Here is a 115,343-nt window from a genome sequence, read left to right as displayed (position 1 = left end):
AAGATACAGAGGTAAAACTCTCTAACCAGATTTCTACGTTGGCTGAAGATATTCGCAATAAATACGACAATATTATTCAGTTGAAGAAAGTAAAAGAAATCAACGAAAAACTGTTTTCTATCCATAGTAACAGCTACCAAAAGGGTAAGGTTTCCATTGATGATGTGATTAAGAGCGAGCGCCGCCTGGAGGTTACCCGTGCAGAACTGCTTGCAGCGCTGATTGGCTATCAGAAAGCAATTTTCCAGCTGAAAGAAGTGGAAGGATCTTTGCTCACGCATTTTGATATTGATGAGTCCCTGATTCCTGAGCAAGACAAGGAGCTGCCTCTATGAGGTTGTTTGCCGGTATTTTTCTTTTGCTCCTTGCAAAGATTGTTGTTGCCAGCACTGCCCTCGAAGAGGGTGAATTCTCTGAGTTGTTAATAGACGAAACTATGGAATTCGTTTCGCCTGCAATCTCTGATACTTCCGCTTTGTCTGGCTCCGGTTTAGCCAGTTCAAAGATTATCGGAGTTACTGAGCCGGTGAGAGACGTCAATCTGGGAGCGTCTGTCACAGGCCGTATTTCTGAGCATTATGTAACGGAAGGACAGCAAGTCAAAGAGGGCGATACTCTTGTGGGTATTGAGTCTCTGGCTGAGCAGTTAGAAGTTAAGCGCCGTTTGCTTTTATGGAAAGACACCAGCGAACTAGATGCCGCTCAGAAGCAGACAGCTATTTATCAGACACTTTATGAAAATGCCAAAACCCTCCACGACGAGAGTGGTGCTGTCAGTGGCGATGAGTTAAAGGAAAAGCAGCTTCAGTACCTTTTGCAGTCAGCAAAAGCAGACTTGTTGTTGACGAATGAAAAGCGGGAAGAACTTGAGTATCACCTGGCTCAGGAAACTTTGAATAAGCACTTAATCAAGGCGCCCTTCTCAGGGGTTGTCACCTCTGTATGGTTTGTGAAAGGGGAGAGTGCTCAGGCCAATAAGCCAATTCTGCGGCTGGTTGATTCATCGCAAGGACGATTTGTAGCTAATGTTGAAGAGGCCGTTGCACGACAGTTTGCTGTCGGGCAATCGGTGGTTCTCAATATCAATGCGGGTGACAGCACGCTACAAAAACAGGGGCGCATCTCTTTTATTTCCCCTGTAACTGACCCGGCCAGTAATCTGATTCAGTTTATTGTTCTGTTCGATAATCAGGACGGCGCAATAAAACTGGGTGTCAGCGGGTATATGGAAACGATTCAGTAAGCACGCTTCATCAGTATCGGCGTGTATGACAGGCTTAGTGTAAAAGTTATTTAGGGTATTTCGGGCACTGACTCCAGAGGCTCAGCGGAAAAATTATGGATAACAAAATAAAAAAACATCGCAATGTGAGTCATGAGCTGGAGCAGCTTGAAGAAAGAATCCTCCTTTCTGCTGACCCTCTATTGATGCCTTTGATGGTAGATACTCCTGAGACTTCAGATGTCCACTTAATGGAAAAACCCTCTGATCAGGAGTCTGGCAGTCAAGTTGTTTCTTCTTTTCAGCCCAAGCTTCTCAGCAGTCTTGCTTCACAAGAGGATAATATTGCTATCGATGACCAGCTTGTCGAAACCGATAAAGGCCTAGTTGTTGAACAGGGGCAGAAGCTGACGGGTAATGGCGATATTCAGGGCCAGCTTGTTAACCATGGGGTTATGGGACCAGGTAACTCGCCAGGTGTCGTGAAAGCAGGCAGTGTCCAGTATACCGATACCTCTGAGCTGATCATTGAAATAGGCGGTACGGCAGAGGGGGAGTTTGACCAGGTTCAGGTTGATGGGTTGGCAACTCTTGATGGTAAGTTGTCAGTTAAGCTGATCAACGGGTATGAACTGCAGGAAGGTGATAGCTTCCAGATCATGACCTATGGTGACGTCGAGGGGAAGCTCTCTTCAGCTGATGGCCTGTTTGCACTGGATGGTGATGGCAGTGGCTATTTTCAGATCGAACAGACTGATACCGGAATCAAGCTGGTATACCGTAAGCTGGGTAACGGCCTGAAAATTAGCTTTGCGAGTACAGAGAGCGCCAATGCTTTTGGTGAGCAGCTGAATAGCCACTACTTCGAGAGTGAATCAAGTAGTGTTCAGGATCAGGCAATAGTTGAGTTTGCTGATTTTATTTATTTCCAGGGTTCTATCAAAATTGATGCTGCTGTTGCTAACGACATTAAAGTAGCAACTGGCTTTTCCAGTGAACTTGGGCTGCCGTCTGAGCTGACTATTGACCGTACTTATCTGACTATCAGCGTAACCAATGCATCTGGCTTTATTGGTTATGGTGGTCCTGCACAGATTGACCATAACTTTGATGGTAAGTTTGACGGCCCGGGTGAGACAAACAGTAATGCAAAAGGTTTGTCGTTTAAAGATGCCAGTTTTGGTATGGCCTACTTCAATCTACCGGCCGACTTCCTGGATTTAGACATCAGTTTGCCAGACTTACCGAGTCTTCCTGATGTGGAAACCAAACTAGCTAACAGTCTGCCCAATTTTTATGCTCTGAAAGCAGAAGTCGGCTCATTTGAACTGGTCGGGTTTGACTCACTGTTTTCTCTCAGTGCAGACAAACTTGTTATAAGCATAAATGGCAGTGGTAACTGGCTACCTCTGAGTGGCCCAGCCATAGATTTCCAGAAAAGCTTCGATCAGGGACTAAGTGTCCCCGTTGCGGATGGCTCTGATCCTATTGTGCTGGATTTTGGCGGCAGCCAGATCATGAAAGCCACTTTGATTAATGGTCGTATGAGCCTTTTGAATTTTGTGCATGTTTATGGCGACTTGAGCCTTGAGAAGGGGCGGACATCAACAGTTGATGTAGTCACCGGTCTTCCATCTGATATCAGTGGCCTTTTATCGGGGCTGGGTGGAGCTGCCGATTTCCTGAACAGCCTGGATGACCCCAGTGTTATTAAAGGTTTAGAAGTCAGTGGCTTCTCTATAGCCGGAACAAACCTGAAGGCTTTTGTTGGTATCAATGGCGGGTTTGAAGCAGATGGTAACCTGTCTAATAGCAATACTTCTGGCTTGTTGCTGGGTGGTGTGACTTTCGCCTATCTGGATCTCTCCCCCACGCGTCCGGATCTTAGTGGCCTTATGAGCTTCACGGCAATTTCTGCGACGGCGGAAACGGTTGAAGTCAGGGGTATTGATGGGCTTACAGTTAAAGCTACAGATATTCGAATTGATATTAATTCTGGCAAAGCGTGGCCTGGCAACGCCGGTACTCCTGTTATTGATTTTCAAAACAGCTTCAAGGCTGAGACCACCGACACGGATGGTGACGGGAAAATAGATCCTGCCGGATACGAATTACTTGTTGGCAATCAGTCACTTTATATCGATCACGCTGGCAGTGAGCTGGTGGCTGCCTCATTGATGGATGCCACTCTGAATATTGCCGGGTTTGTGGCTGCAAAAGGGGATTTTTCCTTCCGTAAAGGTGCAACCCATACTGTTAAGGTTAAAGACAACTCTGGAGCAGGTCTGGAGTATGATGTTGAAGTAGAGAGTCTTCAGGCTGGCGGGCAGAATATTACTGTGTTTGCCGGTATTGGAGATCTTGGGTTCCTTGGTGTTGATGGCTTAAATTCTGGCTCCACTGGCATGCTCCTTGAGGGCGTTGATTTTGCCTATGCCTCGTTTACACCTACAGCGGCAGGTGCTGCTGTCTTTAATGCCAGCTTCCAGGCTCTGTCTGTAAGGGCTGACAAAGGCAAATTTGTTGGGCTTGGTGGGGGTACTGCAGAATTTACTGATGTTTCCATCAGCCTGAATACCGGTAAGTTATTTAGTAACACAGCGGTTAAACCAAGTATTGATTTCTCAAACAGTGATTTTGGTGACCCTCTTGGTTATGCAGTTTCCACAAGTTCTGACCCCAACGATAAGATATATCTGGATTTCAATAATCATTTGCAGCTGATCTCTGCGCACGGGGTTCTTGATCTTGCAGGTGTTGCTGAAATCGAAGGCGATTTTGCCTTCAGCAAAGTGAAAGCGGTTGATGTTGATGTAAAGAGCAATCTGCAGAAGTGGGGAGCTCCTGATGAGTTCAGTCTGTCTGGTGAGATAGATGTTCTGGCCGTCTCGGTGACCAACGCTACCGTAAGAATGAATCTTGGTGTTGTTAAAGCAGAACTAACAGATGCAAATGTTGGGCTGTTTATTGGTACCCCAACATCTGCAAGCCTTGTTTCTGGCGCTGAGAAATTTGTTCCCAAATTTATCGCCATTAAAGCAATAACCAGTAGTGCAACTTTCACGACGGGTGTGGGTGATAAATTTAAGGTTATCGATATAACGTCGAATGAGAGCCTTGAGCTTGAAGCCAACTTCACTTACTTCCCCAAGCTGGACCCGAAAACCCAGGCTGCTATTTTAGCCCTCGGTGCTCCAGCCATTGATTTTACCAGCAGTTTTGACGGTGGTAGTTACCTGTTGCCAGCAGTTGATGGTGAAGAACCGATTGCCATGGACTTCAATAGTCAGGCATTCAACCTATTCGTAGAAGATGCCTCGATTGACGTATTTCTACCAGGAACTAGCACATCAGTGGTTACTATTTCTGGTGGTATTGCGATTTCAAAGCTTTCCTCCCAAACCGTGACTTTGACTGATGGTTCCACGATTGATGGTGTTGATGGTATTACCCTTGTTGGTAAAGACTTGACTGCATCGGTCAACCTGGGAGGCCTTGTGCTTAACCTAGGTGTTGAGGCAGAACTTGGATTGGCTCTTCTTGCTGATTTTAAAGGTGTAGAACCTGGTGCTACAGGTGTATTTAATCCTGATTTTTACTTTGCAATGACGTCTCAGTTGGATGCCAGTGCTCTCAGTGAGATACCTATTGTTGATGTGCCGGGGTTAGGCTTCGAACTGAAGGGGGCGCAGCTTAACATCAACACTAAGTTAGTCTCTGAAATAGAAAATCCTGCTGATTTTGCATCGGTTGATTTTGCCAAGAGTTATCAAGGTGAAACAGTTTCTGGAATTGACCTTAACGGTAACGGCCGTATAGACCAAACCGGTCTCGTGCTTGCCACGACCAAAAAGAACGTTGTTGACAGTGCAGTACTACTGAATTTCAGCGATCAGTTAATAGGGCTGCGTGGGCAGGCTGTTTTCACCTTTGATGCATTTTCAGCGATTCGATTGGAAGGAACCTTCCAGCTGGATAGCTCCGGTGAAGTGACACAAATACTTTTCGACGGAAATCTGAGCGTTAATTATGGTGCTGGGAAGCTGAACTTTAATGCCAAAGGGGTGATTTACAGTAAGGTTGTTGTCGACCCTGAAAACCCGGATTCCATAACCGACCAGGAATTAGCGATAAGCCTGCAGACTCAGGGTGGCTTTGATGTTCCCGGGCTCATAGGTTTCGATGGCAGTCTCAACCTGGTAGCTAATAGCACAAACCGCGATATTACTTTTACTGTTGCGAAAGATTTCCAACCCTTGCTTGGTTACAGCTCAGTAACTATTCCCGGTACTCAGGCGAATGTTGATGGCAGTGCAGGACAAAGTGGACCTTATTTCAGCCTGAGTGCTGATAAAGGCTCTTTAACCCTTGTTGACCAGTTCTTTGTTGATATCGAGAAGATCATCATCTCTGGTGATACTTCTGGGCTTACCCTTGGAGTGAAGGGTGACATCGGACTGTTTGGTCTGGGTAACTTTGGAGCAACAGGTAACATTCTATTAGGGCAGGGCATAAAAACAAACCTGGCTCTTGATGGTAAAGCGGAGATATTCGAACTTGTCACAGTAAGTGGCAATATGGTGTTCAATTTGGATGCCACTAAGAGTAACCAGTCTGTCAGCATTGGTGTTTCAGACACTAATGTTAAATTCTGGACTCTGTTTGACCTGAAGCCAGGTGATATCACTTTTGCTTACAGCAACGGAATATTCAGTGTTCAGAATCTTGGAGCTGATGTTGAGGTTCCGGGATTAAAAGGTGCAGTGAATGTTCAGTACCTGAAATCCAATGGTGACTTCAAATTCTCCTTTCAAGTAAAAGCTGGATTGAACGCAAGTTTTGGCCCCATAGGTGTTGGAGCATCAGCCACTGCAACACTGAAACTAATGCATAGCAGTGGTGAATTTGATCTCGATTCTGATCTGAGTGTTACAGCGTCTGTTGGTATTGATGCTGTTAAAATCAAGGTATTTGGTAAGAGCATCACCATTGTTCCTGCCTTTAAGAAGAGTGGAACAATCAGTGCTGGGCTGGATCTGTCATTTGACCCCAGCGATGGTGAGCTATCCATCGGCGCAGACCTGTTTGGCAAGATAGACGTATCTATTCCTATTGGCTTCAGGCTTCCTCTGCCAGATGCTCCTCCCCCTAACGTAGCGGCAAAGACTGGAAATGTTGTCGATGTTCACGTTGGCCAAAAGTCATACCTGCGTAATTACGACAGGGAAGATGTCAACGAAACCATCCGGATTCGTCAGCAGGGTAATACTCTGGTTGTTGATGTTCAGGGCAAGATCACCAAGCTGGATATTGATGGGAATGACACTATCCGAATTGATGGCGGCAACGGCCTGGACAGGGTTGTTATTGATAGTTCAGTGACAGCCAATGTTGAATTCTTGAATGTTGAAACTATCAGTTACTCTGGCAGCGGCCACGCACTGATTACCGGCACCAGTGGCGATGATTCCATTAAAATAAATGGTAACGGTACAGCTGTTATAAACTCCGGGGATGGCAACGATACTATTGTTATTAATGACAGTAGGAATGCAATTATTGATGCTGGAACTGGTAACGATTCTATAACTCTTTATGGTGCAGGCTCCCATACTCTCACCCCTGGAACTGGTGACGACACAATTCGAACCTTCATGGCAGGTGGCAGCCTGACCGTTGTTCTCGCGGAAGGGTTTGGTAACGACGATATCGGTGGTAATGGTGTCCTCAGCCGGCTTGATATGAGTCAGGTGCAGTCGGATATCAACCTTGAATATGATCGGCAAGGTAATAAGTTCTCCATGCAAAGTGCTGCTGGTACTTTAACCCTTGGTGAGGTCGTTGATCCTGAAGACAATGAAGTCGATAGTGGCATCGACAGTGGAGACAATGTTCCCCAGATTAGCCACATTGACTTCGGCAGTGGTAACGATACCTATGTCATCGTTGCTGCGGCCGATGTGACCCTGACAGAAAATGGTGGCAGCAACACCTTCTATTATGTTGATCAGGCTGGTGGCGACATCACATTCAACGGTAATAGTTTCACCCTCAATGGTTCTACCATCACCTTTGATACCGGTATTAATCAGCTATATCTGGGTAATATTGATTATGATGCGATAGTTAATTCAGAGCGCTTTGCCGGTATCTCCAACGCTCGTTTGGGTAGTGGTAATGAAACTCTCACATTGAGAACATCAGCTTCAACATATGCCCTCAATGCTACCCAGGTCAGTCTGTATGCCAATTCACTGGTATTGGTGAATAATTTCTCAGCTGCTGACTGGACTATTACCTCACGTTTAAATGCCCAGTTTAATGGTGATCTCACTGCGACATCAGGTGATATTATGCTGAGTCAAACTGAAGCTGGTGGCAGTGTTACCGTTTCTGGCAATATTTCCGCGCAGAGTGGTGATATCGAGTTTGATCTGGCAGGTAGCCTGATGCAAACCAGTGGAACAATAGCCACGGAAGCTACAGGTCGTACTCTGCAGATTCATAGTACGGATAGTGTTATTCGTCAGCTTGATGGTTCCCGCCTTTTAACAAAGAACGGCGATATAGAACTCCAGAGTCATGGGGATATGTTTATTGCCCATGTCAATTCGGGAACCGGGGAAGTAACCCTCACATCTCAGACTGGCGGTGTTTATGATGCTGGTGATTCAGACCTTGATCTGATTGCTGAAAATGTGTCGTTTACTGTTTTTGCTGGTTTTGGTGAAAACAATAATGCCATTGATTCAGAGATCAACAGAATCAATGGCACTGCGAAAAGTGGCAGTATTAGTCTTCAGAATACCAATGATCTGACGATTGACGGCAGTGGGTTAAGCGTTAATGGTAACGGGCATGTACTTCTTCAGGCGCAGCAGGGCGACCTTATTGTTAATAATGCCATTAACATTGCTGGTGCAGGCAATATTCGACTTGAGTCATCTAAAGGCAATCTAACAGCAAATGCCTCACTGGTTACCCAAGGGGCAGATTCTATCAGCCTGCTGGCAGAGAAGAGTATTACCCAGCTGGCAGGCACAACTATTCAGACCAGCGATGGCGGCAGTGTTGATCTCTACTCTCAACAAGGTTCAGTCAGCCAGACCGATGGCGCTGTGATAACTGCGGGTACCAGTGGTAGTGTGAGAGTTGAGGCGGGAACATCGATTGCTGTCTCATCGATGAGGGCTGGGGATATCAGTCTGTCTGCTGGAACTGGTTCAGTCACAGACTCAGGGGATCTTCATAAGGATCTTGAGGCTACTCAGTTGCGCATGAGTGCCGGAGCCGGAATCGGCAAGGGCAACTCTCTAGAGATCGCTACAGAGAAACTGGCTGTTCGCACTGGTCAGGATGGTGTTTCTCTGCTTGAAGATGACGATATTACGATTGATACGCTTGCGGCGATTAATGTTAACCGGGTCAATGCTGATGGTTCCACAACAGTTGTGACTGATGAGAGTCTCAGTGATGTTGTTACTCGCAGTAATGGCTCAATCAACATTGAAACTGTTGATGGCTCAATTCGTGTCTTTGATGGTGGTTCACCCGATAATAAAACAGGTATTTATGCCGATGGCTCTGGTGACATACGTCTTGATGCCAACGGAGTCGGTCAAGATGTCATTATTGAACGTGACACTCAGGTGTCCAGTCAGAGAGGCAGTGTAGAAATCACTGCTGCAGACAGTGTTGTTCTTGAAAACAACGCTGAGGTAAGTATTGAAGAGAGTGCTCAGTATCAATCATTAACCCTGGCTGCAGAAGCTGGTTCGGTAACACAGGGGCAGAATAGTGTAATTTCCACTTTTGACTCCTCTGTTGGTATCACTGCCAAGAACGATGTGATGCAGATGTCCGGTGCAGAGATTGCGATTACAGATACATCGGTAAACAACTCCCTGGATATTGTTGCCGAAACCGGATCAGTTTCTCAGGAACAAGACAGCCGTATCACTACCTTTGACTCTGATCTGGACATTACAGCCAGTATTGATGTGACTCAGGGTAGAAACTCTGAAATAGCCGTGCAAAATACGGCTCTGGATAATTCTTTAAATATTACTGCGCAGACGGGATCTGTCGTACAGACTGAGAACAGCCGGATAACAACGTTTGATTCCGGATTGAATATTACAGCTAAAGTTGATGTAACTCAGGCAAAGGATTCTGAGGTCTCTATTCAGAACACGGCTTCAGATAATGCGTTGGAGATTACAGCCCAGACTGGATCTGTCTCGCAAGCAGAGAACAGTCGGGTAACAACTTTTGATTCCGGACTGAGTATTACAGCCAAAGCTGATGTGACTCAGGCTCAGAGCTCTGAAATCGCTATTCAGAACTCGGCCTTGGATAATGCTTTAAATATTACTGCCCAGACCGGTTCTGTTTTGCAGGCTGAAAACAGCCGAATCTCCACGGAGAATTCGGCTGTTAATATCACTGCCCGAAATGACGTTACCCAGGACAGAAATTCAGAAATATCGATTCGCAGTGCAGCACCGGGTAACAGGCTGAATGTCACAGCTCAAACAGGAAATATTACTCAGGTTGATACCAGCCATATTTCAGCCATAAATTCTGATGTTTCTCTTTATGCGAAACAGAATATAGATATTGCTGATGTGAGTACTCCTGGTGCCAAAGTGACCATGACAGCTGAGCTTGGTGGTATCTATGATGTTGGTGAAACAGATATTGATGTAACCGCTGCAGAACTCCAGTTCACTTCAAATAAAGGTTTTGGTACTGACCTGAATGATATTGATACAGAGGTTCAGCGTGTTTATGGCTCTGTAAGTGAAGGCTCTATCAATATTCAGGAAGAAGATAATCTGGATGTTCTTTCCGGCGGGCTTAACATCGCGTCTAGCGGCAATATTCTTGTCAGCAACAAAGCCGGGGATATCTCCACCAGTGGTGATGTGCGTGTTGGCGAGTCTGGCAATATCCTGCTGAAATCTGACAACGGCAACATCAATTTAGGGGCATCAGTTTCCACAAACAGTGGGCAGTCCATTACCCTGCAGGCGAAAAGTAGTATTGATCTGCAATCTGTAGCTCAGGTAACCACCCAGAATGGGGGAACTATTGACCTGCTGGCTGAGCAGGGAAATATCCGACAGTCTGATGGCAGTGCTCTGGTAACGGCCCAGTCTGGAAGTATCAGGCTTCAAGCCGCTGACTCCATTGCTCTAGCGGCACTAAATGCGGGTTCTGGAAATGCAAGCCTGACAACAGATACTGGTTCTATTACCGATTCCGGTGACTCGCAGATAGATATTATCGCCCGCCAGTTAAGAATTGATGCCGGTACTGGAGCAGGAACCAGTAATGCATTGGAAACGGCTGTAGAAACATTTGCCGGCCGGGCTGGCAGCGGTGGTCTTCATATTAATGAAGGCAATGATATTGAGATAAACACCTTAACTGATATCAGTATCCAGCGTGTTCAGCTTGATGGGACTACCCAGCAGGTCACCGATCAGGCTATCAGTGATCTTCGTACTGATAATAACGGTTCAGTCAGCGTGACCACTGCAGATGGTACGATCACTGTTGACGATGGAAATATTCCTGATGATGGTGTTGGTATTTACGCTCAGGGCACCGGCAGCATCCGTCTTGAGGCAGGTGGCACAGGCCAGGATGTTCGAATCAAAGAAGACACTGATCTAGTCAGCGACACTGGTGATATCAGTATTCTGGCTCAGGATGCAGTGTTGCAGGAAGCCAATGCAGATCTCAGAGTGACCCGTGATGGTGATATTACAGTCCAGACTTTGGACGGTTCTATTTACATGACCGATGGCACAGTTGCTGAAACCAGTGGTGATGGCAATATTGTGTACCGAGCCAAAGCACATATTGATTTGTCCAGGTTGTCAGGACAGGCTCATACCACAGTCATTGCTGAAACTGGACAGATTCGGGATAACCTCGAGATTGGTGAAGGTAAAGTTGATTACGACAGCAAGATAGATCCGCAAAAGACTCGCTCTGTTGATTCCCTCCATACAACGGTTGTTGTTAACGGTGTTGAATACTATGGCGATGTAAAAATCGGCCAGCTGTTCGATGAGCAGAGCAATATTGCCTCTCAAAGCCTGAGCATGATTGCCAACCAGGGCATCGGTATTCTGGGTGTTCAGGATGTTGATATTGAGGTTGAGCAACTGGAGATGGTGAACAAAACTGATAATCATGTTTTTGTTCAGGAAAAGGACTCCGTTAATGTGTTTGGCCAGGGTGCCAGAAATATGAATAGTGACGGTGACCTGATGTTCTCAACCATTTCCGGTGAGCTGTACATTGATAATGAAAATATCCGGAACCGTAACGCCAGTTACTCTACAGAAGGGCAGCTTGTTTCTGGCTATACCGTTGATGGCTATACCCTTGAAGATTTCTATCTTGATGAAGGTGTACGCATCGTGAACGATCTGGTTCATACGGGTAAAGAAGGCTACCTGTATGTGCGATCTGCAATCGGTGACTGGGGTCCAATGAACTATGACCAGCTTGCGGATGAGTTGTCTCGTAATAGAAATACTGATTCGGAACTTCTGGATGGTAACGAAGCAGCCTTTATTAATGACTTTGCATTTGATGAAAATACTGAAGCAGAATCATCCGTATCATCTCCCAATTCGGGATTGAGTTCATTCGGGGATGGCATTGGATTAACTGAGCAGACTGGCACGAGTGAGGCAGGAGTAATAGCTATTAACGAAATCTCTCCGCTTCTGGAAGGTACAGGGCGCAGTGAAGCTTTGGAACTTTTGAGTCTCTATATAAACCAGGTTTCTGAAGCTACTGCAGCAGGTCTTGACCTCAATGCGCTGCCCGCAACACAGGCTGGTGGCGAGGATGTTCAGGAAGATGAAGCCACAAGCGAAAATGCTTCAGAGAAAATGGTGAGTATGGTTCTTCAGGCGATTACGTCTATGTTTGGAGATCAGAAGCTAAGTGTAGAAGAAATGTACATTATTTATACGCGCATGATGTCTGATCAATCCTCCGCAGCTATAGATTTTGATACGTTCTCTCAAATTGTGAAAACGTATCAAGCCTGACCACAGTCTCAGCAATATTGTAAAGGCAAGTGGGGGAGCCTGATGGCTCTCCCATAGGCACTTCTCAGGCTGACAAGGAGATAGTTTTAAGAGTAACCTCCGCTCTAGTAACTCGGGGTGAGATAATGGAAAAAGTATTAGCTTTTGCTTTAGTAAGCGTTCTTTTGGGCGGTTGTAGCCAGTTTCAGAGTTTCCCGGATGAAGCATCGGTGGTTACTGTTGCAGAGGTAAAAAGCAAGCAGTTCGATATATCCCGGTACGCATCGGTGGCGTGGCAACCTGTCATGGTCAGTGTCAGCGACGCTGGTCTTGCCAATGCCCAGGGAGATATTCTTCCGGTTCTTCAGCAATCCCTCCAACAGCACCTGGCAACAATGGGCCTGAATAATGAAGCTCCTGTCAAAAGTGGACCTGTTCTTATTGTGCGTTTTGGAATAGCGTCGGATGCTATTGCCGATGATAAAGAACTGCTGAACGCTGTGGGTGTAACCCCGGGTCTTCCGGTTGCTGATGGTCAGCACAAGGTTTCAGTCGTTGTTCAACTGCTGGATACTTCTGGTTATGTGTTATGGAAAGGCGTAGCTCAGGGGGTTGCTATACAGAGCCTGTCGCCTCAACAAAAGAAAAACAAGTTGGATTGGGCTATCCATTCGATGTTTAGCAACATGTAAAGCTTATGGGAAGTTGATCGCCAGCCTGAACATATCTTTATGCTGTATCCCGTCCTCAAATATGGGTTCGGGATAGTTATCCAGAAAGAAGTTCTTAACAATGCTGTCTGCCCGAAAGCCGGCTTTTTGGTAAAAGACCAGTTGGTAACCGAAGCAGCCGGTGCCCACTTCTAGACGGCGGCACTGTTGGCTGATTTTCTCTATCACATATTTTAAAAGTAAAGCACCAATACCTTGTCCCTGTCGCTCAGGGTGGGTAGCGATATTCATTAGCTCCCACGCATCATCTTTCAGCGGAATAAGTACACAAACCCCGACAATCTGTTCATCATATTGTGCGGCAAAACAGCGAGAGCTTTTCAGATAGCTTTGAACTTTTTCCAGATTCGGGTCAGCTTCCAGCAACAGCTCTACCGGAGCCTGGTTTGGGAGGATCTCACGCAAAGTGGGTGTTGTGTCACAGTTGGATTTGCGCCTTGTCATGTCAAAAGTTGTTCCTTCTTGCCGAAGGACTCTGTGTACATAGTGCCTCAGGTGCGTTTTCAAAGCGTCATCTGTCGTCAATGATTTCTTTCGATCTCTCCGTTATTTCATAATGATGTAAATACTGGTGGCCGAGCATCCCCCTCCCGCAGTAAACTAAAGAATAGCCGTTTGTATTTTGTTGCTGGTCATTGGGGTACCCAAGAGATCAGTCCTTTTCTTTACCGCTTCATCTGACAAACTTTAGAGTGGTGCGTATCCAGGAATGTTTATGGGTGACCGAGATTCTGACAATCTGCAACGCAGGATGAATCGTGAAGGTAAGGGCCTGTTTGAAATCATGCTCGAGTCTGAACGTTCGCCCGTGCAGGAGTCTGCTCAGGCGTTTGAGCCGGAGGTCATGCCCCGGAACCCTGAATATCAGGATTCTGCACATCAGTCTTTCGTACCTGATCTTGCACCAGCCCAGCAGCGGGTGAGAGAGATTGAGCAGCAAAGTGTTGAGGTGAATAGCGCTGTACAATCAGCAGCAGCCAGTCTTGAGCAGACTCGTAACTTGATTGCCGAGCAGGAAAAACAGTTAAAAGCGTTGCGTGATACTGCTCGTGAACAACAGAAACTGTTGATCCAAAAGCAGGATAAGCAGCGCCATCAGCAAAGACAATTGGAAGCCGCACAAGGAAAGCTGGAAAGTCTGGAGCGGCAACATGAGCAGGCTCAGCGTCAACAGCTCCAGAAACAACAGTCCCAGCAACAGCAGATCCAACAGCAGCGGGCGCAAAGACAACAGGCCCAGCAGCAATACCAGCCTAACTATTCTGCTGAACAGATTAACCCAGATCAGGCTATGGCAGAGCTGACGGGTCGCTCTCAGCCTGCAAAGAATAATATACTGTCCCGGCATCGTGACACGCCGGTTACAACCCAGGCTCGTGCCACCCCTCTTTCCGGCGATTATAATCCGCCAGCCTGGTGTTACCAGAAGTTGCTGCAGAATGACGGTATCCCGCTGGATTACGCGCAAAAGCAGCTGGAAGACTTTAAAATGTACTGGCTGAGTACTGGTGAGGCTCGAAAAGCATGGGACTACCGGTTTGTAAAACACGTCATTTATCAATGGCGGAGGGAACAGAGTGAAGGACGCACGAACTCTCCTCGATCAACAGAAGAGAAACTTACAGACAGGAGCTGGGCGAACGGGCCACTCCTCGACTTTGACGACTGAACCGCCACGGGGCGGTCAGCAGCAATCCCAGTCTCGTCAGCCACCGGGGCAGGATCATATTGACGCAATAAATGCCGTCTTTACCCTGCTGGAAGGTGCCTTTCCTCTCAAGTATCGCAGAGCTTTCCCTGATAATCAGGCTGTTGATGCCTCTAAACGGGTATGGCTGCAGTCTCTGAAAAGTTATCCTCCCCGCCGCATTCTGCGTGCGGCCCGCAAAGCTATTGATACGGCACGTTTTTTCCCAGATCTGGCAGACATACGCCAGCTGTGTAAACTGCGCTTTGATGAATTGGGTCTGCAGGAACCTTTGCAAGCTTACTATGAAGCCTGCAACGCCAGAAACCGCACCCGCGATGGGCTTTGGTCCCATGTGGCTGTTTATCTTGCAGCAAAGGAAACCGGCTGGTCTTTGCTGGAAGGGGAGCCGCAGCAGGTGGCTTTCCCGGTGTTTGAGCGTAATTACAATATTCTTTGTGAACGCATTATGTCGGGAGAAGACCTCGAAGCAGAAATTCTTAAAGGTTTGGCAAATCCCAACCGCCGAGATGTAGTGCAGGAATCCCAGGCTGTTGCAGAACGTAAACTGCGAGATGATATGGAGAACCACGGTATTAACCCTGAAGGTGGCCGTGATGAATTTCTCCGGGCAATGAAAGAATTGTAAGTCAGGTTTCTTGAAAAGAACCTGGCACAGGCAATTGGCGTTAAATGCGCATTAGGAAGTAGAACGACAATGACAGTGTATTTCCAAGGGCCGGTTTCCAAAGAAACGGTTGAAGGTATTCTGCGTAACCTGCAGGACCCATGGCTGAAAGACAGCCTGCTGCAGGTGACGGAAGTTGACAGTGTAAATGTGAGTAACGGTGAAGCCGCTGTAGAACTGGGGGTCATGTATCCCTGCGATGGCGGCCATGGTCAGCTTGAACAGTTGATTACCGATGAACTGCTGCAATATGAAGCAGTAAATAAAGTCGCTGTTAAGTTTTCCACCCGTATTCCTTCAGCGCCCCGCATCAGTGAAGAAATGGGGCTGAAAAAAGTTAAAAATATTATTGCTGTTGCGTCTGGCAAAGGTGGTGTGGGTAAATCCACAACCTCGGTGAACCTGGCTTTAGCTCTGGCCGCAGATGGCGCCAAAGTGGGTATTCTGGATGCGGATATCTATGGCCCGAGCATTGGTAAAATGCTAGGCGTGGAAGAAGATACGCGGCCAGGCGTTGAAGAAGTAGATGGCAAACAGTTCTTTGTTCCTATCGATGCTCATGGATTGAAATCCAACAGTATGGCGTACCTGGTGACGGAACAGACCCCAATGGTTTGGCGGGGGCCTATGGCCAGCGGTGCCTTATTGCAGTTGTTGAATCAGACTCTTTGGGGCGAGTTGGATTACCTGGTGGTGGATATGCCTCCCGGCACTGGTGATATCCAGCTGACTTTATCCCAGAAAGCACCACTGGCTGGCAGTGTGATTGTGACTACGCCACAGGATCTGGCGCTTCTTGATGCCCGTAAAGGCATTGAAATGTTTAACAAAGTCAGTGTGCCGGTGCTGGGCGTGGTTGAGAATATGGCGGTACATGTGTGCACAAATTGTGGCCATGCCGAACATCTGTTTGGTGAAGGCGGCGGCAGTCGTATGGCAGATGAGTATCGCACAGAACTGCTGGGGGCTTTGCCTTTATCAATGTCTATTCGTCAGCATGTGGATGCCGGTATGCCAACCGTTGTTGCTTATAGTGGCTCCGCAGAGACAGATTCTACAGAAGCCACACTGTACCGTGATACGGCTCGCCGTACCGCAGCTTTGCTGGCGATTTTGAATCGACAGGCGGCTCCGATTCCTACAATCACTATTTCTGATGACTAAACCTGAAAGTACGGAAGCATCAGTAACAATAAGGTGAGTTATGCGACTGAGTGATCGCGATATTATTGCTGCGCTGGACAGCGGCAGAATTCAGGTTGATCCGCGCCCGGATGATGATCACATCAGTGGCGTGAGTGTGGACTTAAGCCTGGGGAACAGTTTCCGGGTGTTTAACGACCATGTGGCACCTTACGTTGATCTTTCCGGTAACCGGGAAGATATTGAGCGCACTCTGAACTCCATTATGAGTACAGAAATTGTGTTAGAGAAGGATGACGCTTTCTTCCTGCATCCCGGAGAACTGGCACTGGCGGTAACCCGTGAATCCGTAACCCTGCCCGATGATATTGTCGGCTGGTTGGATGGCCGTTCTTCTCTGGCGCGTTTAGGGTTGATGGTGCATGTTACCGCGCACCGGATTGATCCGGGCTGGAGCGGGCAGATTGTTCTGGAGTTCTTTAATGGCGGTAAACTGCCCCTCGCTCTGCGGCCGGGTATGCAAATTGGAGCCATTAATTTTGAAACCCTGAGCAGCCCCGCCATGAAGCCCTACAACAAACGGGTTAATGCCAAATACAAAGGGCAGACTAGTGCTATTGCCAGCCGTATTGGTGAAGACTCTACTGTTTAGTTAATCAAACGTTCGTGCTACCGGCTTTATTGATTTACATCAATAAAGCCGGTGTCGTCTGGTGCATACTGATCATACAGGTACGGGAAAATAACTAGACTCCTGACAGGAATTGTCGTCAGTAACTTCCGCGACTAGGTGTCATGCTTGTTCCCGGTTTTAAGCGTATAACCGTGAGATCACCGCCATGCACACAGAACTCAATAACCCTCTTCCTCAGTCTGTCACACCGCTTTCTCCATGGGCTTCCATGACTGCCGCTGATGTTATGACCCCCCATGTAGAAACTGTTCCTCTGGATTGGACTATGGAACGTCTAGCGGTGTTTCTGACCGACCACGATATCTCCGGTGCGCCAGTGGTGGATGAATCCGGTCAGTTGTGTGGGATGGTCAGTGTGACCGATATTGTGCGCCAGACTGGTAGCGGCATACTGGATTTAAATACCAGGGACGATAATTTTGAGAAGGGGTTGCTGGATTGCGCGTTGTCCCGTGAAGAGATGCGCACCTTCCATGAATCTATAGATCAGGATGTGATGGTGACCGATATCATGACTCCTGTTGTATTCCGGGTTGATCCTGAGATGCCCCTTTCAGAAGTGGCCGATGCCATGGTGAAAGGCCATATTCACCGTGTGCTGGTTACAGAAGGAAAGACTCTTCTGGGAATTGTATCGGCGCTTGATTTACTGGGAATTGCGACACGTTAGAAGTTCTTTCAGATATGAAAAAGCCCTGATTATCAGGGCTTTTTCATTATGGCTTTTGGCAAGGAAATTACTCTTCCTCGTCTTCATCCGGAATGTCACCCTCGATATGCTCGGGGATGGAAGTGGGAACAGGAGGTAGCTGGCTGAGCAGCCTTTCCACATATTTATCATCGTAAATCTCTGTGGGAACTGGTGGCAGTTGAGAAAGGTCTACCTCTTCCTCATCTCGAGGATCTGTTTCTGGATAGGTACCGTTCAAGGCAATATCATCAAGACCTGTAGCTGCCAAGGTTGCTTTCGTAGCATAAGCAGTTTTATCAGTTGCTATCGCTTTACGAGTATCTCTTAGCTGCTCGAGCTGCATCAAAGGAACCATATGCTTGTTCATCAAATGCCAGTCATTTTCAGTTAGCAAATCCATCATATCTTTAATTTTGTTCAGCTCGCTGTTCATTCGGCTTTGGGCCGCTCTGAGGTCAGACGTTGCAATTGTGTGTTGCTGTCGAGCTGTTTCTACTGCTTGCTGCCTTTGCCTTAAAAGATTTGTGGAGCGTGATGGAGTTTCTTTTAACCGGGCCTGCTTAGCGTCCAGATCTTTTTTCTTTTCTGCCAGCGCCTGCTCTGCTGCATCACAGGCTTCCTGTTCGCGCTTACAAGATTCCCTGAGCATGTAGAGATCTCTGATTCGACCATTTTGCTGAACCAACTTACGTTGTCTGCCGGTGTATCGTGTGATGTGCCTGCTGATATCTTCATCAGAAAAGGTCAATGGTTTTTGTTTGTGACGTGCTCGAGTGGCATTTATATCCAACGGTAATTTAACAACCACGTATTCTCTATCGGATACTTTGACTTCATGCTCACAGAAGTCTTTGAAGGCTGTATTACGGGCTTCTCTCACTCTGTGTTCAGGAGTTTTGGCATACTCCCATCCAGCTGCTGTGCCAAAACCAACTGCTCCTCCAACAAAAGTGCAAAGGCCGGTCTTCACTGGTCCCATGTCTTTTTTGTATTCGCACAAACCATAGGAGAGGCCACCTGTTGTAATGCCCACAGCCAGTGGTGTTGGGGTGCTAAAACAGGCTTGTTTAATGTCTTTACTGTAAAGACTTGTGGCTTGGCCTTTTACTTGAGCCATATTCTCACAGGACTCGGTATGGGCATTTCGAATAACTGCGTGGCCAGCTCGTATCGCCATGTCCCAACGGTTATATCTTTTGGTTCCCTGAATTCCCGGGTTTAATTTACCTTCTTCGGCACGGGGGACGACGGTCCAGGGTAATGATTCAGGTGGTTCAAGGTGGGGGCGTAATATATTAATGAGATCCATGTTGGAGTCCTCTTTTCATTGGCGATGCAAAGTAAGACCCGCTGACAGATTGTTAATTCATTGAATTGGCCTTTGATGGCACGTATGTTAGCTTTACTAACTATTTGCAGTAATCTTGGGCGTTTGCTGACAGGCATCAATACGCAGTCTTCTGCCATTTCTGAAACTACTCTCCATCCAATGTTTATAAAGAAGAAAGTGAATGGAACCAAAAGTGTTTCAGGGGGAACGAGGGCTGCCTGCCAGCATTATTAAACGTGATGGCAAGCGGGCACCGTTTGAACAAGACAAGCTATTCAAAGCCATTCTCAAGGCTGGCCGTGTCACAGGTGAGTTTGACCAGGAGGAAGCCAGAGAACTTACCGATAAAGTTCTTAAGCTGATTGGCTACCGCTTCTGGGGAGATAAAGTCTCCGATGTGGAGCAGGTTCAGGACATGGTTGAGCAGGTGCTGGCTGTCAGCGGTTATTTCGATACCGCTAAGGCTTATATCCTGTATCGTGCCCGCCATAGAGATATTCGGGAGGACGAGAAAACCCTTTTGGATGTGGAAGCCTCTGTTGAGGAGTATCTTGACCGTAAAGACTGGCGGGTCAGTGCCAACGCCAACCAGGGATATTCTCTCGGTGGAATGATTCTGAATGTATCCGGCAAGGTCACTGCCAACTATTGGCTTAACCATGTTTATGAAGAATCTGTAGGACAAGCACACCGGGAAGGTGATCTTCATATCCATGACCTTGATATGCTGTCTGGTTATTGTGCCGGTTGGTCTCTGCGCACTCTCCTTTATGAAGGTTTTAACGGTGTACCCGGTAAGGTGGAATCGGCACCTCCCAAACATCTGAGCAGTGCTGTTGGTCAGATGGTGAATTTCCTTGGTACTTTGCAGAACGAGTGGGCCGGTGCCCAGGCATTCAGTTCCTTTGATACTTATCTGGCACCGTATATCCGAGTAGATAATCTCGAGTACCGGGAGGTGAAGCAATATATTCAGGAGTTTATCTATAACCTGAATGTGCCATCCCGCTGGGGTACTCAAACACCCTTTACTAATGTGACCTTTGACTGGGTGTGCCCCGATGATCTGAAAGAACAGATACCTGTGATTGCCGGTGAAGAGATGCCGTTTACCTACGCAGATCTTCAAATCGAAATGGATATGATCAACCGGGCTTATATTGAGGTGATGACTGAAGGTGATCTCAAAGGCCGGGTATTTACTTTCCCCATTCCCACCTACAACATTACACCGGAGTTTGACTGGAATAGCCCTAATGCAGACCTGTTGTTTGCCATGACCGCCAAGTACGGTTTGCCTTATTTCCAGAACTTCCTTAATTCTGAGCTTTCCCCGAACATGGTGCGTTCCATGTGCTGCCGTTTGCAGCTGGACTTGCGGGAACTGTTAAAGCGGGGCAATGGCCTGTTTGGTTCGGCAGAACAGACTGGCTCTCTGGGAGTCGTCACCATTAACTGTGCCCGGCTGGGTTATGTTCATACTGGTCACAGAGAAGCGTTGTTCAACCGTCTGGACGAGCTGCTGGATCTGGCAAAAGAAAGTCTGGAGGTGAAGAGAAAAGTTATTCAGCACTATATGGATAACGGCCTGTTCCCCTATACCAAACATTACCTTGGCACTTTGCGTAACCATTTCTCCACTATTGGAGTGAACGGTATTAATGAAATGGTGCGCAACTTCTCTGAAGGTGCACATGACCTGACTACGCCAGAAGGCCATGAGTTTGCCGTGGAATTTCTGGATCATATCCGTGCCCGCATGGTCGAATTCCAGGAAGAAACCGGACATCTGTATAACCTTGAAGCCACTCCGGCAGAAGGCACAACCTACCGGCTGGCAAAGGAAGACCGTAAACGTTTCCCAGGTATTCTGCAGGCGGGGACTTTGGAGAAGCCTTATTACACCAATTCTTCTCAGTTACCTGTAGGTTTTACCGATGATCCTTTTGAGGCTCTGCAGAGGCAGGATGAGCTGCAGTGCAAGTACACAGGTGGAACTGTTTTGCATTTGTATATGGCAGAACAGGTGTCATCGGTTGAGGCTTGTAAAAAGCTGGTGGAGCGGGCACTCAGCTCTTTCCGGTTACCTTACATAACGGTCACTCCAACATTCTCAATCTGTCCTCATCATGGCTATCTGGCTGGCGAACATCAGTTCTGTCCCCGCTGTGATGAGGAACTTCTGGCAGAAAAACGCAGAAAGCTTGAGCAGGCTTAATAGCTGACAATAACAAGGGAGAACAATATGCACGCTGAAGAACAGAACCTGAACAAAGTTACCCTGGAAGACCATGAGCGTCAGCCCTGTGAAATCTGGACCCGAGTGATGGGTTATCACCGCCCGGTGGTGTCATTTAATCCCGGCAAGCAGCAAGAACAGCTGGATCGCCAGCATTTTGTTGAAGCCAGTGAAGCTCATTAAGTAAAGCCTATTGAGTGAGAGTGAATGCACGTATCTGATGTATTGCCTCTGGCCGCCGTCCCATTACGGATAGGCGGTTTGGTACCAATGACCACTGTCGACTATCCAGATCATTTGTCGGCAGTGGTTTTTACCCGTGGCTGTAACCTGCGTTGCCAGTACTGCCATAACCCTGATCTTCTTCCTACTTCTTCCCGAGCTGGGGATGTGTCCTGGAAGGATATCATCAGCCTTCTGGAGCAGCGCAAAGATTTGTTGGATGCCGTAGTTTTCAGTGGTGGTGAGCCGTTGTTGCAGAGTGGTTTGGCAACAGCCATACGGGAAGTCAAAGCCATGGGGTTTAAGGTTGGTCTTCATACAGCCGGTCAGGTGCCCGAGCGATTACTGACTTTGTTGAACCTTGTGGATTGGGTTGGCCTGGATATTAAGGGTTTGCCAGAGGATTACCCGCAAATAACGGGTACAACTGCTGGAGCTAAGGGCTGGCAGAGCCTGGATATTTTGATGGCATCCGGCGTTCCATGTGAAGTACGCACTACAGTCAACTGGAATCTTATCAGCCCAGAACGTTTCGAAACGCTATTGCAAAATCTATACGAAAAAGGTGTGCAGAACTTTGCAATACAGAAATGCCGGATTCAGAACTGTTATAACGGTGATCTTGAAAATGTCGAGCTTGAGCCGCTTCTGCAAAACAGGTTGTTCAGTAAAGCCGGTGACCTGTTTGAACAGTTTGTTGTGCGGTAAAGCTATGTTTTTTTAATGAGCGGACTCTGTTTAAAAGACTTTGTCCGCAGCACCTTTAAAATCAGTGGGCACCGGTAAATTCTTTCTCCTGGCGTTTTCAATGGCTTTTTTATGATTCATGTCGGCTGGAATAAAACGGATGTACTTTCCAAGGCGGCTTGCAGCAATAAGTTCATCTCTGGCAACGGCACCTCCACCAATGCCAATCACTACAGTGCTATTCTCGACCATGGCAACTGATGTTGGTGACAGAGTCTCTTTGCCATTGATAAAACCGCCCCAGTGGGAGTCTTTAATATAAAAGATCTCATCAACACAGGGGGAGAGTTCCACACCAAATTTTTCGGCTTGATGAGAAACAATACCTGTAGTGACGAAACCCTTGTCTTTAGCAATCTTGTAAACCCCACCTATACCATCCGGTGTTGCTCCAATATTAATAATCGCTTCTGACGGATGGTATTCACCAAGAATGTTTGCAGCATTTTTAAGCATTTCTTCTTCGTGTTCATAGCCTGCGCCAGAGTACCCCACAAAGGTTACGACAACTTTGTTTTTTCTATCAAAGAACTCTTTCACTTCACTGGGAGTTGCACGGTTAATACTTGTTGTTAAATCACAGGCGAACGCTGATCGGGTTGTTGCGGTAATAAATAGGAATACCACCATAGCGATTAGCGAGGTGATTGATTTTGGGCTTAGCTTCAATGCCAGCATACTCTCATTCCTTGAGTTAGCTGTTGCTAGAAATATACAAACTATGATTCAAGTATCATAAGTGGCTGCATTCTTTTCAAATAAATACGTGTAAAAATCGTAAGACTGATGGTTGGTCAGACGTTATTGCATACTGGTTAGTGCCCGGAACTCTTCTATCTGAAAGTCCTCTATCTGTAATTGTGCTATCAGAACAGGAATTTCCAGAGTGGCCTGTGCACTAGAGCAATCATCATCTTCAACATTCTCAATCGATTCCCGGCAGCCTCATGCCATAGCAATTTCTGCCGGACGTTTCTGCCGCCATTCCATTGTTTCTGCGCAAGGGGCGTTCACAACATTGTATCTTGCTAATAATATTCCGGCTGACTGGAAGGATGAAGAGAAAACAGAGACAGTCTGGAAATCTCCGGAAGAGTTTCTCAGTATGGAGCACAAGCTGGGTAGAACAGTTAAAGAAGCGTTAGAAACCCAGGGAATGACTGTTGCTCAATGGCTGGAGCAAGGCAATCTGCAAAAGATTTTCGAGAATTTTCCAAATGCCTGTTGGGTGATGATACAGCCCAAAGGGTGATTGCACTGCTTATTGGGCTGTGTATGCATCTGGACAGAATTAAAAGGCCAAAGGCTTCAGAGTAAAAGAGTTCCTGATCTGGCTTCAGGGATGGGCGAACATCTGTCGATCCTTCAGTAGGTCTTACAAGCACAGAGCCTGTTGTTCCGGTTCCAGTACCCCCTCCACCGCCAACAGTTGAGCTTTCATCTCTAGACCAGCAGCAAAACCCGTAAGTTTTCCGGTACTGCCAAGCACCCGGTGGCAGGGAATAATAATGCCAATGGGGTTTTTGCCAACGGCCGCACCTACAGCTCGTGATGCTTTGGGTTTCCCCAGCTGTTTGGCCAGTACGCCATAAGAACTGTGTTCACCAAAAGATATTTTCAACAGAGCCTCCCAAACACTTTTCTGAAAGTCTGTGCCGCGAGGGTTCAGAGGTAGCTGGAATGTGTGTCGCTGACCTTCTGCATACTCCTGTAATTGTTGCTTGAGCAGGGCAAATACTGGCTCATCATCTTTCTTCGTCCAGGTAGAAGGGTCTGGCTCATGCTTCTGGCCGGGAAACCACAGGTGGCAGAGTTTGCCGTTATCGGCAGCGGCAAAGGTGGTTCCAAAAGCGGAGTTGAATTTGGTAAAGATCATATTTGTTTCTCACTTTCGGGTGCCAGACGAGGTCGATCTAAAGGGCGGTGCCACAGATGCAGTACCGCATAGGCTCGCCATGGTCGCCAACGTTCGGCGTATTCCAGAATTGTTTTCCGGTGTTTGGTGCCCATCGCTTTGATAACACCTAAATCCTGATCAGGAAAAGCATCGGGCCAACTTAAGGCGCGCATAGCAATGTATTGTGCCGTCCATGGGCCAATGCCGGTTAGAGCTTCCAGGTTTTTCAAGGTTTCAGAGACATTGGCCAGCGGTGAAAGGTCAATCTCGTGACTGGCAACAGCTTCGGCCACGGAAAAAATAGCTTTGCAGCGCTGACGTACAATGCCAAGTTTGCCCAGTTGTTCTTGCTCTAAGCCAGCAATAACTTCCGGCTGAGGGAAAGTAAAAGCCAGTTCTGGAAATGGTGTTTCAATCGGCGTACCAAAATTTTGAGCAACACGTGTGGCTAATGTATGAGCTGCTTTCACCGTTACCTGTTGCCCAAGAATGGCGCGGATACTCATTTCAAAACCATCAAAGGCTCCGGGAACCCGCTGACCGGGGTTTTCTTCCGCCAGAGAACCTAATCGCTGAAGAATACGGTCAGGGTCGCAATCCAGATCAAACAGTCTTCTGACTCGCTGTAAAACTTCACTGACAACAGGTGTCAGCTCAGGACTTAAAACAATCTGCAGCAGACAGCGTTCGGAAAGGTTACTGACTTCTATCCATCCTCGGAATGTTATGGGTTCAGCTGTGCCTTGTTGTTCCGTAATACAGACCGTGCGCCGGTAGTAAGTATCGGTAATCTGTTCAACACCGGGAATAGTACGCTTTGAAAGAAAGCTGAGCATTTCGCTCCAGTCATAAGGAGGGCGATAGCTGAGGTGAAGTTTTACTGGCCCTGACAGTTTTGTACTTCCTGCTTTGCGGAGACTTGAGGGAGTTTGCCCGGAATGCTGGCGAAAGGCCTGATTAAAACTACGTACACTTTGGAAGCCGCTGCTGAAGGCAATATCGGTAATAGGTAGAGAGGTATCCCGGATCAGTTGCCGGGCCTGCATAAGACGTCGATTTACAGCAAGATCTACAGGCGATATGCCCAGATCATTATGAAATAAGCGCCCAAGGTGACGGCTGCTGATTCCTAATCTTTCAGCTAATTGAGCAACGGTATGCTGATCCAGATAGCCTCGGTTAATCAAACGACAACCTTCCTCCAGTAATGCATTGGGCATATCAATACAGGCAAGCCCGGGGGCCAGTTCTGGTCGGCAGCGCTTACAAGGGCGTAAGCCGGTTTGTTCCGCTGCTGCAGCAGTACTGAAAAAGGTACAGTTCTCCGGTTTTGGCAGTCGCGCAGGGCACACTGGTCGGCAGTAGATTCCGGTACTGCTGACACCTACGAAAAACCGGCCATCGAATCGACGGTCACGGCTTTTCAGGGCTTGGTAACATTGCTCAAAGTCTGTGTTCATGCTGCAAAGATTACAGGGTTAAGGCGTGATGCACTGGCAAAAATCGGACATGAATAACACAGAGGATATTGCGCCAGTTGGGGGCGGCTTTCCATATCTTTGCTCAAAAAGGGGGCGAATATTTTTCGAAATTTCCTGTTTTTTGTACGTTTTCGCTATTTTTAATATTGGCCTGTCTGTTGCAGTATCTAACTATCGAAAAATAAAAACATGCGTAAGTTATCTGGATATCTATGGCTGGATCATTGAGTAAGTGGAGCCGATCGAACTCGGAAAGTATGGGCGCACGCAAAGCCCTTCCGGGGCAGCATCATCTGACTTACACCTTTGCCCGCTCCCGTTGGCAGAGCTCCCATGTAATTCCCCAGCCTTTGGAATATGACACGCTGATACCTGCTTTACGCCGCTCAACTCTCTTACCCGTACACAGACTGAAAAGTTGCCTGAATAGCAATGAAACTTTGATGGATAAGTCTGGTCTGGCCAGCAGATTGCATCCAAAGAGTAAAAAATTCCTCAATGATTCCCGCATTAGCAATCCTTTTGATCTGGCGTTTGCTGTTGTGGGCAGTGATCAGGCTTCGGCGATTAATCGACACAGTGCTGATATTTTGAAGATTCTCTACCAGGATGCACTGGCCAAAGGACTTCACTGTTCGCCTCTCTGGGTTGTGGAACAAGGACTGGTGAATATTGGTTATGAAATCGCTTCAGTCGCTAATATTTCTAAAATGTTATTGTTAGTTGAGGAGTGGTGTGAAGCCCGCAAAGCCAGAGTGTTATCTGGTTACCTGTTGGGTTCAGGTGATCGAAATGAAGCAAGCCGTAAGGTGCATGATATTTGTCAGGCTGGGGAAATATGTACTGACAAAATGTCCCAATTGATGTCTCTGCTTGGCAGAGGTTGTGATCATGGGGCGCTTTTGAAAAGCTAAATAAAAAGTGAGGACTTGGTTATGGAAGCAGTGGTTACTCATAAGTTACAGCGAATGATCTGGTATAAGGTATCTGGCTTCTGTATTGGAGCGGCGGGTTTGGGCATTTTCGTCATGATTGCCTGAATTAAGGTTTTGTTTGTAAAAGACTACTCATCGCCATTTGCGCTTTTATATATGCCTGCATAATTTCAGCCGGAGGCAGGCTTGGCAGTTGATCGCCATAAGTTATTGGACGAACGACGAACTCGTGTTGTGCTTTCGTTTGATCAGGTGGGGCTCGAACGATGTGTTTGGCTGATGTTCGGGAGGCTGAAGTGCTGGTAGTGGCTGCTTCTGAAGCGAAGCTCTGCTTGTTGCGGCAATCTGGTGAATCGGGGTGACACTTATCCGTGCACCTCACGTCATTGTCATAACATTCACAGTATCTTTGTGAGCAACCCTTCGTACAACGACATCCTGTTCTGTGGGCTAACCCGCCGCCGGTAACTCTTTCAAATTTATCTCCCAGAGGTTTTGTGCCAAGTTTGGCTATAGCTGCTGCACGTTCGTCGAGGTGCTCTTCATTATTTCTGCAGTCTTTGCATTTACAATTTGCACTGCACATTTCCCCTTTAGCAAAGCAACTACAGTAGCGTTTCAAGCATTTTGTTCCCGGGCACTTGCAATAAAATTCTTGCCGGTCACTGCTTGAGGCTCGGGAAGAGTTGGAATCCGCTAAAGACTTGGCTGGTGGTGAAAGTACTGGAATCGTTGTTGTTAAAAGGGGGGGGGGCGGATTGGATGCTGGAGGAGGCTGGACAGTGGAGCCAATTCTAACTTTAGCCTGTGAATAGATTGGTTCTTCTGTTTCTGTAATCGTTGATGGCTCAGTTTCTTCAACTGGTTCTTGAACCGGGTAAAGGGCATCATCAAAGGCTTTCACGGGAACCTCAATATAAACCAACCCATCTCGAAAAATTTTCACAGTAGTTGTTATGCCATTCGGTGCAGGGAACCTCCCATGCATAAGCAGGCCCACTTCAAGCACTCCTCCGGATAAGTCAGTTAAGTTTGCATCAACTCTTTCTTTGAAGGGTTTTTGAGTCACAAGTTGTAAAGACTTTTCGATAAGTCGAATAACATTGAAGAATGCTGATTGCGGGAGTGCGTGGCTAAGTCTATAGCCGATGGGTAATGTCAGGTAGGAAAAGCCTCTCAGAGTTACACCTATTTCACTTCCGTCATATTCGCCCGAAGAGAGCTGCTCAAACCCCTCCATATTCATATTGCAGATCTGCCAAGCCTTAACGGTATAACCCTTCTGGTTTTCCTCCGGAGACAATAGTGAAAATTCGATAGTCTCTGGCGACTTCTCCGGATAACTCTGTGGGGTAGGGATCAGATAAGTGTTTGAGTCTCTATCGAATGAAACCAATGGCATTTCTAGTAGGTGAAGCTCTGCCGTTTCCCACTGGCTTTTTAAAACACCGGGTAAATCGTGATCAGTATGATATAGAGGGAAAAGATAAACCTCATGACTGTCATCTGTCTGATTGGTTGATAAATGCACAATCAGAAGGTCTTGTGCCGTAGCGGGTAAATAGACTCCCATTAGTAGATAAATCCAGATGGTCCTCAACCTATTCCCCCCAATCCCCGGCTGTTTTTTCTGGCGATAGAGCATAGACAACAGGAAAGCATGTGCAGAACACGGGACTGATCTAGTCTGAAAGAATCTTTCCCCGCCCTTTGGTTTGTTATGAAACCTGCAATAACAAAAGTAATAAGAGACATGGCTGCGTGGTGTTCGCTGGTTTTCTGTGTGTCTTTATACGCAGCTGTGGTGCCCAAAGGTGTACAGCTGTCGGAGAACCAGAATCTTACCCGTATTCTTCGCGGTGATCCGGAGTCTCTGGATCCACACCTGGCTTCTGGCATCCCCGGAGCCCATGTAATGCGGGAGATGTTTGAAGGGCTGGTGACTCAGGATGTGAACGGGCAGATTATTCCTGGGCAGGCTGAACGCTGGGAGGTTTCTGAGGACGGGAAAACCTGGACTTTTTATTTGCGTGATGGTTTGAAGTGGTCTGACGGCACAGAGCTGACAGCGTTTGATTTTGAATACAGTTTTCGCCGCTTGGTTTCTCCAAAAACCGGAGCATTTTACGGCTGGTTCCCTGAAGTTATGGGAATTGAAGAAGCCGGCGAGGTGATGAGAGGGGAGAAACCGGTTACAGCGTTAGGAGTGCAGGCATTATCCAAGAAAAAATTCGTTATCCGGTTGGAAGCACCTCTGGCTTATTTATTACCAATGCTTACTCACCGTTCTATGCATCCCGTTCCTGAACATACTGTTGATGCTTATGGCCGGGACTGGATGACGGAAGGGCGTGCGGTTTCCAATGGGCCTTATGTTCTGGCGCGCCGTGTGATTCATGAGCGTATTCAGCTGAATCGAAATCCTTACTATTGGAATAACGATAAAACAGTTATTACTCAGGTTACCTTCCTACCCGTTGAATCGGAAACTGCAGGTTTGAGCCGTTACCGGGCCAACGAGGTAGAAATTATGGATCGGGTTCCCTCAACCCATAGAAAGACTTTGGCGGAAGATTACCCCAACGAGCTGAAAACCCAATTAACACTGGCAACCTATTACTTGACCTTTAATACCCGCAAAAAACCTTTTGACGATGTTCGGGTGCGTCAGGCGCTCTCTTATGCCATTCAACGGGAACGTATTACTGAGGATATTCTTGGGCAAGGGCAGATGGCTGCTTACACCTTTACCCCGGAGATTGTTTCAGACTTTACCCCGCCGGTACCGAAATACCAGACACAGTCTCTAGGAGAAAGGTTGGCGGAAGCCAAACGGTTGCTGGCTGCTGCTGGATATCATTACCGCAAACCTTTGGAGATAACCTATATCTACAACGGTACAGATGAAAATCGTCGTATTGCTGTCGCCATTCAAAAGATGTGGCAGGGAGCTTTGCCGGTAAAGGTGACTCTGGAGAGTCAGGAGTGGGGGACGTATTTGCAGAACAAGGCCTTGGGGCGCTACCAGGTCGCCAGAGCTCTTTGGGCTGGTGATCACGATGAACCTTCTACTATGCTGAATATGCACACGCCTCAGCATTCCAATAACAGTAGCTTTTACAACAATGAAAAATACAACCAGTTATTGTTGCAGGCTCGCAGTGTTCAGGATGCTGGTGAGCGCAGCCAGTTATACGCTGAAGCAGAATTACTTTTAGCGGAAGATATGCCGGTCGCCCCAGTATTCTGGGACAGCAGCACCTATCTGATTAAGTCAGACTTGCGGGGAGTCAGTTACAGTATTCCTCAGGGGCGAATCTATGCCCGGGAAATTTATCGGGTGAAATAGGCAGGGGAAAGGAATTCAGAAAAGAGCGCAAGTTAGCGCTCTTTTCTTTTACAGACATTAGTTGTGAGCGTGCAGCTCTTCATTGAGTTCAATGGCGGTTTTATTTGCCAGACACTCAACGGCACCTGTCTGAGAGTTACGCCAGAACATCAGGTCAGATTTGCCAGACAGCTCAACAGCCTTCACAGTTTCAACCGGCTTCTTGTCCTTATCCAGAACAGTCACCTTGGAGCCTGCAGTCAGATACAGGCCAGCTTCTACGGTGCAGCGATCGCCCAGAGGAATGTTTACACCGGCATTGGCACCGATAAGACAGTTCTGGCCAATGGAAACGACGATGTCGTTACCGCCAGACAGTGTGCCCATAGTGCTGCAGCCACCACCAAGGTCAGAACCTTCGCCCACCCAGATACCAGCAGAGATACGACCTTCTACCATATTCTTACCTTCGGTACCGGCATTGAAGTTTACGAAACCTTCATGCATTACCGTAGTGCCTTCGCCAATATAAGCGCCCAGGCGAACACGGGCGGTATGGGCAATACGAACACCTTTAGGAACTACGTAGTTGGTCATACGTGGGAATTTATCAACAGACTGCACATTCAAAACTTCGCCACGGGCACGAGCGGCCAGCTGACGGTGTGGCAGCTCTTCCAGATCAACAGCGCCTTCGTTAGTCCAGGCAACGTTTGGCAGCAGAGGGAAGATGCCGGTCAGGTTGATACCGTGTGGCTTTACCTGACGGTGGGACAGCATATGCAGCTTCAGGTAGGCTTCTGGAGTGCTGGTGGGCGCTTCATCAGATTCCAGAATCACCAGAACCCGGGGGTTGCTGCTGGTTTCCATAGAACTGAGAATCAGGGTGTGATCCAGCAGGTTACGCTGCAGGAACAGTTCTTCAAGGGCATGGCAAGTGGCACTGTCCAGTTCAATCACCTGATTGCCACCGGTATAGCCGGTAATGGCACCAACGGCTTCAACCAGTTCAGCATCGGGCTTGGACAGCGGGGCAGGGTAGAATACCTCCAGCCACTCACCTTTATTGTTCTTGGTGCCGATGCCGGCCGCCATACTGAAAAATTCTTTGCTCATAATAACAAACAGTGTCCTTGTTCTTTTTTCAGGAATCGCCAGAGGAGTATTCTAGTTGTCAGGCCAAGGCCTTGTCACTTTGGTGTCGCTTATTTGAGGGCTTCAGACCATTTATCTGCAGAAAATCCCAGCAGATAGCCGTTGCCGGTATCCAGCAGTGGTCGTTTAATCATGCCGGGTTGTTCCAATAAGGCTTCAACAGCGGATTCGGCATTCATTTCACTGCGAACATCTTCAGGGAGTTTACGCCAGGTTGTGCCACGACGGTTAACCACCTGCTCCCAGCCCAGTTCAACAATACGGTCTTTCAGCCAACCTTTATCCAAACCATCTTTGCGGTAGTTATGAAAGGTGTACTCGATATTTTGTTGATCCAGCCATGTGCGCGCCTTTTTCATGGTGTCGCAGTTGGGGATTCCATAGATCGTTGTCACTGGTTTGACCTGTTCTTATCTTGCGCAGGGCTGCTAAGGGTACACTGCCATTAACGCTTCTGGCTAGACGGGTACCTGTAAAGCCCTGTGCCTAAACTATGAGCTTGCTTATATTTGGCGGGCGGTAGCGCACAGTGAAAAATGTAAAAACAATCTATAAATGGACTCTGCTCTTTTCTGTTCTATCCGGGGTTTCTACTTTGCTCTCAGCACAATCTGATGATACTTACGATTACGTGATCTGTGGGGCTGGAACAGCTGGATCTGTTTTAGCGAATCGGTTGACTGAAAGTGACCAGATATCAGTGTTTCTGATAGAAGCGGGAGGTTGGGATTCATCTGAATTAATTTCCACTCCTGGCCAACTGCTTGAATTGTGGGAGTCTGGAAAATACGACTGGGCTTATGAAACCACGCCTCAGGTGTTTGCTAAAAACAGAAAGTTGCTTTGGCCCCGTGGCAAAGTACTTGGTGGTTCGTCTTCTCTAAATGCTATGACTTATTCTCGTGGTCATGAGAGTGACTACGATGGCTGGGCTGCTCTGGGGAATTCTGGGTGGGGATGGCGGGATGTTTTGCAGTACTTTAAAAAGTCAGAATGTTTTGATAGTGGTGAAGATGAATTCCGCAGCGTAGCTGGACCTTTGCACGTCACAAGTGCTTATGAACCCAACCCCCTGATTGAAGCTTTTATCAAAGCCGCGGATGCCACGGGCTACCGCATCACCAAAGATTACAATGGCCAGCATCAGGAGGGAGCCAGTCTTGCTCAAATGACAACAAAGAATGGCAAGCGGCATTCTGCATCAGTGGCTTATTTGCATCCTGCTATCGTCCGCAGAAATTTAACAGTTATAACTAACTCTCGCGTCCATAAGGTTCTTATTAAAAATGGTGCTGTCTCAGGTGTTTATTACCAAGGCAGTACTGGTATGCACACAGTGAAAATTAATAAAGAAGTCATTATTAGTGCTGGTGTTATTGAATCACCTCGTTTGCTGATGCTGTCAGGTATTGGTGAACGGGAACACCTGGAAGAGGTGGGTATTGATGTTGTACAAAACCTGCCCGGTGTTGGAAAGAATCTTCATGATCATGCGCTTGTTCCAATGATCTTCGAAGCTTCACGGGAGGTTCCGAAATCTACTAATACCGAGATCTCTCCTCTACACGGGCTGGTATTTATGAAGAGTGCCCCTGAAATTAAAGCCCCAGACCTTCAGCCTAACCTGTGCCCTTATCCAATGTATGACCAGGGTATGGAAGCTGGTAATCAGAATGCTTTTACTATTAATGCTGGTGCGATCGCTTTAGAGAGTCGTGGTGATATCCGCTTAACTTCTGCGGATCCAGACAGTGAACTGTTAATTGATCCTAATGTGCTTAGTGTGAAAAGTGATGTTGAAGTGTTGGTAAAAAATATCAGGCAGCTTCGTGAGATTGCCAGGAATCAGCCTCTGGCCGATTGGATAAAGCAAGAGCTTTATCCTGGGCAGGATGTACAGTCTGATCGTGATCTGGAAGATTATGTACGCGCCCACATTTCCACTTATCACCATCAAGTGGGTACCTGCAAAATGGGAAATGACGCAATGGCAGTCGTTAACCATGAACTTAAGGTTCATGGAATTGGCCGGTTGCGTGTTGTCGATGCTTCCATAATGCCGCGAGTTATTCTGGGTAACACCAATGCGCCCGTGATAATGATTGCGGAAAAGGCTGCTGATTTAATTAAGGCCGACGCTGAAATACTCCCTGCCCAGAATGTTTGCGAAGAAGGTTGTTTATAAAAATCAATAAGCGCTAAGGGATACAATCTTTAGCGCTTATGGTTAGACCGGTACATTTAAGGCTTGAGGTGGCTGACAAGCCACAGGTTGTGGCGCCATAGCAAGCATGCTGGCCTGATGTTGCATAATCATAAGCATCTGCTGTTGCTGACGCTCATGAGTTATCTGGGTCAGTATTCCCTGTACCGCTTGCATATTGGCAGGGCGGTGTTGTGGGAACCTGTTAATAGCAGGCCTGATAAGGCGAGCAAACACTTCATCCTGAAGCAGATTCTCGCCCGTCATCACGCAAACAGTGTCGTTCAGCTTCATAAAAATCATGGTGCTGCCAGACATATAATCCCAAGCTTGGTTGTAGTTCTTGTGCACATAGAGGCTGGCAAGTGTATAACCGAGACCAAAGATATCCGTTGAAATTGTTTTAGGCACAGGTTTGAATCTGTGAAAGATATGCCCTGCAGGAGTAGTAACCGTCTCAAATTCTGAAGAAAGTTCGGGAGCTATATATTTTGATGGTTGCGGAAGGGCGTCTGGTGCCATGATCGGGCAGCTCATGCCAAAATCGCCAATCCGTGCATTGCCATCAGCATCTATTAAAACATTACCCGGCTTCAGGTCTGAGTGGATATAACCCATGCTGTGCAAATAACTGAGCCCGTTGCAGATACCAGCAACGAAGCTTTCTCTATCCGCTATAGGAATCGGAGTGAGAATGTTCAGGCGTTTATCCAAGCTCATGGGATATAGGGGCATCACCACATGCACAGAGTTCAGGTTGCAATGGTATCCGTAGATCGAGGCTATATTCGGGTGGTCAAATTGCTGCATTAAGCGGGCTTCGTTTCTTGTTTGTTTATATATCTCATCACATGTTTCTTTCGTATGCCCATTGATGGCGTTAGGGGTGTGGGTCACCTTTACGGCAAACAGCTCCGGATAGATAGTTGGCGCTTGAACCTGATAGACAGTGGCGAATCCCCCAAATCCTAATTGTGGGCAGAATGGCGCGGATTCTCCCAAAACTTTGATCTGCTCACGGCTTAGGGATGACGATGAGATTGTTTCTTCAGGTGGTGGAGGCAAAATTGCCACCATCGGTCCAAAGCCAGTCGGAGGATGCGCAACCAGATGGCCGTTCCAGTAAGGCAGAGGATTAGCTGTGAACTGAGGAGCCGCTACTCCCGGAGCTATTGGCTGGTGAGATACATACATGTCGCAATCCTTTGCAAACCGCTGAATACATAACGGCTCTTGGACTGCATTAAGGAAGGCTGGTTCTTAACAGAGGTGTTAGCAGCGCTAACACCTCTTGGAGTGGTTTATACCGTCAGGTAACCACCATCCACATTAATGCATGTGCCGGTGGTATAGCTGGCTGCATCAGAGGCCAGATACAACACAGTGCCTGCCATTTCATCGGGAGAGGCTGAACGGTTCATAGGAATGTGGGTAAGTGCCTGCTTCATAATGGCTGGGTTACCAGTGAGGGCTGAGGCAAACTTTGTTTCTGTCAGGCCAGGCAGAAGTGCGTTCACCCGAATATTCAAGCCGGCGCATTCTTTGGCAAAAGCTTTGGTCATGGAAATAACAGCCGCTTTAGTCACAGAATAAATACCCTGCATATGGCCGGGTACTACGCCGTTCACGGAAGCAACATTAATAATGCTGCCGCCACCGTTTTTACGCATGATCTTTCCGGCTTCAGCACTCATAAAGAAATAACCGCGAATATTTACATCGACAGTTTTCTGGAAGGCACCCAGATCGGTATCAAGAATATGACCGAAGTAAGGGTTGGCTGCGGCATTGTTGACCAGAATATCCAGTTTGCCGTGTTTCTCTTTGATAGCTGTAAAAATATCGGAGATCTGTTGCATATCTCCGATATGGCAGGCAATTGCTTCTGCGGAGCCGCCAGCATCACGAATAGCGCTGCATACAGCTTCACAGCCCTCCAGTTTGCGGCTTGAGGCAATAACATGGGCACCGTGAGCTGCCAGCAGGTGAGCAATCGCTTCACCAATGCCACGGCTCGCACCTGTAACCAGTGCAACCTTACCACTCAGGTCAAACAAGTTTTTATCGCTCATAATTCTGTCTCTTATTGTTTTTAATTAAATGCGCGTAACCAGCCTGCGCGAGCCTGCCTGTTCCAGGTGAGCATAGTTGTTAAAACCATGCAGGCTAAGTTTGTCTTTGCGAAAGTTGAGCGCGGTGATGGACGCGTTATTGATATGACGATTCAGTTTGAAAATGTCGTCTTCTCGCATGCCTAGAACCTGCAGAACAATCGTGGAAATGGTTCCGCCGGAACTGACCAACAAAGCATCCTCATTCTCTTTGAGTTCTCTGCCCACCAGAGTCACGGCATTAAGGGCTTTCTCTTTGAACTGGAACCAGGTCTGTTTGTATTCCTGGTCATGTTCACCACCTGCCCAGCGGGTTAGAGAGGAACGATAAAGCTCAAAAAAAGCCTGTGCCGGATTAGACTTGTTAGCCATATGACGATCCATTTCCTGGCGGGATGTGAATTGAGGGTTTGCAACCAGCAGCAGTTCATCCACATCAACTTCATTCAAACCTGGTAGGGTGAAATCTGGCTGGCGACCTTCCAGTCCCATACCTGAGTAAATTCCAGAAAGGGTTTGACGCTGGCGTAACAGAGAGCCACTGCCAAACAAGGTGATGGACTTGTTGACAGCTTTTAACCATTCACCAGTAACAACCGCCTGCTGCTCTCCAATTGGCGACAGCTTGTCGTAGTCATGCTGGCCAAAAGAGGCCTGTCCGTGTCTGACCAGATAGATGGTCGCCATACTTCCCCCGAGGTTTGCTAATAACGGCTTATAGTGAAGAATTCTGAATCAGTTTCTGGCAGCGCTGCTCCATATAAGCGATAGCAACATGGAACATGGCAAAGCGTTTGTCCTGAGTCTGGCCGTGGTGATAACGGTAATAAATCTGCTGCATGATGACCGCTAACCGGAACAGGCCATACACCTCATAGAAATCAAAACTCTTGAGTTCTATGCCTGCTTGTTTGCAGTACCAGTCCACAACTTCTTTTCGGGTGAGCATGCCGGGAGCATTGGTCGGTTGCCTGCGGAACATCTGGAATTGCGGCTCGTCATTGGCTTCAACCCAGTAAGCCAATGAGTTACCCAGATCCATAAGTGGATCACCCAGTGTGCACATTTCCCAATCCAGCACACCAATCACTTCCATCGGGTTATCCGGGTTCAGGACAACATTATCGAAGCGGAAGTCGTTGTGAATCAGGCAGGTTTTCACGTCATCTGGCTGTTTTTCATCCAGCCAGGTCATAACGCTTTCAAAGTCAGGAACGTTATCTGTTTTGGCTTTGCGGAAGCGACTACTCCAGCCATCAACCTGACGTTTAACGTAACCGCCTCCCTTGCCGAGTTGCTCAAGACCAACGGCTTTGTAATCGATGTTGTGAAGGTCAACCAGTTTCTGCAGAACGTTCAGGCAAAGCTGCAGGCCATCGGACTCACTGAGACCCAAACCCTTTGGCAGATCTTTTCGTGGAATCAGGCCTTTAAGACGTTCCATGATATAGAAATCACAACCAAGCACTGATTGATCATCACAGAAGTCGATCATAGCTGGTACGGGGTAATGACCAGCCAGTGCAGACATCACTTTGTATTCACGACCCATGTCGTGAGCAGAAGCGGCCTTCACACCAAACGGTGGGCGTCGCAGGATCATTTCCTGTTCGCCCAATGTCAGCATATAGGTCAGGTTGGAAGCGCCACCGGGAAACTGTTTAACCGACAGTTCTCCAGCTGCATTTGGCAGGCGGCTTAACAAATAGCTCTGCAGGGCCGAAACATCCAGCTCTTCACCAGTGCGGATATCCGTTGGCTGATCGATAGCTGGAGTTTGTTTTATTTGTTCTGCAACTTCGCTCACGATACGCCCTCTGCTCTTTTCTCTGTTTGTTGTGCAGCTCGCTTCAGGTCGACACCCTGTTTGGCTAATACTTTCTTATAACCTTTGTTCACCATCATTTTGAATATCGGGTGCAGATACTTCTTCATACGCCATGCAAACCGGCCTTCCCGATGGGGCAGAACATAAAAGGTTTTGTTTTGAACTGCCTTGTAGATGTCGTTTGCTACATCATCTGCCGTGACCTTTGAACTGGCAAGCAGTTTATGAACGGCTTTCTCCATGCCGGGATCACCAGTGCGAAAAGATTCTGCCAGATTGGTTTGGAAGAATGCCGGACACACCACAGATGTATGAATGCCAAAAGGTTCCAGTTCATAACGCAGGGTTTCAGAAAGGCTGACGACGGCGCCTTTAGTGGCGTTATAGCTGGACATCATCGGGGCAGAGACTAATCCGGCCAAAGAGGAAATATTCACAATATGGCCATAACCCTGTTTCTTAAACAGAGGAGTAAACTCCTTACAGCCACGAACAACACCCATCAGGTTGATACTGATCACCCACTCCCAGTCGTCTATTGGCGTGGTTTCAATGCGTCCACCTGTGGCAACACCCGCATTATTGACGATAACCCCAAGTCCGCCCCAGCGCTGCTCGGCTGATGTTCGCAGATTTTTAATATCCTGATCATTGCGAACATCACAGTACAGATAGAAAGCATCAGCTCCTAAGGCTTGGAGTGCGGCAACGGTTTCGTCGCCACGTTCCTGATTAATATCTGCTACGCAAACAGCATAGCCATGACGAGCAAAACACTCAGCTGTTGCCCGGCCAAGTCCGCTGGCACCACCAGTTACAGCAATGGTTTTTTTATAAGAAGACTTTGACATGGCCTTATCCTCTTTTCTTGCTCAGATGGCGATATTTCATCAACTCAAACTTGGCAATAAGTCCTCGATGAACTTCGTCCGGACCATCAGCCATACGCAGAATGCGCGCCCAGCCCAGCATGCGAACCAGAGGCAGATCGTCGGAGAGTCCTGCACCGCCGTGCATTTGTATGGCCGCATCAACAACCTGCTGAGCCATATTCGGGGCAACTACCTTAATCTGGGAAACTTCACTCATCGCTCCCATAATGCCTTTGGTGTCCATCAGCCAGGCAGCTTTCAAAGTGAGCAGTCGCGCCTGTTCGATAGCCATGCGAGAGTTGGCAATGACATCTGGGTTGCCATTAAGTTTGACCAGTGGTTTGCCAAAAGCTTCGCGGGTCATACCTTGCTCACACATCATTTTCAGGGCTTTTTCCGCAGAACCAATCAGGCGCATGCAGTGGTGAATGCGACCTGGGCCAAGGCGTCCCTGTGCAACTTCAAATCCTCTGCCGGGGCCAGCAATAAAGGCTGAAACTGGCAGGCGCACGTCAGTAAACGATACCTCACCGTGACCATAGGGAGCATCATAGTCACCCATAGCACCGAGCATACGTTCGATCTTGATTCCCGGTGTATCAAGAGGAACCAGAACCATGGCATGACGGTGGTGGCGGTCGGCTTCTGGGTTAGAGATGCCCATAAAAATAACAAACTTGCAGTTTGGGTGGCCGATGCCAGTACTCCACCACTTGCGCCCGTTAAGAACAATCTCATCACCTTCAACAATGCAGGTGGCTTCCATATTCGTGGCATCGCTGGAAGCGACAGCAGGTTCGGTCATACAGAATGCAGAGCGAATTTCACCGGCCAGCAAAGGCTTTAACCACTGTTCTTTCTGTTCTTCGGTGCCGTACTTCCACAGTACTTCGGCATTGCCGGTGTCCGGGGCATTGCAGTTAAAAACTTCGGGTGCCAGCAAACTCCAGCCTGTGGCTTCAGCGATTGGAGCATAGTCTGCGTTGGTCAGCCCAGCTCCCCATTGCTCATCAGGCAGGAACATATTCCACAGACCTTCACTTTTGGCTTGGTCTTTCAATGTTTCCATAATGGCTGGCTGGTTCCATAGAGTGTGATCCGGGCCGCCAGTGAGTTCTTCCAGATACTGCTCTTCAATGGGCAGTACTCTTTCGGAAATAAACTTTTGGGTGTGCTGGATATAGTCCCGGGCTTTGGGGGAGTGTTCGAAATTCATTGTTATTCTCTTTCTGGGCGAATCAGTTGAGAACAAGGGTGAATCAGAGAATAATCTGAATCAAATGAATAGTTTTGATTTTTAATTATAAAAAATATGCATATATCGAAACTGGACCTGAATCTTTTGGTTGTTGTGGATGTGATCGCTTCTGCCGGCTCTATTACTGCAGCGGCTAAAGAGCTGAACCTGACTCAGCCAGCGGTCAGCCATGCATTAGCTCGCATACGAGAGCAGTTGGATGACCCTTTGTTTGTCAGGGAAGGCCATTCGATGCGGCCAACACCCTATGCCCGGGAGATTCTGCCGGAACTCAGAAAAGTTCTGAATCACCTAGATACAACCCTTGGTCGTAAAACCGGATTTGATCCTCTCATCAGCGATCATTCATTCACCATTGCTATGCACGATTCCCTGGAGCCAGGATTGTTGCCGGTGCTGATGGAAGACCTGCAGCGTCAGGCTCCGCATATCAGCCTGGCCAGCGTTAAGCTTAGCCGAAAGGATATTGAAAAAGAGTTAAAGTCTGGTTTAGTGGATCTGGTTGCTGATGTTTTTTTGCCTGTGGGGGAGCAGGTTCTCTATACGCCGCTGCAACAGGAGGATTTGGTTGTTGTGGCTCGTCTCGATCATCCGCGGGTAAATGAACGTCTCACTCTGGATCAGTATCTGGCAGAGAAGCATGTACTGGTTTCTTCTCGTCGTCGTGGTCCCGGCTATGAAGATAATGTATTGGCTCGGGAAGGGTTAAGGAGAGCAATAACTTTGCGAGCCCGTAACCATCTGGCAGCTTGTCAGGTGGTGGACAGGACTGATTTATTGCTTACGCTGCCTTCCCATTATGCAAAGCAGGCGGGCCAATACCTGAATCTGAAAACCTTGCCGCTTCCGCGAAAGATCGAGCCTGTCTGCACTTACCTTTATTGGCATGTTCGAATGGGGGAAAGTCAGCCGGTGCGGTGGCTGCGTGAGCAACTGTTGGGGTTGGTAGGAGACGGGAAGGCATGATGAGCTATCCCGTCTCCCCGTAGGACGTTTAAGCCGCTCCTCCAAGAGAATCCTCAAGGGCCTTTTGCAGCTGCTGACTCAAAGCTTTATGCAGCTGTTGAACCTTTTCCGGATCGCTGATGGGGTCGCCATTCAGATCTGTGATAAAGAACACATCCTCTATCTTTTCCCCCAGAGTGGAAATTTTGGCTTTCTGGATCAGAACCTTCTGTTCCATAAATACATGGCCCATATAGGCCAGCATGCCGGGGCGATCGACAGCGTTAATTTCTACCACTGTTCTGCGATTTACCGGGTCATTACTGATGGCAATTACAGGCTTACGGGCGAAATGCTTAAGCTGCCGAGGAGTGTGAACGGTATCGAAGTTAGGCTTTGGCAGTGATTCCGCCTTCAGTGTTTTACTGATATGGGAGCAGATACGCTCGATGCGTGCCGCATCATCACCCAATGGTTCACCGGTACTGGCATCCAGCACGATAAAGGTATCCAGTGCCAGACCACTGGCAGCAGTAATAATGCGAGCGTCGTGTATGGTCAGGTTCATTTCCCCAAGAGCCGTAGTGCAGGCAGCAAACAGATGAGGGATGTCCGGGCTGCAGATAAAGACTGCGGTGCCACCTTCGTAGCGGCGTTCTGTCGATTCTTTTACCAGAATCAGTGGTAACTCGCTAGGGTTATCAAGAATACCTTTGGTCTGCCATGCCACTTCTGTAGCGTTATGGCGAAGAAAATATTCATCACCAAATTCCTGCCAGAAAGCTTCTGCCTTCTCAATATCAACTCCCTGTGCGGTTAGCATCTGGCGAGCAAGGTCTTGGGTGTCGTCAATGTTCTCCTGCTTGTCGATTGGGTTTTCCAGGCCACGGTGCAGGGCTTGTCGGGTTTGCTTGAATAGTTCTCTCAGCAGACTGGCACGCCAGCCATTCCACAAGCTGGGGTTGGTGGCATTGATATCGGCAACAGTCAGGCAGTACAGGTAATCCAGGCGGCGAGAGTCGCCAACCAGCTGGGCAAAGTTGTTAATGGTTTCTGGATCAGACAAATCCTGGCGCTGAGCAGTTACCGACATGGTCAGGTGGTGACGAACCAACCATTCAACCAGTGAAGTGTCGGCAGCGGAAAGGCCATGTTGTTTGCAGAAATGGCGGGCATCTTCTGCGCCAAGAATCGAATGGTCTCCACCCCGGCCTTTGCCAATATCATGATAAAGCCCGGCGATATAAAGCAGTTCTGGTTTTGGCAGGCGTTTCTTGGCTCGGCAGGCAACCGGGAACTGTTCCTGGTTCTCTTTATAGTTAAAGCGGCGCAGGTGTTTGATCAGCAGCAGAGTATGAGCGTCGACCGTGTAATTATGGAAAAGGTCATGCTGCATCTGTCCAATAATGCGGCCGAACTCGGGAAGATAGCGCCCCAAAACACCGTAACGAATCATACGTCGCAGGCTGGCTGTCAGGGCGTAGGGCGAGCGCATCAGTTCAAGGAACTGTTTGTGCACCTTAGGGTTAGCTCTAAAATTATCGTCTATCAATACCCGGGCATCACGAATGGCGCGAATTGTTTCGGCGGTGGGCCCGAGAATGAAAGGATTCCCTGACATTAAAACAAAGATTTCAATCAGTGCTTCAGGGTGCTCAGTGAAGACATTTGGATGAGTGATTTCAATATACTCGTTGCAGACCTGAAACCGCTCATTCAGAGAGATAACTTCCTGCTCTTTACCTGCATCCAGAATATTGTCATCGAAGTGTTGTAGCAGCAGGTCATTCAGTACTCCGAGAATCATTACCGCCCGAAAGTACTTCTGCATAAATTGCTCAACGGCAAGAGCGCCACCTTCAATATCCTCGTAGCCAAATTGTTTGGCCAGAGTGCGCTGGTGGTCAAACAACAGGCGATCTTCCGGGCGTTTGGTCAATCTGTGGATTGCCCAGCGTACCTGCCAGAGAAAATCTCTCGCCCTTACCAGCATGTGGTATTCCCGTTCCACCAGAAAACCGATATTCACCAGTTCCTGGGGATCATCAGTTCCGTAATGACGGCGGGTAATCCAGCCAACCATATGAAGATCCCGAAGACCGCCGGGAGAGCTTTTCAGGTTTGGCTCAAGATCATATTCGGTCTGGTTAAATTTACGATGGCGAGCCTGTTGCTCTTCATACTTGGCTTGCAGATATTCCTTGCTCGGCCACATCTGTTCCGGACTAATGGCGTTTTGCATAGCATCGAACAGGCTCTGCTTACCAGACAGTAGTCGTGACTCAATCATATTGGTGATAATAGTGAGATCGTCACGACCCTGGCTGGCGCACTCGCTGATAGAGCGAACACTGGAACCGACCTTGAGATTAATATCCCAAAGTAAGGTAAGGAATTGTTCTATGGTATCCCGATGAGGCTCGGCATCTTCACCCTTTAGAAGAATGAGAATATCTATATCCGATTGCGGATGAAGTTCTGCGCGACCATAACCACCAACTGCAACCAGTGCGATATCTTCAGCGTCCTTTCCCGCCAGATGTTCCCAGGCCAGAGTCAATACCTGATCAATCAGCCATGCCCGACCACTGACAAGGGTCTGGATAGACATATCAGCAGCAAACCATTTATCCATCTGCTGCTCGGCCTGCTCCAGACACTTTTTATAAGCCAGGGCTGGCTGGGAGGTGATTGTTAACTCAGCCCGAAACTGGCTTCGATTAAACAGGCTATTTTTCTGGGTATCACTCAGTACGGCGGTCATGGGCTGTTCTTCTTCTGAGTTTGTGTGTCTTCCCTGTCGGAATAGCAAAGATTCCGGAGTGCAGATGCAAGCAGACCGGCAAAAGCCGGTCTGTAAAGTTTATGCCAGAGGAGAGGTTTCACCTTCCCTCAATGTGAGAATTTCGTATCCATCTTTCGTGACCAGGATGGTGTGTTCCCACTGGGCTGATGGACGTCGATCCTTGGTAACAGCTGTCCAGCCATCGCCTTTCAGTTTGGTTTCTTTACGGCCAGCGTTAATCATTGGCTCGATGGTGAAAATCATACCTTCCTGGAGTTCAACGCCGGTACCAGCAATGCTGTTATGGGTCACCTGAGGTTCTTCGTGGAAACCTTCGCCGATACCGTGGCCGCAGTACTCTTCAACCACTGAGTAGTGGTTGGCGTGAGCATGTTTGGCAATGGCTGCGCCGATATCGCCAAGGTAAGCACCAGGGCGAACCTGCTGAATGCCGAGGTACATGCACTCACGGGTAACATCTACCAGGCGCTTCATATGTTCCTGAGGCTCACCAATAATAAACATCTGACTGGTATCGCCATGGTAGCCATCTTTGATAACGGTGATATCAATATTCAGGGCATCGCCTTTCTTCAGTTTTTTCTTGTCTGAAGGAATGCCATGACACACCACATCGTTCAGTGAGGTGCAGATGGATTTTGGAAACCCTGGGCGACCCGGAGCTGCGCCATAGTTCAGTGGTGCCGGGATGGTTTTCTGAACATTGACCATGTAGTCGTGACAAAGGCGATCCAGTTCTCCAGTCGTCACACCCTCTTTTACATGAGGGGCAATCATAGTGAGAACTTCACCGGCCAGTCGGCCAGCAATGCGCATTTTCTCGATCTGCTCTGGGGTTTTAATAATGACAGACATGTCGTGCTGTAGAATCCCTGAAGTTTGTCCGCTTTCAGCCAGAAGCCATCTTCGCAGAAGTATGTAAACAAGATGTTGCGGACTGTAATTTAATAGCTAATGCCACATTCTAGCAAAACCCTTGCGGCTGTTGATAGTTGCGGAAGTGGAGATAGAGAGTTTTACGGCTTGTTGCATACAGGCAGCGCAATCTGTTGTGTTCTGATATGATGGCGCCACCCGGGGTGGTGAGGCCCCGGATATTAGTACTCTGACAGGGCGATTTCCGGGATATGTCACAACATAAAATTTCCCAGGCTCCAGTTCCGATGCGGCTGGTAGGGCCGGTTCGGATTGTTGGTGATGTTGTGGATGACAGCGTAATGCTGCCATTGGCAACCTTTGAAACCACTTTGTGGCCGTCTGTCGGGCGGGGAGCCCGGGTAGCCACTCTGGCTGGCGGAATGCGCGCCACAGTGCTGGATGAACGAATGACTCGTTCTATTTTGCTGGAGGCTGAAGATGCCTCTCATGCACTTTCTGCCTGGCAGAGCCTTTCTGCCCGTCAAGAAGAAATGAATATGGTGGTGCGGGAAACCAGCCGGTTTGCCCGGCTGATTGATATGCATCACCAGATAGTTGGCAACATGTTGTATGTGCGTCTGGAGTTCACCACCGGCGATGCAGCCGGCCATAATATGGTGACTCTGGCAGCGGAAAAACTTCAGGACTGGCTGCTCAGTGAGTACCCGGCACTGAAGTACACATCGATTTCCGCCAACTACTGCACAGATAAAAAAGCTACTGCCGTTAATGGCATTCTTGGTCGGGGCAAGAGTGTGGTCTGCGAACTGACCATTCCCCGTGACCTGTGTGAGCGTCGCCTGAAAACCACGCCTGAGGCTGTGGTTGACCTAAATATTAAGAAGAATTTAATCGGCACCATGCTGGCGGGCGGCATTCGCAGTGCCAATGCCCACTTTGCCAATATGTTGCTGGCGTTTTATCTGGCAACCGGCCAGGACGCTGCCAATATTGTTGAAGGTTCACAGGGGATTGTTCACTGTGAGGTTCGCGATGGCGACCTGTACTTCTCCGTCAGCCTGCCAAACCTGATTGTCGGTTCGGTTGGTCATGGCAAAGGGCTGGAGTTTGTAGAAGAAAACCTGCGCCTGCTTGGTTGTAAGGAAGAGCGTGAGCCTGGTGAAAATGCCCGCCGTCTGGCAGTTATCTGTGCCGCTGGTGTTTTGTGTGGAGAGCTTTCTCTGCTGGCAGCGCAGACCAATCCTGGTGAGTTGATGGCCGCTCATGTGAAGTTTGAGCGCTAGTGCTGAGGGTAATAGTTCTATGAGTTCAGAACTCAAAACTGATCAGCAAACCAACAACCGGAAAATCGAACATATCCGGATGATTGAGCAGGATAGCGAAACCGATCGTGATGCCCGTTATTTCGATCGTATCCGTCTCAGTCATCGGGCACTACCGGAACTTGATCTGGAAAAAGTTGATCCCAGTGTGGAATTTATGGGACGTAAGCTCTCATTCCCTCTGTTGATCTCTTCCATGACTGGCGGTGATCACAGTCTGGTTCGCACCATTAACCACAACCTTGCGGCCGCCGCGCAAATTACTGGTGTTGCTCTGGCTGTCGGTTCTCAGCGGGTTATGTTTGAACAGCCTGCTGCCCGGGCCAGTTTTGCTTTGCGTCAATACGCTCCCGATGCTTTGTTGCTGGCGAACATCGGCGCGGTGCAACTTAATAAAGGTTTTGGTATTGAGCAGTGCCGGGAAGCTGTAGAGCTTGTTGGTGCTGATGGTCTTTATTTGCATCTGAATGCTCTACAGGAAGCGATTCAGCCGGAGGGTGACGTCGATTTTTCCGGCCTTCTGGATAAAATTGAACGCATCCGCAGTCAGCTGGACTGCCCACTTCTGTTGAAAGAAGTTGGTTGCGGCTTCTCCGTTGACGATGTGGCAAACGTTGTTGAGCGTGGCATTGAATATATTGATGTGGCCGGGCAAGGGGGGACCTCCTGGAGTCGCATTGAACATTTGAGGGCGGAAGATCGTCACAGTCTTGGAGTTCTTTTCCAGGATTGGGGCGTGCCAACCCCTCAGGCGCTGAAACAGGCCAAACCCTATCGAGACAGAGTTCAGCTGATTGCCAGTGGTGGTTTGAGGAACGGTATTGATATGGCCAAGTCTGTTATACTCGGCGCCCGGTTATGCGGGATGGCTGCCCCGCTGCTTAAGCCAGCCATGGAGTCTGTAGATCAGGTGGTGGATGCCATTGAAGCATTAAAGCGAGAATTTGTAACCGCAATGTTTTTGCTGGGTGCCCCTGATGTTGCCAGTTTATACGGCAATGAAAGACTAATTCTGGAAGACTATACCTGATAGTGTGCTATGTCCGTCGGTATTGATGACATCAGTTTTTATTCCTCTGGTATGTTTTTACCGCTGGCTACGCTGGCGGAACATAATGGAGAAGATCCGGACAAATACCGGATAGGTCTTGGTCAGGAGCGTATGGGCGTTCCTGCGCAGGATGAAGATATTGTCACTCTGGCGGCTAATGCCGCCAGGCTTCTTATAAATAATGACAATCGTGAAAGTATAACCACTGTCTTGTTTGCGACAGAGTCCAGTATTGATCAGTCTAAAGCCGCAGGTGTTTACGTGCAGCGGCTGCTGGGTTTGGGGTCCAACTGTCGTGTTGTTGAGCTGAAGCAGGCCTGTTACAGCGCAACAGCGGCACTGCAGATGGCCTGTGGATTGGTGGCCCGTAAGCCTGAAAGTCAGGTGCTGGTATTGGCTTCTGATATTGCCCGTTATGGTTTTGATACTCCGGGTGAAGCTACCCAGGGTTGTGGAGCGGTTGCTTTTATTGTTAAGGCAGGTCCTCGTCTGCTGACCGTGCATGCCGAAACCGGCTGTTACAGTGAAGATGTTATGGATTTCTGGCGCCCTAACTATATGGATACGGCGCTGGTGGATGGAAAATATTCCACCATTATCTATCTCAAAGCGCTGCGCCAGAGCTGGAAGAATTACCATGAGGCTGGTGGTCTTGAGTTCGGTGATTTCTCCCGGTTCTGCTATCACCTGCCATTTACCAAAATGGGTGAAAAAGCACATCGCAAGCTGGCGGTTACTAATGGCGTATCCATGGATGCTGATCTGCTGGAAAAGCAAATAGGCTCAGGCCTGCTGTACAATCGCCAGATTGGTAACAGCTACAGTGCGTCGCTGTATATTGGACTACTGTCGCTGCTGGAAAACGATCAGGAAGACCTCTCTGGTCAGAATGTTGGGTTGTTCAGTTATGGCTCAGGGTGTGTTGGGGAGTTTTTCTCTGTCACAGTACAGCCTGGTTATAAACAGTACAGTCGACGCGAGCAGCATGTTGATATGTTGGAAGCGCGTCAGGAACTGGATTATGAAGGCTATGCCAGCCTGTTCAGTCACACCTGTCCCAAAGATGGCGGAGAGCACTATTTCCCTTCTGAGGCGGCGGGTCGCTACCGACTTGCAGGTATTCATGATCATAAGCGCATTTACACCGAAACAGGGGATTGAGTCCCCCGGTTTCCGGTATTTGCTGTCGGCGCTGCGAAGCCGGATTGCGGATACCGGAAGCGGGCAAGGGTTCAGTCAGTCACCGGGACTGTTTACAATGGCAGTTCAACAGGAAGTCCGTGGCAGGTAGTTCATGAGAGCCATTGCTCCAGGCAAAATAATTATTTCCGGTGAGCATGCCGTGGTTTATGGTACGCCAGCTCTGGCCGTTGCTGTAAATATTCATGCTCATTGTGAAGTGCGCCCCGTTGATGATGCGGTGGTTCACTTTTATCTCGATAACTACGGCCGATTGGCCGAGTGTACGATTTCTGATCTGGAACCCCTGCGTCTGGCAACAGATGAAGCCTACCAGGCTTACCTGCTGGGACAGCGGGATATTTCCTCTGTTCTGAGTCGACCTGGTGATCTGTATCTCTATGCGATTGCCGGTTTGCTCAGCGCTCATGATATTCCCCGCGACCGGGGTTTTGAGATTCATCTGAAGTCAGATATTCCCATGCGTTCTGGTATGGGATCATCGGCAGCAACTGTGGCCTCAGTGCTGGCAGCAGTCGCCGGTTATTTTCATGTTGAGCTGGATAAAATGGCACTGTTCCGTTTTACCAGTCACACTGAGCGGCTGCAGCACGGCTGTAGCAGCACGATTGATCCAATGGTGACTGTTCACGGTGGCTTGGTGCGCATGGAAAATGCCCAGGTAGAAACCCGTCAGGAGCTGCCGGAGCTGAACTGGTATCTGGTAAATTCCGGTGAGCCGGAAGTCAGTACCGGGCAGTGTGTGGCCGAAGTTCGCCGTCGTTTTGGTAAGAGCACTATCTGGAATGAATTTCACAGTATTATTACCGGTCTCGAACAGGCATTTCTGTGTCGCGATGTTGGTGCCCTGAAAGAGTATGTAAAGCGCAATCATCAGTTGCTGGTGGATATCGGTGTGGTGCCGGGTACCGTGCAGCGCTTTATGGAAGATCTGCGTTCCCGTTATAACGCTGTTGGCAAGGTAAGTGGTGCTGGCGCGGTTTATGGTGAAAAGGCCGGGTTCCTGCTGGTGCAGAGCGACCAGCCGGTAACAGATCTGTGTCGTGAATATGGTTTCCCGGTTACCCGATTGCAGTGTGATCCCCATGGCGTCCGTCTCTGCTGAAATGCCTGTTGCTGAACAGGCAGAAAATACATTTGATACCCAACAGTCCGGACAAAAAACGGTCGTCGTTTCTGCTCCCGGCAGCACTATGTTGTTTGGCGAACATGCGGTGCTCCATGGTGAGGCGGCTATTGCCTGTGCCATGGATGCCCGGCTTTCTGTGAAAGCGTCTTTGCGCCACGATCGTCGGGTTGTGATTCGTTCGGCTCTTGGTGATTTTGAAACCGAGCTGGATGACCTTGATAAAAGTCGTACCCACCGTTTTGTATTGGCTCTGCTAAAGCGCTGGCAGAATCGCCTTCCTGCTGGCGTAGAGTTGGAAATTAAATCCGGTTTTTCCCATACTGTTGGTCTTGGTTCTTCTGCGGCGCTTACAGTTGTTGTGGCTGCGGCATTTCGTCATCTCTGTGGTTTGCCGCTAAAGCAGCGTGCATTACTGGATGAATGTCTCGCAGTTGTGCAGGAGGTGCAGGGTGGTGGCTCCGGTACTGATCTGGTGGCCAGCATTTATGGCGGCATTGTTCACTATCGTCCGGATACCCGCAGTGTTACCCCGTTGGGTGATACCTTGCCACTCGCTCTTCATTACTGTGGTTACAAAACACCAACCCCTGATGTGATTGCTCGTGTGAATTCTGAGCGCATGCTCACACCTGCTCTTTATGATCACCTGTTCCGGATGATGGGGGAGTGTACCCAGCAGGCGGCGGGTGCTATCCGCGAGGGCGATATTGTTCGGCTGGGGCGATGTATGAATGTCTATCACGGCCTTTTGGATAGTCTTGGTGTGTGTGATGTCGCTTTGGCGGGAATGGTTCATCGGTTGCGCAATCAAGGTGTTTTGGGAGTGAAAATCTCAGGGTCGGGGTTGGGGGATTGTGTAATCAGCCTCGAAAATGGCTCTGAGAATGGGAAAGCTCGACTGGATGATTACGAATGTTTACCTGTATCTGTTTCTTCTGCTGGAGTGAGTTTTGAGTCTGACTCGGAGTGATGTCGCCGCCAGAGTTCTGGGCGACTGTGTACCTGAGCCGGTTGATGCGTTTGAAGCGTTTGCGCCGGTCAATATTGCCCTGTGTAAATACTGGGGCAAACGTAACGCTTTGCTAAATCTGCCTGTTAATGATTCGTTGTCGGTATCTCTGGCGAAAAAAGGTTCCAGTACCAGGGTGTTCTGGCTGCCGGAACAGGCAGAAGATGAAGTAACCCTGAACGGTAGCGTAGTTGATCGGGATTCCAGCTTTTATAAAAAAGTTGTCGCCCATGCTGATCTGTTTCGTGCCTTGGTACCCGGCGCTCTTCGGGTGGAAACCATAAATAATGTGGCAACCGGAGCCGGACTGGCGTCTTCTGCGTCTGGTTTTGCGGCTTTGACTCGTGCACTGGTGGGTCTTTACGGGTTATCTCTGAATGATGAGCAGCTCTCCCTATTGGCTCGAATGGGAAGTGGTAGTGCCAGTCGCTCGGTTTACGAAGGTTTTGTGCGTTGGCATAAAGGTGTAAGGGCGGATGGTATGGATAGCTTTGCCCGCCCTCTCTCAGAAATATGGCCGGATCTGCGGGTTGGGGTTCTGACCCTGACCAGTGAAGTCAAAAAAACCAGTTCCCGGGAGGGGATGCAGCGTACCGTAGATAGTGCGATCTTGTACGGAGGCTGGCCTGAACAGGCTGAGCGCGATATTGCCCGTATTGAGCATGCTATCACTGTTCGTGACTTTACTTTGCTGGGGGCAACATCTGAACAAAATGCTCTGGCTATGCACGCGACAATGCTGGCTTCCTGGCCACCGCTGCTGTACTGGCAGCCGGAATCGGTAGCGGTGCTGCAGAAGGTGTGGCAGCTTCGGGCTGATGGTTTGCAGGTGTACGCTACTATGGATGCCGGGCCAAATGTAAAGCTGTTGTTCGAGTTTTCTGCGGAATCCGATGTGCGGCTGGCTTTTCCGGATGTGGATGTGATTGTTCCTTTCGGCTGAATTTGTATTTTCCTGGTGTTTTTTCTTAACTGAAAACAGTTGTTTTGATGCCTGAATTTTTACAGGAAACTGGCAGCTGTTTTTTTTCTGTGGTATAAAGCCGCGCTGCTGCATGTTTCCATGTGGCAGAACTTTAAATTTTTACTAAATCGCACATATATCGGCACATAATCCGGGGTGCCCCATATCTGCAAGTGTCTTATAAACAGATACTGCTGTTCAGGTATAGAGGGTCGGGTTATGGGATATATGGAGGCATAACCCCTTTAGGAGTTAGAGACATGGCACACGTTACCATGCGCGAGATGCTGAAAGCCGGCGTTCACTTTGGTCACCAGACTCGTTACTGGAACCCAAAGATGGGCAAGTTCATCTTTGGCGCTCGCAACAAGATTCATATCATCAACCTTGAGCACACTCTGCCTGCATTCAACAGCGCTCTGGACTTCATCCAGAAGCTGGCCGAAGGCAAGAACAAGATCATGTTTGTTGGCACCAAGCGTGCTGCCAGCAAGCACGTACGTGAGCAAGCTCAGCGTTGTGGCATGCCTTACGTTGATCACCGCTGGTTGGGCGGCATGCTGACCAACTACAAGACTATCCGTCAGTCTGTACGTCGTCTGCGTGACCTGGAAACTCAGCGTGAAGATGGTACTTTCGAGAAGTTGACCAAGAAAGAAGCTCTGATGCGTACCCGTCAGCTGGAAAAGCTGGATCGTTCCCTGGGTGGTATCAAGGACATGGGTGGTCTGCCTGACGCTCTGTTCGTGATCGACGTAGAACACGAAAAGATCGCTATCCAGGAAGCTAACAAGCTGGGTATCCCTGTTATCGGTATCGTTGATACCAACAGCAACCCTGATGGCGTTGACATGATTATCCCAGGTAACGATGACGCAATCCGTGCCATCCAGCTGTACCTGGAAAGCGCTGCCAACACTGTTCTGGAAGCGCGCGCTGCTCAGCAGGTTGAGTTTGAAGCTGAAGAAGCTCCTGAAGCTGCTGCTCCTGAAGCTCCTGCTGCTGACGAGTCTGGCGAAGAAGCCTGATTTGCATGATTCCATGTGTGCAGTATCGTAACTGTATGCATGGTTTTTCTGCATATTAAAGAAAGGGGGCTTTGCCCCCTTTTTTCAAAAGAATTTATACGGATTTCGCAGGGTTGCGAAATTCGTTTTCTGACAGGTAAGAGGATACTGAGATGGCAATTTCCGCTGCTCTGGTAAAAGAACTGCGTGACCGTACCGGTCTGGGCATGATGGAGTGCAAGCGCGCTCTGGCTGCCGTAGACGGTAACGTTGAAGTGGCTATTGAAGAACTGCGTAAGTCCGGTCAGGCCAAGGCTGCCAAGAAGGCTGGTCGTACCGCTGCAGAAGGTATCGTTGTTTCCAAGGTTATCGATGGTGGCAAGGCTGCCCTGATGCTGGAAATCAACTCCGAAACTGATTTCGTTGCCCGCGATGCCGGTTTTATCGCTTTCGCTGACAATGCCCTGAACAAGGCTGACGCTGAAAACCTGACTGACATCGCTGCACTGAAAGAAGCTCTGGAAACTGAGCGTCAGGCGCTGGTTCAGAAAATCGGTGAAAATGTTGATGTTCGTCGCATCGTTAAGCTGGAAGGTGGCGTAACTGGTTCTTACGTTCACGGTAACAAGCGTATTGCCGTACTGGTTTCTCTGGAAGGCGGTAACGAAGAGTTGGCTAAAGACGTTGCTATGCACGTTGCAGCGGTTAACCCTCAGGTAGTTAACAAAGAAGACATGCCTGCGGAAATCGTTGAGAAAGAAAAAGAGATCATCAAGGCTCAGCCAGACATGGCTGGTAAGCCAGAAAACATCGTTGAGAAGATGATCGGCGGTCGTATCAACAAGTTCCTGGCTGAAAACAGTCTGGTAGAGCAGGCGTTCGTTAAGAATCCTGAAGTGAAAGTTGGTCAGCTGGCTAAAGATGCTGGTGCCAAGATCCTGAACTTCATCCGTTTTGAAGTTGGTGAAGGCATCGAGAAGGAAGAAGTGGACTTCGCTGCTGAAGTTGCCGCTGCTGCTTCTGGTCAGTAAGAATTCTCCTCGGAGAGTTTTGCAGGCTGTTTAAACAGGGTGGTGATGAAAATCATCACCCTGTTGCGTGTCTGGTATTTGATTTTGACGCGTTTGTCTGGTTTGGTGTTGTAGCCTGTAGAATCTCTCTGGTAGAAAGGTCACAATGTGCAGGTTTGCTTTTGTGATTATTTGTAGTCCGCTATGAGTCAGTCGACTGGGAATTTGGATGTTAAAAGTTTCCATCCGACTGCCTGTATATCTTCCATCTGTTGTTACCCGCCTTTTCTTTTCGGCCGGTAATAAATAACCGCAGGAACTGATGATGCCCGCAACTGATCGCCAGCCTAAATATCACCGTATTCTTCTGAAACTCAGTGGGGAAGCCCTGATGGGTGATGAGGACTTTGGTATTGATCCCAAAGTTCTGGATCGTATGGCTCTTGAAATCGGCCAGCTGGTTGGTATCGGTGTTCAGGTTGGCCTGGTTGTTGGTGGCGGTAACCTGTTCCGCGGGGCTGCTCTGCAGGATGCAGGTATGGATCGGGTAACTGGTGACCATATGGGTATGCTGGCAACAGTGATGAATGCCCTGGCGCTGCGTGATGCCCTTGAGCGTTCCAATATAAATACTCGTGTAATGTCTGCTATTCCCATGAGTGGTGTAGTAGAGCATTATGACCGCCGACGTGCGGTGCGCTACCTCAACTCCGGTGACGTAGTTATCTTCTCTGCCGGTACCGGTAATCCGTTTTTTACAACGGATTCTGCGGCCTGCCTGCGGGGCATTGAAGTAGAGGTGGATGTTGTTATGAAAGCCACCAAGGTAGATGGCATTTACGACAGTGATCCGGTTAAGAACCCTGATGCCGTTAAGTACGACGAGCTAAGCTACGACGAAGTTCTTGATCGTAAGCTGGGGGTTATGGACCTGACAGCTATCTGCCTGGTACGGGATCATCAGATGCCCGTTCGTGTTTTCAATATGAACAAGCCTGGAGCGCTACTGAACGTTGTGGTTGGTGGTGAAGAAGGTACCCTGGTTACCCCATAGGAAATGTTCCGGGGTTTGACCGGCAGTTAATGATTTTTATGTGGCAGGGCGGCAACGCCCTGTACGATTGCTTCGGGAGTGAACAATGATCAACGAAATCAAATCTGATGCCGAAACACGCATGGGCAAGAGCATTGAAGCTCTGCATCATGCCTTTGCCAAGATTCGTACTGGCCGTGCGCATCCTAGCCTGTTGGAAGGTGTTAAGGTTAGCTATTACGGTTCTGACACCCCTCTGAGTCAGGTTGCTAACATCAGCGCGGAAGATGCCCGTACTTTGGCTATCCGTGTTTGGGAACGCAACATGGTTCCTGACGTAGAAAAAGCCATTCTGACCTCTGATCTGGGTCTGAACCCCTCTACTGCTGGTGAAGTTATCCGTGTTCCTCTGCCCATGCTGACCGAAGAAACCCGTAAAGGTTACACCCGTCAGGCGCGTCAGGAAGCGGAACAGGCCCGCGTAGCTATCCGTAACATTCGCCGTGATGCTATCGCTGATTTGAAAGAGCTGGAAAAAGAGAAGGAAATCAGTGAAGACGAAGAGCGTCGTGGTCAGGACGATGTTCAGAAAATCACTGATCGCTTTATCGCAGAGGTTGAAAAGACTCTGGAAGCTAAAGAAAAGGATCTGATGGAAATCTGATTCTGCTTCACATTGGGCCAGTCGGTGCGGCGGTATCGGCTGGCGCCAGAGCCGGGTAAGCTAGAACTGGTTTGCCCGGTATCGGCACATGTTAGTGACGTGTAGATAATATGACCCAAGCATCTGCTGGCGATAAGTCCGGCGACATGAAACAGGTTATTGGCGTTCAGGAGGGAAGCGAAAACCTTCCGGATGTGGTTCCGCGCCATGTGGCCATTATTATGGATGGCAATAACCGCTGGGCAAAAAAAAATGGGAAGCGGGGGCTTAGTGGTCACCGTGCAGGTGTTGAAGCTGTACGACAGGTTGTTGAGGCCTGTGGTGAGTATGGTGTAGAGGTTCTGACCCTGTTTGCCTTCTCCAGTGAAAACTGGAACCGTCCACGGGATGAAGTCCGTGGCTTAATGGAATTGTTTCTTCACGCTCTCAAGCGGGAAGTGAAACGCTTGCGACGCCATAAAATTCGCTTGAAAGTGATTGGCGACATCAGCCAGTTCAGCTCCACTATCCAGAATCATATTCGCCAGGCTGAAATTCAGACGGCCGAAGATTACAAAGTGACTCTGGTTATAGCTGCAAGTTATGGCGGACAATGGGATATTGTTGAGTCGGCCCGTAAACTGGCTACTCAGGTTCAGCGGGGTGCCCTTGCTCCTGAAGATATCTCTCCCGAACTTATTGAAAAGAATCTCTCTACCGGTGAAATTCCTTCTCCGGATCTTCTTATCCGAACCAGTGGTGAACACCGCATTAGTAATTTCCTGTTGTGGCAGTGTGCTTACTCGGAGTTCTACTTTACGGATGTTCTCTGGCCTGATTTTACTCAGGATGAATTCCGCCGTGCTTTGCTGAGCTATAGCCAGCGTCAGCGTCGGTTTGGGAAAACCAGTGAGCAGATAGAAGCTGAGGCGGTGGTTTAACACGGAATTACTATGTTAAAACAAAGAATTATTACTGGCCTGGCACTTTTGCCTATTGCTTTAGGTGGAGTGTTTTTGCTTCCCACGCAATGGTTTGCGATTTTTATCGGTGCTGTTATTACTCTGGGCGCCTGGGAGTGGGCTAACCTTTCTGGCTTTTCTGCCCAGTGGCAGCGCATTCTCTATGCGCTATTAACCGGCTCGGCGCTGATTGGTTTTTACAGTATGCCAGCCAGCTTCCTTCTGGGGGCAGGGTTGGTGTGGTGGTTAACAGCATTGATGCTGGTGATCAGTTACCCGGATTCCAGCTCAGCCTGGAAGATGCGTGTTATTCGCTTGATTATTGGCTGGGTAGTATTGATTCCAGCCTGGCGCGGCCTTGTATTCCTGAAAGGGCAGGGTGTTCCAGAATTTGAGCAGCAGGGCAACGCTTTGATTCTTTATGTGTTCGTTCTGGTGTGGGGTGCTGATGTTGGTGCCTACTTCTCTGGTAAAGCCTTTGGTAAAAGAAAACTGGCTCCTCACCTGAGTCCTGGGAAAACCTGGGAAGGTGTTATGGGCGGTATGCTTCTGATTACTCTGGTTGCCCTTGGGGTGAGCTGGTACCGTGAACTGGATATGTTCCAGACCTTGGCGTTGCTTGCGGTAACCTGGGCAGTTGGCCTGGTATCTGTGCTGGGGGACCTTCTTGAAAGTATGTTCAAGCGTGAGCGTGGCATTAAAGACAGCAGCCAGCTATTGCCAGGCCATGGAGGCATCCTTGACCGTATCGACAGCCTGACAGCGGCTGTCCCTGTATTTTCCGTTTTCTGGCTGTTGGCCAGCTAAACAAGCCCCCACAGGCTGCAGTTTTCTGCAGCCTGTGGTTCTGGTGCTTATCCTGTCTTCGTGTTTCACTTTTTCCAGTTAAAAGAATTCCAGACTGCCTGATATGAACAGCAGAGATCGTGTATTTGCCGAGCAGCAACAGAGCGTGGCTGCATTTAAGTTTGATGAGGCTGTGGCCCGGGTTTTCCCAGATATGATTCAGCGCTCGGTGCCAGGCTACAGCATGGTGGTTTCCATGATTGGCCTGATTGCTGGGCGCTACGCTCGAAAGGGTACGCGGTTATACGATCTAGGCAGTTCTCTGGGGGCTACTGCTATAGCCATGCGTCATGGTACTGCCTGTGACGACTGCCGGATTGTGGCCGTTGATAACTCTGAGGCTATGACCAATCGCTGTGAAAAAATTATTCGGGATGATGATGGGGAAACACCTGTTGAAGTGATTTGCGGAGATGTTCGGGATATCGCCATTGAGAATGCATCCATGGCGGCTCTTAACTTCACTCTACAGTTTATTCCCGTTGAGGATCGGCTGCCGTTGCTGAAGAATATTCGTGATGGGTTGAATCCCGGAGGCGTGCTGGTTCTTTCCGAAAAACTCGCTTTCCCTGATCAGCATCAGACTATCCTTGATACCCTGTATTACGACTACAAGCGCGCCAATGGTTATTCGGAACTGGAGATCAGCCAGAAGCGTACCGCGCTGGAAAATGTGCTGGTGCCGGAATCTCTGTCTGATCATAAAGAACGACTTCTGGAAGCTGGCTTTGCGCATGTGGTTCCCTGGTATCAGGGCTTTAACTTCTGTTCTCTTCTGGCTGTGCGATAAACGGCTATGGGTATAGACAATAGTATGATTGCCGCTCTTTACGACGACCTGTTTCAAGCCATGCTTGGCACACGCCTTGAGCCTTGGCTGGATACTCTGCGAGATCAACTTCATGAGGTTCTGGTTAACACGCCCCATGGTGACATGTTGCGCTGGCAAGGGGCTCTGGATGGGCTGCCGACGTTAACTGTTGATCAGATCGACCTGAATCGCAATGCTATTACCGTTCACTCTGATGAGGCTGTTTCTACAGATGCTAGAGAAGCTCTGCATGCTGCTCTAAAGGGGTTGTGTCCCTGGCGCAAAGGTCCATTCGATCTCTTTGGTGAATACATTGATACCGAGTGGCGCTCTGACTGGAAATGGGATCGCTTGCAGGAATTTATCGCTCCACTGGCTGGGCGGCAGGTGCTGGATGTTGGCTGTGGTTCTGGTTATCACATGTGGCGCATGCTGGGCGAGGGTGCTGAACGGGTGATTGGCGTTGATCCGTCACGTTTGTTTCTGATGCAGTTTGAAGCGGTTAAAAAGTATGTAGGCCGTGAAAAGCCGGTGCATCTTCTGCCGCTGAAGATGGAGGAGGTTCCGCCAAAGCTGAAGGCCTTTGATACAGTATTTTCCATGGGGGTACTTTATCACCGTAAATCTCCCATTGAGCATTTGCAGGAGCTTCATGGTGCCCTTCGCGCCGGTGGTGAGCTTGTTCTCGAAACGCTGGTGATTGATGGTGTTCTGGGGGAGGTTCTGATGCCGGAGGATCGCTATGCCATGATGCGTAATGTCTGGTTCCTGCCAAGCCCTGATACTTTATTGCTGTGGTTGCGTCGTGCAGGGTTCCGTAATGCCCGGGTTGTGGATATGAATCGCACGACAACGGATGAGCAGCGGTCAACTGAGTGGATGGGTTTCAACTCTCTTAAAGACTTCCTCGACCCGGAAGACCCTCGCAAAACTGTAGAAGGTCTTCCTGCGCCCCTGAGGGTAGTAATTGTCGCTGAAGCGTGCTAGATCTGTGTAGGTTGGGTTAGCCACGAAGTGGCGTAACCCAACACCCCTGTTTTTTTAAGCGTTAAAGAGGCTTTTGGCAAAGGTAATGAATATATCTTGCCATATTCATGTACGGTTCCTGCCTGCCATAAATACTCTCCGCTTCCAGAATATCTTCGAATGAACTGCGTTTTAGGTCGTGGGGGCGCATATTGTCGTAAATACTGCGAATACCTGTTCGGGCTTTAATCTCCATTCCTTCTCTTTGCAGCCAGCTTTCAACATCTTCTGGGTTTTGTGGATTGTCTGGTGTCAGGGTTTTTCCATTGCCTTTTAGGCGAGCACCGGGGTTGTTGGTATAAACAAAGTTTCCCATCATCAGGTGGCGCCAGATTAGAGCTCTCTTGTTGTAAAACAGTACCGAAAACCAGCCGCCGGGTTTGACTGTTTTGGCAAGAATGCTCAGCACCTGTTCAGGGTGTTCCAACCATTCGATCACAGCATGAAACAACACAAGGTCACCGGGTTCGTTAACCTTCTCCGGAAGGTTCTGGATTGGCGTGTGGTGAATGGTCGGGTTTGTGTTTGGACTTAAATCCTGAAAGTTAATTTCAGCACGATTCAGCATCTCGCGGGAGATATCGCAGAGTGTCACTTTGTGGTTTGTCTCTTTTGTCAGCTCTGCAACAAATAAGCCGGTGCCGCCGCCAGCGTCTATAAGATGTTTGGAATCGTTACTGGTATCAGCAAGCCAGGGAATATTTTTCTCAAGATCTTCTCGTATAAGAGACGTGCGAATGCGGCCTTTGTCTGTACCGTAAATCTGCCGCTCAAAGCGTTCTGCCAGAGTGTCAAAGTTTCTGTCTGCGGACACCTGTCAGCTCCTGTCGTTCAAAAAAGTGCAAAGCCTCATTTTACTTTGATCCTTGCGTAGATTTCATAAAGTCGACATAAATACTACATAAACAGCTAGTAAGTTTATGAATTCCAAGAATAACAACACAGGTTCATAACAATGAAAGTGCTTATAAAAACAATATTTCTTCTCCCTTTTGTATTGGCTTTTACATCTGTAAACGCGCAGACGACCTCCTTTGATTGCCCGTGCCCGCATAATATGGCTCATCGCGGAGCGTCTGGGTTGTTTCCTCAGGCGACTACGGTAGCTTTTGATGAAGCGTTGAGTCGGGGCGCCGATATTCTGGAAATGGATGTTCAGGTCACTTCCGATAATCAGTTGGTTGTTCACCATGATGAAACGGCTGAAGCAACGGCGGGTGTGAAGAAGAAAATCTCGGATATGACTTTGGCTGAAGTTAAACAGTTGGATGCCGGTTATGCATTTACACTGGATGGCGGGAGCAGTTATCCGTGGCGAAATGCCGGGTTGCAGTTTTTAACTCTTGCAGATGTTGCTCAGCGCTATCCTGATCAGCGCCTGAATGTCGAGATGAAGCCAGATAACAAACTGGTGGCGCAGCTTATGGCAAGTGAGATTGCGCGCTTGCAGATTGAAGATCGTATTGTTGTTGCCAGTAGCAAGAAAAAGCCCATGAAAGAGTTTCGTCATCTGACTGAAGGGCAGATTCCAACCAGTTCTTATACCGGTGAAGTGGCTAAAGCTATGTTTGCATGGTTTTTTGGAGCAGGGAAAACAATCAAGCCTGAGTACCGGGCTATCCAGATGCCTATGGCTATTGCTTCAGAGCCATTTATTGAATTCTTCCAGGGTAAGGGCGTGAAAGTGCATGTCTGGACCGTGAATGAGCGCAAGGATATCGAGCGGATGCTGGATATGGGCGCTGACGGCATTATTGGCGACTACCCTCTGCTTATAGAGCAGATTCTGGTCGAAAAAGGTTTGCGATAGAGCTAGTAAATGAATTGCAGATAAGTGCGCAAATACTGGATGGTCTTTGCTATTGCCCGTGTCAGGTGATTATCTGCAGTAATTATAGTTACGATGGTGGTGGTGCCGTTATGCAGAGAGCAGGTATCTGGTAATTCTGTTCGGTCAAATTCTATGCGAATTGGAAAGCGTTGTGCCAGCCGTATCCAGTTGCTTGTCCTCTCGATATGGGCAAGCCCGCTGGGGCCGGTATCTCCACTGTCTACTCCTCTGGCTATGGTTGCAACTCGCCCATTAATGATTGTGCCAGGGCATGAATTAAGGCTGACCAGAGCGTCCTGGCCGGGTGCTATACGCATTAAATTATTCTCTTTGATATTGGCATAGATCCACCAGTTGGTGTTGTCTATCAGGCTGAGTATGCGCTGCCCTGGTTTTGCGTACTGTCCAGGGCGGGCTTCAAGATTTGTTACGTAGCCGTCGATTGGGGCGAGTGTAAGTACATGCTTTTTCTGGTAGCGGGCTTCGGCTAATTTTCGGGCGCTGAGGTAGAGAGATTGACTGGCCTGAAGTAGTTCATCTCTGCTGATGTTTTTTTTATAAAAAAGAGTATTGAGCTCCTGGTAGTGAGACAGTGCGACTTGGTATTCCTGGGTTGTTTGGGTGAGGTTGATAGATATGGGTTCAGGGTCAATACCAAACAGTAGTTCTCCCCTCTGTACTTTCTGGTTGTCTTCTACGGTGACCTTGGTGAGATTGCCTGCGATAAGGCTGGATATGGGAATGGTGTAGGCCTGCAGTGTGGCGAAGTCAGTGTTGGGTGTATAGCGATTGGTCGTCAGGATAAAAGCGGTTGCCAGAGTGATTCCGGTAACAATAAAGGCTGCATAGCGCTGTGGTATTGTCATGACCGTTAACGTCTTTCTCCAGTAGTTGTGGTTTTAATCCGGTACCGGGTGAGCGTATTTCTTAGTTTTGGAGGTGGACGGAATAGGGAATAGCATGAGAATGGTAACTGCTACGCTAAAACCCTCAAACAGGCCGATAATGCGCTCAGACATAATGAGCTGATTCATGTTTGTTTCGGTGTTATAAGACAATACAAGTGTAAGGGCGACACCCGCCTGTAAGGCTCCATAGCTAATACGTTCGCTGCCAAGGCTTAGGTAGTGCGCTGCATATATGGCTGAGCAATAATAAATGATAAGTAGGGTTGGACTTGTCACTTTCGTAAGCAGGAATGTTATTGCAATAGCTATGGCAGACCCTGCTAACAATCCGACAAGTCGCTGGCCAATTCTTTGGGCAACCATCTCGGGGCTGGGCTGTATGGCTGTTACCGCAGCGGCAATCATAGCCTGAAATCCTCCCTTCCAATCAAGCTGTATAGAAAGCTGAATTGTCAAAAGTAGAATCACCGTAATTCTTGCAGCTTTGTAGAGCTCAAGTGACGCCAGGTGTTGGATTGGATAGTTGTTCTTAGATGCTTTGGCTGGTAGCCCGGTCTTCTTGGAGGGTATGAGGGAATAAATCAGCCAGAGAATGATTGAGCCAAGGATTATTAGTAAAGTCCAGTGAATGCCAAAGGTCAGAGATTTATGGGGAGCAGTAAAAGCCATCTGGTAAATTGCTGACAAAGTTATCATTGCCATAAGTGGTGCGTAGTGTATGCGGGCACTTGTATGAAGCCAGGCGAAGAAGAGGATTCCACTTCCAGATAACAGGGTGAAAATGACCGGTTCTTCAAAGGAGAGGAAAAGAAGCCCCAGTACTGTGCCGGCAGTAGCTCCTGCCAGTCGTTTCAGTGTCATCGTGTTTATATCGAAGGGAAAGACTGCGGGGATAACTGTAATGACCAGCAAGGCCATAAACCCTTCGTCAATTTGAAAGTTCAGGATGATAAGCAGGCAAACCGCTGCCGTTATAGCAACCTTCAGGGATTCGTGGCTTCGCCATGCGTTGTATGGCTTCTCGCTGGAAAGGTTTTTTGTGTTTTCCCTTATTTCTGGGGGCACTGCTGGTGTGAAGTTTGACACGTTGGTGAGAGGCTCTTATGCGCAGTGGTGTTCTGGTGGGGGGAGAGTATAGGCAGGAGATTGGAAAATATTCCTAATCTGGTTTGCCAGTTCTGCGTTCTCTGTGCGAGCATTAACAATTATTATTTGTTTTTCTGACTCGCTGGTCGATACCGAAGAGATTTCCTCTGCATGGATTCAATCCAGACAATTATTGCTTTTATTCTTACACTGGGAATACTTGTGAGTATTCACGAGTATGGCCATTTCTGGGTTGCCCGCCGTTGTGGTATCAAAGTTATACGCTTCAGTGTGGGGTTTGGTCGCCCGTTGTTCCGCTGGCGTGATAAGCAGGGCACTGAATATGTGATCGCCATGATCCCCCTTGGCGGTTATGTAAAAATGCTGGATGAGCGGGAAGATCCGGTTCCCGAGCATGAACGGCACATGTCATTTAACAGTAAGCCTGTTTTGGCTCGTATTGCCGTTGTTGCCGCTGGCCCGATTGCAAATTTTTTGCTGGCGATTGTCGCGCTCTGGGTTATGTATATGGTCGGAGTAAGAGCTGTTATTCCGATTGTTGGCGATGTTTTGCCGGGATCTCCTGCCGAAAAGGCTGGCCTGGTTACTGACTCAGAAATTACCGCTGTAGATGGCCGTGCAACCAGTAGCTGGAATGATGTCAACATGGCTTTGTTGCAGTCTATTGGGGAAACCAAAACCATTTCTCTTGAAGTTCACCCTTTCTCTTCTCCAGCCTCTACTCCGGAAATAAAAGATGTTGCGGTAAAAAACTGGTTGGTGGGCGATGAGCAGCCAAGCCCGGTTCGTGGGCTGGGCATCGTGCCCTGGTCTCCTGATGTTCCTGCCGTTATTGGTCAGATAGTACCTGACTTTGCTGCCGAGCGTGCTGGCTTGCAGAAAGGGGACAAGGTTATTGCAATGAGCGGGGTTACAGTTAACAACTGGGAAGACTGGGTGAGTGAGATTCGCAGCAATCCGGGAAAACCTCTTGATGTGACAGTGGAAAGAAACGGTCAGCGTATTACTATTGATCTGATTCCCGGGGAAAAATCATTAGCCGATGGCACAAAAATTGGTTACATTGGTGCAGGATCAAGCCCGTTTACGTGGCCTGAAGATCACATTCGGGAGATTCGCTTTGGTCCGGTTGCTGCACTGGGGGTAGCTGCCGAAGAAACAGCATCGTTATCATTCTTAATGGTGGACTCGCTCCGCAAGATGATAACGGGGTTGGTGTCAGTCAGTAACCTGAGTGGGCCAATCACTATTGCTCGTGCTGCTGGGGCTTCCATTAAATCAGGCTTTGAAAGCTTTCTTGGTTTTCTTGCCATGTTAAGTGTAAGTCTTGGTGTTATAAATTTGCTGCCGGTGCCGGTACTCGACGGTGGTCATCTTCTGTATCATTTTGTAGAACTGATCAGAGGGAAGCCTTTGTCGGAGAAGGCGCAGATGTTCGGCATGCGAATTGGCCTGGCGCTGATACTCGGTGTTATGTTTGTTGCCATTTTTAACGACCTGAGTCGACTGTGACCCTTCCGGGGGATAAGAGACCATTATCTGGAAGAACGGATTCCATGAAGCGATTATTACTGCCGCTCGTCGCCGGAAGCATGCTCGCCGGACAGGCCAGTGCTTTTGTAGTAAACGATATCCGTCTTGACGGCCTGCAGAGGGTGTCTGCGGGTACCGTATTTAATATTTTGCCTATAGCCATTGGTGACGATGTCGACAGCCAGTCTATTGCAGATTCTGCAAAGGCCCTGTTCCGCACCGGTTACTTTCAGGATATCCAGCTGGGCCGTGATGGCGATGTGCTGGTTGTCACCATGGTAGAGAGACCCTCGATTAACAAGATCGAGATCGAAGGCAACAAGGCGATTAAATCAGAAGACCTTCTCAACGGGCTGAAGCAGTCTGGCTTGGCAGAAGGCGAAATTTTCCAGCAAGCTACACTGGAAGCTATTCGGATGGAGCTGGAGCGACAGTATGTTGCCCAGGGGCGTTATGGCGCTCGCATTGAAGCCGAAGTAAAACCACTTCCCCGGAACCGGGTGGCGATCACCATTAAGGTTCGGGAAGGTAAGGTTTCAACCATCAAAGATGTCAACATTGTCGGTGCCAGTGTTTTTGAAACTCAGGACCTTGTTGACCTGTTCGAGCTGAAAACATCTAACTGGTTGTCCTGGTATTCCAGTGACGACAAGTACTCCCGGGAAAAGCTTTCCGGTGATATTGAGAGGCTGCGCTCCTACTATCTTGACCGCGGTTATATCAACTTCAATATCGTCTCTACCCAAGTTTCCATCACCCCTGACAAAGAAGGTGTTTACATTACTGTAAACATTGATGAAGGGGAGAAGTATACGGTTAATGACGTGAAACTCGCCGGTGACCTCGCGGTTGAACGCAGCGAAGTAGAAGTACTGTTGCTGGTCAAGCCGGAACAGACCTTCTCACGTCAATTAATGACGACAACGGAAGAGCTAATTAGTCGCAGACTCGGTAACGAAGGTTATACCTTTGCGAACGTGGCGGGCATTCCTACTCCGAATCATGAAGATAACACTGTAGATATCACTTTTTTCGTTGAGCCGGGTCGCAGAGCTTATGTGCGTCGGATTAATTTCAGCGGTAACCTGAAAACTGAAGATGAAGTGCTGCGCCGTGAAATGCGCCAGATGGAAGGTGCGTCTGCGAATACCGCTAAGATTGACCAGTCCAAGGCTCGTCTAGGTCGTCTGGGATATTTCAAGCAGGTTGACGTAGAAACTACGCCAGTACCTGGTACCAGTGATCTGGTGGATGTGAACTACACCGTTGAAGAGCAGCCTTCTGGTTCTATTACCGCCAGTCTTGGTTTTTCCCAGTCTGATGGTCTGATCATTGGTGGTTCAATCAGTCAGGATAACTTCCTCGGTTCTGGTAACCGGGTGTCCTTGTCTGCAAACACCAGTGATACCCGTAAACTGTACAGTTTCTCATTCAATGATCCGTACTTCACTGTTGATGGTGTGAGCCGTGGCTACAGCCTCTACTACAGTGAAACGAATTATGATGATGACAGCGATGTAACCAATTACAACGTTGACACCATGGGTGCTGATGTGACGTTTGGTTACCCAATCTCTGAAATCACCAGTGTTCGGTTTGGTGCGGGTGTTGAGAATAATCAACTGAAGGAAGGTTCTGATCCCGCTGTTGAGGTAAAAGAATTCCTCAGACGGGAAGGTGATACCTTTAATAACTTCAAGGCCAATCTCGGTTTGTACCAGTCCACATTGAATAATGGCCTTCTGCCAACCCGAGGCTGGTCGCAGAGTGTTTCTGCAGATGTGACGGTGCCTGGTAGTGACCTGACATTCTATAAGCTGAACTACCGTGGCCAGTACTTCAGACCTCTGACTAAGAATCTGACCCTGCGCCTGGCGACTCGTTTGGGCTATGGTGGCGCCTACGGCAGTACTTCAGAGCTGCCGTTCTTTGAAAACTTCTATGGTGGTGGCTTCGGTTCTATCAGGGGTTACAAAGACAACACGCTGGGTCCAAGAACCCGTCAGACTGATGGGGATTACGATCCAATCGGTGGTAACGTGATTGTCGAAAACTCGGTTGAAGTATTGTTCCCGCTGCCCTTTATCAAAGACCAGCGCCAGTTGAGAACGTCTGTGTTCTTTGATGTTGGTAACGTGTTTGATACTGACTGTAGTAACAGCAAGACCTCTACCGGCCAGGATAATGTGAAGAACTGTTACAAGCCGTCTTTCACCGATATGCGTTACAGTGTGGGTGTTGGCTTAACGTGGATTACTCCAATGGGGCCGCTGACCTTCAGTCTGGCGAGAGCCCTGAAGGAAGAGGATGAGGATGAATCCCAAGTGTTCCAGTTCTCTCTGGGCACTCCATTCTAAACACCTGATTCCGTTATCGGATGTTCGAGAGGGTGTTTAAGGATGACATAGCAGGGGTAAGGCGTTAGCCTTGCCCCTGTTGTTTATCAAAGTTACGTACAAAAGATGCCCGGGCGGTAAAAGTCCGCGGTAATGGTAAAATGGAGTATCCATAGAGTGAATGCAGGAGTAAAAGGCTTGCGTAGTCTGAAATATATCGCCATGGCTGTTGTTCTGGCTGCCCCTCTGGCTCAAGCTGGTGGCATTGCAGTTGTGAATTCCCAAAAAGCCCTTCTTGAATCCAGCCCGGCCAAGGCTTATGCCAAGGTTTCCGAAGAAAAGTTCAGCACTCAGGTAAAAAACCTGCAGAAAGTGGAAGCGGACTACCGTGAAATGGCTTCCAAGCTTGAGCGTGATGGCGCAACCATGAGCGAAGCTGAGCGTTCCAAGGTGCAGCTGGAACTGCGTCGTAAGCAGGAAGATTTCCAGTATCAGGCGCGTTCCTTGCAGCAGGAAAAAGCCCAGGCTGATCAGGCTGAACTGGACCGTATTCGCCCTAAGCTGGAGCAGGCTATCTCCGCTGTTGCTGAAGCTGGCGGCTATGACGTAATTGTTGAAGAAGCCACTGTGCGCTATTCCAAGCCTGGTCTGGATATCACCAGCAAGGTTATCGAAAAGCTGAACGCCCTGGCCAAGGCCAAGTAACAGAAGCGAATAGTGATGAAGTCTGTAAAGCAGTACTCGCTGGCGGAGCTGGCCGAATTTTTACAGGTTGAGGTGAAGGGGGATGCCAGCTGCGTTGTCAGTGGTATCTCTACACTTCAGGACTCAGTTCCCGGCACCTTATCTTTTCTTGCCAATCCTGCTTATGAAAAGTACCTGGCAGGAACCAAGGCGGCAGCTGTGTTGTTGTCTCCTGAAATAGCCGAAGGCTTTGCTGGCAATGCTCTTGTGATGAAAAACCCTTACCTTGGCTTTGCCAGAGTCAGCCGTCTGTTTGAGCGGGGTGATGGTGAGCAGGTGGGTGTTCATGCAACTGCATTTGTGGATAAAACAGCTGAGGTTGCCGAGACTGCTTGGATTGGTCCGGGTGCAGTGATTGAATCTGGCGTGCGTGTAGATGCTGGTGCTCGAATCTTGGCCAACACTGTTGTTGGTAGTGACTGCATCATTGGTGAGGATACGATTCTCAAGGCCAATGTTACCCTTTGTCACGGAGTAACTGTTGGTAAGAGGGTTATAATCCATAACGGCGCAGTAATTGGCTCCGATGGTTTTGGCTTCGCTAATGAAGGTGGCAACTGGGTGAAAATAGCCCAGCTTGGTGGTGTTGTGATTGGTGATGATGTTGAAATCGGCGCCAATACCACAATTGATCGTGGGGCACTGGATAACACCATTATTCACGATGGGGTCAAGCTGGATAACCTGATCCAGATTGCCCATAACGTAGAAATTGGCCGAAACACTGCTATTGCTGGCTGCACAGGCATCTCTGGCAGCACCAAGATTGGTAGCGGTTGTACCATTGCCGGTGGTGTTGGTATTGCAGGCCATCTGAACATTGCTGATGGTGTGCATGTGGCCGGAATGGCGATGATCAGTAAGTCCATTACTGAACCTGGCACTGTTTGGTCATCGGGTAGTGTTGGCACTATGCCGGTAAATGATTGGCGACGAAATACGGTACGTTTCCGCCAGCTGGACGAAATGGCTAAGCGAATTCGCGCTCTTGAAAAGAAAGCCGAATAACCTTTCTTTCGTCCTTCTGCTAAAACAAAGCCGGCTTAAGTCGGCTTTGTTTTATGTGGAATATGGGAAAAGTCTGTGAGGGAGGAGATTTTATGATCATGGGAATTGAAGAAATTCAGGAATTGCTGCCCCAGCGTTACCCATTTTTACTTGTTGACAGGGTGGTTGGCGTTGACCTAGAGAAGAGCACCATTGACTGTTACAAGAATGTGACCGCCAATGAGAATTTTTTTGATGGCCATTTCCCCGGACATCCCATTATGCCGGGTGTACTTATTGTTGAGGCCATGGCGCAGGCGGCAGGGTTGCTGGGTTTTAAAATGGCGAACAAGCAGCCTGGCGAAAATTCGGTTTACTACTTTGCTGCTGCGGATAATGTGCGGTTTAAAAAGACTGTCGTACCAGGAGATAAGTTACAATTAACGGCAGAATTTCTGGCAGAGAAAAGAGGAATATGGAAATTTTCCTGTCAGGCACTTGTTGATGGTAGAATAGCCAGTTCTGCTGTTATTACTTGTGCGAAAAAGGAAATCTGACCTTGATCGACTCCCGTGCCGTTATCCACCCATCCGCGCGGTTGGCCGATGATGTAGAGGTAGGACCGTTCACCACTATTGGCCCAGATGTAGAAATCGGGCCTGGTACGAAGATCCACTCCCATGTCGTCATCAAAGGGCCAACGACCATTGGCCGGAACAACACCATCTACCAGTTTTCCTCGGTAGGTGAAGATTGCCAGGATAAAAAATTCCATGGAGAAGCAACTCGCCTTGAAATAGGTGACAACAATATTATTCGCGAGGGTTGTACCCTCCATCGTGGAACCGTGCAGGACAACAGCCTGACCAAAGTTGGCAGCAATAACCTGCTGATGGCTTACGTTCATGTGGCCCACGATTGCATAGTTGGCGATAACTGTATTCTTGCCAATAACACGGCTCTGGCTGGCCACGTTATTGTTGATGACAACGTTATTCTTGGTGGTTTCACTACCGTTCATCAGTTCTGCCGAATCGGGCAGGGCAGTATGACTGCGGCCCAAACCGGCCTTTTCAAAGACCTTCCTGCCTATGTTATGGCCAGTGGCAATCCTGCTGCTCCTCACGGTATGAACTTTGAAGGTATGCGTCGCCGTGGTTGGAATGATGAAACTATTCGTACTCTGCGTCATGCCTACAAGGCTATCTATCGCCAGAACCTGAAGCTGAGTCAGGCGCTTGAAGTTCTGCAAGGCATGGTTGATAAGGCTCCTGAAATCAGAATTCTGATTGATAGCCTGGAATCATCAACCCGTGGAATTGTGCGTTGATTCTTGCCTCAAAGGTTCTAACCAAAAGCTTTTATGCCGAAAGACTGTATGCCTGAAGCGCCTGTTAATGTAACTGCACCCCGAACGTTCGCTATTGTGGCCGGAGAGGCTTCCGGCGATATTCTTGGTGCGGGATTGATTAAGGCGCTCAAGCAGCGCTGCCCTGATGCCCGATTTGTCGGTATTGGTGGCCCTTTGATGATTGCCGAAGGCTTTAAAAGCCTTTATCCGATGGATCGGCTGTCGGTTATGGGGTTGGTAGAAGTGCTTGGTCGTTTGAAAGAGCTGCTGGGGATTCGAAGAAACCTTCGGGAAAACTTTATCGCCAATCCTCCGGCGGTGTTTATTGGTATTGATGCTCCCGATTTTAACCTGCCCCTCGAGCGTAAGCTTCGTGATGCCGGTATTGCTACCGTTCACTATGTAAGCCCTTCTATCTGGGCCTGGCGGCAGAAGCGGGTTTTGAAAATCCGTGAATCTGTTGACCATATGTTGTGTCTGCTGCCTTTTGAAACAGAGGTATATGACAAGCACGGTGTACCAGCTACTTTTATCGGACATCCACTGGCTGATCAGATTCCTCTGGAAGAGGACGATGCTGAAGCCCGTAAAGTGCTGGGCTATAGCTCTGATGAGATCCTTGTCGGGGTTTTGCCTGGTAGTCGCTCTGGTGAAGTGAAAAGGCTTGCGCCACTGTTTCTGGAAACCATCAAGCTAATGCTGGCTACCCGGCCGGAGCTGAAGTTTGTGATCCCCTGTGCCAGTACACAACGTAGGTCGCAAATTGAAGGTTTTCTGGAGGAACAGGGAGGTAAACTTCCCGTTAAGCTGGTTGATGGCAAATCCCATGAGGTGATGTCGGCAGCGAATGTGTTGCTGATGGCATCGGGCACAGCTGCGCTAGAAGGTTTGCTGCATAAAAAGCCGATGGTGATCAGTTACCGGGTTAATGCCCTGACTTTTGCCATTATGAAACGACTGGTCACTGTTGAGCATGTATCTCTTCCCAATCTGTTAGCTGGACGGGAAATTATTCCTGAACTGCTGCAGGATGATGCCACTCCGGAAGCTTTGGCTAGCGCCACGCTTAAGTGGATTGAGGATAAAGAGAAGTGTCGTAGCCTGATCGCAGAATACCACCGCATTCACAATACACTGAAGCAGGATGCTAGCAGCCGTGCAGCTGATGCTGTTATGGATGTTGTTGATAAACTCTCTTCTTCTGTTCAGAAAACCAGCGAGCCGGAGACAACTGTTCATGAGTGAATGGGTTCAGACTGGGCTTGAGTTTTGTCAGGACTCAGGACCGGAAGACATTATTGCAGGGGTGGATGAAGTGGGCCGTGGTCCGCTGTGCGGAGCAGTGGTCACTGCAGCTGTAATACTTGACCCTGAACGTCCGATAGCCGGTTTGAATGACTCAAAAAAGCTCAGTGAAAAAAAGCGTGATGTGCTTTTTGATGAAATTCGGGAGAAAGCCCTTTCCTGGGCTGTTGGGCGTTGTGAGGTCGAAGAGATTGATCGGCTGAATATTCTTCAGGCTACTATGGTTGCCATGCAGCGTGCGGTGGCCGGTCTTTCTGTTAAACCTACCCTGGTTTTGGTTGATGGTAACCGTACTCCTGACTTTGGCTGCCCTGCCCGTGCCGAGGTAAAAGGTGATGGTCGCATAGCGGAAATTTCTGCTGCTTCCATTATCGCAAAAGTGGTACGCGACCGGGAAATGGTTGAACTGGACAAGCGGTATCCTGGTTATGGGATTGCGGGTCATAAAGGTTACCCCACCAAAGCCCATATGGAAGCACTGAAAACCCTCGGTGTTACCCCAATCCATCGTCGTTCTTTCAAGCCTGTGCGTGAGTGTCTGGAACCCTGATCCAGACACTGCGCTAGCTTCCTCTCTTTCTCCCATACGCAAAAACAATCTCTGCTGGTATGATTGACCGATTACCTGTTAATCATCTCGAGACCTCAATGTCAGCCCACCCTTCCCAGTTTGTTCACCTGCGTGTCCACAGTGAATTTTCACTGATCGACAGCCTTGTGCGCATAAAGCCTCTGATTAAAACCGTGGCCGATATGGGAATGCCAGCCATAGCCATGACCGACCAGGCAAATATGTGTTCACTGGTTCGTTTCTATCAGGGAGCACAGGGTAGTGGTATCAAGCCGCTGTGTGGTTGTGATGTCTGGGTTGAGAATGTTGTTCCGGAAGAACCACCAACCCAGCTGGTTCTGCTGTGCATGAATACTGAGGGTTATAAAAACCTGTTGGAGCTGGTATCAGAAGGCTTTCAGAAAAACCAGCATCAGGGGAAATCCGTTCTCAAGCGTGGGTGGATTCTGGAGCGCAACCAGGGTTTGATCGCACTGTCTGGTGGGCGGCGCGGCGAAATTGGTCAGGCTCTTTTGGGGAGCCATCCTGAGCAGGCTAACGATTTAATGGAGCAGTGGTTACAGGCCTTTGGTGATCGCTTCTATTTAGAGCTTCAGCGTACAGAACGCCCGGGTGAAGAAGAATACCTCCATGCGGCTGTCGATCTGGCAATTCGCATGGATGTGCCGGTGGTGGCCACCAATGATGTAATGTTCCTGTCTCGAGAGGACTTTGAAGCTCACGAGGCGCGGGTCTGTATTGGTGAGAGTCGCACGCTGGACGATCCCCGTCGTCCAAAAAATTATTCCGACCAGCAATACCTGAAAACAGCCGATGAAATGCACGAATTGTTTTCAGATATTCCTGAAGCTATTGCCAATACCATAGAAATTGCTCGCCGATGCAGTGCTGATGTACCACTGGGTACCTACTATCTGCCGGACTTCCCTGTACCAGAAGGGAAAACCATGGATCAGTATTTCCGTGAATTTTCCGCTGAAGGTCTGGAAGAACGCCTCAAATTTATTCTCGACCCTAATGCAGGCGATTATGAAGAGCGCCGCAAGGTTTATTACGACCGCTTGAACTTTGAGCTGGATATTATCTTGCAGATGGGATTCCCTGGTTACTTCCTGATCGTGATGGACTTTATCCAGTGGGGTAAGGATAACGGCGTTCCGGTAGGGCCGGGTCGTGGTTCCGGTGCTGGATCTCTTGTGGCTTATGCCCAGAAGATTACTGACCTTGATCCGTTGCAGTATGATCTGCTGTTCGAGCGATTCCTGAATCCAGAGCGGGTATCCATGCCCGATTTTGACGTCGACTTCTGTATGGATGGCCGGGATAGGGTTATCGATTATGTGGCCGAAACTTACGGCCGTAATGCGGTTTCCCAGATTATTACCTTCGGTACCATGGCGGCCAAGGGTGTTGTAAAAGACGTTGCTCGTGTACAGGGCAAGTCTTACGGCATGGCTGACAAGCTTTCCAAGCTGATTCCTTTCGAAGTGGGCATGACACTTAACAAGGCTTTTGATCAGGAAGAAAGCCTGCGGGAATTTCTTGAGAATGATGAAGATGCCCGGGAAGTCTGGGATATGGCTCTCAAGCTTGAGGGTATAACTCGAAACGTTGGTAAGCACGCTGGTGGTGTGGTTATCGCGCCAACCAAGCTGACGGATTTCGCACCGTTGTACTGTGACGAAAGCGGACAGGGGTTGGTGACCCAATATGATAAGAACGATGTAGAAACTGCGGGTCTGGTGAAGTTTGACTTCCTGGGGCTGAGAACCCTGACCATTATCGATTGGGCTCTGAAAATGATTAACCCACGTCTTGCGCGTGAGGGGAAAGAGCCGGTCGATATTATGCAGATCGACCTGGAAGACCCGGTTTCCTATGATCTGCTGAAGGCTGCAGAAACAACTGCTGTTTTCCAGCTGGAATCCCGTGGTATGAAAGACCTGATCAAGCGTCTTCAGCCCGACTGTTTCGAAGATATTATCGCCCTTGTGGCACTGTTCCGCCCCGGCCCATTGCAGTCCGGCATGGTGGATAACTTTATTAACCGGAAGCATGGTCGGGAAAAGATTTCCTATCCCGATGTGCAGTGGCAGCATGAATGGCTGCAACCGATTCTGGAACCTACCTACGGCATTATCCTGTATCAGGAGCAGGTTATGCAGATTGCCCAGGTTCTGGCTGGTTACACGCTTGGTGGAGCGGATATGCTGCGCCGGGCTATGGGTAAGAAAAAGCCTGAGGAGATGGCCAAGCAGCGGGCCGGATTTGAAGCGGGGGCTGTTGCGCAAGGTATTGATGGCGAGCTGGCCATGAAGATCTTTGACCTGGTGGAGAAGTTCGCCGGTTATGGTTTTAACAAATCACACTCTGCTGCCTATGCTCTGGTCTCCTATCAAACCCTATGGCTGAAGAAACACTTCCCGGCTGAATTTATGGCGGCGGTTATGTCGTCGGATATGCAGAACACCGATAAGGTGGTGACCTTTATCGAAGAGTGTCGGAATATGAAACTGGAGGTTCTGCCTCCGGATGTGAACAGTGGTGATTATCTCTTCGATGTAAACCGTGATGGTCATATCGTTTACGGACTTGGTGCCATCAAAGGTGTTGGTGAAGGTCCGATTGAAGCGATTGTTGCAGCCCGGAAAGATAGTGGGAAATTTAAAGACCTGTTTGATTTCTGCCAGCGAATAGACAGCAAGAAAGTGAATAAACGTTGTCTTGAAGCTCTGATTCGTTCCGGTGCCTTTGACAATCTTGGGCCTTGTCCGGAGCTTAAGAATCTCAATATAAATCGGGCGATTCTCGACTCTTCCATGGAAGAGGCGGTAAAGGCTGCGGACCAGTCAGCTCGCAGCGCGGCGGGTGGTCTTGGCGATCTGTTTGGCGGCCTCGCACCTGCTGAAGACGAAAATGCCTATGAAAAATATATGGGCGCTCGTGAGTGGCCGGATAAAGAACGGCTGCGTGGTGAGAAAGATACTCTTGGCCTTTACCTGACCGGACACCCGATTGATGAATACGAAAAAGAGATTCGTCACTTCGTCCGTAACCGGGTCTGTGATCTCCAACCGTCCCGAGACAATATCAATATTGCCGGTTTGATCGTCAACATGCGGGTTATGAAAAACAAGCGTGGTGACAAGATGGGTTTCCTGACTCTGGATGATCGCAGTGGCCGGATTGAGGTTTCCGTCTTCTCCGATACTTTTGCCAAGCATCAACACCTGTTGGTGAAAGATACTTTGGTGGTTGTGGAGGGAGAGGTCAGCTTTGATGATTACTCCGGTTCTATTAAAGCAAATGCTCGCAAAGTCATGAGTTTGGTTGAAGCTCGCAGTCAGTATGTGAAAGAGCTGGAAGTGGGGATGGATGAGGCGGACTGCTCCGGCAATTTTGTCGCTTCATTGCAGAAGCTGTTGTCCGACCATGCTGGCGGTACTCCAGTGGTTATTCAGTTTGAAAAAGATGATGCCAAAGGGCGGATTCAGCTGGGTGATGACTGGGGCATAAGCCCGGGTGATGAGCTGGTGCAGTTACTTCGGGATCGTTATGGAAAAGAGCGGGTCAAGGTACTGTACTCCTGACCCGCTTCAAACCATTAACTATTGGTCAGGCTGTTTCTGGCACGGTTTAACAGATCATTCAGGTGCTTCTCGGCACCGCTGTGATAGCGGGATTCCGGGAACTCCTGGGTGATCTGGCGCAGAAGAAGCAGGGCAGTGTGACGATCGTTACCGCTGACTTCTTTCTGGTTCAGCAAAATAAGCGCTTTCTGGTAGAGAGCGGCAGCGCGAAAATCATCAGGCATGGCCGCTTCGTTATAAACAATGGTGTAAAGTTCCAGAGCATCAGGAATTCGCTTTTTAACAACAGCTCGGCGAGATAGTGGATTCATATCCTGATCCAGCTTTTCATATTCCTTTCTTAGGTCGACAGCAGTCCTTTCCCACTCTTGGAGTTTTTCAGCTGGTGTCATCTTAATTGGGTTGTTCTGAAGGGCTTTTACCTTCTCAATCTGCGGGCGGGCAAAGTCAGCACCCCGACTGTTGGGGAATTCCTCGACAATGCGGTTCAGGTAACTCAGAGACTTCTCGTAATCCCTGTCAACGTTATAACTGCTTTTGTAGATCATGGCGATTTGATGGAGGGTCAGAGCCTTGATGTTGTCGCTGAAGCCGGGGGTGTTATAACCCTGAAGATAAAACTGTTCCGCCTCACTGGACTTTCCCTTGGCAACAGCCCGAACTGACAGGGTCAGCATATCGCCTTCTTCATCGATAATGGCATCAATCAGCTTGCCTTTCAGATCTTCGTGGCGGGCAAATTCCCTTGTGCTCAGTTCGGCAACATAAACTGGAGTCGTTGCCGCGCAGGCTGTCAGAAATACGCTGAAAAGGAGGGTAAGAGTTAGGCCGGTTTTACCGGTCTTCTGGTCTGCTGGCATGCTCGCTCCATGGGCTGGATGTTGTTATTTGTCGGGATGATAACATCTTGCCGCACAGTTTTTTTGGGTGCATTGACCGCCGAGTCATGATTATGAGCAAATGATTTTTCTGGAATGAATAAAGCCCTTTCTTATTCCCGTTTCTGATTGCTTTTTTCTTACTGGAATTAGATCCCGTTTATCTAGATAAAACAGTTTTAAATCCCCCCTTTGGCGCTGCTCTAGTATTCAGTGTGAAGTATCCGTAGTCCCCCGCTTCCCGCGGGATGTTCGATAGTCCCGGGAAGTGTTAAGGGGTGGTGTGACCGACGGAATAATCGTCTTTTCAGTATGCGTTAGTGCGGAAAGGCCGGTTTCTGACGATGTTTCCAGATTCCAGAATGAAGATAAATCTGGTGGCGCAAATTGTCCGAATGCAGCAGGGATGTTTCGGTGATGTCAAAAAAAGCGTTCACGCAGGCTCCATTGCCTTTTCATGGTGACAGCCTTAGTAGCTACTTAAAGGTGTACAACCGGCGTACAGGCAGGGAGTTGGGTTATCTTGGTAATATCAGCACCAATGGACTGATGCTGATTACCCGCTGGCGCATGCAGTGTGAAGCAGAGTTTAATATGCGTGTTGTATTACCTGAGCCTTTGCTTGGTAAAAAGTATGTGGATTTTGATGCCCGCTGCCAGTGGTGTCGCCCGGATATTGATGCTGAAAGTTTCGACTCCGGCTATGTCGTTTTAACCAGCACAGTGAATTACGACCTGCTGATTTCTGCTCTTCAACACTACTTCTCTTTCTCTGACGATTAACGGACTCCTGATGGGGTGATAAGCTGTGGCAGTTATCTCCCTTATGGAATCCCGCTGTGGCGCAATCTTTTTATTTCTACGATTTTGAAACCTTCGGAACCGATCCTGCCCGGGACTGGCCCTGCCAGTTCGCTGGTATTCGCACAGATGGTGATTTTCGTGAAATTGGTGAGCCCCTCAATATCTATTGTCGCCTTCCGGACGACCAGCTGCCACACCCCGAAGCTTGTCTGGTGACTGGCATCACCCCTGATGAGGCCAATGAGAAGGGCGTTTGTGAAGCGGCTTTTATTTCCAGAATTAACCAGGAGTTCTCCGTTCCCAATACCTGTGTACTGGGTTACAACACCATTCGTTTCGATGATGAGGTGACCCGCCACAGCCTCTATCGAAACTTTCAGGACCCTTATGCCAGAGAGTGGAAAAATGGTTGTTCCCGCTGGGACTTGATTGATGTAATCAGGTTGTGTGCAGCTCTAAGGCCGGACGGTATCAACTGGCCAAGGCGGGAGGATGGAACCCATAGCTTTAAGCTGGAAGAGTTAACCAAAGCAAACGGTATTGCCCATGAGGGGGCTCACGATGCATTGTCCGATGTGCGGGCAACCATTGCCATGGCCAGGCTGGTGCGGGAAGTGCAGCCACAGCTTTTTGATTTTGTGTTGAATAACCGTTTGAAGCATCAAGTGGGAAAACAACTGGATATTATCTCGCTTCGGCCAAAGCCTGTGGTGCATATTTCCGGGAAGTATCCGGCTGCTAAGTATTGCTTGGCGATGGTGGCTCCTCTGGGTGGTCATCCGACAATGAAAAATGAAGTGATTGTTTATGACCTGTCTGTTGATCCCACACCGTTATTGGAGCTTTCTGCTGAACATATTCGGCACCGAATGTTTACTCCCACAAAGGTTTTGCAGGAAGAAGGGGTTGAGCGTATACCGGTAAAAACTATTCGTTTAAATCGCAGCCCTATTGTTGTGCCATGGAAGACGGCGCGGGATGAGGATTGTGAGCGTATCGGCTTGGATCGGTCACTGTGTATGAAGCACTACGATATGCTGTTTGCGGATAGTAAGGCTGTTAAAGCGCTGCGGTTGAAGATGGAAGAAGTTTTCAGTGGTAATGATCGTGAGGAAAGTGATGACCCCGACTTGATGTTGTATAGCGGCGGTTTCTTTTCCAATGAAGACCGGAACCTGATGGCTCAGGTTTTGAACACCCCCCCCGCTGAATTAGCAGGTTTAAATCTTCCTTTTGCTGATGATCGGCTTGAAGAAATGTTGTTTCGCTATCGGGCTAGAAACTGGCCAGAGTCTCTTAATGGCCAGGAAAAAGCTGACTGGCAGGCGTTCAGAAAGCAGCGCCTTGAGCAGGGAGAAGTACTGAATTTTCAGGTCTACTTTGAACGGCTTGATGCATTGCTGTCAGAAGAGGCCAGTTCTGACAAGCGAGAGGTCTTGATGAATCTCTATAGCTATGGGAAGTGTTTGGCTGATAGTTTGGCTGTTGCCTGACTCTGTGGGTCAGGCACTCAGGTGTGCTATGTGTTCCGCCAGACGGCCTTTGACTGCAGGCTTTTCAATATAATCGATGGCACCCGCCTGAATTGATGCCACGGCACCATTCAAATCATGTTGAGAGCCAAGAATGATCACAGGCACACCTTCACGGGTGATGTGTGAAACGCGTTCGAAAATCGGCTTCTGGCTTAGCGTGTTAGATGCAATAAGATAGCTTGGGGAGCGGCTTGTTAAACTGCCCTCCATATCTTCCCAGGATGAAAAGCAGCGCAGTGTCAGCTGATCCTTCTCGCAAAGGGATATGATGTCGCTGGTAATGGCTTGGTCATTCTCCACAAGGAAAACGCATGGCTCTTGTGCGTTGCTCATAATGAGATCCTGATTAATTAACTTCGGTGCAAGGTATTACAAACAAGGAACCTCTTTTGGTTTGAATGTTCCTTCATTCCGGTATCACCGACAGGTTAATCATAGGGGGCTGTGGGGTTTGAGGACTATCGTTGTTTTTACCCAGCACTGTGCGCAAAGCCGCTAGACTTTGTCCGAGTGTTATGGTGGCAGGAGCTTTTAGGGGAGGGTACCGGTACTGCTTGTGGCAGTACCGGAGGGTAGAGCCGGGATGAGACTTACTTGAAGCGGAAATCTTCTTTCAGGTGATCTTTCACCTGCATAACCTGACGAACCAGGTGAGCCAGAGATTTGGTGCCCATCTTTTCCATTACGCGGGAGCGATGGATTTCAACGGTGCGTTGGCTCAGGTTGATGTCGGCAGCGATAACCTTGTTGGCCTTGCCTTCAACAACGTGATGAAGAACTTCGCGCTCACGTTCAGTCAGGGTAGACAGGCGACGCAGGATTTCTTTGTGCTCAAGCAGCTCGGCGCGCTGTTGAGTGTCCAATTTCAGTGCGTCATTAATGAGATCCAGCAGCTCCTGATCACGGAAAGGCTTCTGGATAAAGTTCATGGCACCATCTTTGATCGCCTGAACAGCCATTGGCACGTCACCGTGACCAGTGATGAAGATGATTGGCAGAATGCAGTGCATGTCATTGAGCTTGCTCTGCAGTTCCAGGCCGCTCATGCCGGGCATTCTGATGTCGAGTACGATGCAGCCGGGTCTGTTCTCGTCGTAGGCCTCGAGGAAATCGGCTGGGGAGCCAAAGACTTCCACTTTCTGACCCACGGAATTCATCAGCATTCTAAGAGAGTCTCTAACTGCTTCATCATCGTCAATGATAAATACAGTGGGTTCCTGTTGTTGTTGCATGATGGCTCCGGTACTGCTAACAGAGATGTAGCAATGAATTGTCAATCCGGGATGGTTCAAACCGGCTACAGACGACAGTTCTTGCGGGTTAGGCAAAGCCTGTACGGGCGAGCTTCCGGTTCTTCGCACCCCTTCGTTAATAAGGTGTCAGTTTTATAGCCGCTGTATGCAGAATCGGCAAACCACAAGCCAACCCTGCCGCATATCGGAAGTGTTGGTTTGTGGTCTGGAGTAACCAGACCATCAGGTATATAAACCTTAATGGTTGCTGGTTCCTGATTGTGTGCGACCTTTCGTTTAGTGAAGATGGTGTAGTTGTTTCTTACACCTGATCACTAACTGTCAGCCTGCGGAGAAATAAAGATTATGTAGTTTCAGTATTTCACCCTGCCTTTGCTGTGTTCTCAGGGTCGGTATCCGCAAAGTTTGGCAAGACTATAGGGACTCTAACGAGGTTTTAATCCGTACAAATACGGTATTGCTCATATCTGTGGTGGTTTTTGTTTGTTTTGTGATCATTTACACATTTGCAGATTCATTACGAAACATTTTCAATCTTTGCAGTGTTGATCTATGAGTGGCACTATGGTTTTCAGGGCGCAGTTATGGACAGGGACGCCATGGATGCACGCATAATAATTATAAAAAGAGTGATCTGCCGTCATGAGAAAACTGACGAAATTCCTTTTCATTGTTTTATGCCTGTCTTTTGGAAAGGTTCACGCTGAAGCTGCAACAGACCAATCTCTGATAAATGATGTATACCGCCTGCAGGTTGATGCCTACGAGGCCAGTACACTTTTCCATATGTACACCTTGCTCGAGGGAGACCGGCAGGTTTCCGGTGATATCGAAGATGTTGTTGCCCGTATCCAGAACCAGGTAAACAACCTGCAAACTTCTGATTTGTTATCCGACGATGGTCGTTTTTCTGAGGCCGCTGAGCAGTTTGTTGAATTGGTGCAGGCCAATGAAATTGCCAGTGAGGGTTTTACTTCTGTATATACAGTCAATGATATGGAAGCTGCGCTAGATGCTTTTCAGGAAAGTCTTGCAGAGCTTCTTCCAGAAGGGGCGCTTTCCTCCCAGGCCAGTATTCTGAGTAATGCTGTGCTGGTAAGAAAAATCGGCTCACGCTATGCACGCCTGGCAGCGCACTGGAATGCCCGCACCGGTATTTTGGCCGATGCTGACGGTGACACTATTGATATTCATACAAATATTGTCACGGACCAGCTGGAAACTCTGGTTAAGAAAGAGGATTTAACTCCAGAAGAAAGAGCATCTGTGAATCAGGCTATGAAGAAGTGGCGCTTTATTTCTCCCAAGCTGATCGACTATCAGAATGACACAGTGCCTTACCTGGTGAGCCGTTACAGCACATCTATAGCCAATCAGCTATTGAATACTCTGTAATGCTGGTCGGGTTTACTCAGGGTTTTCATCCTGTTTCATTTGCTGCACCCAGCGGAACACTTCGGCAACCGGGGTGATAAGTTCGCTGGGTATGTAGTCAAAAACTTCTGACTGGCTGAACAGTGCGTGAGCCAGAGGAACATTTTCCATAACCGGTATATTGTTGCGCTCCGCAACCTTAATAATGAATTGCGCCTGATTCCGTTTGCCCAGGCAGGTCACCATGGGTAGCGGGGTTTTTGCTTTGTTGTAGTGAAGCCCAACGGCAATATGAGTAGGGTTCTTTATCACAACGTCGGACTGGGCAACATTATCTTCTGAGTTCAGTAGCTCCCGGTGTAGTTCTTTTCTCTTGCCTTTGATTTCAGGGTTACCTTCCATCTCTTTGTATTCGCGCTTTACTTCATCTTTGGTCATCTTCTGTTCTTTGGTGAACTGGTACTTTTCAAACATAAAGTCGAAAAGTGAGATCACCATGAAGGCGACAATCGCGAATAGCATCAGCTTTTTCATTAATGAACCCAGTACAGGAAGAATGCAGTCTGTGCCGCAAAAGGGCAGGTTCATAAGTTCATTCAAACTGCCTCGGATAACGTAATAAACCACCAGAGACAAAAACAGAATCTTGATAATGGATTTGACCAACTCCACCACGTTTTTGATGGAGAAGATTTTCTTGGCACCCTGAATAGGATTGATCTTCTTGATGTCGGGTTTAATTGGTTCAAAAGCCAGAAGCATGCCGAACTGAACAACGTTGCCAGCAACTGCGGCAAAGGCGGAGGCCACAACCAGAGGGGCGATCATAAGAATGGCTTTTGAGAGCAGGCCCAGAGCAACGGACTTCAGGGCAACACGAAACTCCATTTCATAGAACTCTGCCGGGTAGAGCAGCAGCTCCTGAAACATCTGAACATACCAGTCGCTGAGTGCCCAGATAATAACAACAACGGCGATAATGCCTGCGGTGGAAGAAATTTCCTTACTCTTGGCGACCTGTCCCTTCTTGCGGGCATCGCGCAACTTTTTCGGTGTGGGTTCTTCGGTTTTTTCACCGCTCATAGTGTTCTGTTCTTATCTAGAAAGAGTTTGGCGCTTGTCGAAAGGTATTACATTAAATATCGCCCAAGAATCTGCATTACGCTGGGAAATTCACCGGCAGTTTCCTTCGCAAGTTTCATAACCGTTGCCACATAAAGAACCAGAATAGCCACGGCCACGGCACTCTTAATAGGCATGGCAAGAATGAACACGTTGAGCTGGGGGGCAGAGCGGCTGATCAGGGCAATTCCCCATTCTGTTATAAACATACAGATCATAATCGGAGCCGCGAGCCAGACGGACAGCGTGATAATTAAATCAAACTGCCCAAGGAAAAACAGAACCGCTGATTGATTCAACTTTGGCCAGAACTCAAATACCGGCCAGGCTTCATAGCTATGAAAGAGGCTGCCCAGCAGAATCAAAAACACGCCACTGATAAGGTAAATACAGGTGAATGCCTGGGAGAACATTAATCCCATAGGTGACGTTTCCGAGCCAGACATGGGGTTCATGGTGCTGGCCATAGAGGCACCACGCTGGTTATCGATAATAAAACCAGCAGCTTCCAGAGCCCAGAAGGGAATAGTGGCGATAAAGCCAATAAACATTCCGATCATCACTTCTTTAAGAATGATGGTGAAAATCATCAGCATGCCTGGGCTGGTTTCCGGCTCCTGTGCTGAGATCATCGGAAACATGAAAATGGCCAGACTACCTACGATGCCATTCCGGATCATGGCACCACCAACAACCTGTTTATTCAGAATGGGCATGGAGTTAAAGGCCGCAGCCATACGCACCATAGTCATGCTGTATATAAAGAACACATCTTTGATTTCTGACGTGACCTCAGGAGGCATATCAGATTTCCGGCAGGTAATTCATGATCGCCAGAGAGAAGTTGTACACTTCAATACCCATCCAGCGGGCAGTGGCGAATATGCTGATAACTACGGCGATCAACTTAAAAGCGAAAGGAAGCGTTTGCTCCTGAATCTGGGTGAGGGCCTGAACCAGGCTCACAAGAAGACCAATACCGGCGGCGGCGATAATTGGCGGCATTGATAGAATCAATGTCAGCATTAATGCTTTGGCTGTCATTGTCAGAACATCTGCTTCAACCATTGTCTGATCCCCTGGCTATTGGTAACTGAGTACGAGTCCATGTATCAGTCGGGTCCAGCCATCCAGCAGCACAAACAACAACAGCTTGAAAGGCAATGAAATAGTCATGGGGGATACCATCATCATACCCATGGCCAGAAGAATGTTAGAAACAATCAAATCAATAATGATAAATGGCAGGTACAGTAGGAATCCCACCTGAAAAGCTTTGGTCAGTTCACTTACGGCAAAGGCTGGAACAAGAATCATCAGACTGTCCTGAGCCAGTTCTTCTTTATATTCCGGTGGCCAGAGCGCAGTAGCTGTCTTCAGGAAAAAGCGCCGTTCCCGGTCAGTGGTGGTTTTCATAAGAAACTTGCGATAGGGCACAATGCCTGCTTCGTAAACTCCCCGCCAGGAATCATCCTTTATGCTGATCTGCTCATCCTTAACAATGTTAAACATCTCAATCCCCACCGGCGCCATAATGTAAATGGTGAGAATGATCGCCAGAGAGTTCAGGGCCATATTTGGGGGGATTTGCTGCAGACCTGTAGCATTTCGAAGGATACCGAATACTACAACTAGTTTGAGGAACGAGGTTCCGAGAATGGCAACAAACGGCACCAGTGACATTAGCGCCAGAGGCAGTATCAGGTAAAACGGTGATGAGAGATCAAACTCCATCGCTGGATCCTTTTTTCCCGGTTATCCTGTGTACTGCTCAGTGTGTAATGCGTTTAAAGAAGCTTGGTAATACGCGCGCCAATCTGATTGTTGATATTGACCAGTTCGCACTCGGCAAAGACTTTGCCATTGGCTTTCATGGTGACAGGGCTGGCGATATTTCTATTCAGCTCAAAGGTGTAACCTGGTCCAAGACGTCCCATTTCACCAACAGTCAGTTCGTGGTTGCCCACATCAAAAACCAGCTTCACTGGTAAGCCTTGAATATCCTGATGGTTCACATGTTGCGTGGGTGCTGCTGCAGGTTGAGGGGCGGCCTGCTGTGGAGCCATCTGCTGCTGAGCCATTTGTTGTTGGGGCTGGGCAGCCATTTGCTGTGGCTGAGGTGCGGCGGCCTGAGGTGGTGTGTCAGAAAGCCCCAGGTCATCATCGTCATCAAAGTCATCGCCGAGATCCAGATCATCATCCAGATCATCAAAATCATCGAAGTCGTCACTCATACTGTTCTCCACCCTCTGTTTCAGCGTGATCTGAGAACCGCTGATCTCTGCGATAAATCCCGTGCTTTCCGACATCCTGAGAAATACATACTTGCCGGTTTTGTACCAGGAGCGATCCAGTAGCACGATATCGCCAGTTGCAAGCTGTCCCAGTCGGGTATCCGAAAGCATCGTATGACCGACCTCAACAGCAAGAGGCATGGCTAAATGATCGGCAGGCAGCGCCTGAGCTGTACCCAGAGTGGTGCTGATCATGCTGTTGATCTGATCGTTCACAACCAGAAGGCCACTGGAAACCCGGCTTTGTCCCTGAAAGGCAACGCCCAGACAAGGCGTACCTTCGGGAATATGATCACTGCGTGATACCCGGTTAAGGCGTAAATCTTTTTGTAGAAGGGCGCGAAGGTCGCCCAAGAGGCGGTCAATGGCCATGGTCGCGCAACCAAGGCGAAGATCATCGGGCAGTTGCTCAAGTAAATCTGATAAAGGGCTTCCGCCAATGGCCATATCAGCAAACAGATCCCGGGTAACTTGTATCCGTACGGGAAGACCATCTACAGAGATTTGAAATTCCAGATCAAACTGGCGTGCTGCAGTCACCGGCGTCAGGCTGACTGCACAGGGCTGGCCATTAATCTGGCTCTGCAGCTGGCCGGCAGAACCACTTACAAGATTGTTCAGCAGTGCTTGCTGATGAGACAGGGGCTTGTAAGCAAATGGCTGGATAGACATGATTATTCAGAGCCCTTAGCTATCTGCTTCATCATCATTATCTTCGGCAAAATACTGCTCACGGGAGCGTCCGTCACCGGTATCCTGATCAGCTCCACCGCCCTGCATCTTGATGTTGACCTCAATGTCTCCCCCCATTTTTTTATTGAGAGTATCCATCAAAGCTTGCTCTCCCTTATTCAGGAAGTTAAAGGATTCTGCAGAGGTAGTAGTGAACTCGATAGACATCTTGCCGGTGGCATCCTTGCGGATCATCATTTCCGTACCGGGCAACATATCGTTCTTGAAATCGACTTTGACCGCCTTAACATCGGAAGCGTTACTAACCATGATCTTGTCGACGATCTTGTCAATCTTGTCGACCATCTGCTTATTATCCACGCCCTGTACTTCAGCGGTTTTACCCATACGGGCTTCCATGGTTTTGGCGGCATCACCATGCGCCATTGCATCGCCTTCGTCCTTTTTATCTTTCTTTTTGGAATGAAGGTTTTTGAAGAGATCTTCCAGGCCGTCTTTCTTGGCATCGTTGCCCCGAACATCACCTTTATCGCCCTTTTTCTTTTTCAGGGCGTCATCGAACTCACCACTGTTACGTTCGGCTTCTTTTTCCTGGGCGCGGTCATTTTGTCCGGCGCGTCCATTCTCAGATGGGCCGGATTGCTGTGGAGTGCTGGCAGGTCCCTGTACACTGCTCATAATGGCTTCCTTTCCTCAGTGACGATTGCGGGGAGTAAACTCCTCCAGTTCCAGCTCTTCCAGACGGGCCTTTTCCTTGGCCGCTTCCTGGTTCAGTACATCGGTAAACTCTTCGAATTTCTGTACAGCCTGAGTAGCTTTGGCGTGAGCCTGACGAGCCTCTTCAAGCTGGTTTTTGCACTCTTCAAGATGCTCTTCGGCTTTTTTGATGGCTTCCTGAAGAACCAGGTCCTGCTCTCTGAGCTTGGCAACCTTCTGTTTGAGAATATCGAGGTCAAACTGTTTTACCTCGGTATTCATAATATTATCGTAGAGTCTCTGCTCTTCTTGATAACGCCACTCTTTATAGTCAATGAATTCCTGTTTTTTCTTCTCAATATCCTGAACGGCGACTTCAACCCGGTAACGACATTTTCTCACTTCATCTTCTGCCGATTTTTCCCGGATTCGTTTTATCCTCAACAGGTCGTCCAGCATGCTTCAGAACCTCAACGAATCAACTGATGTAGTTGTTGAACCGTGGTATCAAAGTCAGAAAGCTCGTCAGTACGTTGTTTGAGGAAGGTGCGAATCGATTCAATCTTGGCCAGCGCCTGGTCCGCCAGAGGGTCTGCGCCCTGTTTGTATTCACCAACCTTAACCAGCAGTTCAATCTCTTCAAACTTTGCCATCAGCTCCCTGACTTTACCCGCGGAACCGATATGATCCTTATCCACAATATTGTTCATAACCCGGCTGGCAGACGCGAGAACATCAATGGCTGGATAATGGTTTGCTGCTGCCAGTTTCCGCGAAAGGATAATGTGTCCATCGAGGATGGATCTGGTTTCGTCAGCCACGGGTTCCGACATATCGTCACCTTCCACAAGTACGGTATAGAGGGCGGTGATTGAGCCCTTGTCTGACATTCCGGCTCTTTCCATAAGTTTTGGCAGAGTTGCGAAAACCGAAGGTGGGAAGCCTCGACGTGTGGGAGGTTCGCCTGCGGCCAGACCTATCTCCCGCTGAGCACGGGCAAAACGGGTAACGGAATCCATAAGAAGTAAAACCCGTTTTCCTTGATCACGAAAATATTCAGCAACGGCTGTAGCGGTATAAGCAGCTTTTGCCCGCTCCATGGATGATTTATCTGATGTGGCAACAATGGTGACTGATTTTTTAATACCTTCCGGCCCCAGATCATGTTCCAGGAATTCTCTTAATTCCCGTCCCCGTTCACCGATCAGTGCAAGAACGGTGACATCCACTTCGGCACCTTTTACCAGCATGGAGAGCAGGGTGGACTTACCACCACCGGCTGCTGCGAAAATACCCATCCGCTGGCCTTCACCGCAGGTCAGGATTCCATCCAGAACCCGCAGTCCCAAAGGAAGTGGCTGGTCGATAATTTTACGGGTCAAAGGGTCAGGGGCATTGGCGTAAACCGGATACCAAGCTTCCGGATTAACCTGTTCATCAGGGTCTGCATGGAGAGGACGGCCCATACCATCAAGTACTTTGCCGAGAAGGTGTGAACCAACGGCGACATGATGAACCCGGCCGGTGGGGATTACCTCGGTGTTAGAAGAGATGCCCAGCATATCTCCCAGTGGAGTAAGAACCGCATCATAACCTTCAAAACCAACCACTTCGGCGTAATTCATATCATCTTCGCCGGGAGTGAACAGTTCGCAGAGCTCACCAATTTTAACCCCGGGAACTGCGGCCTTGATGATCATCCCCTGAACTTCGGTCACCCGGCCGCGAATATCGACCAGTCGACTGCCATCTACCGCGCTCTGGAGGGCATCTGTTAAATAATCGAGTGCATCACTGTCGCTCAAGGTCAAACTCCCTGTGACCAGTTCACTACAGGTTTTCTATCATTGTAGAAAAGCCATCACTATTGAATCGGCAGGGGACTGGACTGAGTGAGTGAGGGCTACAAAAAAAGAACGCCCCGGCGGGGCGCTATGAGTGGGGAATCTGTTGTTCTAACTGGCTTACACCATGATGCCCATGCCACCGTCGGGCTGGGATGGAGGCTGTCCGCCACCACTTGGTGTTGAACCGCCGCCAGACGCTGGTGGTTGCTGCCCGGTACCATCGCTCTGAGTGTTGCTGGCTTCCTGCACAACCCACTCAAGCGTGTTTACAAACTTTTCCAGATTGGATTCAAAAGCACCATAATCAATCGCTGCGGTCATAGATCTGATCAGCAAGACTTCGGTCTTATCGTGATTCAGGGAAAGGTAGGCGCCCTGCATGCTGTGATGCTGAAGGTTGATAAAGAGCAGCTTTTCAAACAGAGCCACTTTATCTTCGCAGGCCGCGTGGGCTTCAACAGGCTTAACGGCAGAAACGAAAACCAGAGCTTCGTCTTCTTCCAGATATTCCATGTTGACGATAAGAGTGTCATCAAAGCAGAGGCCACAGGCTCCATGCTCGTTCAGCTTTAATTCACCAAGGCCAATACCTTCGGCAAAGCGCTGCAGGTTCTCTTCGACATTCTGCCGATGGGACATGGGCGAAATCCTCCCTGGCTTCTTCTATGTCCAATATCTTGTTTGGAACGGTTACCTGACAACCATGTGTCATGCAGGTCTTAGTAGAAGTTAAGCATAAAAAAGGCGGACACAAGTCCGCCTTTTTCAGGAATGCTGTCATAACCGAAGTTATGACAGAAAGTGGTGCATTGCAGTAACTTTTTTAGAAGGAAAAGTCAGCAAATTACGCAAAGCTGTCAGGGGCGTTCAAGAATGGCGGTAATGCCAAGGCCACCTGCAGCACATACGGAAATCAAACCACGACCGGAACCTTTCTGTTCCAGAAGTTTAGCCAGTGTCGCAACGATACGACCACCAGTCGCTGCAAATGGGTGACCAGTTGCCAGAGAACTTCCGTTCACGTTGAGCTTACTGCGGTCAATAGAACCAAGTGCTTTGTCACGACCCAGCTTCTCTTTGCAGAACTCTTCGCTTTCCCAACACTTCAAAGTGGCCAGAACCTGAGCGGCGAAAGCTTCGTGAATTTCATAGAAGTCGAAATCCTGCAGAGTCAGGCCAGCTTTATCCAGCATCTTGGGGACAGCGTAAGCAGGAGCTAACAGCAGACCTTCTTTCTCGCTGCTTTCCTTGCCAAAGAAATCAACACCGGCTGTTTCGCAAAAAGTCAGGTAAGCACGAACGGGCAGGTTGCGCTCAGCGGCCCACTCTTCGCTGGCCAGCAGTACAACAGAAGCACCGTCGGTCAGGTTGGAACTGTTAGCGGCTGTCAGAGTCCCTTTGCCACTCTTCTTGTCGAAGGCTGGTTTCAGGCTGGCCAGTTTTTCCAGGGTTGTATCTGGGCGCATAGTGTTGTCGCGTTCCAGACCCAGATAAGGTGTTACCAAATCATCAAAGAAGCCGTCCATGTAGGCTTTGTTCAGATTCTGGTGGCTGGCCAGAGCCATTTCATCCTGCTCGTCCCGTGGGATTCCCCAGTCTTTGGCAGTGATTTCGGTGTGACCACCCATAGACAGCTTGGTGCGAGGCTCACCATTGGATGGTACTAATGGAGCCAGATGGCGCAGACGCAGGCGGCTGGCAACTTTCAGGCGCTCACCGTTGGTTTTGCAGCGGTTCAGATCCAGCAGGATTTTACGCAGGCCTTCATTCACGCCGATTGGAGCATCGGAAGTGGTGTCAGAACCGCCGGCAATACCACATTCAATCTGGCCGAGAGCAATTTTGTTGGCAACCAGAATGGCTGCTTCCAGGCCTGTCCCACAGGCTTGCTGGATGTCGTAAGCGGGAGTTTTGGGATCAAGAGCCGTGCTGAGTACAGCTTCACGGGTCAGGTTGAAATCCCGGGAATGCTTGATAACTGCACCGGCAACAACTTCGCCAACCTGTTCGCCCTGAAGGTTGTAGCGGTTTACCAGACCATTAAGAGCTGCGGTCAGCATGTCCTGGTTGCTGGCGTGGGAGTATGCGGAGTTTGAGCGAGCAAAGGGAAGACGATTGCCCCCGATAATTGCAACTCTTCTTACAGTCTGAGACATGGCTTGTCCTGCTTTGCGGTTCATCTTATTGTGTGGGACGCAGTGTATAGTGCGTGATTATGCTCACATTGGCTATTCTGACCTCTCTCCGCTCTCGGTGTGTCAATTCACTGGAGCGAAGCCTCTGCTCAAATAGCCGCCAATGAGCGCAGGCCTGTACACCTCGCAATATAATAAGGGAGTAAAAATACAATGTCCGATAGATATCAGAAGATAGCGACATCGCCATTTGGCAAAAGCCTGTTCAGCAGCCTTGGCCTGCCTACGCCTGTGGAGCTGGATCGTCAGGATGATGCCGCTGCTGACTTTGTAAAAGGTAAGGTGCTGGTTGGTGCAGCCGCTGGTTCTTCCCTGCTGGATGTTGTTGCAAAGACTCTGTCCGATTCCAGTGCAGAAATCTGCTGTCAGGCAAGCGCAGCCACAGCTTCCGATGTTGTGAAAGCTGCTGAAGCCGCTGGTAAGAAGGTTACACAGGTCAGCACTGGCCGCGAAGATGCTACCAAATTCAAAGGTCTGGTGTTTGATGCTACAGGCATCAGTTCAACATCTGAATTGCGCGCTCTCCACGAATTCTTCAGCCCGGTCGTTCGTAAGATGGCGAACTCCGGTCGTATTGTCGTGCTGGGTCTGGCGATGGAAGATTGCGCCAGCGTTTCCCAAGCTGCTTCCATGCGTTCCCTCGAAGGTTTTACTCGAAGTCTTGGTAAAGAAGTTGGTAAGAAGGGCACCACTGTACAGCTGATTTATGTGAGCAAAGGTGCTGAGGCTCAGTTGGAATCTCCACTGCGTTTCTGTCTCTCCCCGCGTTCTGCTTATGTTTCTGCGCAGGTTTTGAAGGTTTCCAACGGTACAGAAACTACTGTCATTGATTGGGGTCGCCCACTGGCAGATAAAGTGGTTCTGGTAACTGGTGCCTCCCGTGGTATTGGTGAGTCCATTGCTGAAGTGATGGCCCGTGACGGTGCCAAGGTTGTTTGCCTGGATGTGCCTCAGGCTCAGGCAGGTCTGGATAAAGTTGCTGCTCGCTTGGGTGGAACCGCCATTGCTGTTGATATCACTGCTGCAGATGCTCCACAGACTATCGCGGATGCTCTGGAAAAAGATTTTGGTGGTGTGGATGTTGTTGTTCACAACGCCGGTGTTACCCGTGACAAAACCCTCGGCAATATGAAAGCTGACTGGTGGGATATGGTTATCGATATCAACCTGTCTTCCGAAGAGCGTATTAACGACGAGCTGCTTGAGCGTAATCTGCTGCGCGAAAATGGCCGTATTGTCTGCGTATCTTCCATGAGCGGTATAGCCGGTAACTTTGGTCAGACCAACTACGCCGTGTCCAAGGCTGGTGTCATTGGTTACGTTCAAGCTATGGCTGCACCGCTGGCTGAAAAGAACATCACCATTAACGCGGTTGCCCCTGGTTTTATCGAGACTCAGATGACAGCGGCAATTCCGTTGATGACCCGTGAAGTTGGTCGTCGGATGAACTCTCTTTCCCAGGGCGGTCAGCCTCAGGATGTGGCAGAAGCCATTGCTTTCTTCGCCAGCCCGGCTTCCACTGGTGTAAATGGTAATGTGATTCGTGTTTGTGGGCAGTCTCTGCTCGGCGCTTAATTACCAAATACGGTGATGTTCAAAAAATAAACCCGGCAATTGCCGGGTTTATTTTTTTATGGGGTGTTAATTATCAAACTGTACTGAGCTGGCGGCTCATATACTTTTTACTTTTCCGGTATTCGATAGGGGTCATATCGGTCCAGCGCTTAAATGCTCGGTAGAATGTGCTGGGTTCGGAAAAACCTGTCAGGTACACAATCTCATCAATGGATTCTTCTGTTCTGGACAGTAGTTGCTTTGCCAGGTTGCAGCGGTAGTTTGCCAGCAGGTGGTTAAAACTGGTGCCAGCATCAGCCAAACGGCTACGTAGGGAGCGCGCGGTCATATCCAGGCGTTCCGATACGTTTTCCAGGCTGACTTCACCAGAATCAAGCAATTCACCAATGATCCGGTTGACGTCAACGATAATATCCTGCTTTTCCAGACGAGCAATCTGCTCCAGCGCAACCTGTTCGTGAGCTTTCATCAACTCAGGTTCGGCATGCTGGGAAGGGAAGTGCAAAATATTAATGCTGAATTCAATAGCGTTTTGTTCACCATTGAATATCACCGGGCAGCCAAAGATATTTGAATATTCGTCGTTGTCGCCTTCTGCGCCTGCGTGGGTCACCGTGACCGACAGAGGTTTGAAACTGTCCTGAGTAAGGTGGCTGAAAAAGCGAATAGCTCCCAGCAGGATGGCATCGGTCAGATGGCGCATGTCCTGACTGTTTTCGCTGGTGGAGCCAATGCTGAAAATACAGCTGTCGCCTTCACGTTCAACTTTGGCGCTGACTGCATCGCTTAACAGGCGTTGATAGTTCAGAGCCCGATTTAACCCTTCTTCAAAGGTGGGGCTGCTTAAAAATAAGTACTCGATAACCTGTCCCCGAAACACAGGAACATTCTGTCCGAGGTGAAGACCAATAAATTTATCGCCGGTTACTTCTTCACAGGCTTGCCAGAAAATAGTCTGGGCATCGTGTGGGGTACGCACCTGTGGGTCTTCAATATGACGACGGGTAATGCCGCAGCGCTCGTAAATAGCACTGGCATCGATTCCGGCGTTAATAAAGCCCTGATGAGCCATTTTTACCAGAATGCCTGCATCTCTCAGCTCGCTCATAAATCACAGCCCTACTGGAGTTGTTCTTTTTGATGGGGATGCCTGCAAAGCAGCACTACCCGTTATTATTTTTCTCCTGAGGGGCTATCTTAGAGGTGATTGACTCTGGTGACAATGCAATTAATGTTTTCTGTCACTGGCGATTGGTCACTCTGTCGGTTGTCCTTTCTGCCAATGGTTGCCAGAAAGCGCGGAGTAACATGCTGCGGATGAAATAAAAGGATGCCCGAAATGCAAACTCTGGTTCTTCAAAATTTACCATCCATGTTGTCTTTGTATGGCAAAGCTGCTGTTAAGAAAGGTCATTCCGGAGATTTGCCAAAGCTGACAATTGCTGTCCCAGGCATTCGTGCGGAAAAGGCTGTTGCTAAAAAATATGACCGCATCTGTCATTTCTCAGAGAGTCGTTTTCTGGCACCAACCTACCTGCATGTGCTGTCTTTTCCACTGCATATGCGTTTGATGACTGACCCCACTATGCCTCTGAAGCCTATGGGGCTTGTGCATGTGCGCAACAAAATTAAGCAATATCGTCAGGTTGAGCAGGGAGAGCTTCTTTATATTGAATGCTCTGTTGGTGAGGCTCGGGACGTCGACGCTGGCCTTGAATTTGATATTCTGACGCGCATCGAAGCATCAGGCGAACTGGTTTACGAAGGTTTAAGCACGAATCTGAGTCGCCGATCTTCCAAATCTTCTGGCGATAAAAAGAAGCGTCAGCCCCCAGAATCCTTCGATATAATTCAAACTTGGTCACTGCCTGCAGGCCTTGGTCGCAGTTATGGCGCGGTTTCCGGAGACCGTAACCCGATTCACCTTTGGCCAACAACGGCAAAGCTGTTTGGTTTCAAGCGGCATATTGCCCATGGTATGTGGTCTAAAGCACGTGTGCTTGCGGCGTTGTCTGACCAGGTGGGTAACAAGCCTTTTGAAATTGACGTGAGCTTTAAAACACCAGTCTTCCTACCTGCCAAGGTGGAATTCAGTTACACGCAGGAAGAGTCCCAAACCTCTTTCCTTATGCGCTCAACCTCCGGCAAGCCCCATCTTGAAGGCAAGTTGACTCTGCTCTAATCTCACCCGTAAGTCTCTGAACCTGTATAATGCCCTGATTTGATTTCAGGATGCGTTATGCAGGAACAGGATATTCACTGGATGCAGGAAGCACTGGCTCTGGCCCGGTTAGGTGCAGCCGTTGGTGAAGTTCCCGTCGGGGCAGTGGTTGTTCATCAGGGTAAAATTGTTGGTCGGGGGTATAACAGTCCTATCGGGCGCAGTGATCCTTGCGCTCATGCTGAGATTCTTGCTTTACGAGATGCTGCTCAGACCATTGGCAATTACCGGCTGGTGGACTGCGATCTTTATGTCACCCTTGAACCTTGCGGTATGTGCGCGGGGGCGCTGGTTCACAGTCGCATTCGTCGTCTGATTTTTGGTGCCTTTGAGCCCAAAGCGGGCGTGATTTCCAGTCGGGAAAATATGTTAAGCAAAGATTTCCTGAATCATATTGTAGAGATGTCGGAAGGTGTTTTGGCGGAAGAGTGCTCAACTATGCTGTCAGACTTTTTTCGTAAACGGCGTAAGATGAAGAAGGCTGCCCGGCAGGCCTTGAAAAGCAATTCTTAAGAAGAGCAAGCCTTAAAGCGTGGAAGGAGTCGCACGACTGTTATTGGCAATTGTCGTGGGGCGGCTGGGAGCATTGTTAGGCGCGTAGGTTGTTAAGATATGGCGGTAGTAGCGCTGTATATTCTCAACATACTGAACAGATTCAGTGCCTCGTGCATAACCAAACCGGGTCTGGCTGTGCCACTTTGGGTCTTCCAGCTTTAGCAGGTATTCACTCAGGTGAGCCCAGTTGTCAGGGTTTCCACCTTTGTTTCGAGTGAGTGTTCTTGCATCGTACAAATGCCCAATCCCTACATTGTAAGCAGCCAGAGCCTGCCAGGTGCGATCTGGCTCTTGCAGGGTTTCCGGTAGGCGGCTCTTCAACTGTTCCAGATAACGAACCCCTCCCCGAACACTTTGTTCTGCATCAAGGCGATTGCGAATGCCCATCTCCTTGGCCGTGGGCAGTGTCAGCATCATCATGCCCCGCACTCCAGTTGGAGATTTTGCCTTAGGGTGCCAGTGGGATTCCTGATAACTGATGGCAGCCACCAGATGCCAATCGATCCGGTGCTCGCTGGCAACTATGCGGAATAATTCATGGTAGCGGGGTAGTCGGCGGTGCATATGGCTTTCCAGACTGGCAATTTCCCCTGCAGTCAGCTCAGCGGAAGATAATTCTGTTTCGGAGTCTGCTGAGGCATGGTTAACAGAAGATGCGAGAAAATATTCCCACTCCAGCAGAGTCAGGTGCAAGGCTCCCTTTCTGACAACCGGGAAGTCTGAAGGCCCCTTGGTTCGGTTCCCAGCATTCAGGCCATAAAGATCGTTCTGCTGGGTCAGCAGAAGGGTCACGGTAAAAGCCAGCAGTGTGAATAGCCCGACCCGGACGGCGGAGGACTTTGGCCACTGCTCTGTAACAATAATTTCCGTAGCGATACTTCCCATGCCTTTACCTGTAAAGATTCGTTACCTTATTTGACACGAAATGGCGGTTATAGTCGCTCATACTTATGTATTGGTTGAAAAGTGGTGGGAATGTAGTCTGAGACAGGGGTTTATGCTGGAGAGACTGCCATGATCCCTGTATTATACGCGCTGCTCGCAAAACTGACCTGAATTTCAAGGATCATGCCTCTGATGGAGATTTTACGCGGTAGTCCCGCTCTCTCCCCGTTCCGTGCGACAAGGCTGTTAAACACCCTAAAACAGCATGTCCCGGCCATTCGTAGTGTGTATGCAGAGTTCTTGCATTTTTCTGACCTGCATGACCCCAAAACTTCCGGAAAAGAGTGGACCAGTGAACACCAGAGAGTGTTGGGCCAGCTTCTGGAATATGGTCCCCGCAGAGTAAGGCAAGAGCCAGAAGGTCATCTGTTTCTGGTTACCCCTCGCCCTGGCACCATTTCACCCTGGTCCAGTAAGGCTACGGATATAGCCCACAACTGCGGTTTAACGGCCATTCATCGTCTGGAACGGGGCATAGCCTATACCATCGACAGCACATCACCACTCACCCAGGATGATGTGACCAAAGTCGAATCTCTGCTCCACGACCGCATGACAGAAATTGTGCTTTCCAGCCCGGAAGAGGCTGCACAGCTGTTTCAGGAAGCTGAACCCGCTCCTCTGGCGCGTGTTCCTGTACTCGACGAAGGTCGAAGTGCTCTCGTAGAAGCGAACCAGGCTCTTGGCCTGGCTCTGGCGGAAGATGAAATCGATTATCTGCTGGAAAGCTTCTGCAAGCTGGAGCGTGATCCCAGCGACGTAGAGCTGATGATGTTTGCTCAGGCAAACTCAGAGCACTGTCGCCACAAGATTTTTAATGCTTCCTGGGATATCGATGGCGAAGCTCAGGACAAATCCCTGTTTGCCATGATTCGCAATACCTACCAGATGAATTCTGAAGGTGTGCTTTCGGCTTACAAGGATAATGCTTCGGTAATTAAAGGCTGGAAGGGCGGACGCTTCTTCCCGGATGCTGACAGCCGCAGCTACGGCTACACTGAAGAAGATATTCATATCCTCATGAAGGTGGAAACCCATAACCACCCAACCGCCATTGCTCCATGGCCCGGTGCTTCTACCGGCTCCGGCGGTGAAATTCGTGATGAAGGCGCGACTGGCCGTGGCGGTAAGCCCAAGGCTGGTTTGACCGGATTCTCCGTATCCAATCTGAAAATCCCTGGTTTCACCCAGCCATGGGAAGGGGATTACGGCAAGCCGGATCGTATTGTTTCAGCCCTCGATATTATGATCGAAGGCCCACTGGGTGGTGCTGGTTTTAACAATGAATTCGGTCGTCCTGCGCTATGCGGTTACTTCCGTACTTTTGAAGAGGAAGCCAATGGTCCAGCTGGCCGCGAAGTTCGCGGTTATCACAAGCCCATTATGATTGCCGGTGGCCTCGGTAATATCCGTGAGCAGCACATTGAAAAAGGCGAATATCCTGCGGGCAGCCAGCTGATTGTTCTCGGTGGCCCGGCTATGCAGATTGGCCTTGGTGGTGGCGCGGCTTCCTCTATGGCTTCCAGCACCGGGCAGGAAGATCTGGATTTTGCCTCCGTTCAGCGGGAAAACCCTGAAATGGAACGTCGCTGTCAGGAAGTGATTGACCAGTGCTGGCAGCTGGGTGACAAGAACCCCATGCTGTTTATCCACGATGTGGGCGCGGGTGGTCTTTCCAATGCTCTGCCCGAGTTGATCAGTGATGGTGGCCGTGGTGGTAAATTCGAGTTGCGTAAGGTTTTGAATGACGAACCTGGCATGAGCCCTCTGGCGCTTTGGTGTAACGAATCTCAGGAACGCTATGTTCTGGCTGTAGCTCCCAAAGATTTGGCCACTTTCGAAGCTATCTGTGAACGTGAACGCTGCCCATACGCAGTTGTTGGTGAGGCCACTCAAGAACCTCACCTGCTGGTGAACGATGAACATTTTGATAATCAGCCAGTAGATATGCCGCTTGATGTTCTTCTGGGCAAGCCGCCACGTATGCATCGTAGCGTTGAGCGCAAGAGCTTTGAAGCCTCTGAGTTTGATACTTCCGGGCTGGATCTGGCAGAAGCTGCTGAACGTGTACTGAAGCTGCCAACCGTGGCCAGTAAGAGCTTTCTGATTACCATTGGTGACCGAACAATTACCGGTCAGGTTGCCCGTGATCAGATGGTTGGCCCCTGGCAGGTTCCGGTTGCAGACTGCGCTGTGACCACCAGTGGTTTTAATTCCACCACCGGTGAAGCCATGTCCATGGGCGAAAGAACGCCGGTGGCACTGCTTGATGCCCCTGCATCTGGCCGTATGGCTGTGGGTGAAGCTCTGACCAATATCGCATCTTCCCGGATCAACGAATTGAAGGAAGTGCGCCTGTCGGCAAACTGGATGGCCGCAGCCGGTCACCCCGGTGAAGATGAGCGTCTGTATGACACGGTGAAGGCCGTTGGTATGGAGCTGTGCCCTGAACTGGAAATTACTATTCCGGTGGGCAAGGACTCTATGTCTATGCGCACAACCTGGCAGGATGATAACGAAGACAAATCCGTAACAGCGCCATTGTCTTTGGTGATTTCCGCTTTTGCTCCGGTATCCGATGTTCGCCAGTGTGTAACGCCGGAACTGCGTACCGATAAAGGCCCTACTGACCTGCTGTTGATTGATCTTGGTCGAGGCAGGAATCGTCTGGGTGGTTCCGCTTTGGCTCAGGTTTACCGTGAAATTGGCGTAGAGCCAGCTGATCTGGATGAGCCTCAGGATATGAAGGCCTTCTTCCAGGGAATTCAGCAACTCCTGAGCGAAGAGAAAATCCTGGCTTACCACGACCGTTCTGACGGTGGTTTGTTTACCACTCTGATGGAAATGGCTTTTGCTGGTCATACCGGTATTCAGGTGGCTCTGGATAAGCTTGCAGACAGCAAAGATCAGCTGATCCCGGCGCTGTTCAGTGAAGAGCTGGGTGCTGTTATTCAGGTTCGTAAGCAGGACAAGGGAGCGGTGAAAGACTGTCTGGCCAGCTTTGGCTTGTCTGGCTGCGTACACACCATCGGTGAACTGGCTCCTGAGCAGAAGGTGTCTTTCACCTTCAAAGGCAAGTCAGTCCTACATGGTAATCGTATCCGTTATCAGCGGATGTGGGCGGAAACCAGCTATCAGATGCAGGCTCTGCGTGATAACGCCGAGTGTGCCCAGCATGAATTCGATAATCTGCTGGATGATAAAGATCCCGGTCTCCACGCTTCTGTATCCTGGGATATCAACAAAGATATCGCTGCTCCTTACATCTCGACAGGTGCTCGCCCGAAGGTGGCAATCCTGAGAGAGCAGGGTGTTAACGGCCATGTTGAAATGGCGGCAGCCTTTGATCGTGCCGGCTTTGATGCTGTTGATGTTCATATGAGTGATCTGATCAGCGGTAAGCGCAGTCTGGAAGATTTTCGTGGAATGGTGGCCTGTGGCGGCTTCTCTTACGGAGATGTTCTTGGTGCTGGTGGTGGTTGGGCCAAGTCTGTGCTGTTCCACAATCAGGTTCGTGATGACTTTGCTGGCTTCTTTGATCGCCGGGATACATTTGCCCTTGGGGTGTGTAATGGTTGTCAGATGCTGTCCACAATCCACGAGCTGATTCCTGGAACAGAATATTGGCCGCGATTTGTCCGTAACCGTTCCGAGCAATTTGAAGCCCGTGTGGCAATGGTTGAGGTGCAGAAGAGCTCTTCCATCTTCCTGCAGGGGATGGAAAAGGCACGCCTGCCAATTGCTATTGCCCACGGCGAAGGTCAGGCTGAGTTCTCTGTAGACTCTGACCGAGCCTCACTGTCTGAAACTGGTCAGGTGGCTTTACGCTATGTGGACAACCACGGCAAGACCACAGAACGCTATCCGTTCAACCCCAATGGTTCTCCGGAAGGTATTACCGGTTTAACCAGCAAGGATGGCCGGGTAACTATTATGATGCCTCACCCGGAGCGGGTATTCCGTTCCGTGCAGAACTCCTGGCACCCTGATGAGTGGCAGGAAGATGCGCCCTGGATGCGGATGTTCCGCAATGCCAGGGTTTGGGTGGATTAACTATCCAGAGGTTACAAAAAAACCGAAGCCAAGCTTCGGTTTTTTTGTCTCTGCTGCTATGGAATTAGGCGTTAAACACCAGCATCCATGCCGACAGGGCAAGAGTTAGCAAAGAAAAGGTAAGCAGCAAGGCTTCCCGCTTGCTTAAAGAATCGTCCATGGATACTTCTTCCAGATAAAGCTGACAAATTGGTCAGGTGGTGATTTTACCCGTATTTGTTGCCGAAACAATGCCGTATTTTCTGCAAATGTAGGCTTTTTGGGCAAATTTCACCCTGACGTTTTGCCTGTTTGTCATCCCCGAATTGAACCTACACTGAGAGAAGAGCGTCCAAGGTGGGACGTAGGTTTATCTTGATATGGAGGTTCTTCATGAAATTGTCCCGATTCTTTTCTCTGGTTGCTGCAGGAGCCCTGACGCTTCTCCTCGGGGGGTGCTTAGCAGACCTGACGGGAAGCAACTATGACCGGGGTGAAGCCCGGACTACTCAAACTGTTCAGTTTGGTGAAATTGTTGATATTGAAACAGTAAAGGTTGATGGCACACAGTCTGGCGTAGGTGCTGTTGCGGGTGCGGCCACAGGTGGTCTGGCTGGATCAACAATTGGTGGTGGCAAGGGCAAAGGTCTGGCAACAATTGCCGGTGCAGTTGCTGGTGGCGTGCTAGGAAATTATGCCGAGCGTAAAGTTACTGAAGGTAATGGCCTGAATCTCACGGTTAAGTTGGATAACGGCAGTTATATCTCAGTTGTCCAGCAGGTGGAACAGGGTAACAGCTTCCGTGTTGGCGACAGGGTGAAAGTCTACAGTCATGGGCGCACCAGCCGGGTTGTTCGCAGTAATTAAGTTTCAATCTTTTGATTTAGGTGTCAGGCCGAGAAGTGGCTTTGGCACCTCATTCCTCTCTTTAAATGCCTCTCTGTTCTTGCTGCCGCCATAAGGCAGGCCTTAAACTGCCAGTTCTGGTGGCTTAGAGGTTGGAGTAATCAATGAACAGGGAAACACGGCTGGCTATTGGCATTGTTGCAGGAGTGATTGTTCTTGCAGCAGGTGGCTTCTGGTTTATGTCTGATAAGAATGAAGAGTTTGTTGAGACTCCTCTCCCGGCTTTTGAAGAGCCACCGGTGCCCGCCTATCAGGAATACAGTGACGAAGATAAAAAGATTTTTGATTCTGATGATATGGCCGGCGACATGACCCGCATTATCGTTAAGGATTCTGCTTCAGCTGATGATATTGATGTCGGCCAGGTGCTGACTGGCAAAGTAATCATTGATGATCAGGTGGTGCAGCAACCTGTCGCTCAATAACCCGGTTTCTGAGGTTGGTATGTCGGTATTGATTGATGCGGCTACATTGGCCGAGTGGAGCGATAAACCGGAGCTTGTTGTTTTCGATGTTCGTTACAGCCTGCAGGATTCAGAAGCAGGGCAACGAATGTATGAGCAAGGTCATATTCCCGGTGCGCAATACGCCAGTATTTGCAAAGATCTTTCTGGAGAAATTATTCCTGGAAAAACCGGGCGGCACCCTCTGCCAGACAGTGATAAGTTTGTTACTTGTATGCAGAACTGGGGAATGACCAAGAACAGCTGTGTTGTGCTTTATGATGACGGCAGCCATTTTATGGTGCCTCGCATGTGGTGGATGTTCTCTGTCTGGTTTGGCCTTTCTGATATTTATATTCTTCATGGTGGCATCCGGGCCTGGGAAAAGGCTGGCCATCCTCTGAGTACTGATATTCCAGTTGTTGAAAAAACGGACTTTTCTCCTGTTGCCAATAGTAGTTACCTTGTTCAGGCTGATGATGTTCTTCCTTTTGTTGAGCAGGGTGGTGTATTGGCCGATGCACGGGCTCTGGAGCGTTTTCTGGGGAAAGTGGAACCTCTGGATAAGGTTGCAGGGCATATTCCCGGAGCCGTTTGCCAGCCATGTTCGGAGGTTGTTGACAGCGATGGTTTCTTTCTCGAACCAGAAAAGCTTCAAGAACTGTTTTCACCATGGCAAGGGCGGGATGTAGTTTGCTATTGCGGCTCAGGTGTTTCGGCCTGCCAAAATATACTGGCAATGACTCTGGCGGGGTTGCCACTGCCTCGGCTGTATGCGGGATCGTGGAGTGAGTGGATTACCGATGCCTCTCGACCGGTGGCAGCCCGGTCATAATGGTCAATGGCTGTTCACAGATAACTCATAATAATAAGAATAACTACGGGGCATCAGGGCAGAGGAAAATCTGTGGCAACAATCTTCGAACCAAAACAGCACAGCAAAACCCTTCTTCTCTGCTTAATATTTTTGGTGTTGGCAGGTTGTGCGCAGCAGCCTGTACCCGAGCATATCAATCGGGCTCCCGCGAAGCTCTGGCAATCCAGCTCCTTGGAAGGCTTGCTCGGCTCAGTGCAGGAAATTGTGACAACGGGAACTGCCACTTTTGCCAACCTTGATAGTGATGTCTCTCTTCTTCCATCTGAAATCAGCCGTTACAGTCGCGAAGGTATTCAAACCTTTGCTTCTAAAAAGGGAACTCAGGGAGAGTTGCTTGAGAAGGTTGTTTTGAAAGGGGCGGTTCCAATCAAAAAAATAGATTGGAAAGATGGCGTACAAACTCTTAAGCAGTCTTTTCGTTACAACCCTGGTGGTGACTTGGTAACTATTGAGCCTCCTACAGTAGAAGATGCCAGCGGTGCCTGGATTGGTCCGGGAAGTCTCAGTTACGCCACTGGCACAGCTTTGGATGGACGACAGGCTGACTTTTTCTATGGCGGTGATTTTCGGATGATTCCTGGTAGTCGGCGTCAGGCCAGCAGTCCTTGCTGGTCTGTAGGGTATCTGGGGAACAAAGTACTGTTAAAAGCATGCGACAATTCTCGTTTGCGAGTGCAGATGTTTGATTCTGAAAAACGGATAATCGAACAACGTGAAACTGCTGGTGTACCGAAAACCTTATCGGATAAAACCCTGCTTGAAGGTGAAGCTCTATGGGTGGAACAGTGGCAGCGTAATGGGGAAGGGAGGGTTAATCGCTATACCCGTCATGAAGGCGAAGAACTAACTGATATAACGTACACCTACAAAAGCGGGCAGTTGTTAAAAGAGCGAGAAGAGACGTTTGTTGATGGTCGTGTAGAAAGTATTACTGAAAAGCATTTTTCGAATTATAAGTTAGACGATCACGGCAACTGGATTGAGCGGAAAGCTAAAATGCTGTCTGGTAAATCCTCCTTATCTTTAAAGCAAAATGAAGAGTGGAAGCGACGTATCACCTATTATTAGCAGGCGGTGTTATCCATCCACACTATAACGCTAAAGTCGTATATCTGTGGCGTTCCTACTATCGCTATTGGTAGCTGTTTCCAGTAAAGTTCCGGTTTTGCTGCTTTTTCGAGAATTCCTGCTATGCACGATTTGCTGATACCGGATGTAGCCTTGCTGGAAACATGGCTGACGGAAACCGGTTATGAATCTTATATCTGCGATCAGTGCAGCGGTTTGCATGTGTCTGCTCTGCAGAGCATGGATGGAATACTCGACAGTCGTCTTTTTATTGAGCCTTGGGGTGTTATGTTCACCACTGAGCTGGATATTCGTAATGCGGCAGTTCTGGCTGTTTCGGCAGACCTGATGCGTCTGAATATGTCTTACCCGACCCTGAAGTTGTTCCTCAACACGCCGGATGATGCTTCTCCTATGCTGGTGGCTTCGGCATCTATTCTTACCACTCAGGGAATGACTGTTCCTCAGTTTAACGAGTACTTTGCCGTCACCCTGGAAACTGTGCGTCAACTGCTGCAAGACTGCCAGCAGTCACAATACCTGTTCCAGGGAGAAGATGAGCGGATGATGTTCCCTGAGCCTGAAGACGGTGTGAAGCCATCACTGCATTGATGGCCTGCGCTCAGGGCTTTTCCGGCAGGGTGTCAGTGAGCGGATATCGCTCTCCTGCAGCAGAGAGATGATCAGCGTGTTCTGGCTGTTCCCTCCGGAAACATGCAGGTCAATATTGTACTGATTGCGTCTTGTGCACAGAGACGCAGTAAAGTTATCAACATCAAACCCGCCACTGCGACTGTTATTCAGAACCCGTTCAAGACATCCGGGAGTGTTGGAAGCTATCAGCTTTAGCCGGTACTGGTTCATTGGTACATCTCCTGCCTGAAAATCCGTTAAGTCGTTGTAAAACCGCGTATAAGAAAAAGCCCCCGGACCTTTCGGTGCGGGGGCTTTTTTTGGTTTCTGTTTTCTTTAGACTGCAACCAACCCCCGGCGAATGATCTTAATAATCATACCGGTCATACCTTTTTTGCCGTTCAGGCTAGAGGTGTGGGTGGAAAGAGTCATTGCTTCAAAAACCTGCAATATGTTCGATTTCAGTGAATAGTATGCCTCAATCAGAAATTTCACAAGAGTAATAGGCGTTTTGTTAGGTATTTTAACTGAAATTGTTAGTTATAAACTCGGCCTGCCTTTACTGACTGTTATCAAATGGTAAGGTAACGTCACTATAGTTCACTACAGTAGCTATTTAGATCGCAGTTATTGACTGCGGCGGAATTTTTATATTTGCGGGAGTATTTGCCAATGTCCCTGTGGACACCTGATAGCTGGAAAAACCATACAGCACTGCAGATGCCAGAGTACCCTGATGCGGCAAAATTGCAGCAGGTGGAAGAACGTTTAAGTAAGCAACCACCTCTGGTGTTTGCCGGTGAAGTTCGGGCACTGACTGATCATCTGGCCAGTGTTTCTGAAGGAAAATCCTTTTTGCTCCAGGGTGGAGACTGCGCTGAGAGCTTTGCCGAGTTTAGCGCGGTCAATATTCGGGACACTTTTAAAGTTCTTATGCAGATGGCGGTGGTGCTCACTTTTGGAGCCAGCTGCCCAATCGTGAAAGTCGGCCGTCTGGCGGGTCAGTTTGCCAAGCCCCGTTCTAAGCCTACAGAAACCCGTGATGGTGTTGAATTGCCGACTTATCGCGGCGATATCATCAACAGTAATGAATTTACTGAGTCCTCCCGTATACCTGACCCAGAACGTATGATGGCAGTGTATCATCAGGCGGCTTCTACTCTGAATCTTCTCAGAGCGTTTGCCCAGGGTGGTCTGGCTTCACTGGAGCAGGTTCATGCCTGGAACCTGGATTTCGTCAATGCTACTCCGGAAGCTGTGCACTACCAGCAGATGGCAGAGCGTATTGATGAAACCCTGGCCTTTATGCGTGCCTGTGGAATTACCGGAGAGAATAGTGCCGCTATTCGGGAAACCAGTTTCTACACCTCCCATGAAGCTTTGCTTCTGCCGTATGAGCAGGCACTGACTCGCAAAGACAGCCTCACCGGTGACTGGTACGACTGCTCCGCCCACATGCTCTGGATTGGCGATCGTACACGTCAGCCAGATGGTGCTCACGTGGAATTTATGCGCGGCATTCATAATCCGGTTGGTATTAAGGCTGGCCCAACCCTGCCACCCGATGAACTGATTCGACTGCTGGATTTGGTTAACCCTGAAAACAAAGCAGGTCGTGCCACTGTTATTGTGCGCATGGGAGCGGATCAGGTTGAAAACGGCTTGCCTGACTTGATTCGTGCTGTAGAAAGGGAAGGGCGCAATGTGGTGTGGAGCTGTGATCCTATGCACGGCAACACCATTACCGCCGGTAACTACAAGACTCGCGACGTAGGCTCTGTTCTGAAAGAAGTGCGTCAGTTCTTCTCAGTGCATCGTGCAGAAGGCACTTATGCTGGTGGTGTTCATTTTGAAATGACCGGCCAGAACGTGACTGAGTGTATTGGTGGTGCCCATAAGGTGACGGAAGAAACCCTGAAGGAACGCTACCGTACCCATTGCGATCCACGGATGAATGCTAACCAGTCTCTGGAAATGGCGTTCCTGATTGCTGACACCCTGAAAGAGTGCCGTAAAGACTTGCGGGGCGAGTGATACCGGGTGGGCAACCTATGGAAATATCATGGGTTGCCCGCTTTTGAGAGAGGATGTTTTTAGTCTCTTTTTTCTCTGTAAATCTGGCAGCAACTGCCTTGAAAAGCACGGGGCTCATTTGTAGTATCCAAAGCAGTGTCGGCGAGTGGCGCAGTCTGGTAGCGCACATCATTCGGGTTGATGGGGTCGGAGGTTCAAATCCTCTTTCGCCGACCAAATTATTCTCATATCAAACATCATTCAACGCTGTATACACTGGCAAAATAGTCAGCTCGTTTTCTTTGTTCAGTCCTGAACTCTTTTGATATTTTGATAATTACCCCTTCCTGACATGGGCAGCTTGCCTAAGCTTTCTCCTTGGCTTAAGACAATTCTGTTTCTGTGGCACTTCTCCCCAGCCCCAAGTTCTTACTCTTTAGTAAACGGTCGTGGTCGTATATCTACCAGTCAGACTTATCAGAGTTAGGCAATCCATTGGATCAATTAAATACTGTTGTATTTATATTTAAATACAACTATATTCAAAGCGCAATTTCTCAATCCTCCCTTGTGTAAGGGCAATATTCCAACCAAACAAGAGATATAAAGTGATGATAAAGCGTTTGTTGCGGTTCACAGCGCTTACCGCTGTGAGTTTAGGGATTACAGCATGTTCGCAGCACTCCCAGATAAGTGATACTCCATCGGCAAGCCTGGTGCTAACTAACGGACATGTGTATACCGCTGACCCGAAAAACCCAACAGCTGAAGCAATCGCTATCCGAGACAATAAAATCGTAGCTGTCGGTTCATCTGAGGAAATTCTTGCTTTTGCAGGTCCTGAAACTCAGCGGGTTGACCTCAAAGGCAATTTTGTTACACCCGGCCTGAATGATGCCCACTACCATTCCTTCTCAAATGCTCCGGTGGGCCATCAACTGAGCTTGCCCTGGGAGCCGGATTGGAAACAGGTGTTGGCTGCTGTTGAACAAGCGGCAAAAGAAGTGCCTGAAGGTACCTGGATTACAGGCTTGGCCGGTGTCGATGTTATTGATGATATAACGGCTGACCGTTATTCCCTCGATAAAGTAGCACCCAATAATCCTGTTTATATTTCTACTTGGTTCAGCCATGGAGAAATTATGAATACCCGAGCTATGGAAGAGTTTGGAGTTAAGGAAGATGCATCGGATCCTCTAGGCGGCTGGTTTATTCGTAATCCTATAACAAACAAAATATCAGGAAAGTTCCATGAATATGCACAGTGGCCACTGAGAAGAAAACTAATCGATCTGAACCTTTCCGATGAAGAACTGACCCGCCTGATCAAGGAAGAATCTGATCGACTTGTTCGCTGGGGTATCACATCGATTCAAGACATGCCCATTATCACTCCTGAGCGTTACCTGCGTCTGATTAATGAAGCAGACTTGCCTATCCGCATACGTTATATCCGTATGCCGACAACGACTCCTGAGGCGAGAGATGTTGAAGAGTCCGCCAACGTGCCTGAACATCCTTTTGGCAATTCATTGATCACAGCTTCAGGCACGAAGTGGTTCCTTGATGGTACACCGATGGAAAGGGTGGCTGCGACTAATAAAGATTACGCAGATAAACCCGGCTGGAGGGGCAGGGTATTTTTCTCTGGTAGCCAGATTGAAGAACTGTTGAGTAAGCAGGATGAATGGCGTAATCAGTTGTTACTCCACTGCCACGGAGGTCGCTGTTCACAGAATGTTATGGATGGAATGGAAGCAGTTGCTGACACTGGCTGGCCTGCAAAACGTCTGCGTATTGAACATGGTGACGGTATCACTGGAAAGCAGATAGATCGGGCGGCAAAGCTAGGTGTTGTGGTGGTTCAGCAACCTCACCACCTGATTCTTGCTGACATATTCAAGACTCGCTATGGCAGAGATACAAACTATGTTCCATTGAAATCCCTGATTGATGCTGGCGTTCCCCTGGCTTTTGGCACCGAAGGCCTTGAAAGCCCCTATGCTGCTTTTGCCTATGCTGTGAATCACCCGCTTGATGCCAAAGAGTCTATCACTCGCGCCCAGGTGATTGATGGTTTCACCAGCCAGGCTGCGTTCAGTGAGTTTAAAGAAAACAATAAAGGCCAAATCAAGACAGGCATGCTTGCTGATATAGCGGTTCTTTCCCAGAACCTGCTTTCTGCCCCAGTTGAGAAACTGCATGAAACAAGCAGCCTTCTCACCATTATTGATGGCAAGGTTGTCTACGACGCCGGTCAACTTTAATAATTCGCTAACCGAACAGCTGGCAAACCACCTTCCCTCCAGAGGAGGTGGCATTTTACTGCATATGTCCAGCCACGAAATTTAACTACCTCCATAGCAACTGCTGAACAGCAGAAGTACTTTCTACTGAAGGTAAAGATCACATGAATAAATTATTGTCGGTTGCCCTGTTATCGTTAGTGGTAACACCAGTGCTTGCACATCAGTTTGAAGCAAGCGTTAACTATGCGAGAACTGATGCTGAGCTTGCCCACACATCTTCCGGAAATTCAGATACGGATCGAACTCTGGCAGGATTAACCTATTACTTCTCACCACTGCAATACGATGAGGGACCATGGGCTCTAGCTCAATTCTATGGGCGCAACTCCAGTATCAGTGCTTCCTACGGTGAGGGGGAATATAAGGGCCGGTCTTCAACGCTGGATATAAGCAGTACGGTTATGGATGCACGCTTTGTTGATGCTGATACCGGATGGATAGTTGGAGGCAGCTATATCAAGATACCTGTAGACGACCATTCTGAACTCAAGAAAAAAACAAGCAGCCTGACTGTCGGCAAATATTTTATGCCTACCTCAACTATCTCGCTTGGTTTCAGTAAGGTTCAAGATAAACACAATGGTGATTCATCTACCGTAAAACTATCCAATTTTCATTCTGAAGAAATTACGGATACCAGCTTCTTTGATGGTGGGCTCTCTGTTGGCTACACAGATAGAGACAAGGCCGCTGACGGTTTTATGGTAGAGCTGGCGTCTAACTATTACCCAGCAAAACATGCCTCTGTCGGTTTGTTCGGTAGTTATGAAAGGAGTAGTGATCAGAGAAAGGCTGTTTATGGAGGCGTTGCGGAGTTATTACCTTTCTCAAAGTTTTGCTGTGGACGCTATGTACGCCTTAATGAATCTTGATAATAAGAAAGGGATTAATCCGGATGCTGATGCGAGAAGCTTTCAGGTTGGCGCAAAATTCCGTTTTTGAATAAAAACTTTGTTGCGCCTGTTAAGTATTAAGTACAGGCGCAATGACAAATATATTGCTTATAGTTGGGTTTGGCTCATTAAGTGATCCATATCAGAAAAGATCTCTTCCCACTCCTCATCGCTGAACTTAAGAATGCCAATGGATTTCACTGCAAGAATGGATTCGCACATTAAAAACATCAGTCGGCGATGGCGGCCGTTGCTGGTTGATGTATCTATGCGGTCCAGATGTTTTTGAATCCAGGCCCGTGCCCAGGCACGACGCTCTTCTGATTGGGTCATAAGAGTCATCATTGCGGCATTGCGCTTTGGGTGCCTGGTGTGTAACTCCCTGGAGGCTTGCAAAAACAGCATCAGTGGGTCAGCCTCTTCTGGAGCTGAGTCCCAGGCAGCCTTAATCAATCCATCAAGCTCCTGTGACCAGCGATCAAAGAGTGCTCCGACAAGCTGTTCTTTAGTACCAAATGCTGACTGAATCCCTCCCCGGGAAACTCCGGCAGCTGTCGCTACAGTACCGATAGATAAAGCATGGGCACCCTGTTCAAAAATGACCAGTTCAGCAGCGTTGAGCAGAACATCTTTGTCCAGTTTTTTGTACCTAGCCATGCTTACTCCTTATGGCGCTCAATGTTTAAGGTCATCGAAAGAATACCAAATAGTCAGATTGATATCCCATCGAATAAGCTTATTGGCATGGCTACTTTATGAGTAATAACCAGACGTAAACCACAACCTTCTTTTTCTTCCAAAGGGGCAAGGTATCGCGGCTTTTATTTGGGGGGATTTACCTCCAGCTTCGCTGTTTTCTGATCTCCCCTTGAGTCTGCTGTACTATCTTCTTAGTCATAGCACTTGATTGGTTAAATTCTTCTTTGGTGAGCAGGGTTATACTGAAAAAGATAGTGTCATTTTTTTGCATCTCTTTTATCTGACTCGATAGTCGCTCCTGAAATATTCCATGTCTTTCGAAAGCTCCCTTTGAATCTTTGCAACTAAAGCAGTCTGTTTCTGTGGTCAAAACTCCCGCTGCTGGTAACGGCAGTCCGCTATGAAGAGCCATTTGGAGTAATACATCTGTTGCCAACCCTTTTGGCGCATAGAGAAAGGTCTCAGGAGGTGGTGGTGTTTTTGATTTTGGAAGCCGGTATAGATGATGTGTATAGAGGTAATCTGGTTCTGGGTGGTCAATATCAATCATCATCACAGAGTCCTGAAAGCGTCGTTCTGGATTCAGAGGAATGGAATGGTGGTTGGTAAAAACTATCTCATGCTCATTATTTCCCGGGAAAAACGCGCGTAGGTTTTCTGGTGTTGTATTCACAAATGTTGGCCAGATAACCAGCTGACCGTTGTGCTCATGCCAGATGACAGAAACGTCTACAGTGGTGTCATCATCTTCTATGGGAAATCTCATTACCGGAGAGGCGTTTGTACCTTTAAGATTTTCTACCTTAATTCCGTAAATAAAACTGCGGGATTCTGGATCCGGATAAACACCGGCCTTCATAAGGTATCTGGGAGGAAGTTCTTTGGGCGTTTCAGTCTGTTCGCCTTGGTTAGCAGAAAGTGAACCGCTCAAGAATCCCAGTACAAAGCCTGTAAGACTTAATGAAAGGCAGTATCTGGCGTTGAAAATCATAGCCCCATTCTCCTGGACAAAGTGCGAGAGAGGAGGGTTATAGTCCATGATAAAAAGGCTTAAGACTTACAGTTACAAAAATCTACTTTAAGTCCACCTGTTGTCTCAGCAAGGAAACATAGCTGCAACAGTTGGGGGCTTCCTATAGAGGTGCTGGTTTTTCCTGTGTTGGTAGGGCTTTTTTCGCCAGAGGTATTGCGACGAGCTCTGGTATCATCGCTTGGTACTTTTTTCCTGCCTGCTTTAAAACTCTCCAATCTCTGACTTTCATCTGTCTCGCTCTTCGACTTTTCATTCTGGAAATGCGAGTTCTTACAGAGCGCACCTTATTTTTAGAACAGAACACGTATTGGATGTCTGTACCTAGCCGGGCGGGGCGTGGTAACAACTTCTCAGTTGCTCGTTTTAGAATCCGATCACCCGGCAGGGTGCTTGAGGCAACAACCAGTCCAGTATCTTTATTAGCTGTGCGGAAAGGCCAAGAAGTAGCTTCGACGGTTTGAGATGATGTTGCTTTTCTTAGCATAGACATTGATTCACAGACAGCATCGATTCTCCTCTTTACATTACCATCCTCAAAATCTTCGAGGAATTCTTTTGAGCCAATTCCGAACATAGCAGCGTTATAGCATCTTTTATTATATTTCTCTGTCGATAGGTACTCCATTGAGCTATCCAGATAAGCAAGAATTGACTTGATATCTTCCCTTTTCTCTTCAGGTATTCCCTTCCCCATCATTTGTAAGCGGGTAGTTGCTATAGCAAGCTTATTGAGCATTTGGCCGTGACTTCTCGAAACACTCATTACGTCGCTAAAAATTGAACACTGAGGATATGTGTCAGGGCGTTTCGTTCTTGATAGTTTCTCTTCATTGAGCCAGCTCAGAACATCATCAATTTCAGATAATAGCGTTTGCTCTGTTGGCAGTGTTCTTTTCATGGCAGCGTAATTTAAGCACATGTCTACTGAAGCAAGTTCAGCACTGGATAATGCTGTAGCATTTATGGAGGTTTTATGTGAGTCGATTATCTCTCCAGACCAAGGAACAATACCCTGATCCATTAAGTATCCACGAGGTAGCATTAATCCTGCGCAATCATCACACCCGTTTAAGGTTCGGCTATTAGTGCCATGTAAGAAAAGAAGATCTAGCCCTATGCTCTTGTAGCCGGGGTATTGTCGAATTCTCGAGTTGATCAGAATATCTTGGCAATCATCAAAAAAAGCAACTAAATCAGGGGTTGATGCACCACATATTCTCGATCCGCAAAGTGGGTAAAAAATGGAGGCAAACATTGCTTGATCGTTCGGGAATGTATGCAGATCAGGTATGTCCTCGTCAGGGACTGAAATGACTTCTGGTGTGGATGTAGTTATGGCTTCATGATAAAGGTTCCAGTGTTTCTTGCATTCTAGATAGTGTTTACTCTCAGGAGAGCCTGATAGAAGGGTGCATAGTTTTTCGATGTTACAAGCTAGTTGATCAAATACTGCATTTGCGGGCTCCGGTTCAGGCAAATGCAAAGCTCTTATTCTTTGCCAGCGAAGATATGCGCGTAGAATCTTGGCATTGTCTTTTACAGTTTTAAGTGCCTGCTCTGTTGTTAGGTTACCCTCTACTAATAGTTTCCATTGCTCTTGACCTCGCTGAATAGCTCCAGAACGCTCTTTAAATGCATCCACACATGTATCCAATTTGGCTTGTAGTACTTCTTCTGGCTCTCCTACGCTTGGAGCGCCTATATGGACAATGCAAGAATCTACCACGTGCAAGAGTTCAAGCATGTCATCAGTTGTTAGTCCTGCTCGAGCACTCATATCCATCAGTAGCTCCCAAGCTTGGCCTTCAGTTAATTGATTTTGACCGAATGAAAAGAGAAGCCCCCACTCTGGCAAAATTCGAAGGACTTTCTGGGCTTCTTCTGGGAGCGCTTCTTCTTCGAACCATTTATCCATGAGGGCCAGATACCGCTCTTGAACTTTTTCAGAAAAAATGAGGCCCGCTGATGGAGAGTCTCCTTCCTGTTGGCTTATCCGAATATGGCTGGCCTGATAGGCCAGTATTGCTATTTTCAGAATCTCAGGGTTCAAGCTCGTACATTCTGTGCGAATACTTGAAAGGTGAATGTCTATTTGACGACTTGATGCGGGTAAGTTATCTCCTAATATCTCAGAGAGTTCACTCATTGTTTGACGTTGTACTACGATAGGCTGTCCCTCGACACTGGTTGCTGAGTCGAGGCGAGAACTACAGGAAGGTTCAGAAGTACGGCCTTCTTGCTGGCTGGATAATTGTTGTATGGGTGTTGAGCTTCTACAGGGTCTTCGATGATGACATGAGTGTTGCACATCTTTCGTTGGGGCAAATGATTGTCTGGCCTTTTCAGCTGTCGAGTCGTATCGGTGGGTTAAGGGGGTGGCCATAGGAATCTTCTCCCGACTTCAGGTGATGTTTATTGCCTCCCCATTACAATTCTCGGTATATGATCGTAATCCGTGCTGAACTGCTCATGACGAAACAGTCCATTTAAGTAACAATAATGCTTAAAACGTTATGGGAGAGAGCCTCCTTATCGCTGGATAAATCAGGTAAGGAGCCGTTATGACAAATTCAATTGATACGGAAGAGCGGGTGGTTTTGCTGGTGGATGTGCAGAATATTTATTACACCACCCGACAGATTCATCGTTGCAACTTTGATTTCAATGCCTTCTGGGCCAAAGCCACTGCAAATCGCAAGGTGGTAAAAGCCATTGCTTACGCCATAGATCGTGGTGATGAAAAACAACGGCAGTTTCAGAATATTCTCAGAGCCATCGGTTTTGAGGTGAAGCTGAAACCCTATATCCAGCGTTCCGATGGTTCTGCCAAAGGAGACTGGGATGTGGGTATTACTCTCGATGCGATGGAGTATGCTGACAAGGCAGATGCTGTGGTACTGGCTTCTGGTGATGGCGACTTTGATCTTCTGGTAGCTCGTTTGCGAGAAAAGTTTTGGGTGCATGTTGATGTTTATGGGGTCAGAGAACTGACCGCTACGTCTTTGATGTGCGCCGCTACGCGATTTGTTCCTATAGAGGGAGATCTTCTGCTCAACCGATAACCTGCCGGGTTGTGGTCCGATCCAGTTGGTTGGAATTCTGTACAACTTCTATAGTGGGAGCTTGCAATTCACCCTTGAGGTGGTCGTTGTGAGACTTCCCCACGCAGTTTCTCTTTCCTTGTTTAGTCTTGCCTTTGGTTCTTTGTCGACAGCCACAACGGCAGGGTATGTTGATTGTTATGGCAGTTTAACGGACCAGCTCTGTTTCCGTGTCTGCGAACATTCTGTCTGGAAGCTGGCCGATAAAGGTTTGAAAGTTCATACAGGCGTAGTTTCCGAGAGCAATGAGAGCTCTTTTCTGGCTGAGGATCATAACTCCCTTGGCCCGAAAGTGACCGTAACGCTCCAAAACAAATCTTCCGGTGAAACCTGCTCGATGACGCTTCAGAAACACAGCCGGTTCTGGCCGAAGTTATCCAAACCTGTATCGGTTACCGATAACACCTGCAGCCAATATGGCGCGAAGAATGATGCGACGCTGGATATCTGCTTAACCGCTTCACTGATGTTCCTGTTCTCGGAAGTTGAGCGTTTTGATACCCGTACAGATGGTCATGGTTTATGTCTGCGGGATGGTTTCTATGTGCCGGGTTTTGAAGATGGAACGGGTTCGGGAATCGTGACTTTTAACCCTGAAGGCGGGCAATGCCCTGACCCAGAAGGGGAGAAGGTGAAAACAATAGATATGCAGCGGAGTCGGGAAGCGCTTCAACTGGCACCCCTCTGAGATTGAGCTCAGAAGGGTGCGACTGGGTTAAAGTTCTTAAAATGTGGCGGTGTTATCAGGTTCCGATAACGCCGCCATCATTTTTAGTGATCAACACGGTGGTTGAACGTGGGCGGGTTTTACCATCGCTGGCTGGGTAGCTGAGGGCAGGGTGTTGAACATTGACCCACATGCTGCGGCCATCAGGTGTTGTGGTTACACCTGTGATCTCACAACCTCTTGGGCCAACCATGAAGCGCTTCACTTCGTCGCTGGCTGGGTCACAGCACAACATCTGGTTAGTTCCCATGTTCACGTTCAGGTCTTTCTTGTCGCCGTAGTCCGTTTGAATCCACAGGCGGCCATCAAAGTCGAACCAGAGACCATCGGGAGAAGAGAAAATATCGCCACGAATATTGCCGATATGGTTCTGCTTCACAGCACTGCCATCGGCCAGTGTAGCCCCAGGGCGGTCACCGGCGAGCAGGAACATTTCCCAGTTGAAGGTTGTGGCCGTTGGGTTAGCATCCATTTCATTAAAACGGATAATCTGACCGTGGCGGTTATCTTCACGGGAGTTGGCCGCATTGGCTGGCTGATCATCCTTTTTGCCGCGGTGCTTGTTATTGGTCAGTGTTACAAACACTTCACGAGTCGTTGGGTGAACGGCAACCCATTCTGGGCGATCCATAGTTGTAGCGCCAACAATATCTGCCGCGCGACGGGCGTTAATCAAAACGTCAGCCTGACTGAAGAAACCATTACGACGGGTTAAACCACCTTGGCCGAATACCAGCGGCATCCACTCACCTTTGCCATCTTCATGAAACGCAGCGGCGTAGAGAGTGCCGTTATCCAGAAGTTCTGAATTGGCAGCCTTATTATTGGGTTGATAAGGTTTGTCGGCGACAAACTTGTAAACATATTCGCCGCGGGTGTCATCGCCAAAGTAATAGGCCAGACGATTATCGTCGCCTAAAGAAAGAGTGGCGCATTCACGCACCAGGCGACCCATAGACGTACGCTTCTTCGGTGTGCTGGCAGGATCAAAAGGGTCAATCTCAACAACCCAGCCAAAACGGTTTGGCTCATTCACATAGCCGCCGTGAGCCATGCCTTCATCCAAAGTGGCATTAAAGCGTGGCTCAGCCGCATCCCAGCTGTAGTACTTGGCATTCTTGCCTTGGGCAACACCGTAGCGGTTATGGGACGTACGGGTTTCATAGTCCTCTTTATTGCGGTTTACGAAGTAGTTCTTCCAGTTCTCTTCGCAGGTCAGGTAAGTGCCCCAGGGCGTGACGCCCATGGCACAGTTATTCAAAGTACCGAGAACAGACTTACCGGAAGGGTCAGCAGCGGTTTTCAGGGCATCAAGGCCAGCCGCTTCACCAGTCAGCTCCATTGGCGTCATGCCAGTAATACGACGGTTGTATTTGGAATCAGTAACGTGCACCCAGTTACCGGAAGAATCCTTCTTCACTTCAATAATACTGACACCGTGGGCAGCCATCTCTTTGCGTACTTCATCACGATCACGCACAACCTTGCCATTTCCGTCGGTCATCTCAGTCATGCCGTTGGGGTGGATGGTCTGGTTGATGTACTCATGGTTCATTACCAGCAAACCATGATTGTTTGGATCGCTGTCAAAAGGGAAGAACCACATACCGTCATGGTTCTGGCCGGCCTGCTTCATCTGGTCCTGCCAGGTGTTAGAACCATCAGCCTTCCAGGCTGGTGCGCCTTTCTCTACAGGGTCACCCCAGGAGAAGAACGCCTGAGCGGTATAACCTTCGGGCACGGTCACGGAATCAAAAGTCAGACCTTTTTCCACAGGGATTGGTTTGAAACCAATTGTTGGAGCAACCGCTGTTTTACGAGTTGTACTGCAGCCCGCTGTGCTCAGCAGTGAACCACCGATAAAGCCAGCCATGGCCAGACCAAGACCGCCTTTCATAAAGTTACGGCGCCCCTCCTGAACCAGGTTGTTCAGGTTTTCATTGGCAGAAGTATTATCAGGAGTGTCGTCTATCGCTTCGAGCTGCGCATGATATTCATCATGAGATTTGGCTTTGATCATTATGCAATCCTGACGGCGGTTTAGTGTTATTGTGTTTTGTTATCGTTAGGCAATCAGCATCCTATTGCGGTTTTGTTGCACCGATCTTTCTGAAAGGTTTCATTTGTGTGACAGGGGGCGATATTGGCAAGCCAGAGTGCGTTGAGATGCATTAATCTCTGTGGCTTGGGGAGGATG

97 protein-coding genes and 1 tRNA gene (1 of these 98 only partly in view) are annotated in these 115,343 nt (G+C 48.7%); 59 read left to right on the top strand and 39 right to left on the bottom strand.

The window, feature by feature from the left end; translation table 11 throughout:
* From ACY2RR_RS14435 to ACY2RR_RS14420, 4 genes are all read left to right on the top strand, one after another.
* Positions 1-335: the 3' end of a TolC family protein gene (locus ACY2RR_RS14435; RefSeq protein WP_490108859.1), read on the top strand. The gene continues 1,237 nt to the left of window position 1, outside the view; 335 of the gene's 1,572 nt are visible here — the last part of the coding sequence; its start codon lies beyond the left edge, outside the window; its stop codon occupies positions 333-335.
* Positions 332-1,243 carry an efflux RND transporter periplasmic adaptor subunit gene (locus ACY2RR_RS14430; protein ID WP_490108858.1) on the top strand — a complete coding sequence of 304 codons (912 nt, stop codon included), beginning with the start codon at positions 332-334 and terminating at the stop codon, positions 1,241-1,243. The genes ACY2RR_RS14435 and ACY2RR_RS14430 overlap by 4 nt, the downstream gene beginning before the upstream one ends.
* A 95-nt stretch (positions 1,244-1,338) precedes the next feature.
* Positions 1,339-12,300: an LEPR-XLL domain-containing protein gene (locus ACY2RR_RS14425; RefSeq protein WP_490108857.1), complete on the top strand. Its 10,962-nt coding sequence runs from the start codon at positions 1,339-1,341 to the stop codon at positions 12,298-12,300.
* Between the two features lie 125 nt (positions 12,301-12,425).
* Positions 12,426-12,971, top strand: coding sequence for a DUF4136 domain-containing protein (locus tag ACY2RR_RS14420; protein WP_490108856.1), 546 nt, complete (start codon positions 12,426-12,428; stop codon positions 12,969-12,971).
* A 3-nt stretch (positions 12,972-12,974) separates the two neighbouring features.
* Here the strand turns inward: ACY2RR_RS14420 and ACY2RR_RS14415 are convergent, their stop codons facing one another.
* Positions 12,975-13,454, bottom strand: a complete 480-nt coding sequence (locus ACY2RR_RS14415; protein ID WP_490108855.1) for a GNAT family N-acetyltransferase — start codon at positions 13,452-13,454, stop codon at positions 12,975-12,977.
* Positions 13,455-13,725: 271 nt separating this feature from the next.
* On the opposite strand from ACY2RR_RS14415, the gene ACY2RR_RS14410 reads away from it, so the two are divergent.
* From ACY2RR_RS14410 to ACY2RR_RS14390, 5 genes are all read left to right on the top strand, one after another.
* Positions 13,726-14,679: a DnaT-like ssDNA-binding domain-containing protein gene (locus ACY2RR_RS14410; RefSeq protein ID WP_490108854.1), complete on the top strand. Its 954-nt coding sequence runs from the start codon at positions 13,726-13,728 to the stop codon at positions 14,677-14,679.
* The gene (locus tag ACY2RR_RS14405; RefSeq protein WP_490108853.1) at positions 14,669-15,346 is read left to right on the top strand and encodes a replication protein P; all 678 of its coding nucleotides are present in this window, start codon (positions 14,669-14,671) and stop codon (positions 15,344-15,346) included. The genes ACY2RR_RS14410 and ACY2RR_RS14405 overlap by 11 nt, the downstream gene beginning before the upstream one ends.
* A gap of 69 nt (positions 15,347-15,415) precedes the next feature.
* Positions 15,416-16,549 carry an iron-sulfur cluster carrier protein ApbC gene (gene apbC, locus ACY2RR_RS14400; RefSeq protein WP_490108852.1) on the top strand — a complete coding sequence of 378 codons (1,134 nt, stop codon included), beginning with the start codon at positions 15,416-15,418 and terminating at the stop codon, positions 16,547-16,549.
* Positions 16,550-16,589: 40 nt separating this feature from the next.
* Entirely contained in the window at positions 16,590-17,180 is a 591-nt protein-coding gene (gene dcd, locus ACY2RR_RS14395) for a dCTP deaminase (RefSeq protein ID WP_490108851.1), read from the top strand.
* A 187-nt stretch (positions 17,181-17,367) separates the two neighbouring features.
* Positions 17,368-17,892: a CBS domain-containing protein gene (locus ACY2RR_RS14390; RefSeq protein WP_490108850.1), complete on the top strand. Its 525-nt coding sequence runs from the start codon at positions 17,368-17,370 to the stop codon at positions 17,890-17,892.
* A 67-nt stretch (positions 17,893-17,959) separates the two neighbouring features.
* Here the strand turns inward: ACY2RR_RS14390 and ACY2RR_RS14385 are convergent, their stop codons facing one another.
* Positions 17,960-19,222 (bottom strand): hypothetical protein, encoded by a 1,263-nt coding sequence (locus tag ACY2RR_RS14385; protein ID WP_490108849.1) that lies wholly within the window; start codon positions 19,220-19,222, stop codon positions 17,960-17,962.
* 202 nt (positions 19,223-19,424) lie between these two features.
* Between ACY2RR_RS14385 and ACY2RR_RS14380 the strand changes: the two genes are divergently transcribed.
* The 3 genes from ACY2RR_RS14380 to ACY2RR_RS14370 are packed head-to-tail and all read left to right on the top strand — an operon-like array spanning position 19,425 to position 22,412.
* The gene (locus ACY2RR_RS14380; RefSeq protein WP_490108848.1) at positions 19,425-21,461 is read left to right on the top strand and encodes a ribonucleoside triphosphate reductase; all 2,037 of its coding nucleotides are present in this window, start codon (positions 19,425-19,427) and stop codon (positions 21,459-21,461) included.
* A gap of 27 nt (positions 21,462-21,488) precedes the next feature.
* Positions 21,489-21,665, top strand: coding sequence for an anaerobic ribonucleoside-triphosphate reductase (gene nrdD, locus ACY2RR_RS14375; protein WP_490108847.1), 177 nt, complete (start codon positions 21,489-21,491; stop codon positions 21,663-21,665).
* Positions 21,666-21,689: 24 nt separating this feature from the next.
* A complete protein-coding gene (locus ACY2RR_RS14370) occupies positions 21,690-22,412 on the top strand; it encodes an anaerobic ribonucleoside-triphosphate reductase activating protein (protein WP_490108846.1) in 723 nt (240 codons plus the stop codon).
* 30 nt (positions 22,413-22,442) lie between these two features.
* On the opposite strand, the gene ACY2RR_RS14365 is transcribed toward ACY2RR_RS14370, so the two are convergent.
* Positions 22,443-23,129: a hypothetical protein gene (locus ACY2RR_RS14365; protein ID WP_490108845.1), complete on the bottom strand. Its 687-nt coding sequence runs from the start codon at positions 23,127-23,129 to the stop codon at positions 22,443-22,445.
* A gap of 208 nt (positions 23,130-23,337) precedes the next feature.
* Between ACY2RR_RS14365 and ACY2RR_RS14360 the strand changes: the two genes are divergently transcribed.
* Entirely contained in the window at positions 23,338-23,703 is a 366-nt protein-coding gene (locus tag ACY2RR_RS14360) for a hypothetical protein (protein WP_490108844.1), read from the top strand.
* A gap of 123 nt (positions 23,704-23,826) precedes the next feature.
* On the opposite strand, the gene ACY2RR_RS14355 is transcribed toward ACY2RR_RS14360, so the two are convergent.
* Both ACY2RR_RS14355 and alkA read right to left on the bottom strand, forming a co-directional pair.
* Positions 23,827-24,327, bottom strand: coding sequence for a methylated-DNA--[protein]-cysteine S-methyltransferase (locus tag ACY2RR_RS14355; RefSeq protein WP_490108843.1), 501 nt, complete (start codon positions 24,325-24,327; stop codon positions 23,827-23,829).
* A complete protein-coding gene (gene alkA, locus ACY2RR_RS14350; RefSeq protein ID WP_490108842.1) occupies positions 24,324-25,808 on the bottom strand; it encodes a DNA-3-methyladenine glycosylase 2 in 1,485 nt (494 codons plus the stop codon). Before alkA ends, ACY2RR_RS14355 begins: the two co-directional genes overlap by 4 nt.
* Positions 25,809-26,041: 233 nt before the next feature.
* Here alkA and ACY2RR_RS14345 point away from each other — a divergent pair, with 233 nt between their 5' ends.
* Positions 26,042-26,743 carry an ethanolamine ammonia-lyase light chain EutC gene (locus tag ACY2RR_RS14345; protein ID WP_490108841.1) on the top strand — a complete coding sequence of 234 codons (702 nt, stop codon included), beginning with the start codon at positions 26,042-26,044 and terminating at the stop codon, positions 26,741-26,743.
* Positions 26,744-26,870: 127 nt separating this feature from the next.
* Here ACY2RR_RS14345 and ACY2RR_RS14340 read toward each other — a convergent pair whose 3' ends face one another.
* On the bottom strand, positions 26,871-28,409 hold the full coding sequence (locus tag ACY2RR_RS14340) for a TCR domain-containing protein (RefSeq protein ID WP_490108840.1): 1,539 nt from the start codon (positions 28,407-28,409) through the stop codon (positions 26,871-26,873).
* 138 nt (positions 28,410-28,547) lie between these two features.
* Here ACY2RR_RS14340 and ACY2RR_RS14335 point away from each other — a divergent pair, with 138 nt between their 5' ends.
* Positions 28,548-30,113, top strand: a complete 1,566-nt coding sequence (locus ACY2RR_RS14335; protein ID WP_490108839.1) for a peptide ABC transporter substrate-binding protein — start codon at positions 28,548-28,550, stop codon at positions 30,111-30,113.
* A gap of 57 nt (positions 30,114-30,170) precedes the next feature.
* On the opposite strand, the gene dapD is transcribed toward ACY2RR_RS14335, so the two are convergent.
* Entirely contained in the window at positions 30,171-31,208 is a 1,038-nt protein-coding gene (gene dapD / locus ACY2RR_RS14330; RefSeq protein ID WP_490108838.1) for a 2,3,4,5-tetrahydropyridine-2,6-dicarboxylate N-succinyltransferase, read from the bottom strand.
* Positions 31,209-31,297: 89 nt separating this feature from the next.
* Positions 31,298-31,642, bottom strand: a complete 345-nt coding sequence (locus ACY2RR_RS14325) for an ArsC family reductase (RefSeq protein WP_490108837.1) — start codon at positions 31,640-31,642, stop codon at positions 31,298-31,300.
* A 134-nt stretch (positions 31,643-31,776) separates the two neighbouring features.
* Between ACY2RR_RS14325 and ACY2RR_RS14320 the strand changes: the two genes are divergently transcribed.
* Positions 31,777-33,432, top strand: a complete 1,656-nt coding sequence (locus ACY2RR_RS14320; protein WP_490108836.1) for a GMC family oxidoreductase — start codon at positions 31,777-31,779, stop codon at positions 33,430-33,432.
* Positions 33,433-33,474: 42 nt separating this feature from the next.
* Here ACY2RR_RS14320 and ACY2RR_RS14315 read toward each other — a convergent pair whose 3' ends face one another.
* The 6 genes from ACY2RR_RS14315 to ACY2RR_RS14290 form a co-directional block, all read right to left on the bottom strand.
* The gene (locus tag ACY2RR_RS14315) at positions 33,475-34,644 is read right to left on the bottom strand and encodes a protein kinase domain-containing protein (protein WP_490108835.1); all 1,170 of its coding nucleotides are present in this window, start codon (positions 34,642-34,644) and stop codon (positions 33,475-33,477) included.
* Positions 34,645-34,751: 107 nt separating this feature from the next.
* A complete protein-coding gene (locus ACY2RR_RS14310; RefSeq protein ID WP_490108834.1) occupies positions 34,752-35,522 on the bottom strand; it encodes an SDR family oxidoreductase in 771 nt (256 codons plus the stop codon).
* A 24-nt stretch (positions 35,523-35,546) separates the two neighbouring features.
* Entirely contained in the window at positions 35,547-36,248 is a 702-nt protein-coding gene (locus ACY2RR_RS14305; protein ID WP_490108833.1) for a histidine phosphatase family protein, read from the bottom strand.
* Positions 36,249-36,276: 28 nt separating this feature from the next.
* Positions 36,277-37,368, bottom strand: coding sequence for a phosphotransferase family protein (locus tag ACY2RR_RS14300; protein ID WP_490108832.1), 1,092 nt, complete (start codon positions 37,366-37,368; stop codon positions 36,277-36,279).
* Entirely contained in the window at positions 37,365-38,240 is an 876-nt protein-coding gene (locus ACY2RR_RS14295) for an SDR family oxidoreductase (RefSeq protein WP_490108831.1), read from the bottom strand. Before ACY2RR_RS14295 ends, ACY2RR_RS14300 begins: the two co-directional genes overlap by 4 nt.
* Before the next feature lie 4 nt (positions 38,241-38,244).
* Positions 38,245-39,477: an acyl-CoA dehydrogenase family protein gene (locus tag ACY2RR_RS14290; RefSeq protein WP_490108830.1), complete on the bottom strand. Its 1,233-nt coding sequence runs from the start codon at positions 39,475-39,477 to the stop codon at positions 38,245-38,247.
* Positions 39,478-39,573: 96 nt separating this feature from the next.
* Between ACY2RR_RS14290 and ACY2RR_RS14285 the strand changes: the two genes are divergently transcribed.
* Positions 39,574-40,485, top strand: a complete 912-nt coding sequence (locus tag ACY2RR_RS14285) for a LysR family transcriptional regulator (RefSeq protein WP_490108829.1) — start codon at positions 39,574-39,576, stop codon at positions 40,483-40,485.
* 28 nt (positions 40,486-40,513) lie between these two features.
* Here ACY2RR_RS14285 and glnD read toward each other — a convergent pair whose 3' ends face one another.
* Positions 40,514-43,228, bottom strand: a complete 2,715-nt coding sequence (glnD, locus tag ACY2RR_RS14280; protein ID WP_490108828.1) for a [protein-PII] uridylyltransferase — start codon at positions 43,226-43,228, stop codon at positions 40,514-40,516.
* Between the two features lie 99 nt (positions 43,229-43,327).
* The gene (map, locus tag ACY2RR_RS14275; protein ID WP_490108827.1) at positions 43,328-44,125 is read right to left on the bottom strand and encodes a type I methionyl aminopeptidase; all 798 of its coding nucleotides are present in this window, start codon (positions 44,123-44,125) and stop codon (positions 43,328-43,330) included.
* A 272-nt stretch (positions 44,126-44,397) separates the two neighbouring features.
* Between map and ACY2RR_RS14270 the strand changes: the two genes are divergently transcribed.
* The 14 genes from ACY2RR_RS14270 to cmoB all read left to right on the top strand — a co-directional run bounded on the left by ACY2RR_RS14270 (position 44,398) and on the right by cmoB (position 58,123).
* Entirely contained in the window at positions 44,398-45,432 is a 1,035-nt protein-coding gene (locus ACY2RR_RS14270; protein WP_490108826.1) for a hydroxymethylglutaryl-CoA reductase, read from the top strand.
* A gap of 19 nt (positions 45,433-45,451) precedes the next feature.
* Positions 45,452-46,501, top strand: coding sequence for a type 2 isopentenyl-diphosphate Delta-isomerase (fni, locus tag ACY2RR_RS14265; protein ID WP_490108825.1), 1,050 nt, complete (start codon positions 45,452-45,454; stop codon positions 46,499-46,501).
* Positions 46,502-46,510: 9 nt separating this feature from the next.
* The gene (locus tag ACY2RR_RS14260; RefSeq protein WP_490108824.1) at positions 46,511-47,683 is read left to right on the top strand and encodes a hydroxymethylglutaryl-CoA synthase; all 1,173 of its coding nucleotides are present in this window, start codon (positions 46,511-46,513) and stop codon (positions 47,681-47,683) included.
* A 133-nt stretch (positions 47,684-47,816) separates the two neighbouring features.
* Entirely contained in the window at positions 47,817-48,827 is a 1,011-nt protein-coding gene (locus ACY2RR_RS14255) for a mevalonate kinase family protein (protein ID WP_490108823.1), read from the top strand.
* A complete protein-coding gene (mvk, locus tag ACY2RR_RS14250) occupies positions 48,808-49,821 on the top strand; it encodes a mevalonate kinase (protein WP_490108822.1) in 1,014 nt (337 codons plus the stop codon). The genes ACY2RR_RS14255 and mvk overlap by 20 nt, the downstream gene beginning before the upstream one ends.
* A complete protein-coding gene (gene mvaD / locus ACY2RR_RS14245) occupies positions 49,802-50,803 on the top strand; it encodes a diphosphomevalonate decarboxylase (RefSeq protein ID WP_490108821.1) in 1,002 nt (333 codons plus the stop codon). Before mvk ends, mvaD begins: the two co-directional genes overlap by 20 nt.
* A 281-nt stretch (positions 50,804-51,084) precedes the next feature.
* Complete coding sequence (rpsB, locus tag ACY2RR_RS14240; RefSeq protein WP_490108820.1) at positions 51,085-51,852, top strand: 30S ribosomal protein S2; 768 nt, start codon at positions 51,085-51,087, stop codon at positions 51,850-51,852.
* A 152-nt stretch (positions 51,853-52,004) separates the two neighbouring features.
* Positions 52,005-52,862, top strand: coding sequence for a translation elongation factor Ts (gene tsf, locus ACY2RR_RS14235; protein WP_490108819.1), 858 nt, complete (start codon positions 52,005-52,007; stop codon positions 52,860-52,862).
* Between the two features lie 301 nt (positions 52,863-53,163).
* Positions 53,164-53,895, top strand: a complete 732-nt coding sequence (gene pyrH / locus ACY2RR_RS14230) for a UMP kinase (protein ID WP_490108818.1) — start codon at positions 53,164-53,166, stop codon at positions 53,893-53,895.
* Positions 53,896-53,980: 85 nt separating this feature from the next.
* Positions 53,981-54,538, top strand: a complete 558-nt coding sequence (gene frr, locus ACY2RR_RS14225; RefSeq protein ID WP_490108817.1) for a ribosome recycling factor — start codon at positions 53,981-53,983, stop codon at positions 54,536-54,538.
* Positions 54,539-54,648: 110 nt separating this feature from the next.
* On the top strand, positions 54,649-55,458 hold the full coding sequence (gene uppS / locus ACY2RR_RS14220; RefSeq protein ID WP_490108816.1) for a polyprenyl diphosphate synthase: 810 nt from the start codon (positions 54,649-54,651) through the stop codon (positions 55,456-55,458).
* Between the two features lie 12 nt (positions 55,459-55,470).
* Positions 55,471-56,286, top strand: a complete 816-nt coding sequence (locus tag ACY2RR_RS14215) for a phosphatidate cytidylyltransferase (protein WP_490108815.1) — start codon at positions 55,471-55,473, stop codon at positions 56,284-56,286.
* A 103-nt stretch (positions 56,287-56,389) separates the two neighbouring features.
* Positions 56,390-57,115: a carboxy-S-adenosyl-L-methionine synthase CmoA gene (gene cmoA, locus ACY2RR_RS14210; RefSeq protein WP_490108814.1), complete on the top strand. Its 726-nt coding sequence runs from the start codon at positions 56,390-56,392 to the stop codon at positions 57,113-57,115.
* 24 nt (positions 57,116-57,139) lie between these two features.
* Complete coding sequence (gene cmoB, locus ACY2RR_RS14205; RefSeq protein ID WP_490108813.1) at positions 57,140-58,123, top strand: tRNA 5-methoxyuridine(34)/uridine 5-oxyacetic acid(34) synthase CmoB; 984 nt, start codon at positions 57,140-57,142, stop codon at positions 58,121-58,123.
* A 61-nt stretch (positions 58,124-58,184) separates the two neighbouring features.
* Here the strand turns inward: cmoB and ACY2RR_RS14200 are convergent, their stop codons facing one another.
* A complete protein-coding gene (locus ACY2RR_RS14200; RefSeq protein WP_490108812.1) occupies positions 58,185-58,976 on the bottom strand; it encodes a methyltransferase in 792 nt (263 codons plus the stop codon).
* Between the two features lie 243 nt (positions 58,977-59,219).
* Between ACY2RR_RS14200 and ACY2RR_RS14195 the strand changes: the two genes are divergently transcribed.
* On the top strand, positions 59,220-59,972 hold the full coding sequence (locus tag ACY2RR_RS14195) for a glycerophosphodiester phosphodiesterase family protein (RefSeq protein ID WP_490108811.1): 753 nt from the start codon (positions 59,220-59,222) through the stop codon (positions 59,970-59,972).
* A 2-nt stretch (positions 59,973-59,974) separates the two neighbouring features.
* Here ACY2RR_RS14195 and ACY2RR_RS14190 read toward each other — a convergent pair whose 3' ends face one another.
* Both ACY2RR_RS14190 and ACY2RR_RS14185 read right to left on the bottom strand, forming a co-directional pair.
* Positions 59,975-60,859: an HlyD family secretion protein gene (locus ACY2RR_RS14190; RefSeq protein WP_490108810.1), complete on the bottom strand. Its 885-nt coding sequence runs from the start codon at positions 60,857-60,859 to the stop codon at positions 59,975-59,977.
* Positions 60,860-60,892: 33 nt separating this feature from the next.
* Entirely contained in the window at positions 60,893-61,819 is a 927-nt protein-coding gene (locus tag ACY2RR_RS14185) for an FUSC family protein (RefSeq protein WP_490108809.1), read from the bottom strand.
* A 339-nt stretch (positions 61,820-62,158) separates the two neighbouring features.
* Between ACY2RR_RS14185 and rseP the strand changes: the two genes are divergently transcribed.
* From rseP to dnaE, 9 genes are all read left to right on the top strand, one after another.
* Complete coding sequence (gene rseP, locus ACY2RR_RS14180; RefSeq protein WP_490108808.1) at positions 62,159-63,520, top strand: sigma E protease regulator RseP; 1,362 nt, start codon at positions 62,159-62,161, stop codon at positions 63,518-63,520.
* A 44-nt stretch (positions 63,521-63,564) separates the two neighbouring features.
* Positions 63,565-65,898: an outer membrane protein assembly factor BamA gene (bamA, locus tag ACY2RR_RS14175; RefSeq protein ID WP_490108807.1), complete on the top strand. Its 2,334-nt coding sequence runs from the start codon at positions 63,565-63,567 to the stop codon at positions 65,896-65,898.
* Between the two features lie 177 nt (positions 65,899-66,075).
* On the top strand, positions 66,076-66,582 hold the full coding sequence (locus ACY2RR_RS14170) for an OmpH/Skp family outer membrane protein (protein WP_490108806.1): 507 nt from the start codon (positions 66,076-66,078) through the stop codon (positions 66,580-66,582).
* A 15-nt stretch (positions 66,583-66,597) separates the two neighbouring features.
* On the top strand, positions 66,598-67,629 hold the full coding sequence (gene lpxD, locus ACY2RR_RS14165) for a UDP-3-O-(3-hydroxymyristoyl)glucosamine N-acyltransferase (RefSeq protein ID WP_490109021.1): 1,032 nt from the start codon (positions 66,598-66,600) through the stop codon (positions 67,627-67,629).
* A gap of 92 nt (positions 67,630-67,721) precedes the next feature.
* Positions 67,722-68,165 (top strand): 3-hydroxyacyl-ACP dehydratase FabZ, encoded by a 444-nt coding sequence (gene fabZ / locus ACY2RR_RS14160; RefSeq protein ID WP_490108805.1) that lies wholly within the window; start codon positions 67,722-67,724, stop codon positions 68,163-68,165.
* Between the two features lie 2 nt (positions 68,166-68,167).
* The gene (gene lpxA / locus ACY2RR_RS14155; RefSeq protein ID WP_490108804.1) at positions 68,168-68,938 is read left to right on the top strand and encodes an acyl-ACP--UDP-N-acetylglucosamine O-acyltransferase; all 771 of its coding nucleotides are present in this window, start codon (positions 68,168-68,170) and stop codon (positions 68,936-68,938) included.
* 33 nt (positions 68,939-68,971) lie between these two features.
* Entirely contained in the window at positions 68,972-70,204 is a 1,233-nt protein-coding gene (gene lpxB / locus ACY2RR_RS14150; protein WP_490108803.1) for a lipid-A-disaccharide synthase, read from the top strand.
* A complete protein-coding gene (gene rnhB, locus ACY2RR_RS14145) occupies positions 70,197-70,814 on the top strand; it encodes a ribonuclease HII (RefSeq protein ID WP_490108802.1) in 618 nt (205 codons plus the stop codon). The genes lpxB and rnhB overlap by 8 nt, the downstream gene beginning before the upstream one ends.
* Positions 70,815-70,912: 98 nt before the next feature.
* Complete coding sequence (dnaE, locus tag ACY2RR_RS14140) at positions 70,913-74,425, top strand: DNA polymerase III subunit alpha (RefSeq protein WP_490108801.1); 3,513 nt, start codon at positions 70,913-70,915, stop codon at positions 74,423-74,425.
* Between the two features lie 14 nt (positions 74,426-74,439).
* Here dnaE and ACY2RR_RS14135 read toward each other — a convergent pair whose 3' ends face one another.
* Positions 74,440-75,285 (bottom strand): tetratricopeptide repeat protein, encoded by an 846-nt coding sequence (locus ACY2RR_RS14135; protein WP_490108800.1) that lies wholly within the window; start codon positions 75,283-75,285, stop codon positions 74,440-74,442.
* A gap of 435 nt (positions 75,286-75,720) precedes the next feature.
* On the opposite strand from ACY2RR_RS14135, the gene ACY2RR_RS14130 reads away from it, so the two are divergent.
* Together ACY2RR_RS14130 and sbcB are read left to right on the top strand one after the other, a co-directional pair.
* Complete coding sequence (locus ACY2RR_RS14130) at positions 75,721-76,086, top strand: hypothetical protein (RefSeq protein ID WP_490108799.1); 366 nt, start codon at positions 75,721-75,723, stop codon at positions 76,084-76,086.
* A 56-nt stretch (positions 76,087-76,142) separates the two neighbouring features.
* Positions 76,143-77,600, top strand: a complete 1,458-nt coding sequence (gene sbcB / locus ACY2RR_RS14125; protein ID WP_490108798.1) for an exodeoxyribonuclease I — start codon at positions 76,143-76,145, stop codon at positions 77,598-77,600.
* Positions 77,601-77,609: 9 nt separating this feature from the next.
* Here sbcB and ACY2RR_RS14120 read toward each other — a convergent pair whose 3' ends face one another.
* Complete coding sequence (locus ACY2RR_RS14120; RefSeq protein WP_490108797.1) at positions 77,610-77,975, bottom strand: response regulator; 366 nt, start codon at positions 77,973-77,975, stop codon at positions 77,610-77,612.
* Between the two features lie 257 nt (positions 77,976-78,232).
* A complete protein-coding gene (locus tag ACY2RR_RS14115; protein ID WP_281645574.1) occupies positions 78,233-78,874 on the bottom strand; it encodes a response regulator transcription factor in 642 nt (213 codons plus the stop codon).
* 663 nt (positions 78,875-79,537) lie between these two features.
* On the opposite strand from ACY2RR_RS14115, the gene ACY2RR_RS14110 reads away from it, so the two are divergent.
* On the top strand, positions 79,538-80,290 hold the full coding sequence (locus tag ACY2RR_RS14110; RefSeq protein ID WP_490108796.1) for a hypothetical protein: 753 nt from the start codon (positions 79,538-79,540) through the stop codon (positions 80,288-80,290).
* Between the two features lie 12 nt (positions 80,291-80,302).
* Here ACY2RR_RS14110 and sctU read toward each other — a convergent pair whose 3' ends face one another.
* The 10 genes from sctU to ACY2RR_RS14060 form a co-directional block, all read right to left on the bottom strand.
* Positions 80,303-81,352, bottom strand: a complete 1,050-nt coding sequence (sctU, locus tag ACY2RR_RS14105) for a type III secretion system export apparatus subunit SctU (protein WP_490108795.1) — start codon at positions 81,350-81,352, stop codon at positions 80,303-80,305.
* A 47-nt stretch (positions 81,353-81,399) separates the two neighbouring features.
* Positions 81,400-82,194 (bottom strand): type III secretion system export apparatus subunit SctT, encoded by a 795-nt coding sequence (gene sctT, locus ACY2RR_RS14100; protein ID WP_490108794.1) that lies wholly within the window; start codon positions 82,192-82,194, stop codon positions 81,400-81,402.
* A gap of 1 nt (position 82,195) precedes the next feature.
* Positions 82,196-82,459 carry a type III secretion system export apparatus subunit SctS gene (gene sctS / locus ACY2RR_RS14095; protein WP_490108793.1) on the bottom strand — a complete coding sequence of 88 codons (264 nt, stop codon included), beginning with the start codon at positions 82,457-82,459 and terminating at the stop codon, positions 82,196-82,198.
* A 15-nt stretch (positions 82,460-82,474) separates the two neighbouring features.
* A complete protein-coding gene (sctR, locus tag ACY2RR_RS14090; protein WP_490108792.1) occupies positions 82,475-83,125 on the bottom strand; it encodes a type III secretion system export apparatus subunit SctR in 651 nt (216 codons plus the stop codon).
* 53 nt (positions 83,126-83,178) lie between these two features.
* Entirely contained in the window at positions 83,179-84,357 is a 1,179-nt protein-coding gene (gene sctQ, locus ACY2RR_RS14085) for a type III secretion system cytoplasmic ring protein SctQ (RefSeq protein WP_490108791.1), read from the bottom strand.
* A 15-nt stretch (positions 84,358-84,372) separates the two neighbouring features.
* Positions 84,373-85,056, bottom strand: a complete 684-nt coding sequence (locus ACY2RR_RS14080; protein WP_490108790.1) for a type III secretion HpaP family protein — start codon at positions 85,054-85,056, stop codon at positions 84,373-84,375.
* 15 nt (positions 85,057-85,071) lie between these two features.
* Positions 85,072-85,533: a type III secretion system stalk subunit SctO gene (gene sctO, locus ACY2RR_RS14075; RefSeq protein WP_490108789.1), complete on the bottom strand. Its 462-nt coding sequence runs from the start codon at positions 85,531-85,533 to the stop codon at positions 85,072-85,074.
* 11 nt (positions 85,534-85,544) lie between these two features.
* Positions 85,545-86,879, bottom strand: coding sequence for a type III secretion system ATPase SctN (sctN, locus tag ACY2RR_RS14070; RefSeq protein ID WP_490108788.1), 1,335 nt, complete (start codon positions 86,877-86,879; stop codon positions 85,545-85,547).
* A 159-nt stretch (positions 86,880-87,038) separates the two neighbouring features.
* On the bottom strand, positions 87,039-87,560 hold the full coding sequence (locus ACY2RR_RS14065) for a type III secretion system chaperone (protein WP_490108787.1): 522 nt from the start codon (positions 87,558-87,560) through the stop codon (positions 87,039-87,041).
* Positions 87,561-87,778: 218 nt separating this feature from the next.
* Complete coding sequence (locus ACY2RR_RS14060; protein WP_490108786.1) at positions 87,779-89,077, bottom strand: acetyl-CoA C-acetyltransferase; 1,299 nt, start codon at positions 89,075-89,077, stop codon at positions 87,779-87,781.
* A gap of 192 nt (positions 89,078-89,269) precedes the next feature.
* Between ACY2RR_RS14060 and ACY2RR_RS14055 the strand changes: the two genes are divergently transcribed.
* Positions 89,270-90,691 carry a 3-oxoacyl-ACP reductase gene (locus tag ACY2RR_RS14055; RefSeq protein WP_490108785.1) on the top strand — a complete coding sequence of 474 codons (1,422 nt, stop codon included), beginning with the start codon at positions 89,270-89,272 and terminating at the stop codon, positions 90,689-90,691.
* Positions 90,692-90,764: 73 nt separating this feature from the next.
* Here the strand turns inward: ACY2RR_RS14055 and ACY2RR_RS14050 are convergent, their stop codons facing one another.
* The gene (locus ACY2RR_RS14050) at positions 90,765-91,799 is read right to left on the bottom strand and encodes an AraC family transcriptional regulator (RefSeq protein ID WP_490108784.1); all 1,035 of its coding nucleotides are present in this window, start codon (positions 91,797-91,799) and stop codon (positions 90,765-90,767) included.
* A gap of 231 nt (positions 91,800-92,030) precedes the next feature.
* Between ACY2RR_RS14050 and ACY2RR_RS14045 the strand changes: the two genes are divergently transcribed.
* On the top strand, positions 92,031-92,873 hold the full coding sequence (locus ACY2RR_RS14045) for a MaoC family dehydratase (RefSeq protein ID WP_490108783.1): 843 nt from the start codon (positions 92,031-92,033) through the stop codon (positions 92,871-92,873).
* 57 nt (positions 92,874-92,930) lie between these two features.
* Positions 92,931-93,425, top strand: a complete 495-nt coding sequence (tadA, locus tag ACY2RR_RS14040) for a tRNA adenosine(34) deaminase TadA (protein ID WP_490108782.1) — start codon at positions 92,931-92,933, stop codon at positions 93,423-93,425.
* A gap of 12 nt (positions 93,426-93,437) precedes the next feature.
* Here tadA and ACY2RR_RS14035 read toward each other — a convergent pair whose 3' ends face one another.
* Positions 93,438-94,352, bottom strand: coding sequence for a transglycosylase SLT domain-containing protein (locus ACY2RR_RS14035; protein ID WP_490108781.1), 915 nt, complete (start codon positions 94,350-94,352; stop codon positions 93,438-93,440).
* A gap of 192 nt (positions 94,353-94,544) precedes the next feature.
* On the opposite strand from ACY2RR_RS14035, the gene purL reads away from it, so the two are divergent.
* From purL to ACY2RR_RS14005, 6 genes are all read left to right on the top strand, one after another.
* On the top strand, positions 94,545-98,465 hold the full coding sequence (gene purL / locus ACY2RR_RS14030; protein WP_490108780.1) for a phosphoribosylformylglycinamidine synthase: 3,921 nt from the start codon (positions 94,545-94,547) through the stop codon (positions 98,463-98,465).
* A gap of 372 nt (positions 98,466-98,837) precedes the next feature.
* On the top strand, positions 98,838-99,311 hold the full coding sequence (locus ACY2RR_RS14025) for an outer membrane lipoprotein (protein ID WP_490108779.1): 474 nt from the start codon (positions 98,838-98,840) through the stop codon (positions 99,309-99,311).
* 143 nt (positions 99,312-99,454) lie between these two features.
* Entirely contained in the window at positions 99,455-99,775 is a 321-nt protein-coding gene (locus ACY2RR_RS14020) for a hypothetical protein (RefSeq protein WP_490108778.1), read from the top strand.
* The gene (locus ACY2RR_RS14015) at positions 99,741-100,628 is read left to right on the top strand and encodes a sulfurtransferase (protein WP_490108777.1); all 888 of its coding nucleotides are present in this window, start codon (positions 99,741-99,743) and stop codon (positions 100,626-100,628) included. Before ACY2RR_RS14020 ends, ACY2RR_RS14015 begins: the two co-directional genes overlap by 35 nt.
* Positions 100,629-100,700: 72 nt before the next feature.
* Positions 100,701-101,738 (top strand): hypothetical protein, encoded by a 1,038-nt coding sequence (locus tag ACY2RR_RS14010; protein ID WP_490108776.1) that lies wholly within the window; start codon positions 100,701-100,703, stop codon positions 101,736-101,738.
* 123 nt (positions 101,739-101,861) lie between these two features.
* Positions 101,862-102,350, top strand: a complete 489-nt coding sequence (locus tag ACY2RR_RS14005) for a YbjN domain-containing protein (protein WP_490108775.1) — start codon at positions 101,862-101,864, stop codon at positions 102,348-102,350.
* Here the strand turns inward: ACY2RR_RS14005 and ACY2RR_RS14000 are convergent.
* On the bottom strand, positions 102,339-102,602 hold the full coding sequence (locus ACY2RR_RS14000) for an ACT domain-containing protein (protein ID WP_490108774.1): 264 nt from the start codon (positions 102,600-102,602) through the stop codon (positions 102,339-102,341). The genes ACY2RR_RS14005 and ACY2RR_RS14000 overlap by 12 nt on opposite strands.
* Before the next feature lie 441 nt (positions 102,603-103,043).
* On the opposite strand from ACY2RR_RS14000, the gene ACY2RR_RS13995 reads away from it, so the two are divergent.
* The 4 genes from ACY2RR_RS13995 to ACY2RR_RS13980 all read left to right on the top strand — a co-directional run bounded on the left by ACY2RR_RS13995 (position 103,044) and on the right by ACY2RR_RS13980 (position 107,565).
* Positions 103,044-104,405 (top strand): class II 3-deoxy-7-phosphoheptulonate synthase, encoded by a 1,362-nt coding sequence (locus ACY2RR_RS13995; RefSeq protein WP_490108773.1) that lies wholly within the window; start codon positions 103,044-103,046, stop codon positions 104,403-104,405.
* 139 nt (positions 104,406-104,544) lie between these two features.
* Positions 104,545-104,621 (top strand) — tRNA-Pro (locus ACY2RR_RS13990).
* A 479-nt stretch (positions 104,622-105,100) separates the two neighbouring features.
* A complete protein-coding gene (locus ACY2RR_RS13985) occupies positions 105,101-106,651 on the top strand; it encodes an amidohydrolase (RefSeq protein WP_490108772.1) in 1,551 nt (516 codons plus the stop codon).
* 143 nt (positions 106,652-106,794) lie between these two features.
* A complete protein-coding gene (locus ACY2RR_RS13980) occupies positions 106,795-107,565 on the top strand; it encodes a putative porin (protein ID WP_490108771.1) in 771 nt (256 codons plus the stop codon).
* Between the two features lie 129 nt (positions 107,566-107,694).
* Here ACY2RR_RS13980 and ACY2RR_RS13975 read toward each other — a convergent pair whose 3' ends face one another.
* The 3 genes from ACY2RR_RS13975 to ACY2RR_RS13965 form a co-directional block, all read right to left on the bottom strand.
* A complete protein-coding gene (locus ACY2RR_RS13975; RefSeq protein ID WP_490108770.1) occupies positions 107,695-108,243 on the bottom strand; it encodes a TetR/AcrR family transcriptional regulator in 549 nt (182 codons plus the stop codon).
* A gap of 178 nt (positions 108,244-108,421) precedes the next feature.
* The gene (locus tag ACY2RR_RS13970) at positions 108,422-109,276 is read right to left on the bottom strand and encodes a hypothetical protein (RefSeq protein ID WP_490108769.1); all 855 of its coding nucleotides are present in this window, start codon (positions 109,274-109,276) and stop codon (positions 108,422-108,424) included.
* A gap of 142 nt (positions 109,277-109,418) precedes the next feature.
* The gene (locus tag ACY2RR_RS13965; protein ID WP_490108768.1) at positions 109,419-111,464 is read right to left on the bottom strand and encodes a hypothetical protein; all 2,046 of its coding nucleotides are present in this window, start codon (positions 111,462-111,464) and stop codon (positions 109,419-109,421) included.
* A gap of 415 nt (positions 111,465-111,879) precedes the next feature.
* Between ACY2RR_RS13965 and ACY2RR_RS13960 the strand changes: the two genes are divergently transcribed.
* Positions 111,880-112,380, top strand: coding sequence for a LabA-like NYN domain-containing protein (locus tag ACY2RR_RS13960; RefSeq protein ID WP_490108767.1), 501 nt, complete (start codon positions 111,880-111,882; stop codon positions 112,378-112,380).
* Positions 112,381-112,468: 88 nt separating this feature from the next.
* A complete protein-coding gene (locus ACY2RR_RS13955) occupies positions 112,469-113,107 on the top strand; it encodes a hypothetical protein (RefSeq protein WP_490108766.1) in 639 nt (212 codons plus the stop codon).
* A gap of 55 nt (positions 113,108-113,162) precedes the next feature.
* Here ACY2RR_RS13955 and ACY2RR_RS13950 read toward each other — a convergent pair whose 3' ends face one another.
* Positions 113,163-115,166: a PhoX family protein gene (locus tag ACY2RR_RS13950; RefSeq protein ID WP_490108765.1), complete on the bottom strand. Its 2,004-nt coding sequence runs from the start codon at positions 115,164-115,166 to the stop codon at positions 113,163-113,165.
* Between the last annotated feature and the right edge of the window lie 177 nt (positions 115,167-115,343).

The sequence above is a fragment of the Parendozoicomonas sp. 2304DJ65-17 genome (genome assembly GCF_058148445.1).
This window is presented reverse-complemented; position numbering and strand designations above follow the sequence as displayed.

Excerpts from the sequence above, each read along its gene's own strand:
- ACY2RR_RS14430 (WP_490108858.1), top strand. The coding sequence starts at position 332 with ATGAGGTTGTTTGCCGGTATTTTTCTTTTGCTCCTTGCAAAGATTGTT.
- ACY2RR_RS14425 (WP_490108857.1), top strand. The coding sequence starts at position 1,339 with ATGGATAACAAAATAAAAAAACATCGCAATGTGAGTCATGAGCTGGAG.
- ACY2RR_RS14420 (WP_490108856.1), top strand. The coding sequence starts at position 12,426 with ATGGAAAAAGTATTAGCTTTTGCTTTAGTAAGCGTTCTTTTGGGCGGT.
- ACY2RR_RS14415 (WP_490108855.1), bottom strand. The coding sequence starts at position 13,454 with ATGACAAGGCGCAAATCCAACTGTGACACAACACCCACTTTGCGTGAG.
- ACY2RR_RS14410 (WP_490108854.1), top strand. The coding sequence starts at position 13,726 with ATGGGTGACCGAGATTCTGACAATCTGCAACGCAGGATGAATCGTGAA.
- apbC (WP_490108852.1), top strand. The coding sequence starts at position 15,416 with ATGACAGTGTATTTCCAAGGGCCGGTTTCCAAAGAAACGGTTGAAGGT.
- dcd (WP_490108851.1), top strand. The coding sequence starts at position 16,590 with ATGCGACTGAGTGATCGCGATATTATTGCTGCGCTGGACAGCGGCAGA.
- ACY2RR_RS14390 (WP_490108850.1), top strand. The coding sequence starts at position 17,368 with ATGCACACAGAACTCAATAACCCTCTTCCTCAGTCTGTCACACCGCTT.
- ACY2RR_RS14385 (WP_490108849.1), bottom strand. The coding sequence starts at position 19,222 with ATGGATCTCATTAATATATTACGCCCCCACCTTGAACCACCTGAATCA.
- ACY2RR_RS14380 (WP_490108848.1), top strand. The coding sequence starts at position 19,425 with ATGGAACCAAAAGTGTTTCAGGGGGAACGAGGGCTGCCTGCCAGCATT.
- nrdD (WP_490108847.1), top strand. The coding sequence starts at position 21,489 with ATGCACGCTGAAGAACAGAACCTGAACAAAGTTACCCTGGAAGACCAT.
- ACY2RR_RS14370 (WP_490108846.1), top strand. The coding sequence starts at position 21,690 with ATGCACGTATCTGATGTATTGCCTCTGGCCGCCGTCCCATTACGGATA.
- ACY2RR_RS14365 (WP_490108845.1), bottom strand. The coding sequence starts at position 23,129 with ATGCTGGCATTGAAGCTAAGCCCAAAATCAATCACCTCGCTAATCGCT.
- ACY2RR_RS14355 (WP_490108843.1), bottom strand. The coding sequence starts at position 24,327 with ATGATCTTTACCAAATTCAACTCCGCTTTTGGAACCACCTTTGCCGCT.
- alkA (WP_490108842.1), bottom strand. The coding sequence starts at position 25,808 with ATGAACACAGACTTTGAGCAATGTTACCAAGCCCTGAAAAGCCGTGAC.
- ACY2RR_RS14345 (WP_490108841.1), top strand. The coding sequence starts at position 26,042 with ATGGCTGGATCATTGAGTAAGTGGAGCCGATCGAACTCGGAAAGTATG.
- ACY2RR_RS14340 (WP_490108840.1), bottom strand. The coding sequence starts at position 28,409 with ATGCTCTATCGCCAGAAAAAACAGCCGGGGATTGGGGGGAATAGGTTG.
- dapD (WP_490108838.1), bottom strand. The coding sequence starts at position 31,208 with ATGAGCAAAGAATTTTTCAGTATGGCGGCCGGCATCGGCACCAAGAAC.
- ACY2RR_RS14315 (WP_490108835.1), bottom strand. The coding sequence starts at position 34,644 with ATGTATGTATCTCACCAGCCAATAGCTCCGGGAGTAGCGGCTCCTCAG.
- ACY2RR_RS14310 (WP_490108834.1), bottom strand. The coding sequence starts at position 35,522 with ATGAGCGATAAAAACTTGTTTGACCTGAGTGGTAAGGTTGCACTGGTT.
- ACY2RR_RS14305 (WP_490108833.1), bottom strand. The coding sequence starts at position 36,248 with ATGGCGACCATCTATCTGGTCAGACACGGACAGGCCTCTTTTGGCCAG.
- ACY2RR_RS14295 (WP_490108831.1), bottom strand. The coding sequence starts at position 38,240 with ATGTCAAAGTCTTCTTATAAAAAAACCATTGCTGTAACTGGTGGTGCC.
- ACY2RR_RS14290 (WP_490108830.1), bottom strand. The coding sequence starts at position 39,477 with ATGAATTTCGAACACTCCCCCAAAGCCCGGGACTATATCCAGCACACC.
- ACY2RR_RS14285 (WP_490108829.1), top strand. The coding sequence starts at position 39,574 with ATGCATATATCGAAACTGGACCTGAATCTTTTGGTTGTTGTGGATGTG.
- glnD (WP_490108828.1), bottom strand. The coding sequence starts at position 43,228 with ATGACCGCCGTACTGAGTGATACCCAGAAAAATAGCCTGTTTAATCGA.
- map (WP_490108827.1), bottom strand. The coding sequence starts at position 44,125 with ATGTCTGTCATTATTAAAACCCCAGAGCAGATCGAGAAAATGCGCATT.
- ACY2RR_RS14270 (WP_490108826.1), top strand. The coding sequence starts at position 44,398 with ATGTCACAACATAAAATTTCCCAGGCTCCAGTTCCGATGCGGCTGGTA.
- fni (WP_490108825.1), top strand. The coding sequence starts at position 45,452 with ATGAGTTCAGAACTCAAAACTGATCAGCAAACCAACAACCGGAAAATC.
- ACY2RR_RS14260 (WP_490108824.1), top strand. The coding sequence starts at position 46,511 with ATGTCCGTCGGTATTGATGACATCAGTTTTTATTCCTCTGGTATGTTT.
- ACY2RR_RS14255 (WP_490108823.1), top strand. The coding sequence starts at position 47,817 with ATGAGAGCCATTGCTCCAGGCAAAATAATTATTTCCGGTGAGCATGCC.
- mvk (WP_490108822.1), top strand. The coding sequence starts at position 48,808 with ATGGCGTCCGTCTCTGCTGAAATGCCTGTTGCTGAACAGGCAGAAAAT.
- rpsB (WP_490108820.1), top strand. The coding sequence starts at position 51,085 with ATGGCACACGTTACCATGCGCGAGATGCTGAAAGCCGGCGTTCACTTT.
- tsf (WP_490108819.1), top strand. The coding sequence starts at position 52,005 with ATGGCAATTTCCGCTGCTCTGGTAAAAGAACTGCGTGACCGTACCGGT.
- pyrH (WP_490108818.1), top strand. The coding sequence starts at position 53,164 with ATGATGCCCGCAACTGATCGCCAGCCTAAATATCACCGTATTCTTCTG.
- frr (WP_490108817.1), top strand. The coding sequence starts at position 53,981 with ATGATCAACGAAATCAAATCTGATGCCGAAACACGCATGGGCAAGAGC.
- uppS (WP_490108816.1), top strand. The coding sequence starts at position 54,649 with ATGACCCAAGCATCTGCTGGCGATAAGTCCGGCGACATGAAACAGGTT.
- ACY2RR_RS14215 (WP_490108815.1), top strand. The coding sequence starts at position 55,471 with ATGTTAAAACAAAGAATTATTACTGGCCTGGCACTTTTGCCTATTGCT.
- cmoA (WP_490108814.1), top strand. The coding sequence starts at position 56,390 with ATGAACAGCAGAGATCGTGTATTTGCCGAGCAGCAACAGAGCGTGGCT.
- cmoB (WP_490108813.1), top strand. The coding sequence starts at position 57,140 with ATGATTGCCGCTCTTTACGACGACCTGTTTCAAGCCATGCTTGGCACA.
- ACY2RR_RS14195 (WP_490108811.1), top strand. The coding sequence starts at position 59,220 with ATGGCTCATCGCGGAGCGTCTGGGTTGTTTCCTCAGGCGACTACGGTA.
- ACY2RR_RS14190 (WP_490108810.1), bottom strand. The coding sequence starts at position 60,859 with ATGACAATACCACAGCGCTATGCAGCCTTTATTGTTACCGGAATCACT.
- ACY2RR_RS14185 (WP_490108809.1), bottom strand. The coding sequence starts at position 61,819 with ATGGCCTTGCTGGTCATTACAGTTATCCCCGCAGTCTTTCCCTTCGAT.
- rseP (WP_490108808.1), top strand. The coding sequence starts at position 62,159 with ATGGATTCAATCCAGACAATTATTGCTTTTATTCTTACACTGGGAATA.
- bamA (WP_490108807.1), top strand. The coding sequence starts at position 63,565 with ATGAAGCGATTATTACTGCCGCTCGTCGCCGGAAGCATGCTCGCCGGA.
- lpxD (WP_490109021.1), top strand. The coding sequence starts at position 66,598 with ATGAAGTCTGTAAAGCAGTACTCGCTGGCGGAGCTGGCCGAATTTTTA.
- fabZ (WP_490108805.1), top strand. The coding sequence starts at position 67,722 with ATGATCATGGGAATTGAAGAAATTCAGGAATTGCTGCCCCAGCGTTAC.
- lpxB (WP_490108803.1), top strand. The coding sequence starts at position 68,972 with ATGCCGAAAGACTGTATGCCTGAAGCGCCTGTTAATGTAACTGCACCC.
- rnhB (WP_490108802.1), top strand. The coding sequence starts at position 70,197 with ATGAGTGAATGGGTTCAGACTGGGCTTGAGTTTTGTCAGGACTCAGGA.
- dnaE (WP_490108801.1), top strand. The coding sequence starts at position 70,913 with ATGTCAGCCCACCCTTCCCAGTTTGTTCACCTGCGTGTCCACAGTGAA.
- ACY2RR_RS14135 (WP_490108800.1), bottom strand. The coding sequence starts at position 75,285 with ATGCCAGCAGACCAGAAGACCGGTAAAACCGGCCTAACTCTTACCCTC.
- ACY2RR_RS14130 (WP_490108799.1), top strand. The coding sequence starts at position 75,721 with ATGTCAAAAAAAGCGTTCACGCAGGCTCCATTGCCTTTTCATGGTGAC.
- ACY2RR_RS14120 (WP_490108797.1), bottom strand. The coding sequence starts at position 77,975 with ATGAGCAACGCACAAGAGCCATGCGTTTTCCTTGTGGAGAATGACCAA.
- ACY2RR_RS14115 (WP_281645574.1), bottom strand. The coding sequence starts at position 78,874 with ATGCAACAACAACAGGAACCCACTGTATTTATCATTGACGATGATGAA.
- ACY2RR_RS14110 (WP_490108796.1), top strand. The coding sequence starts at position 79,538 with ATGAGAAAACTGACGAAATTCCTTTTCATTGTTTTATGCCTGTCTTTT.
- sctU (WP_490108795.1), bottom strand. The coding sequence starts at position 81,352 with ATGAGCGGTGAAAAAACCGAAGAACCCACACCGAAAAAGTTGCGCGAT.
- sctT (WP_490108794.1), bottom strand. The coding sequence starts at position 82,194 with ATGCCTCCTGAGGTCACGTCAGAAATCAAAGATGTGTTCTTTATATAC.
- sctS (WP_490108793.1), bottom strand. The coding sequence starts at position 82,459 with ATGGTTGAAGCAGATGTTCTGACAATGACAGCCAAAGCATTAATGCTG.
- sctR (WP_490108792.1), bottom strand. The coding sequence starts at position 83,125 with ATGGAGTTTGATCTCTCATCACCGTTTTACCTGATACTGCCTCTGGCG.
- sctQ (WP_490108791.1), bottom strand. The coding sequence starts at position 84,357 with ATGTCTATCCAGCCATTTGCTTACAAGCCCCTGTCTCATCAGCAAGCA.
- ACY2RR_RS14080 (WP_490108790.1), bottom strand. The coding sequence starts at position 85,056 with ATGAGCAGTGTACAGGGACCTGCCAGCACTCCACAGCAATCCGGCCCA.
- sctO (WP_490108789.1), bottom strand. The coding sequence starts at position 85,533 with ATGCTGGACGACCTGTTGAGGATAAAACGAATCCGGGAAAAATCGGCA.
- ACY2RR_RS14065 (WP_490108787.1), bottom strand. The coding sequence starts at position 87,560 with ATGTCCCATCGGCAGAATGTCGAAGAGAACCTGCAGCGCTTTGCCGAA.
- ACY2RR_RS14060 (WP_490108786.1), bottom strand. The coding sequence starts at position 89,077 with ATGTCTCAGACTGTAAGAAGAGTTGCAATTATCGGGGGCAATCGTCTT.
- ACY2RR_RS14055 (WP_490108785.1), top strand. The coding sequence starts at position 89,270 with ATGTCCGATAGATATCAGAAGATAGCGACATCGCCATTTGGCAAAAGC.
- ACY2RR_RS14050 (WP_490108784.1), bottom strand. The coding sequence starts at position 91,799 with ATGAGCGAGCTGAGAGATGCAGGCATTCTGGTAAAAATGGCTCATCAG.
- ACY2RR_RS14045 (WP_490108783.1), top strand. The coding sequence starts at position 92,031 with ATGCAAACTCTGGTTCTTCAAAATTTACCATCCATGTTGTCTTTGTAT.
- tadA (WP_490108782.1), top strand. The coding sequence starts at position 92,931 with ATGCAGGAACAGGATATTCACTGGATGCAGGAAGCACTGGCTCTGGCC.
- ACY2RR_RS14035 (WP_490108781.1), bottom strand. The coding sequence starts at position 94,352 with ATGGGAAGTATCGCTACGGAAATTATTGTTACAGAGCAGTGGCCAAAG.
- purL (WP_490108780.1), top strand. The coding sequence starts at position 94,545 with ATGGAGATTTTACGCGGTAGTCCCGCTCTCTCCCCGTTCCGTGCGACA.
- ACY2RR_RS14025 (WP_490108779.1), top strand. The coding sequence starts at position 98,838 with ATGAAATTGTCCCGATTCTTTTCTCTGGTTGCTGCAGGAGCCCTGACG.
- ACY2RR_RS14020 (WP_490108778.1), top strand. The coding sequence starts at position 99,455 with ATGAACAGGGAAACACGGCTGGCTATTGGCATTGTTGCAGGAGTGATT.
- ACY2RR_RS14015 (WP_490108777.1), top strand. The coding sequence starts at position 99,741 with ATGATCAGGTGGTGCAGCAACCTGTCGCTCAATAACCCGGTTTCTGAG.
- ACY2RR_RS14005 (WP_490108775.1), top strand. The coding sequence starts at position 101,862 with ATGCACGATTTGCTGATACCGGATGTAGCCTTGCTGGAAACATGGCTG.
- ACY2RR_RS14000 (WP_490108774.1), bottom strand. The coding sequence starts at position 102,602 with ATGAACCAGTACCGGCTAAAGCTGATAGCTTCCAACACTCCCGGATGT.
- ACY2RR_RS13995 (WP_490108773.1), top strand. The coding sequence starts at position 103,044 with ATGTCCCTGTGGACACCTGATAGCTGGAAAAACCATACAGCACTGCAG.
- ACY2RR_RS13980 (WP_490108771.1), top strand. The coding sequence starts at position 106,795 with ATGAATAAATTATTGTCGGTTGCCCTGTTATCGTTAGTGGTAACACCA.
- ACY2RR_RS13975 (WP_490108770.1), bottom strand. The coding sequence starts at position 108,243 with ATGGCTAGGTACAAAAAACTGGACAAAGATGTTCTGCTCAACGCTGCT.
- ACY2RR_RS13970 (WP_490108769.1), bottom strand. The coding sequence starts at position 109,276 with ATGATTTTCAACGCCAGATACTGCCTTTCATTAAGTCTTACAGGCTTT.
- ACY2RR_RS13965 (WP_490108768.1), bottom strand. The coding sequence starts at position 111,464 with ATGAGTGAACTCTCTGAGATATTAGGAGATAACTTACCCGCATCAAGT.
- ACY2RR_RS13960 (WP_490108767.1), top strand. The coding sequence starts at position 111,880 with ATGACAAATTCAATTGATACGGAAGAGCGGGTGGTTTTGCTGGTGGAT.
- ACY2RR_RS13950 (WP_490108765.1), bottom strand. The coding sequence starts at position 115,166 with ATGATCAAAGCCAAATCTCATGATGAATATCATGCGCAGCTCGAAGCG.